The organism is Streptomyces sp. NPDC044571 (assembly GCF_040647115.1).
GTDB lineage: Bacteria > Actinomycetota > Actinomycetes > Streptomycetales > Streptomycetaceae > Streptomyces.
Genome location: NZ_JBEZBN010000020.1, coordinates 1 through 106,269, shown reverse-complemented (window position 1 = coordinate 106,269; position 106,269 = coordinate 1). Strand labels below are relative to the sequence as shown.

104 protein-coding genes, 2 pseudogenes and 1 riboswitch are annotated in these 106,269 nt (G+C 72.4%); of the genes and pseudogenes, 61 read left to right on the top strand and 45 right to left on the bottom strand.

Going from position 1 to position 106,269, the window contains the following annotated elements:
• Positions 1 to 52: 52 nt before the first annotated feature.
• The 4 genes from AB0B01_RS13660 to AB0B01_RS13645 all read right to left on the bottom strand — a co-directional run bounded on the left by AB0B01_RS13660 (position 53) and on the right by AB0B01_RS13645 (position 3,993).
• The gene (locus AB0B01_RS13660; RefSeq protein WP_361717102.1) at positions 53 to 1,042 is read right to left on the bottom strand and encodes a COX15/CtaA family protein; all 990 of its coding nucleotides are present in this window, start codon (positions 1,040 to 1,042) and stop codon (positions 53 to 55) included.
• A 4-nt stretch (positions 1,043 to 1,046) separates the two neighbouring features.
• Positions 1,047 to 1,787, bottom strand: a complete 741-nt coding sequence (locus AB0B01_RS13655) for a hypothetical protein (RefSeq protein ID WP_361717099.1) — start codon at positions 1,785 to 1,787, stop codon at positions 1,047 to 1,049.
• A gap of 506 nt (positions 1,788 to 2,293) precedes the next feature.
• Complete coding sequence (locus tag AB0B01_RS13650; RefSeq protein ID WP_361717096.1) at positions 2,294 to 3,070, bottom strand: ABC transporter permease; 777 nt, start codon at positions 3,068 to 3,070, stop codon at positions 2,294 to 2,296.
• Positions 3,067 to 3,993, bottom strand: a complete 927-nt coding sequence (locus AB0B01_RS13645; protein ID WP_361717093.1) for an ABC transporter ATP-binding protein — start codon at positions 3,991 to 3,993, stop codon at positions 3,067 to 3,069. The genes AB0B01_RS13650 and AB0B01_RS13645 overlap by 4 nt, the downstream gene beginning before the upstream one ends.
• A gap of 231 nt (positions 3,994 to 4,224) precedes the next feature.
• Between AB0B01_RS13645 and AB0B01_RS13640 the strand changes: the two genes are divergently transcribed.
• The 10 genes from AB0B01_RS13640 to AB0B01_RS13595 all read left to right on the top strand — a co-directional run bounded on the left by AB0B01_RS13640 (position 4,225) and on the right by AB0B01_RS13595 (position 11,848).
• Positions 4,225 to 4,965, top strand: coding sequence for an ArsR family transcriptional regulator (locus AB0B01_RS13640; RefSeq protein ID WP_361717129.1), 741 nt, complete (start codon positions 4,225 to 4,227; stop codon positions 4,963 to 4,965).
• Positions 4,962 to 6,377 (top strand): Fe-S cluster assembly protein SufB, encoded by a 1,416-nt coding sequence (gene sufB / locus AB0B01_RS13635; protein ID WP_361717090.1) that lies wholly within the window; start codon positions 4,962 to 4,964, stop codon positions 6,375 to 6,377. Before AB0B01_RS13640 ends, sufB begins: the two co-directional genes overlap by 4 nt.
• 68 nt (positions 6,378 to 6,445) lie before the next feature.
• Positions 6,446 to 7,624, top strand: a complete 1,179-nt coding sequence (sufD, locus tag AB0B01_RS13630; protein WP_361717087.1) for a Fe-S cluster assembly protein SufD — start codon at positions 6,446 to 6,448, stop codon at positions 7,622 to 7,624.
• Entirely contained in the window at positions 7,624 to 7,941 is a 318-nt protein-coding gene (locus tag AB0B01_RS13625; RefSeq protein WP_361717084.1) for a bifunctional 3-phenylpropionate/cinnamic acid dioxygenase ferredoxin subunit, read from the top strand. Before sufD ends, AB0B01_RS13625 begins: the two co-directional genes overlap by 1 nt.
• A 7-nt stretch (positions 7,942 to 7,948) precedes the next feature.
• Positions 7,949 to 8,713 carry a Fe-S cluster assembly ATPase SufC gene (gene sufC / locus AB0B01_RS13620; RefSeq protein WP_351291360.1) on the top strand — a complete coding sequence of 255 codons (765 nt, stop codon included), beginning with the start codon at positions 7,949 to 7,951 and terminating at the stop codon, positions 8,711 to 8,713.
• Positions 8,710 to 9,966, top strand: a complete 1,257-nt coding sequence (locus tag AB0B01_RS13615; RefSeq protein WP_361717081.1) for a cysteine desulfurase — start codon at positions 8,710 to 8,712, stop codon at positions 9,964 to 9,966. The genes sufC and AB0B01_RS13615 overlap by 4 nt, the downstream gene beginning before the upstream one ends.
• Positions 9,967 to 9,988: 22 nt before the next feature.
• A complete protein-coding gene (sufU, locus tag AB0B01_RS13610; protein ID WP_356849267.1) occupies positions 9,989 to 10,450 on the top strand; it encodes a Fe-S cluster assembly sulfur transfer protein SufU in 462 nt (153 codons plus the stop codon).
• On the top strand, positions 10,447 to 10,791 hold the full coding sequence (locus AB0B01_RS13605; protein WP_030388904.1) for a metal-sulfur cluster assembly factor: 345 nt from the start codon (positions 10,447 to 10,449) through the stop codon (positions 10,789 to 10,791). Before sufU ends, AB0B01_RS13605 begins: the two co-directional genes overlap by 4 nt.
• A gap of 209 nt (positions 10,792 to 11,000) precedes the next feature.
• Positions 11,001 to 11,321: a multidrug efflux SMR transporter gene (locus AB0B01_RS13600; protein ID WP_361717076.1), complete on the top strand. Its 321-nt coding sequence runs from the start codon at positions 11,001 to 11,003 to the stop codon at positions 11,319 to 11,321.
• Positions 11,321 to 11,848, top strand: a complete 528-nt coding sequence (locus AB0B01_RS13595; protein WP_361717073.1) for a TetR family transcriptional regulator — start codon at positions 11,321 to 11,323, stop codon at positions 11,846 to 11,848. The genes AB0B01_RS13600 and AB0B01_RS13595 overlap by 1 nt, the downstream gene beginning before the upstream one ends.
• A 76-nt stretch (positions 11,849 to 11,924) precedes the next feature.
• Here AB0B01_RS13595 and AB0B01_RS13590 read toward each other — a convergent pair whose 3' ends face one another.
• On the bottom strand, positions 11,925 to 12,800 hold the full coding sequence (locus AB0B01_RS13590) for a winged helix-turn-helix transcriptional regulator (protein WP_361717070.1): 876 nt from the start codon (positions 12,798 to 12,800) through the stop codon (positions 11,925 to 11,927).
• 84 nt (positions 12,801 to 12,884) lie between these two features.
• On the opposite strand from AB0B01_RS13590, the gene AB0B01_RS13585 reads away from it, so the two are divergent.
• Entirely contained in the window at positions 12,885 to 14,114 is a 1,230-nt protein-coding gene (locus AB0B01_RS13585) for an MFS transporter (protein ID WP_361717126.1), read from the top strand.
• A gap of 9 nt (positions 14,115 to 14,123) precedes the next feature.
• Positions 14,124 to 15,104: a 2,3,4,5-tetrahydropyridine-2,6-dicarboxylate N-succinyltransferase gene (gene dapD, locus AB0B01_RS13580; protein ID WP_361717067.1), complete on the top strand. Its 981-nt coding sequence runs from the start codon at positions 14,124 to 14,126 to the stop codon at positions 15,102 to 15,104.
• A gap of 49 nt (positions 15,105 to 15,153) precedes the next feature.
• Here the strand turns inward: dapD and AB0B01_RS13575 are convergent, their stop codons facing one another.
• From AB0B01_RS13575 to AB0B01_RS13565, 3 genes are all read right to left on the bottom strand, one after another.
• Positions 15,154 to 15,408, bottom strand: coding sequence for a hypothetical protein (locus AB0B01_RS13575; protein ID WP_361717064.1), 255 nt, complete (start codon positions 15,406 to 15,408; stop codon positions 15,154 to 15,156).
• 116 nt (positions 15,409 to 15,524) lie between these two features.
• The gene (locus AB0B01_RS13570) at positions 15,525 to 15,956 is read right to left on the bottom strand and encodes a GNAT family N-acetyltransferase (protein WP_361717061.1); all 432 of its coding nucleotides are present in this window, start codon (positions 15,954 to 15,956) and stop codon (positions 15,525 to 15,527) included.
• Between the two features lie 68 nt (positions 15,957 to 16,024).
• Positions 16,025 to 17,866, bottom strand: coding sequence for an endonuclease/exonuclease/phosphatase family protein (locus tag AB0B01_RS13565; RefSeq protein ID WP_361717058.1), 1,842 nt, complete (start codon positions 17,864 to 17,866; stop codon positions 16,025 to 16,027).
• A 300-nt stretch (positions 17,867 to 18,166) separates the two neighbouring features.
• Here AB0B01_RS13565 and AB0B01_RS13560 point away from each other — a divergent pair, with 300 nt between their 5' ends.
• Complete coding sequence (locus AB0B01_RS13560) at positions 18,167 to 19,651, top strand: hypothetical protein (protein ID WP_361717055.1); 1,485 nt, start codon at positions 18,167 to 18,169, stop codon at positions 19,649 to 19,651.
• A gap of 305 nt (positions 19,652 to 19,956) precedes the next feature.
• Positions 19,957 to 21,399, top strand: a complete 1,443-nt coding sequence (locus AB0B01_RS13555) for an alkaline phosphatase PhoX (RefSeq protein ID WP_361717052.1) — start codon at positions 19,957 to 19,959, stop codon at positions 21,397 to 21,399.
• A 27-nt stretch (positions 21,400 to 21,426) separates the two neighbouring features.
• Here AB0B01_RS13555 and AB0B01_RS13550 read toward each other — a convergent pair whose 3' ends face one another.
• The 4 genes from AB0B01_RS13550 to AB0B01_RS13535 form a co-directional block, all read right to left on the bottom strand.
• Positions 21,427 to 21,612: a hypothetical protein gene (locus AB0B01_RS13550; RefSeq protein ID WP_356849283.1), complete on the bottom strand. Its 186-nt coding sequence runs from the start codon at positions 21,610 to 21,612 to the stop codon at positions 21,427 to 21,429.
• 112 nt (positions 21,613 to 21,724) lie between these two features.
• The gene (locus AB0B01_RS13545; protein WP_361717049.1) at positions 21,725 to 22,984 is read right to left on the bottom strand and encodes a TerD family protein; all 1,260 of its coding nucleotides are present in this window, start codon (positions 22,982 to 22,984) and stop codon (positions 21,725 to 21,727) included.
• Positions 22,985 to 23,078: 94 nt separating this feature from the next.
• The gene (locus tag AB0B01_RS13540) at positions 23,079 to 23,300 is read right to left on the bottom strand and encodes a hypothetical protein (protein ID WP_361717046.1); all 222 of its coding nucleotides are present in this window, start codon (positions 23,298 to 23,300) and stop codon (positions 23,079 to 23,081) included.
• Between the two features lie 47 nt (positions 23,301 to 23,347).
• Positions 23,348 to 24,871, bottom strand: a complete 1,524-nt coding sequence (locus tag AB0B01_RS13535) for an aldehyde dehydrogenase (NADP(+)) (RefSeq protein WP_361717043.1) — start codon at positions 24,869 to 24,871, stop codon at positions 23,348 to 23,350.
• A 194-nt stretch (positions 24,872 to 25,065) separates the two neighbouring features.
• On the opposite strand from AB0B01_RS13535, the gene AB0B01_RS13530 reads away from it, so the two are divergent.
• From AB0B01_RS13530 to AB0B01_RS13505, 6 genes are all read left to right on the top strand, one after another.
• The gene (locus AB0B01_RS13530; RefSeq protein ID WP_361717123.1) at positions 25,066 to 25,851 is read left to right on the top strand and encodes an IclR family transcriptional regulator; all 786 of its coding nucleotides are present in this window, start codon (positions 25,066 to 25,068) and stop codon (positions 25,849 to 25,851) included.
• Positions 25,852 to 25,941: 90 nt separating this feature from the next.
• The gene (locus AB0B01_RS13525) at positions 25,942 to 26,937 is read left to right on the top strand and encodes a hypothetical protein (protein WP_361717040.1); all 996 of its coding nucleotides are present in this window, start codon (positions 25,942 to 25,944) and stop codon (positions 26,935 to 26,937) included.
• Positions 26,938 to 27,038: 101 nt separating this feature from the next.
• On the top strand, positions 27,039 to 28,352 hold the full coding sequence (locus AB0B01_RS13520; protein WP_361717037.1) for a histidine kinase: 1,314 nt from the start codon (positions 27,039 to 27,041) through the stop codon (positions 28,350 to 28,352).
• Entirely contained in the window at positions 28,349 to 29,023 is a 675-nt protein-coding gene (locus AB0B01_RS13515; protein WP_361717034.1) for a response regulator transcription factor, read from the top strand. The genes AB0B01_RS13520 and AB0B01_RS13515 overlap by 4 nt, the downstream gene beginning before the upstream one ends.
• A gap of 62 nt (positions 29,024 to 29,085) precedes the next feature.
• Entirely contained in the window at positions 29,086 to 30,534 is a 1,449-nt protein-coding gene (locus AB0B01_RS13510; protein ID WP_361717031.1) for a penicillin-binding protein 2, read from the top strand.
• Between the two features lie 63 nt (positions 30,535 to 30,597).
• On the top strand, positions 30,598 to 31,110 hold the full coding sequence (locus AB0B01_RS13505) for a GNAT family N-acetyltransferase (protein WP_361717028.1): 513 nt from the start codon (positions 30,598 to 30,600) through the stop codon (positions 31,108 to 31,110).
• Here AB0B01_RS13505 and AB0B01_RS13500 read toward each other — a convergent pair.
• Positions 31,088 to 31,502 (bottom strand): annotated as a pseudogene (locus AB0B01_RS13500) (VOC family protein). The gene AB0B01_RS13505 and the pseudogene AB0B01_RS13500 overlap by 23 nt on opposite strands.
• Before the next feature lie 10 nt (positions 31,503 to 31,512).
• Positions 31,513 to 31,932, bottom strand: a complete 420-nt coding sequence (locus tag AB0B01_RS13495; protein ID WP_361717025.1) for a helix-turn-helix transcriptional regulator — start codon at positions 31,930 to 31,932, stop codon at positions 31,513 to 31,515.
• A gap of 114 nt (positions 31,933 to 32,046) precedes the next feature.
• On the opposite strand from AB0B01_RS13495, the gene AB0B01_RS13490 reads away from it, so the two are divergent.
• The gene (locus AB0B01_RS13490) at positions 32,047 to 32,754 is read left to right on the top strand and encodes a DsbA family oxidoreductase (protein ID WP_361717022.1); all 708 of its coding nucleotides are present in this window, start codon (positions 32,047 to 32,049) and stop codon (positions 32,752 to 32,754) included.
• A gap of 95 nt (positions 32,755 to 32,849) precedes the next feature.
• On the opposite strand, the gene AB0B01_RS13485 is transcribed toward AB0B01_RS13490, so the two are convergent.
• Positions 32,850 to 33,932, bottom strand: a complete 1,083-nt coding sequence (locus tag AB0B01_RS13485; RefSeq protein ID WP_361717019.1) for an aminotransferase class V-fold PLP-dependent enzyme — start codon at positions 33,930 to 33,932, stop codon at positions 32,850 to 32,852.
• A gap of 64 nt (positions 33,933 to 33,996) precedes the next feature.
• Here AB0B01_RS13485 and AB0B01_RS13480 point away from each other — a divergent pair, with 64 nt between their 5' ends.
• Together AB0B01_RS13480 and AB0B01_RS13475 are read left to right on the top strand one after the other, a co-directional pair.
• The gene (locus AB0B01_RS13480) at positions 33,997 to 35,085 is read left to right on the top strand and encodes an amidohydrolase family protein (protein WP_361717016.1); all 1,089 of its coding nucleotides are present in this window, start codon (positions 33,997 to 33,999) and stop codon (positions 35,083 to 35,085) included.
• A gap of 366 nt (positions 35,086 to 35,451) precedes the next feature.
• Entirely contained in the window at positions 35,452 to 36,387 is a 936-nt protein-coding gene (locus AB0B01_RS13475; RefSeq protein ID WP_361717013.1) for an SCO1860 family LAETG-anchored protein, read from the top strand.
• A 42-nt stretch (positions 36,388 to 36,429) separates the two neighbouring features.
• On the opposite strand, the gene AB0B01_RS13470 is transcribed toward AB0B01_RS13475, so the two are convergent.
• A complete protein-coding gene (locus AB0B01_RS13470) occupies positions 36,430 to 37,677 on the bottom strand; it encodes a CapA family protein (RefSeq protein ID WP_361717010.1) in 1,248 nt (415 codons plus the stop codon).
• Between the two features lie 276 nt (positions 37,678 to 37,953).
• Positions 37,954 to 39,375 (bottom strand): Rv2231c family pyridoxal phosphate-dependent protein CobC, encoded by a 1,422-nt coding sequence (cobC, locus tag AB0B01_RS13465; protein ID WP_361717120.1) that lies wholly within the window; start codon positions 39,373 to 39,375, stop codon positions 37,954 to 37,956.
• A gap of 95 nt (positions 39,376 to 39,470) precedes the next feature.
• On the opposite strand from cobC, the gene AB0B01_RS13460 reads away from it, so the two are divergent.
• A complete protein-coding gene (locus tag AB0B01_RS13460) occupies positions 39,471 to 40,220 on the top strand; it encodes a ZIP family metal transporter (RefSeq protein WP_361717007.1) in 750 nt (249 codons plus the stop codon).
• 17 nt (positions 40,221 to 40,237) lie between these two features.
• On the opposite strand, the gene AB0B01_RS13455 is transcribed toward AB0B01_RS13460, so the two are convergent.
• From AB0B01_RS13455 to AB0B01_RS13425, 7 genes are all read right to left on the bottom strand, one after another.
• A complete protein-coding gene (locus AB0B01_RS13455) occupies positions 40,238 to 41,656 on the bottom strand; it encodes a cobyrinate a,c-diamide synthase (protein ID WP_361717004.1) in 1,419 nt (472 codons plus the stop codon).
• Positions 41,653 to 42,252 carry a cob(I)yrinic acid a,c-diamide adenosyltransferase gene (cobO, locus tag AB0B01_RS13450; protein WP_361717001.1) on the bottom strand — a complete coding sequence of 200 codons (600 nt, stop codon included), beginning with the start codon at positions 42,250 to 42,252 and terminating at the stop codon, positions 41,653 to 41,655. The genes AB0B01_RS13455 and cobO overlap by 4 nt, the downstream gene beginning before the upstream one ends.
• Positions 42,252 to 44,372: a putative cobaltochelatase gene (locus AB0B01_RS13445; RefSeq protein WP_361716998.1), complete on the bottom strand. Its 2,121-nt coding sequence runs from the start codon at positions 44,370 to 44,372 to the stop codon at positions 42,252 to 42,254. The genes cobO and AB0B01_RS13445 overlap by 1 nt, the downstream gene beginning before the upstream one ends.
• A 286-nt stretch (positions 44,373 to 44,658) precedes the next feature.
• Entirely contained in the window at positions 44,659 to 46,179 is a 1,521-nt protein-coding gene (locus AB0B01_RS13440; protein WP_361716995.1) for a cobyric acid synthase, read from the bottom strand.
• Entirely contained in the window at positions 46,176 to 47,135 is a 960-nt protein-coding gene (locus tag AB0B01_RS13435) for a cobalamin biosynthesis protein (protein WP_361716992.1), read from the bottom strand. The genes AB0B01_RS13440 and AB0B01_RS13435 overlap by 4 nt, the downstream gene beginning before the upstream one ends.
• A gap of 58 nt (positions 47,136 to 47,193) precedes the next feature.
• Positions 47,194 to 47,283, bottom strand: a riboswitch (cobalamin riboswitch).
• A 143-nt stretch (positions 47,284 to 47,426) separates the two neighbouring features.
• Complete coding sequence (locus tag AB0B01_RS13430; protein WP_266630466.1) at positions 47,427 to 47,648, bottom strand: hypothetical protein; 222 nt, start codon at positions 47,646 to 47,648, stop codon at positions 47,427 to 47,429.
• Positions 47,649 to 47,676: 28 nt separating this feature from the next.
• On the bottom strand, positions 47,677 to 48,945 hold the full coding sequence (locus tag AB0B01_RS13425; protein WP_361716989.1) for an inorganic phosphate transporter: 1,269 nt from the start codon (positions 48,943 to 48,945) through the stop codon (positions 47,677 to 47,679).
• Between the two features lie 355 nt (positions 48,946 to 49,300).
• On the opposite strand from AB0B01_RS13425, the gene AB0B01_RS13420 reads away from it, so the two are divergent.
• Positions 49,301 to 50,428 carry an alpha/beta fold hydrolase gene (locus AB0B01_RS13420; RefSeq protein WP_361716986.1) on the top strand — a complete coding sequence of 376 codons (1,128 nt, stop codon included), beginning with the start codon at positions 49,301 to 49,303 and terminating at the stop codon, positions 50,426 to 50,428.
• A 207-nt stretch (positions 50,429 to 50,635) separates the two neighbouring features.
• Positions 50,636 to 51,967 carry a hypothetical protein gene (locus tag AB0B01_RS13415; protein ID WP_361717118.1) on the top strand — a complete coding sequence of 444 codons (1,332 nt, stop codon included), beginning with the start codon at positions 50,636 to 50,638 and terminating at the stop codon, positions 51,965 to 51,967.
• Positions 51,968 to 51,983: 16 nt separating this feature from the next.
• Here the strand turns inward: AB0B01_RS13415 and AB0B01_RS13410 are convergent, their stop codons facing one another.
• Complete coding sequence (locus AB0B01_RS13410; RefSeq protein WP_361716983.1) at positions 51,984 to 52,379, bottom strand: VOC family protein; 396 nt, start codon at positions 52,377 to 52,379, stop codon at positions 51,984 to 51,986.
• Between the two features lie 81 nt (positions 52,380 to 52,460).
• Positions 52,461 to 53,351 (bottom strand): neutral zinc metallopeptidase, encoded by an 891-nt coding sequence (locus AB0B01_RS13405; RefSeq protein WP_361716980.1) that lies wholly within the window; start codon positions 53,349 to 53,351, stop codon positions 52,461 to 52,463.
• A 274-nt stretch (positions 53,352 to 53,625) separates the two neighbouring features.
• Here AB0B01_RS13405 and AB0B01_RS13400 point away from each other — a divergent pair, with 274 nt between their 5' ends.
• The 8 genes and pseudogenes from AB0B01_RS13400 to amaP all read left to right on the top strand — a co-directional run bounded on the left by AB0B01_RS13400 (position 53,626) and on the right by amaP (position 59,099).
• On the top strand, positions 53,626 to 55,224 hold the full coding sequence (locus tag AB0B01_RS13400) for an ABC-F family ATP-binding cassette domain-containing protein (protein ID WP_361716977.1): 1,599 nt from the start codon (positions 53,626 to 53,628) through the stop codon (positions 55,222 to 55,224).
• A gap of 362 nt (positions 55,225 to 55,586) precedes the next feature.
• Complete coding sequence (locus AB0B01_RS13395) at positions 55,587 to 55,808, top strand: helix-turn-helix domain-containing protein (RefSeq protein WP_054222696.1); 222 nt, start codon at positions 55,587 to 55,589, stop codon at positions 55,806 to 55,808.
• Between the two features lie 162 nt (positions 55,809 to 55,970).
• Positions 55,971 to 56,750, top strand: coding sequence for an enoyl-CoA hydratase/isomerase family protein (locus AB0B01_RS13390; RefSeq protein ID WP_361716973.1), 780 nt, complete (start codon positions 55,971 to 55,973; stop codon positions 56,748 to 56,750).
• 144 nt (positions 56,751 to 56,894) lie between these two features.
• Entirely contained in the window at positions 56,895 to 57,326 is a 432-nt protein-coding gene (locus tag AB0B01_RS13385; protein ID WP_361716970.1) for an Asp23/Gls24 family envelope stress response protein, read from the top strand.
• An 11-nt stretch (positions 57,327 to 57,337) separates the two neighbouring features.
• Positions 57,338 to 57,520 (top strand): hypothetical protein, encoded by a 183-nt coding sequence (locus tag AB0B01_RS13380; protein WP_361716967.1) that lies wholly within the window; start codon positions 57,338 to 57,340, stop codon positions 57,518 to 57,520.
• Between the two features lie 7 nt (positions 57,521 to 57,527).
• A complete protein-coding gene (locus tag AB0B01_RS13375) occupies positions 57,528 to 57,920 on the top strand; it encodes a hypothetical protein (RefSeq protein WP_361716964.1) in 393 nt (130 codons plus the stop codon).
• Between the two features lie 65 nt (positions 57,921 to 57,985).
• Positions 57,986 to 58,537: pseudogene (locus tag AB0B01_RS13370) on the top strand (DUF6286 domain-containing protein); the annotation flags it as partial.
• 4 nt (positions 58,538 to 58,541) lie between these two features.
• On the top strand, positions 58,542 to 59,099 hold the full coding sequence (amaP, locus tag AB0B01_RS13365; RefSeq protein ID WP_361716961.1) for an alkaline shock response membrane anchor protein AmaP: 558 nt from the start codon (positions 58,542 to 58,544) through the stop codon (positions 59,097 to 59,099).
• 114 nt (positions 59,100 to 59,213) lie between these two features.
• Here amaP and AB0B01_RS13360 read toward each other — a convergent pair whose 3' ends face one another.
• The 5 genes from AB0B01_RS13360 to AB0B01_RS13340 form a co-directional block, all read right to left on the bottom strand.
• The gene (locus tag AB0B01_RS13360) at positions 59,214 to 59,969 is read right to left on the bottom strand and encodes an SDR family oxidoreductase (protein WP_361716958.1); all 756 of its coding nucleotides are present in this window, start codon (positions 59,967 to 59,969) and stop codon (positions 59,214 to 59,216) included.
• 9 nt (positions 59,970 to 59,978) lie between these two features.
• The gene (locus AB0B01_RS13355; RefSeq protein WP_361716955.1) at positions 59,979 to 60,773 is read right to left on the bottom strand and encodes an SURF1 family protein; all 795 of its coding nucleotides are present in this window, start codon (positions 60,771 to 60,773) and stop codon (positions 59,979 to 59,981) included.
• A gap of 130 nt (positions 60,774 to 60,903) precedes the next feature.
• Entirely contained in the window at positions 60,904 to 61,137 is a 234-nt protein-coding gene (locus tag AB0B01_RS13350) for a hypothetical protein (RefSeq protein ID WP_150210515.1), read from the bottom strand.
• 63 nt (positions 61,138 to 61,200) lie between these two features.
• Positions 61,201 to 62,172: a DEDDh family exonuclease gene (locus AB0B01_RS13345; RefSeq protein WP_361716947.1), complete on the bottom strand. Its 972-nt coding sequence runs from the start codon at positions 62,170 to 62,172 to the stop codon at positions 61,201 to 61,203.
• 66 nt (positions 62,173 to 62,238) lie between these two features.
• A complete protein-coding gene (locus tag AB0B01_RS13340) occupies positions 62,239 to 62,901 on the bottom strand; it encodes a TetR family transcriptional regulator (RefSeq protein WP_361716944.1) in 663 nt (220 codons plus the stop codon).
• A 115-nt stretch (positions 62,902 to 63,016) separates the two neighbouring features.
• On the opposite strand from AB0B01_RS13340, the gene AB0B01_RS13335 reads away from it, so the two are divergent.
• Genes AB0B01_RS13335 through AB0B01_RS13320 form a run of 4 tightly spaced genes read left to right on the top strand, consistent with a single transcriptional unit; the run spans position 63,017 to position 67,246 of the window.
• Positions 63,017 to 63,814: an acetoacetate decarboxylase family protein gene (locus AB0B01_RS13335; protein WP_361716941.1), complete on the top strand. Its 798-nt coding sequence runs from the start codon at positions 63,017 to 63,019 to the stop codon at positions 63,812 to 63,814.
• Position 63,815: 1 nt separating this feature from the next.
• Positions 63,816 to 64,700, top strand: a complete 885-nt coding sequence (locus AB0B01_RS13330) for an SDR family NAD(P)-dependent oxidoreductase (protein ID WP_361716938.1) — start codon at positions 63,816 to 63,818, stop codon at positions 64,698 to 64,700.
• A 12-nt stretch (positions 64,701 to 64,712) separates the two neighbouring features.
• Positions 64,713 to 66,029 carry an amidohydrolase family protein gene (locus AB0B01_RS13325; RefSeq protein WP_361716935.1) on the top strand — a complete coding sequence of 439 codons (1,317 nt, stop codon included), beginning with the start codon at positions 64,713 to 64,715 and terminating at the stop codon, positions 66,027 to 66,029.
• Positions 66,026 to 67,246: an amidohydrolase family protein gene (locus AB0B01_RS13320; protein ID WP_361716932.1), complete on the top strand. Its 1,221-nt coding sequence runs from the start codon at positions 66,026 to 66,028 to the stop codon at positions 67,244 to 67,246. The genes AB0B01_RS13325 and AB0B01_RS13320 overlap by 4 nt, the downstream gene beginning before the upstream one ends.
• Positions 67,247 to 67,268: 22 nt before the next feature.
• Here AB0B01_RS13320 and AB0B01_RS13315 read toward each other — a convergent pair whose 3' ends face one another.
• Positions 67,269 to 70,352, bottom strand: coding sequence for an NACHT domain-containing protein (locus tag AB0B01_RS13315; protein ID WP_361716929.1), 3,084 nt, complete (start codon positions 70,350 to 70,352; stop codon positions 67,269 to 67,271).
• Between the two features lie 92 nt (positions 70,353 to 70,444).
• On the opposite strand from AB0B01_RS13315, the gene AB0B01_RS13310 reads away from it, so the two are divergent.
• From AB0B01_RS13310 to AB0B01_RS13300, 3 genes are read left to right on the top strand one after another with little or no spacing between them, the layout of a single operon-like run.
• Entirely contained in the window at positions 70,445 to 71,323 is an 879-nt protein-coding gene (locus AB0B01_RS13310) for a sterol desaturase family protein (RefSeq protein WP_361716926.1), read from the top strand.
• The gene (locus tag AB0B01_RS13305; RefSeq protein WP_361716923.1) at positions 71,320 to 72,024 is read left to right on the top strand and encodes a lysoplasmalogenase; all 705 of its coding nucleotides are present in this window, start codon (positions 71,320 to 71,322) and stop codon (positions 72,022 to 72,024) included. Before AB0B01_RS13310 ends, AB0B01_RS13305 begins: the two co-directional genes overlap by 4 nt.
• Before the next feature lie 36 nt (positions 72,025 to 72,060).
• Complete coding sequence (locus AB0B01_RS13300) at positions 72,061 to 73,104, top strand: zinc-dependent alcohol dehydrogenase family protein (protein WP_361716920.1); 1,044 nt, start codon at positions 72,061 to 72,063, stop codon at positions 73,102 to 73,104.
• 61 nt (positions 73,105 to 73,165) lie between these two features.
• On the opposite strand, the gene AB0B01_RS13295 is transcribed toward AB0B01_RS13300, so the two are convergent.
• Positions 73,166 to 74,707, bottom strand: coding sequence for a S8 family serine peptidase (locus AB0B01_RS13295; RefSeq protein WP_361716917.1), 1,542 nt, complete (start codon positions 74,705 to 74,707; stop codon positions 73,166 to 73,168).
• Between the two features lie 259 nt (positions 74,708 to 74,966).
• On the opposite strand from AB0B01_RS13295, the gene AB0B01_RS13290 reads away from it, so the two are divergent.
• The 3 genes from AB0B01_RS13290 (at position 74,967) to moaA (ending at position 78,158) form a co-directional block, all read left to right on the top strand.
• Positions 74,967 to 75,332 carry a DUF485 domain-containing protein gene (locus tag AB0B01_RS13290; RefSeq protein ID WP_361716915.1) on the top strand — a complete coding sequence of 122 codons (366 nt, stop codon included), beginning with the start codon at positions 74,967 to 74,969 and terminating at the stop codon, positions 75,330 to 75,332.
• Positions 75,329 to 76,990: a cation acetate symporter gene (locus AB0B01_RS13285; protein ID WP_361716912.1), complete on the top strand. Its 1,662-nt coding sequence runs from the start codon at positions 75,329 to 75,331 to the stop codon at positions 76,988 to 76,990. The genes AB0B01_RS13290 and AB0B01_RS13285 overlap by 4 nt, the downstream gene beginning before the upstream one ends.
• Positions 76,991 to 77,168: 178 nt before the next feature.
• Positions 77,169 to 78,158 carry a GTP 3',8-cyclase MoaA gene (gene moaA / locus AB0B01_RS13280; RefSeq protein WP_361716909.1) on the top strand — a complete coding sequence of 330 codons (990 nt, stop codon included), beginning with the start codon at positions 77,169 to 77,171 and terminating at the stop codon, positions 78,156 to 78,158.
• A gap of 19 nt (positions 78,159 to 78,177) precedes the next feature.
• Here moaA and AB0B01_RS13275 read toward each other — a convergent pair whose 3' ends face one another.
• On the bottom strand, positions 78,178 to 78,432 hold the full coding sequence (locus AB0B01_RS13275) for a hypothetical protein (protein WP_361717115.1): 255 nt from the start codon (positions 78,430 to 78,432) through the stop codon (positions 78,178 to 78,180).
• 177 nt (positions 78,433 to 78,609) lie between these two features.
• Complete coding sequence (locus tag AB0B01_RS13270; RefSeq protein WP_361716906.1) at positions 78,610 to 78,942, bottom strand: DUF3099 domain-containing protein; 333 nt, start codon at positions 78,940 to 78,942, stop codon at positions 78,610 to 78,612.
• A 179-nt stretch (positions 78,943 to 79,121) separates the two neighbouring features.
• Here AB0B01_RS13270 and AB0B01_RS13265 point away from each other — a divergent pair, with 179 nt between their 5' ends.
• Positions 79,122 to 79,403, top strand: coding sequence for a GlsB/YeaQ/YmgE family stress response membrane protein (locus tag AB0B01_RS13265; protein WP_361716903.1), 282 nt, complete (start codon positions 79,122 to 79,124; stop codon positions 79,401 to 79,403).
• Positions 79,404 to 79,519: 116 nt separating this feature from the next.
• On the opposite strand, the gene tyrS is transcribed toward AB0B01_RS13265, so the two are convergent.
• From tyrS to AB0B01_RS13250, 3 genes are read right to left on the bottom strand one after another with little or no spacing between them, the layout of a single operon-like run.
• Complete coding sequence (gene tyrS / locus AB0B01_RS13260; RefSeq protein ID WP_361716900.1) at positions 79,520 to 80,785, bottom strand: tyrosine--tRNA ligase; 1,266 nt, start codon at positions 80,783 to 80,785, stop codon at positions 79,520 to 79,522.
• A 51-nt stretch (positions 80,786 to 80,836) separates the two neighbouring features.
• The gene (locus AB0B01_RS13255; RefSeq protein WP_361716898.1) at positions 80,837 to 82,225 is read right to left on the bottom strand and encodes a metallopeptidase TldD-related protein; all 1,389 of its coding nucleotides are present in this window, start codon (positions 82,223 to 82,225) and stop codon (positions 80,837 to 80,839) included.
• The gene (locus tag AB0B01_RS13250; RefSeq protein WP_356849355.1) at positions 82,222 to 83,745 is read right to left on the bottom strand and encodes a TldD/PmbA family protein; all 1,524 of its coding nucleotides are present in this window, start codon (positions 83,743 to 83,745) and stop codon (positions 82,222 to 82,224) included. The genes AB0B01_RS13255 and AB0B01_RS13250 overlap by 4 nt, the downstream gene beginning before the upstream one ends.
• A 185-nt stretch (positions 83,746 to 83,930) precedes the next feature.
• Between AB0B01_RS13250 and fabG the strand changes: the two genes are divergently transcribed.
• The 3 genes from fabG (at position 83,931) to AB0B01_RS13235 (ending at position 86,066) form a co-directional block, all read left to right on the top strand.
• Positions 83,931 to 84,650 carry a 3-oxoacyl-[acyl-carrier-protein] reductase gene (gene fabG, locus AB0B01_RS13245; RefSeq protein ID WP_361716895.1) on the top strand — a complete coding sequence of 240 codons (720 nt, stop codon included), beginning with the start codon at positions 83,931 to 83,933 and terminating at the stop codon, positions 84,648 to 84,650.
• Positions 84,651 to 84,655: 5 nt separating this feature from the next.
• Positions 84,656 to 85,426 carry an enoyl-ACP reductase FabI gene (gene fabI, locus AB0B01_RS13240; protein WP_361716892.1) on the top strand — a complete coding sequence of 257 codons (771 nt, stop codon included), beginning with the start codon at positions 84,656 to 84,658 and terminating at the stop codon, positions 85,424 to 85,426.
• Positions 85,427 to 85,772: 346 nt separating this feature from the next.
• Positions 85,773 to 86,066 carry a hypothetical protein gene (locus tag AB0B01_RS13235; RefSeq protein ID WP_361717112.1) on the top strand — a complete coding sequence of 98 codons (294 nt, stop codon included), beginning with the start codon at positions 85,773 to 85,775 and terminating at the stop codon, positions 86,064 to 86,066.
• Positions 86,067 to 86,140: 74 nt separating this feature from the next.
• On the opposite strand, the gene AB0B01_RS13230 is transcribed toward AB0B01_RS13235, so the two are convergent.
• Positions 86,141 to 86,812, bottom strand: a complete 672-nt coding sequence (locus AB0B01_RS13230) for a FadR/GntR family transcriptional regulator (RefSeq protein ID WP_361717110.1) — start codon at positions 86,810 to 86,812, stop codon at positions 86,141 to 86,143.
• Positions 86,813 to 86,890: 78 nt separating this feature from the next.
• Between AB0B01_RS13230 and AB0B01_RS13225 the strand changes: the two genes are divergently transcribed.
• From AB0B01_RS13225 to AB0B01_RS13210, 4 genes are all read left to right on the top strand, one after another.
• Positions 86,891 to 88,261, top strand: a complete 1,371-nt coding sequence (locus AB0B01_RS13225; RefSeq protein WP_361716889.1) for an MFS transporter — start codon at positions 86,891 to 86,893, stop codon at positions 88,259 to 88,261.
• Between the two features lie 5 nt (positions 88,262 to 88,266).
• Positions 88,267 to 88,386, top strand: coding sequence for an SGM_5486 family transporter-associated protein (locus tag AB0B01_RS13220; protein ID WP_361716886.1), 120 nt, complete (start codon positions 88,267 to 88,269; stop codon positions 88,384 to 88,386).
• A gap of 162 nt (positions 88,387 to 88,548) precedes the next feature.
• Positions 88,549 to 88,764, top strand: a complete 216-nt coding sequence (locus AB0B01_RS13215) for a hypothetical protein (RefSeq protein ID WP_361716883.1) — start codon at positions 88,549 to 88,551, stop codon at positions 88,762 to 88,764.
• 68 nt (positions 88,765 to 88,832) lie between these two features.
• Positions 88,833 to 89,354 (top strand): histidine phosphatase family protein, encoded by a 522-nt coding sequence (locus AB0B01_RS13210; protein ID WP_361716880.1) that lies wholly within the window; start codon positions 88,833 to 88,835, stop codon positions 89,352 to 89,354.
• Between the two features lie 73 nt (positions 89,355 to 89,427).
• Here AB0B01_RS13210 and serB read toward each other — a convergent pair whose 3' ends face one another.
• Complete coding sequence (serB, locus tag AB0B01_RS13205) at positions 89,428 to 90,630, bottom strand: phosphoserine phosphatase SerB (protein ID WP_361716877.1); 1,203 nt, start codon at positions 90,628 to 90,630, stop codon at positions 89,428 to 89,430.
• 1,974 nt (positions 90,631 to 92,604) lie between these two features.
• On the opposite strand from serB, the gene AB0B01_RS13200 reads away from it, so the two are divergent.
• Complete coding sequence (locus AB0B01_RS13200; RefSeq protein WP_361717108.1) at positions 92,605 to 95,112, top strand: FHA domain-containing protein; 2,508 nt, start codon at positions 92,605 to 92,607, stop codon at positions 95,110 to 95,112.
• A 110-nt stretch (positions 95,113 to 95,222) separates the two neighbouring features.
• Here the strand turns inward: AB0B01_RS13200 and AB0B01_RS13195 are convergent, their stop codons facing one another.
• Positions 95,223 to 95,945 carry a transglycosylase SLT domain-containing protein gene (locus AB0B01_RS13195; RefSeq protein WP_361716874.1) on the bottom strand — a complete coding sequence of 241 codons (723 nt, stop codon included), beginning with the start codon at positions 95,943 to 95,945 and terminating at the stop codon, positions 95,223 to 95,225.
• Positions 95,946 to 96,417: 472 nt separating this feature from the next.
• Here AB0B01_RS13195 and AB0B01_RS13190 point away from each other — a divergent pair, with 472 nt between their 5' ends.
• The 3 genes from AB0B01_RS13190 to AB0B01_RS13180 all read left to right on the top strand — a co-directional run bounded on the left by AB0B01_RS13190 (position 96,418) and on the right by AB0B01_RS13180 (position 98,601).
• A complete protein-coding gene (locus tag AB0B01_RS13190) occupies positions 96,418 to 97,563 on the top strand; it encodes a GAF domain-containing sensor histidine kinase (protein ID WP_361716871.1) in 1,146 nt (381 codons plus the stop codon).
• Positions 97,556 to 98,203: a response regulator transcription factor gene (locus AB0B01_RS13185; protein ID WP_361716868.1), complete on the top strand. Its 648-nt coding sequence runs from the start codon at positions 97,556 to 97,558 to the stop codon at positions 98,201 to 98,203. The genes AB0B01_RS13190 and AB0B01_RS13185 overlap by 8 nt, the downstream gene beginning before the upstream one ends.
• Positions 98,204 to 98,355: 152 nt before the next feature.
• Positions 98,356 to 98,601: a chaplin gene (locus AB0B01_RS13180; protein ID WP_361716865.1), complete on the top strand. Its 246-nt coding sequence runs from the start codon at positions 98,356 to 98,358 to the stop codon at positions 98,599 to 98,601.
• A 261-nt stretch (positions 98,602 to 98,862) separates the two neighbouring features.
• Here the strand turns inward: AB0B01_RS13180 and AB0B01_RS13175 are convergent, their stop codons facing one another.
• Complete coding sequence (locus AB0B01_RS13175) at positions 98,863 to 99,645, bottom strand: hypothetical protein (RefSeq protein ID WP_361716862.1); 783 nt, start codon at positions 99,643 to 99,645, stop codon at positions 98,863 to 98,865.
• Positions 99,646 to 99,801: 156 nt separating this feature from the next.
• Between AB0B01_RS13175 and AB0B01_RS13170 the strand changes: the two genes are divergently transcribed.
• The 4 genes from AB0B01_RS13170 to AB0B01_RS13155 all read left to right on the top strand — a co-directional run bounded on the left by AB0B01_RS13170 (position 99,802) and on the right by AB0B01_RS13155 (position 103,066).
• Positions 99,802 to 100,596 carry an ABC transporter ATP-binding protein gene (locus tag AB0B01_RS13170; protein WP_361716859.1) on the top strand — a complete coding sequence of 265 codons (795 nt, stop codon included), beginning with the start codon at positions 99,802 to 99,804 and terminating at the stop codon, positions 100,594 to 100,596.
• Between the two features lie 62 nt (positions 100,597 to 100,658).
• Positions 100,659 to 101,087: an NfeD family protein gene (locus AB0B01_RS13165; RefSeq protein WP_361716857.1), complete on the top strand. Its 429-nt coding sequence runs from the start codon at positions 100,659 to 100,661 to the stop codon at positions 101,085 to 101,087.
• 86 nt (positions 101,088 to 101,173) lie between these two features.
• Positions 101,174 to 102,151 (top strand): SPFH domain-containing protein, encoded by a 978-nt coding sequence (locus AB0B01_RS13160; RefSeq protein WP_361716854.1) that lies wholly within the window; start codon positions 101,174 to 101,176, stop codon positions 102,149 to 102,151.
• Between the two features lie 144 nt (positions 102,152 to 102,295).
• Positions 102,296 to 103,066 (top strand): sulfite exporter TauE/SafE family protein, encoded by a 771-nt coding sequence (locus tag AB0B01_RS13155; protein WP_361717105.1) that lies wholly within the window; start codon positions 102,296 to 102,298, stop codon positions 103,064 to 103,066.
• 36 nt (positions 103,067 to 103,102) lie between these two features.
• On the opposite strand, the gene AB0B01_RS13150 is transcribed toward AB0B01_RS13155, so the two are convergent.
• From AB0B01_RS13150 to AB0B01_RS13140, 3 genes are all read right to left on the bottom strand, one after another.
• Positions 103,103 to 103,606, bottom strand: a complete 504-nt coding sequence (locus AB0B01_RS13150; RefSeq protein WP_361716851.1) for an HNH endonuclease — start codon at positions 103,604 to 103,606, stop codon at positions 103,103 to 103,105.
• Between the two features lie 149 nt (positions 103,607 to 103,755).
• The gene (locus AB0B01_RS13145; RefSeq protein WP_361716848.1) at positions 103,756 to 104,289 is read right to left on the bottom strand and encodes a YbhB/YbcL family Raf kinase inhibitor-like protein; all 534 of its coding nucleotides are present in this window, start codon (positions 104,287 to 104,289) and stop codon (positions 103,756 to 103,758) included.
• A 49-nt stretch (positions 104,290 to 104,338) separates the two neighbouring features.
• Entirely contained in the window at positions 104,339 to 105,121 is a 783-nt protein-coding gene (locus tag AB0B01_RS13140) for a sporulation protein (protein WP_356853691.1), read from the bottom strand.
• Positions 105,122 to 105,218: 97 nt separating this feature from the next.
• Between AB0B01_RS13140 and AB0B01_RS13135 the strand changes: the two genes are divergently transcribed.
• Entirely contained in the window at positions 105,219 to 105,860 is a 642-nt protein-coding gene (locus tag AB0B01_RS13135) for a DNA-3-methyladenine glycosylase (protein WP_361716844.1), read from the top strand.
• Positions 105,861 to 106,269 lie beyond the last annotated feature (409 nt).

The following is a 106,269-nucleotide window of genomic DNA, read 5'->3' as shown; positions in this document are numbered from 1 at the left end:
GGAGCAGCGCCGCGTGGACCCCGAAGTCGGGGGAGGGGAAGTACTCCGTGACTCAGACGGCCGAGAGCTGGGGGTCGCCCTGTGCCGGGATGTCCGCCTGCGGGGCCGGCCGCTCGCGCAGGCTCAGGGCCAGCCGGACCACGGCGATCCACACCAGGCAGGAGCCCAGCATGTGGGCGGCGACGAGGAGCTCGGGCACGTGGGTGAAGTACTGCACGTAGCCGATGCCGCCCTGGGCCAGCAGCACGACCAGCAGGTCGCGGGCGCGCGCCCGGGTGTCGGTGGGGGCGTCGACCACGCGCAGCACCAGCCACATGGCCACGGCGAGCGCGCACACCACCCAGGCGGAGACCGCGTGGACGTGGGCGGTGGCCGACCAGTCGAACGGCATCCGCTTGATCTCGCTCCGGTCGCCGGCGTGCGGACCGGAGCCGGTGACCACCGTGCCCGCCGCGATCAGGACCAGCGTGGTGGTGAGCAGGGCCCACGAGAGCTTGCGCACCGGGCCGGGCACGCGCGGCCGGGCCGTGCCGTCGCCCTCGCCCGTGCGCTGCCAGGTGATCGTCGTCACGGTGACCAGCGAGGTGGCGAGCAGGAAGTGCCCGGCCACGCTGTAGGGGTTGAGCCCCGTCAGGACGGTGATGCCGCCGAGGACCGCATTGCCCATCACGATGACGAACTGGAGCCATCCGAGCCTCGTCAGCGACCGGCGCCAGGGCTTGGCCGAGCGCGCCGTGACGATGGCCCAGCCGACGGCCGCGCACAGGACGTACGTCAGCATGCGGTTGCCGAACTCGATGGCGCCGTGGAAGCCCTGTTCCTGGGTCACGATCAGGCTGTCGTCGGTGCACTTGGGCCAGGTGTCGCAGCCGAGACCGGATCCGGTCAGCCGTACCGCACCGCCGGTCACGACGATGACCACGCTCATGACGAGCGCGGCGAGCGCGGCCCGCCGGACGGTCCGGGGTGACGGAGTCCAGCGGCTGGCGACGTAAGCAAGAGGGGTCAACACGGCCCTTATCGTACGCCGCGCCTTGTGCAAACTTTCACGAGGGGGTGCCGCCGCCGCCCGCCGCCGCGCCGGGGCCCACGAGGAGCCGGAACAGGGCTCCCGCGGGGTCGCCTTCCTCGTGCCACCAGAGGCGGACCCGCCAAGAGCCGCCCTCGCCGGGGCACTCCGCCGACTCCCTGAATCCGCGCACCAATTCGCCGCCTATTTCCTCCGCTGTCCTGTTCCTTACCTTTGTGCTGCCGCGCCAGGGACTGCCCTGGACGGCCCACAGTCCTTCCGGGCCGCGCACCTCGAAGCGCCACACCGCGCGCCAGGGCGTCACCTCCAGCATCGTGCCCACCTGCTCGGCATCCAGGTGCAGTCGGCCCGCGATCTCCTGCTCGGGCACCGAGCGGATCCGGGCGCCCACCACGGCCAGGGGCAGCAGCGGTTCGGGCAGCAGTCCCCGGTCGCGCAGCCGCACCAGCGAGTCGAAGGAGAGCAGGCGAAGCCGCAGTTCCAACTGGCGGCCGATGTGGTCGATGGCCGCCTCCGCCTCCTGGGCGGCCTCCGGGCCGGGATCCGCCAGGAGCAGCCGGCGGAAGCCGCTCTCCGCGTCCACCGCCCAGGCCACCGCCTCCTCCGCGAGCCCCAGCTCCGCGAGGCGGTCCCCGAGGAAGACCTCGGCCTGTGCGAGGCCGCGCCGGTTGACCGGGTCGTGCTGGTCCAGGTCCGCCCAGACCGCGACGGCGGCACGGGTCAGGTCCCGGGCGCGCTCGCCGGCCGCGCGCTCCATGGCGCTGGGCCCGCTCTCCGCCGCCGCGCCCAGCGGGTGACGGGGCAGCCGGTCCTCGTCGCTCAGTGGCCAGGACAGCCAGACCCCGTGGTTGATCAGGCCCCGGGCATACCACCGGGCGTACTCCGGGGTGTGCCCGGCGGCCTGCCGTCCGTGGTGCAGGCCCTCCTCCGTAGAACGGCCTCCCGCTGCGCCATACCCGCCCCCCGGCTTCGTGGTCTGCGTCGCTGTCGCTGATGTGCGGAATGGCCCCAAGCGCCCCGGCCCGGTCCCCGGCGGCGAACCGCCGGGCCGCCAGGTCGCCCAGGCGCAGCCCGAGCCGCGCCGCGCACTCCGGGTCGGTCAGGGCCGGCTCGCGCAGTGCCCCGATCAACTCCGCCAGCAGTCGGTCGGCCTCCGGCTCCGCCTGCGCCGGGCCCGACCGGATCCGCGCCCATTGCTCGTCCAGCCGGTGGTCGCCTCCTGTCAGGCCAACGCGCGGGGGAGGCGATTCGCTCCCGCCGGGTCTACTCCCAGCGGAAGAACTTCGCGGCGGCGCCCAGCCCCAGCACCGTCCACACGAGCAGCACGGCCGCATCCGCCCAGGGCAGCCCGGCCCCGTCCTGCAGCACCTCGCGCAGCCCGTGGGACAGCGCCGAGACCGGCAGCAGCCCGAGGACGTCCTGCACCGCGCCCGGGAACCTGTCCATCGGGACGATCACCCCGCCGCCGACCAGCAGCAGCAGGAACACCAGGTTCGCGGCGGCCAGCGTCACCTCGGCCTTGAGCGTGCCCGCCATCAGCAGCCCGAGCCCCGAGAAGGCGGCGGTCCCCAGCAGGATCAGCGCGGCCACCGCCGCCGGGTTCCCGTGCGGGGACCAGCCCAGCGCGAAGGCGATCACCGTGAGCAGCGCGATCTGGAGCACCTCGGTGACCAGCACGGACAGGGTCTTGGCGGCCATCAGCGCCCAGCGCGGCAGCGGCGAGGCGCCGAGCCGCTTGAGCACCCCGTAGCGGCGGTCGAAGCCCGTGGCGATGGCCTGGCCCGTGAAGGCGGTCGACAGCACGGCCAGGGCGAGGATCCCGGGCGCGAGGAAGTCCACGGACCGCTGGGCGCTCCCGACGGGCACGGTGATGACGTCCACCGAGGAGAACAGCACCAGCAGCAGCGCCGGGATGATCACCGTCAGCAGCAGCTGCTCCCCGTTGCGCAGCAGCATCCGGGTCTCCAGCGCCGTCTGGGCGAGGATCATGCGGGACACGGGCGCGGCCCCCGGGCGGGGCGTGAACGTACCGGCGCTCATGCGCGCAGCTCCTTACCGGTGAGCTCCAGGAAGACGTCTTCGAGCGTGTGCCGCTCCACCGACAGGCTGCTCGGCATCACGCCGTGCTGCGCACACCACGACGCGACGGTGGCCAGCATCTGCGGGTCGACCTCGCCGACGACCCGGTAGGCGCCCGGGGTGAGCTCGGCGGCCTGGGTGCCGTCGGGCAGTGCCTTCAGCAGCGACGCGAGGTCGAGGGAGGGGCGGCCGGTGAAGCGCAGGGTGTTCTCGGCGCCGCCGCGGCACAGCTGCTCGGGGCTGCCGTGGGCGATGACCCGGCCCGCGTCGACGATCGCGACCTCGTCCGCCAGCTGCTCGGCCTCGTCCATGTGGTGGGTGGTGAGGATGACGGTGACCCCGTCGGCGCGCAGTTGCCGTACGAGGTCCCAGGTCGCGCGGCGGGCCTGCGGGTCCAGGCCCGCGGTCGGCTCGTCGAGGAAGACCAGCTCGGGGCGGCCCACCACGGCCATGGCCAGGGCCAGGCGCTGCTGCTGGCCGCCGGAGAGCCGGCGGTAGGGGGTGCGGCCGCAGCCGCCCAGCCCGAGCCGCTCGGCGAGGGCGCCCACGTCGAGCGGGTCGGCGTACAGCGCGGCCATGTGGCGCAGCATCTCGACGGCGCGGGCGCCGGAGTAGACCCCGCCGGACTGCAGCATCACGCCGATCCGGGGGCGCAGCGCTTCGGCCTGGGCGACCGGGTCGAGGCCGAGGACGCGGACGGTGCCGGCGTCGGGGCGGCGGTAGCCCTCGCAGGTCTCCACGGTGGTCGTCTTGCCCGCGCCGTTGGGGCCGAGGACCGCGGTGACGGAGGCTCTGCGGACGGTGAGGTCCAGGTCGTCCACCGCGGTCTTGGGGCCGTACCGCTTCACCAGTCCGCGGATCTCCACGGCGGGGTCGTTGCTCATGTGGGTGAGTCTACGGAGCCGGAAAGGGGTCCTCGGGCGCCGGGGGAGACCGCCTGTTCCGCTGCGGGCCAAGAGGGGTTCCGTGCAGGTGGGGGCCGTGATCACTTCACTCTGCGTGGGCAGTTTAGGTAACCCTTAGTGATGGAGGACACCAGGAGTGGCCTCCGTCACGGCTTGTCGGGCCTCAAGTAATTACGCAACAATGGCGTTGTGAAATACGGCGAACGGCTGATGGAGACCCCTCACGGGGAACTCGCTACCGGGGAGCGGTCAACCCGCAACCGGGTCGCGCGCTCCATCCTGGACCACGGTCCGTCCACCGTCGCCGATCTCGCCGCGCGTCTCGGCCTCACCCAGGCCGCCGTCCGCCGCCACCTCGACACGCTCGTCGCCGACGACGTGGTCGCACCCCGTGAGCAGCGCGTGTACGGCGCGCGCACGCGTGGCCGACCTGCCAAGGTGTTCGCGCTGACCGACTGCGGCCGTGACGCCTTCGACCAGTCCTACGACTCGCTCGCGGCGGACGCCCTGCGCTGGATCGCGCAGTCCGCCGGCGGTGGCGAGCAGGGAGAGGCGGCCGTGGCCGCCTTCGCCCGGGCCCGTATGGACGCGCAGGCCGAGACCTACCGGGAAGCAGTCGAGGCGGCCGCCCCCGCGGACCGCACCGAGGCCCTGGCCAAGGCGTTGACCGCGGACGGGTACGCTGCTACGGCGAAGAGCGCTCCCGGTCCGCACAGCGGTGAACAGCTCTGCCAGCACCACTGCCCGGTCGCCCACGTCGCCGAGCAGTTCCCGCAGCTCTGCGAGGCGGAGACCGAGGTCTTCTCCCGCCTGCTGGGGACGCACGTGCAGCGCCTCGCCACGATCGCCCACGGCGACGGGGTGTGCACCACGTTCATTCCGCGAGGCGCGGGCGCCACACAGACCGACACATCAGCATCTGCAAGCACGGCCGGGAGGAACCCCGCATGACCACGGAGACTGCTCACCCTGAGCTCGATGGCCTGGGCACCTACGAATACGGCTGGGCCGACTCCGACGCGGCCGGTGCCGCTGCCAAGCGGGGTCTGTCCGAGGACGTCGTCCGGGACATCTCGGCGAAGAAGAACGAGCCCGAGTGGATGCTGAAGCTCCGCCTCAAGGGCCTGAAGCTCTTCGACAAGAAGCCCATGCCCACCTGGGGCTCCGACCTGTCGGGCATCGACTTCGACAACATCAAGTACTTCGTGCGGTCCACCGAGAAGCAGGCGGAGTCCTGGGAGGACCTGCCCGAGGACATCAAGAACACGTACGACAAGCTCGGCATCCCGGAGGCGGAGAAGCAGCGCCTCGTCGCGGGCGTCGCGGCCCAGTACGAGTCCGAGGTCGTCTACCACCAGATCCGCGAGGACCTGGAGCAGCAGGGCGTCATCTTCCTCGACACGGACACCGCGCTCAAGGAGCACCCGGAGCTCTTCCAGGAGTACTTCGGCACGGTCATCCCGGTCGGCGACAACAAGTTCGCCTCGCTGAACACCGCGGTGTGGTCCGGCGGCTCCTTCATCTACGTCCCCAAGGGTGTCCAGGTGGACATCCCGCTCCAGGCCTACTTCCGCATCAACACGGAGAACATGGGCCAGTTCGAGCGGACGCTGATCATCGTCGACGAGGACGCCTACGTCCACTACGTCGAGGGCTGCACCGCCCCGATCTACTCCTCGGACTCGCTGCACAGCGCCGTGGTCGAGATCATCGTGAAGAAGGGCGGCCGCTGCCGCTACACGACCATCCAGAACTGGTCGAACAACGTCTACAACCTGGTCACCAAGCGCGCCGTGGCGTACGAGGGCGCGACCATGGAGTGGATCGACGGCAACATCGGCTCCAAGGTCACGATGAAGTACCCGGCCGTCTACCTGATGGGCGAGCACGCCAAGGGCGAGACGCTGTCCATCGCCTTCGCGGGCGAGGGCCAGCACCAGGACGCCGGCTCCAAGATGGTCCACATGGCGCCGAACACCTCCTCCAACATCGTCTCCAAGTCGGTGGCGCGAGGCGGCGGCCGCACCTCGTACCGCGGCCTGGTCGAGATCGGCGAGGGCGCCAGCGGCTCCAAGTCGAACGTGCTCTGCGACGCGCTCCTGGTCGACACGATCTCCCGCTCGGACACGTACCCGTACGTGGACGTCCGCGAGGACGACGTCTCCATGGGCCACGAGGCGACCGTCTCCAAGGTCTCCGAGGACCAGCTCTTCTACCTGATGAGCCGCGGCATGACCGAGTTCGAGGCCATGGCGATGATCGTGCGCGGCTTCGTCGAGCCGATCGCGAAGGAGCTGCCGATGGAGTACGCCCTGGAGCTGAACCGGCTGATCGAGCTGCAGATGGAGGGCTCGGTCGGCTAGTCCCGACTGGCCGTCCGGCCCGCAGCACATCCTTTGACGTAGACACGAGAGCGAGCAAGACGACAGCCATGGCTGAGGCTCAGAACATTCCGGCGGGTTCGACCACCGCCGGCGCGATCGCGGTGGCCGCCGAGTCCACCGTCGCCACCCGGATGAGCGCACCGCCGTCCTTCGACGTGGCGGACTTCCCCGTCCCGCACGGCCGCGAGGAGGAGTGGCGCTTCACGCCGCTCGCCCGCCTCAAGGGCCTGCACGACGGCACCGCGACCGCCAACGGCAGCATGAAGGCCCAGATCGACGCGCCCGAGGGCGTCACGGTCGAGTCGGTGGAGCGCGACGACGCCCGCATCGGCAAGGCCGGCACCCCGGTGGACCGGGTCGCCGCCCAGGCGTTCTCCTCCTTCGCCAAGGCCACGGTCGTCACCGTGCCCAAGGAGGCCGTCCTGACCGAGCCCGTGCGCGTCTCGCTGCACGGCGAGGGCGGAACGACCTTCGGCCACACCGTCTTCGACGTGCAGGCCTTCGCCGAGGCCGTCATCGTCATCGACCACACCGGCGACGGCGTCCGCGCGGCCAACGTGGAGTTCCTGATCGGCGACGGCGCCAAGGTGACCGTCGTCTCCATCCAGGACTGGGACGACACCGCCGTCCACTGCTCCCAGCACAACGCGCTGGTCGGCCGTGACGCGAGCTTCAAGTCCGTCGTCGTCACCTTCGGTGGTGACCTCGTCCGCCTGCACCCGCGGGTCAGCTACGCCGGCACCGGCGGCGAGGCCGAGCTCCTCGGCCTCTACTTCACCGACGCCGGCCAGCACCAGGAGCACCGCCTCCTGGTCACCCACGACGCCCCGCACTGCAAGTCCCACGTGGTCTACAAGGGTGCGCTCCAGGGCCAGGACGCCCACGCCGTCTGGATCGGCGACGTGCTCATCGAGAAGAGCGCCGAGGGCACCGACACCTACGAGATGAACCGCAACCTCGTCCTCACGGACGGCGCGCGGGTCGACTCGGTGCCGAACCTGGAGATCGAGACCGGCGAGATCGTCGGCGCCGGCCACGCCTCGGCGACCGGCCGCTTCGACGACGAGCAGCTCTTCTACCTGCAGGCCCGCGGCATCCCGGCCGACGAGGCCCGCCGTCTGGTCGTGCGCGGCTTCTTCGCCGAGCTCGTCCAGCAGATCGGTGTCCCGGACATCGAGGAGCGCCTGCTCGCCAAGATCGAGACCGAGCTTGAGGCGTCCGTCTGATGACCTACGTGAAGGCCTGCTCGCTGAGTGAGCTGGAGGAGAACACCCCCAAGCGGGTGGAGCTCGACGGGACGCCGGTGTCCATCGTCTCCACCGAGGGGGAGGTGTTCGCGATCAACGACATCTGCTCGCACGCGAACGTCTCGCTCTCGGAGGGCGAGGTCGAGGACTGCATGATCGAGTGCTGGCTGCACGGGTCCTCCTTCGACCTGCGCACCGGCAAGCCCTCGGGTCTGCCCGCGACGCGCCCCGTTCCCGTATACCCCGTAAAGATCGAAGGGGACGACGTGCTCGTCTCCCTCACCCAGGAGACCTGAGGCACCCATGGCAACGCTTGAAATCCACGACCTGCACGTCTCCGTCGAGGCCGAGAACGGCGCCCGCGAGATCCTCAAGGGCGTCGACCTCACCGTCAAGCAGGGTGAGACGCACGCCATCATGGGCCCCAACGGCTCCGGCAAGTCCACCCTGGCGTACTCGCTCGCCGGGCACCCGAAGTACACCATCACCGGTGGCACCGTGACCCTCGACGGCGAAGACGTCCTGGAGATGTCCGTCGACGAGCGCGCCCGCGCCGGCGTCTTCCTCGCCATGCAGTACCCGGTCGAGGTCCCCGGCGTCTCGGTCTCCAACTTCCTGCGCACCTCGGCCACCGCCATCCGCGGCGAGGCGCCGAAGCTGCGTACCTGGGTGAAGGAGGTCAAGTCCGCGATGGAGCAGCTCCATATGGACCCGGCCTTCGCCGAGCGCAACGTCAACGAGGGCTTCTCCGGCGGTGAGAAGAAGCGCCACGAGATCCTCCAGCTGGAGCTCCTCAAGCCGAAGATCGCGATCCTCGACGAGACCGACTCCGGCCTCGACGTCGACGCGCTGCGCATCGTCTCCGAGGGCGTCAACCGCGTCCGCGAGACGGGTGAGGTCGGCACCCTGCTGATCACCCACTACACGCGCATCCTGCGGTACATCAAGCCGGACTTCGTGCACGTGTTCGCGAACGGCCGGATCGCCGAGTCCGGTGGCGCCGAGCTGGCGGACCAGCTTGAGGCCGAGGGCTACGACAAGTACGTGAAGGGTGGCGCTACCGCGTGACGCAGCTGCCTGGCCTCCTCGACATCGAGGCGATCCGCAAGGACTTCCCCCTGCTGGATCGTGTGGTCCACGACGGGAAGAAGATCGTTTACCTGGACAACGCGGCGACCTCGCAGAAGCCGCGCCAGGTGCTCGACGCGCTGAACGAGTACTACGAGCGGCACAACGCCAACGTCCATCGCGGCGTGCACGTGCTCGCCGAGGAGGCCACGGCGCTGTACGAGGGCGCCCGCGACAAGGTCGCCGCCTTCATCAACGCACCGAGCCGCGACGAGGTGATCTTCACCAAGAACGCCTCGGAGTCGCTCAACCTGGTCGCAAACATGCTCGGCTGGGCGGACGAGCCCTACCGGGTCGACCGCGAGACCGAGATCGCCATCACGGAGATGGAGCACCACTCCAACATCGTGCCGTGGCAGCTGCTCTCGCAGCGCACCGGCGCGAAGCTGAAGTGGTTCGGCCTCACCGACGACGGCCGGCTCGACCTGTCCAACATCGAAGAGGTCATCACGGAGAAGACGAAGATCGTCTCCTTCACGTTGGTCTCCAACATCATGGGCACGATCAACCCGGTCGACGCGATCGTCCGCCGCGCGCAGGAGGTCGGCGCGCTGGTGCTGATCGACGCCTCGCAGGCCGCTCCGCACATGCCGCTGGACGTCCAGGCGCTCGGCGCCGACTTCGTGGCCTTCACCGGCCACAAGATGTGCGGCCCGACCGGCATCGGCGTCCTGTGGGGCCGCCAGGAGCTCCTGGAGGACCTGCCCCCGTTCCTCGGCGGCGGCGAGATGATCGAGACCGTGTCCATGCACGCCTCGACGTACGCCCCGGCGCCCCACAAGTTCGAGGCGGGTACGCCCCCGATCGCCCAGGCCGTCGGCCTCGGCGCGGCCGTGGACTACCTCACCGCGATCGGCATGGAGAACATCGCCGCCCACGAGCACGCGATCACGGAGTACGCGGTCAAGCGCCTCTCCGAGGTGCCCGACCTGCGGATCATCGGCCCCACCACGGCCGAGGACCGGGGCGCTGCGATCTCCTTCGTACTCGGGGACATCCACCCGCACGACGTCGGCCAGGTCCTGGACGAGCAGGGCATCGCGGTCCGCGTGGGACACCACTGCGCGCGCCCGGTCTGCCTGCGGTACGGAATTCCGGCGACCACGCGAGCGTCTTTCTATCTGTACTCCTCTCCGGCGGACGTGGACGCGCTGATCGACGGGCTGGAGCACGTACGGAACTTCTTCGGCTGACGGACGAGGGCGACGAGGACCAGTGAAGCTGGATTCGATGTACCAGGAACTGATCCTGGACCACTACAAGCACCCGCACGGGCGCGGCCTGCGCGACGGTGACGCCGAGGTGCACCACGTCAACCCGACGTGCGGCGACGAGATCACGCTGCGCGTGAAGTACGACGGCGAGACGCTCACCGACGTCTCCTACGAGGGTCAGGGCTGCTCCATCAGCCAGGCCAGCGCCTCCGTGCTGAACGAGCTGCTCGTCGGCAAGAAGGTGTCCGAGGCGCAGCGGATCCAGGACGTGTTCCTGGAGCTGATGCAGTCCAAGGGCAAGATCGAGCCGGACGAGGAGATGGAGGAGGTGCTGGAGGACGCGGTCGCGTTCGCCGGTGTCTCCAAATACCCGGCGCGCGTGAAGTGCGCCCTCCTGAGCTGGATGGCCTGGAAGGACGCGACCGCCCAGGTCCTGGGCGACGCGGAGAGGAAGACGGCATGACCGAGAACGCGACGCCCGAGGCGTCGATCAAGCCGGCCACCGAGGAGGAGGTCCGCGAGGCCCTCTACGACGTGGTCGACCCCGAGCTGGGCATCGACGTCGTCAATCTGGGCCTGATCTACGGCATCCACATCGACGACGCGAACATCGCCACTCTCGACATGACGCTGACCTCGGCGGCCTGCCCGCTGACGGACGTCATCGAGGACCAGGCGAAGTCGGCGACCGACGGGATCGTCAACGAGCTGCGGATCAACTGGGTCTGGATGCCGCCGTGGGGCCCGGACAAGATCACGGATGACGGCCGTGAGCAGCTGCGCGCGCTCGGCTTCAACGTCTGATCAGTCCTCGACCGGTCCTTCGACCGCTCGCTGCGTGAGGGCCCCCGGCACTTGGTGCCGGGGGCCCTTTGCCGTTCTTCCGGGGTCCCTGCGTGTTCTTCCGGCGGACGGGCACCGTGCACCCTGCGGTGAACGTGACGGTGGGTCAGGGCGGCGCGTAACCGAGTTCACTCTGCACTGAAACGCGGGCGATGTGTACTGTCGTACACATGCCTTTCGTACTGCTCGCCGCGGCCATCGCCGCCGAGGTGGCCGGCACCACCGCCATGAAGTTCAGCCAGGGCTTCACGAAGCTGTGGCCGTCGTTGGGCACCCTCCTGGGGTACGCCATCGCCTTCACGCTGCTCGCGCAGACGCTGAAGTCGATGTCGGTGGGCACCGCGTACGCGATCTGGGCCGGGGTCGGCACGGCCGCGATCGCCGCCATCGGGATGGTGTTCATGGGCGAGGCGGCCACCGCCGCCAAGATCGCCGGGATCGCGCTGATCATCGCCGGAGTGGTGCTGCTGAACCTGGGCGGGGCGCACTGATGGGCCGCCGGTACGACCCCGACCGGCGGCAGCGGATCATCGACGCGGCGATCCGGGTCGTGGGCGCGAAGGGCATCGCGGGGCTGAGCCATCGCAGCGTGGCAACTGAGGCGGACGTGCCGCTGGGCTCGACCACGTACCACTTCGAGACGCTGGACGACCTGCTGGTGGCGGCGCTGCGGCAGGCGAACGCCGGCTTCGCACCGGTCCCGGACGCGGTGTCCGGACCGGAGCTGGCGGCGGAGCTGGCCCGCCTGCTGGGGGAGTTCCTGACGGCGGACCGGGGCCGGGCGGAGCTGGAGTACGAGCTCTACCTGGCAGCGCTGCGCAGGCCGGCGCTGCGGCCGGTGGCCGCGGAGTGGGCGGAGTCGGTCACGGCGGCCCTCGCGGACCGGGTGGATCCGGCGACGGCGCGGGCGGTGGTGGCGGTGCTGGACGGGATCAGCCTGCAGGTGCTTCTGACGGGCACGCCGTATGACGAGCCGTATGCGCGGGAGGTGCTCGGCCGGGTGCTGGCCCGGCCGTAGCGGGGGCCCGCGGGGCGGGGGCGGGGCCGGCCCGGGGGTTGGCCCGCCCGTCCCCGGGCCGGCCCCGGCCGCGGCGTCAGGCGGCAGACCGGACCGATGCCAGGGCCGCCGCGACGCTCGCTGCGATGTCCTGGATCGGGTAGAACACCTCGCGCACCGTGCGCTCCCGGTCGAGCACCAACGTCAGGCGCTTCAGCCGGCTGACCCCCGCCGCGCGGAAGGTCGGCAGCCGCAGCGCTGCCGTCAGGGTGAGTTCCGCATCCGAGAGGAGCGGGAAGCGGAGCTTCTCCGTCTCCGCGAACTCCCGCTGCTCGTCCGGGCGCTGCGTCGAGACGCCGTGCACCGTCGCCCCCGCTGCCGTGAACTCCGCGAGCTGGTCCCGGTAGGTGCACGATTCGAAGGTGCAGCCCTTGGCGCCGGGGATCCCCGCCCAGCCGGGCGGGTAGGACTCGGCCCGGGCGTACGCGCCGGGGAAGCAGTACAGGACGGTGAACGGGGTGTCCGCCACCGGGTCGCGGAGTTCGCCGAAGCGGTCCGGCAGGAGCAGCTCCGGCAGGCGGGTGCCGCGCAGCGCATGGACCCGTACCGCCTCCTTCGAGGACTCCTGTGTCGTCGCCGTCATCTCTCCCTCTCCCAGGACCCAGGCATCTCCCCAGTCCTGGAGGGCCACCAGGACGGGCAGCAGTCCCCGCCCGCGCGGGGTCAGCCGGTATGCGTGCCGCACCGGACGTTCCTGGTACGGCTCGCGCGTCAGCACCCCGGCCTCGACCAGCAGCTTCAGCCGCTCGGCCAGCACCTTCCGGGAGACGCCCAGCTCGCGCTGGAACTCCTCGAAGCGGTGCAGCCCGCGCGCGGCGTCACGCACGATCAGCAGCGTCCACCAGTCACCCACGACGTCGAGGGCCTGGGCGATGGAGCAGTCCGCGTCGCCGAGGTGTGTGCGCTGGGCCATGGCACTCCTTTGTCCGTTGACCCAAGGCTGTCATGCTGACATAGTCCGTTCCCAAAAGGAACTGACTCGGGGGTGGTGAAGGTGCTGCAGGGATTCAAAGACGTACCCCGGGTGGTGTGGCTGCTGGCGGCCGGGGTGTTCGTCAACGCCGTGGTCAGCTTCACCTTCGTTTTCGTCTTCCTCTACCTGACCGGGCCGCGCGGCCTCGGCGCCGCCCAGGCCGGCATGGTCACCGGGATCGGCGGCGCCGGTCTCGTCGCGGGCAACTTCACCGGCGGCTGGTACGGGGACCGCTTCGGCCACCGCCGCGTGCTGCTCGCCGCCTCCACCCTCGGCGGCCTCACCCTCATGACCTTCCCGTTGCTGTCCACCCCGCTGCTGTACGCCGCCCTGCCGCTGGCCCAGTACGCCTCCGGCGTGATCCGGGCCGCCAACTCCGCACTGGTCGCCGTCGCCGTCCCCGAAGGGGTCCGCCGCCAGGCCTTCGCCGTCGTGCGCTGCGTCTCGAACGGCGGCTTCACCCTCGGCCCGCCGCTGGGGGCGCTGGTCGCGACCGGTCTCTCGTACGACTGGCTCTTCGTCGCGGACGGCCTCGGCACCCTCTTCTTCGCCCTGTGGACCGCGCGCGTCGTCCCCGCCCGCGGTGCCTCCCGGACCCCCGCCGCGGCCCCGGACGGGGGTCGGGGCCGCGGTGTGTGGCAGGAACTGCGGGCCCGGCCCGCCGTACTGGTCCTGCTCGCCGCGATCCTGCTGACCGACCTCGTCTACCGCCAGCAGTACGGCACCTTCCCCGTCTTCCTCGCCGACCACGGCCTGGACACCCGGGCCTTCGGCCTGGTGATCGCCCTCAACGGCGGCGTCATCCTGCTGCTGGAGCTCCCGGCCGCCGTCGCGCTGCGCCACCGGCCGCCGCTGCCGGTCATCGCGACCGGGCTGGTGCTGGTCGGGGCCGGCTACGCCGCGCTGCTGGCCGGGGCCGGCATCGCGAGCGCCACCGCGATGATCCTGCTGCTGAGCCTCGGCGAGATCCTGTACAAGACCACCGCCACCGCCTACGTCGCCGACCAGGCCCCCGAGCACGCGATCGGGCGGTTCCAGAGCCTGTACGCGGGGATCTCCGTCAGCGGCGTCGTCCTCGGCCCGCCGCTCGGCGGAGCCCTGTACGCCGCCGCGCCCGGGCTGCTGTGGCCGCTGTGCGCGGGGCTGGCGGCAGGAGCGGGCGGGGTGGTGTTCTGGGCCTCCCGGTGCGGTGGGCGCCACGCGGCGCGACCGGCACATGAGACCGGTTCGCACCCTCGGGCCGTCGCCGGTTAGGTTTCGGATATGACTGCTACGCGTACCACCGGCGCCGTCGCCGCCGGACTTGCCACCATCGCCGCCGACGGCACCGTCCTCGACACCTGGTTCCCCGCCCCCGAGCTGGTCGCCGAGCCCGGCCCGGCCGGCACCGAGCGCCTGACCGCCGAACAGGCCGCGGAGCTGCTCGGCGAGGCCGCGCCCAAGGCCCTCGGGCCGGACGCGCGCCGCGGTGTCGAGGTCGTAGCCGTCCGCACCGTGATCTCCTCCCTGGACGACAAGCCGCTCGACGCGCACGACGCGTACCTGCGCCTGCACCTGCTCAGCCACCGCCTGGTCAGGCCGCACGGCCAGAACCTGGACGGCGTCTTCGGCCTGCTCGCCAACGTGGCCTGGACCTCGCTGGGCCCGGTCGCGGTGGACCAGATCGAGACCGTCCGCCTGAACGCGCGCGCCGAGGGCCTGCACCTCCAGGTCACCTCGATCGACAAGTTCCCGCGGATGACCGACTACGTCCTGCCCAAGGGCGTGCGCGTCGCCGACGCCGACCGGGTCCGCCTCGGTGCGCACCTCGCCGAGGGCACCACCGTCATGCACGAGGGCTTCGTCAACTTCAACGCGGGCACCCTGGGCACCTCGATGGTCGAGGGCCGCATCTCGGCCGGCGTCGTGATCGGCAACGGATCCGACATCGGCGGCGGCGCGTCCACGATGGGCACCCTCTCGGGCGGCGGCAAGCAGATCATCTCGATCGGCGAGCGCTGCCTGATCGGCGCCGAGGCGGGCGTCGGCATCGCGCTGGGCGACGAGTGCATCGTCGAGGCCGGCCTGTACGTGACCGCGGGCACCCGCGTCACGCTGCCGGACGGCCAGATCGTGAAGGCCCTGGAGCTCTCCGGCGCCAGCAACATCCTCTTCCGCCGCAACTCGGTCACCGGAGCCGTCGAGGCCCGCCCGAACAACGCGGTCTGGGGCGGCCTGAACGAGATCCTCCACAGCCACAACTGAGTTGTGCCCCGCGGGCCCTCCCTCCCCGAGCGGGGGAGGGCCCGCGGAGTCAGTGCAGGGGCAGAGTACGGACCAGGCCGGCGAAGGCCTGTTCCTCGGCCTCCGTCAGCTCGACCGACTCCATCGGGTGCGCGGCGGCTCCGCGCTGCGCCGGGATGAACGTGAGGCCCTCGCGGGCGCCCGGCTCCGCGCGCTGGAAGCGCCTGTGTCGGAGCATGTGGCGCAGGCCGGCCACCCCGACGAGCGCGGCCACCAGCAGGACCGCCAGGCCGATTTCCCGGGCGGGGATGATGGAGGGGGACATGCGGGCCTCCGGAAGTACGGCGGGCACGGTCGAGCGTGGGGACACTCAACACCACAACCGGGGCCGAACGGGCCGTTATGTGGCGAGCGTCACGCCAGGGGCGAAAGCGCCCTGCGTCAGTCCGCCAGGCGCAGCTTGAAGCCCTCGTGGCTGCGCGCCCAGCCCAGCCGCTCGTAGAAGCGGTGGGCGTCCTCCCGCCGCTTGTTGCTGGTCAGCTGCATCAGACCGCAGCCGCGCTCGCGCGCCCGCTCCGTCGCCCGCCGCATCAGCTCCGCCCCCAGCCCGGCGCCCCGCCGGTCGGCGCGCACCCGTACCGCCTCCACCAGCGCCCGCTCCCGGCCGCCCTGGCCGAGGCCCGGGACGTAGGTGAGCTGGAGGCAGCCGAGCACGTCCGCCCCGTCGGCCAGGAGCAGCAGCTCGTTGCGGGCGTCCGCCTCGATCGCGTCGAAGGCCCGCTCGTGGGCCTCGGTCACGGGTGACGGGCCGCCGTCCGCCAGCAGGGCGAGTACGGCTGGCAGGTCCTCACGGGTCGCGGTACGGAAGATCACGGCCCTGAGTGTGGCAGGGGCCCCGGCCGGGACGGCGGCCGGGGCCCCTGCGGTCCAGCGGCCGCCGGCTACGGGCGGAAGCGCAGCACCTGCGGGTCGTGGTCGCTGTTCTGGGCCGAGAACTCCGCGTTGATGTGCACGCTGTCGTACGTGAACGACTTGATCGCCGGGCTGGTCAGGATCTGGTCCAGCACCTGCGCGTTGCCCTGGTACACGTACGAGTACCGCTCCGCCTTCGGCAGCGACTTGATCGCCGAGTAGAGCGCACCGCCGTCCTCCAGCGCCTGCGCCGTCGCCGAGAACTCGAAGTCGTTGATGTCGCCGAGGACGACGACGTTCGCGTTCTTCTCGGTGGCCAGCAGGTCCTTGACGAAGCCGTTCACGGCCTGGGCCTGCAGCAGCCGCTTGGCCTCCGAGGAGCGCACCGGCGGCTGGTGGTGCGAGGTCAGGCCCTCGTCGCCGCCCTTCGAGCTGAAGTGATTGGCGATCACGAAGACCGTACGGCCGCGGAATACGAACTCGCCGGCCAGCGGCTTGCGGCTGTCCTGCCAGGCCGGGTTCGCCGGGTCGATCCGGCCGGGGGAGTGGGTGAGGGCCGCGTGGCCCTTCTCGGTCGTCACGCCCGTCGCGGTCGCCGAGTCGCCCGCGGCGCGGTCGGTGAAGGAGACGCGGGCCGGGTTGAACAGGAACACCTGGCGGATGTTGCCGCCGGGCTCGCCGCCGTCCTTGTTGTTCTCCGGGTTGACGGTCCGCCACTGGTACGCCGGGCCGCCCGCGGCCGCGATCGCCGCCGTGAACTTCGTCAGCGTCTGCTCGGCGGACACCGTGCCGTCGTTCTTGGCGCCGTTGTCGTCCTGGATCTCCTCCAGGGCCACGATGTCGGGGGAGGCGAGGTTCTCGACGACCGCCTTCGCCAGGTTGTCGAACTTCTCCTGCGGGTCGGTGGGGTCGAGGTTCTCGACGTTGTACGTGGCCACCGCGAGCTCACCCGGAGCCTGCGCCTTGGTCTTCTCGGGGGCGAGGGTGCCGGCGGTGACGGTGCCCAGCGTGCGGGCCACCAGCGTGTAGCCGCCGAACTGGTTGAAGTCCAGCGGGCCCTCGGTGGGGCCGGTCAGCTTGTCGCCGACGTTGGCCACCGGGAAGGGCTGCTGCGCGAGCGGCGCGAGCTGCTGGATCTGCAGGCGGCCGGTGTTCTGGGAGTCGTACGAGCCGTACAGCGTGCCGCCCCGCTTGGCGGTGTGCTCCCAGCCCTTGACCGTGACCCAGAGCTCCGCGTACGGGTCGGTGGCGCCGACCACGCGCGAGGTGCCGATGCCGACGTTCATGCCCTCCAGGGACTCGTAGAAGTCCAGGGCGTAGCGCGAGGGGTCCAGGGCCAGGCCGTTGATGCTGCCGCCGGCGGCCGGGTCGCCCGCCGGGGCGTACTCGGCGGGCACGCTGTACTCGTTGATCGCGGTGGCCTCGGGCAGCGCGTTGCCCGAGGAGACCACGGTCACGGACGGCTTGGAGATCTGCGTGACCGACTGGTTGCCGGAGGCCGCCCCGCCGGGGATGTACTCGCCGACCAGGCCGGAGACCTTGACCGCGTCGCCGACGGCCACGGTGGGGGCCGAGCTGGTGAAGACGAACACGCCTTCACTGGTGGCGGCGTTGTCGTCGGCGTCGGGGTCCTGGATCCAGAAGCCGCGCGAGCCGTACGTGCGCACGCCCGTGACGATGCCTTCGACGCCGGTGACCTGCTTGCCGGTGAGCGGGGATATCCGGGTGGTGCCCTGGATGTCGTGAATGCGTATCGAATCGGCGGACACGGCGCCTTCGGCCGCGTCGGCGGTGCCCGCGAGCAGGCCGGTGGCCAGGGCGGTGGCGACGAGGGCCGCGACGGCGGCGGAACGGGGATGCGAGGAGCGCATGGGCGGGAACTCCGGTGTGTGGAGGCGGAAAGCGAGGGGGGTGGTGCCTGCATACGACGTGACCCACGGGTCCGGAAAACGGCCCCCGATAGATCTACGCGCGTCAATTTCTCGGGTGACCAGCGGAGTTGTCAAGGCCTCCAGGGGATACGGCGCCTGACTGTGGGATGAACCAAAGGCGATGGCCCGTCGGACGCGCCCGAATTGCGTCTACGCTGGTGCGCCGGACGGCCGTCCTGCCGTCCGCAGCCGAACCGTTGACCGGCCCCCGACTCCGACGTCCGCGAGGAGACCCGCCCCATGTCACCAGAGCCGCACTCCATGCTGCCGCCGGTACGGCTGCCCTCCGATGCGGAACTGGCCCGCGACGCCCTCTTCGCCCCGCTCTTCGCCCGGGCCGTACGGCTGGCCCGCTGGGCCGGACCCGGCACCCGCGTGGACATCGGCGGTGAACTCGTCGCCGCCCAACTGCCGGAGGCAGCAGCCGTGCTCGGCCTCGATCCCGCCGACGCGGACGGCCCGGCGCTCGCGAGCCAGGCCTGGCGGGTGGCCGTGGACACCGGCCTCGTCGACGTCACCGAGCCGGAGGAGGACGGCGGGGAGCAGAGCGGTACCGCCGCGCCCGGGGAGGACCTGGCCCTGGTGACCGGCGGCACGCCCGGCGAGGTGCTCGACCTGTGGCTGGCCGCGCTGGACACGGTGCTCGCCGATGCGGCGGTGCCCGATCTGGATGGCCTCGTCGACGCCTTGGACGCGGGCGGCGAGGTGGACTTCGACCAGCTCGACTGGAACCCGCAGCGCGAGGCCGACTTCCTCGACGGCGTCCTCGCCAACCTCTACCTGCTGACCGCCGCCGGACACGGGGCCTCGGACAGCCCGGTCCCGCTGCCCGTGCTCGCCGCCTCGATGGTCATCCCCGAGGACATGGGTGAGCCGACCGACGCCGTCCTGGAGCAGGTCTCGGACGCGATGATGCGCCTCGACGACCAGTTCCGGCAGCTGGAGCCGATCGGCCTGGTCGAGTTCCGGCCCGTCGACGAGGCGCTGATGCAGGAAGCGGACGACGAGGAGCCCGCCGCCGACCCGGTGGCCGGCGCGGCGGCCGGGGGCCTCGACGACGAGGACGTGTCCCGCTACGGGATGGTCCGGCTCACCCCCCTCGGCCTGTACGGGATCCGCGCCCGCATGCTGGAGGCCGGAGTCAGGGCCCCCGCCGTCGGCGAGCTGGCCGACAAGGGCGCGGACGCGCTGCTCGACGCGGTCTGCGCATACCCGGAGGGCGCGGCCCAGGCCGAGATGGAGCAGTGGCTCAAGGGCCGCGAGCCGTCCGCCGCCGCCGCCGAACTGCTCGCCGCGGCCCGGGGCTCCGACGAGGGCGGACCGCTGCGCCGGCTGCGCTGCCAGCAGGCCCTCGCACCGGCCGGGCCGGAGGCCGAGCCGGCCGTCCGCGCGGTGCTGGACGACCCGGAGCTGGGCGGCCTCGCCCGGGTGTGGCTGGCGGAGCGCGGGGTGACCGGTGTACCGACACCGGACGCGGCGATGGTGTTCTGGCTGACCATCGACACGATCGCGGCGCAGTTGGCCGCGGACGGGGAGACGGCGGAACTCCCGCTGCTGATCGAGTCCCTGACCGCCCACCATGCGGGGTTCTTCGACCAGGCGTGGCGGTCCGCGCACCCGGCGACCGCGTACGTACTGGAGGCGATGGGCCGGCTCCACCCGGACAGGAAGGCCGCCAAGGAGGCCCGCAAGGCCGCCTTCAAGGCCCGCTCGCGCCGGCACTGACGGAGCGGAGGAGGGACGGGGAAGGGAGCGGGCGGGCCGGCGCCAGGACCGGATCGGGGCCGGGATCCGGACCGGGTCCGGGGTCGGGGTCGGTCCGGGGCCGGGATTCGGTCCGGGATTCGGGTCCGGTGGGGGCAGGCGGGGTGGAACGAGCCGTTCCTGCACCGGACTTGGCCATTCCGTGAACGGGCAAGGGGCCGGCCGACCGTCGCGGGTAGTTCAGCCGCCGTTCACGTGCGGACGGGAGCGTGTGCGCCGACGCCCGCACGACAGGCGCACCCCACCTCCTCAACCCTGGAGAACCGATGGCGCTCAGCCGCAGAGACTTCACCGCCCGAACCGTCATCGCCGGAGCAGGAGTCGCGCTCACCGGGACGGTCGGCGCCCTTGCCACCGCCCCGGGGGCGCTGGCGGCCGACGACAGCACCGGGCGTGACGAGCAGGGGCGGCCCTGCGCGCCCGGCTACGGCCCGTTGGTCCCGGACCCCGCCGGGATCCTCGCCCTCCCCGCCGGTTTCAGCTACCGCGTCATCACCCGCAGCGGTGTCACCACCCTGGAGAGCGGGGAGTCCACCCCGTCCCATCACGACGGCACGGCAGCCTTCGAGGGCCACCGCGGGGTCACCCTCCTGGTCAACAACCACGAGCTCAAAGGCCCGCGCGCCGGCTGGGCTCACCCCGTCCCGCTCACCGAGGGCCTCGTCTACGACCCGGCCGCCGCCGGCGGCTGCACCGTCGTCGAGGTCCGCCGTGGCGGCGAGGTCGCCGAATGGGTGGGCATCGCCGGTACGTCGACCAACTGCGCGGGCGGGGCCACCCCCTGGGGCACCTGGCTGACCTGCGAGGAAACCGAGGACCTTGCCGGCAAGAACGGTATGACCAAGGACCACGGGTACGTCTTCGAGGTCGACCCACACGACCGGCGGGCCAACCGCGGCCCGCAGCCGGTCAAGGCCTTCGGACGGTACGCCCACGAGGCGGTCGTGATCGACCCGCACCAGGGCCACGCCTACCTGACCGAGGACGCCTCCGGCCCCAACGGGCTGCTCTACCGCTGGACCCCGCCGAGCGGATTCCGCCACGGCCGCGGCCGGCTCCGTACGCTCGCGGCCGACGCCGGTGTGCTGGCCGCCGCCAAGTGCTTCGACAGCGGGGGCCGGTTCGTCGACGACCTCTCCCGCGCGACGAAGATCGGTACCGTGTACGGGGTCGACTGGGTGGAGGTACCGGACCGCGACGCGAGGACGGTGTCGGTGCGCAAGCAGTTCGCGGACGGTGCGGTGACCCGCTCGCGCAAGCTGGAGGGCATGTGGTGGGCCGACGGGGGCGCGTACTTCGTCTCCTCCTACGCCCGGGAGGAGAGCCCGGGCGCGGCCCACGACGGCCAGGTCTGGTTCTACGACCCGAAGCGGCGCACCGTCCGGCTGATGGTGCTGCTCGGGGTGAACGCCGACACCTCCAAGGACGGCGGCCTCGACGGCCCCGACAACATCACCGTCTCCCCGTACGGCGGCCTGGTCATCGCGGAGGACGGCAGCGGCCTGCAGCACCTGTTCGGCGCCACCGAGTCGGGCCGCACCTACCCGCTGGCGCGCAACGAGCTGAACATCGGGACGGAGCAGGAGCCCGAGTACTCGGAGTTCACGGGGGTCTGTTTCTCACCGGACGGGCGCACCCTGTTCGCCAACATCCAGGAGCCTGGCATCATGCTGGCCATCACCGGCCCGTGGCGGCGCGTCGCGCGCTGACGGCAGGACGGCTGCGCCGCCGCCCCCTCACGGGGCGGCGGCGACCTCGGTCATCTCGGCGCGGCTGGCTGCGGCCCATTCCTCCAGCAGGAACTCGTACGCCTCGGAGGGCCACTCGTCATCCACCCGCGTCTCGACGAGGCGCCGTATCGCCTCGTTCGCCTCTGCGGCGGACGGGCGGGCGGGACCCGCGGGCCGGAGTGTCTTGTACATGGTTTCAAGGCTACGGGCGGGCACTGACAGTCACCTCCGCTTTAAGGGTGCAATCCATCACCTCGGTCACCCTCGGGTGAGCCGCCGTAGCTCCATGTGCCCGCCCACCTGCTCAGAGTGCCTGGGAGCCGGGCTTGACCATGCCGCGCACTGTGCGCGACTTCACAAACTCGCCCATGGCCGTCATCTCCCATTCGCCCGAGAACTGGCGAATCAGCTTCGCCATCATGACGCCCGTCTGCGGCTCGGCGCCTGTCAGGTCGAAGCGGACCAGCTCCTCGTCCGTCGCCGCGTCGATCAGGCGGCAGTAGGCCTTGGCGACCTCGGTGAACTTCTGGCCGGAGAAGGAGTTCACCGTGAAGATCAGCCCGGTGGCCTCGGCGGGCAGCCGGCCGAGGTCCACCATGATCACCTCGTCGTCACCGGCCCCCTCGCCGGTGAGGTTGTCGCCCGAGTGCTTGACGGCGCCGCCGAGGATCGACAGTTTGCCGAAGTAGCAGCTGTCGATGTGGTTGCGCTGCGGGCCGTACGCGATGACGGAGGCGTCGAGGTCGATGTCCCGGCCGCCGAACGCGGGCTCCCAGCCCAGGCCCATCTTCACCTGGGAGAGCAGGGGGCGGCCGTTCTTGACCAGGGAGACGGTCTGGTTCTTCCGGAGGTTCACCCGGCCCTTGTCCAAGTTGACCTTCCCGGAGCCGGCGGTGGCAGCCGGGGCGGCCGGCGGGGCCGCGGGGGCCGACGGGGTGGCGGGGGCGCTCGGCCAGGAGGAGGCGGACGGCGCCGGCGGGGCCGCCGGCGTGCTTCCCCGGGTGGGAGCCGACGGGGGCTGCGCAGCCGGGGCCGCGGGGGTCTGCGGGGCGGAGGCCGGCGCGGCGGGCTCCTCGTCCACGGAGACCCCGAAGTCGGTGGCGATCCCGGCGAGGCCGTTCGCATAGCCCTGGCCGACCGCGCGTACCTTCCAGACGCCGCCGCGCTGGTAGACCTCGACCACCACGAGAGCCGTCTCGGCGCCCAGCTGCGGAGGGGTGAAGGTGGCGATCACCGCGCCGGTGTCCGCGTGGCGGACGGTGGCCGTGGGCTCGATGCCCTGGAAGGTCTGGCCGGCGGCGTCGGGGCTGGCGGTGACCACGATGCGCTCGATGCCGGGCGGCAGCGCGCCGGTGTCCACGGTGATCGAGTCGGGCGCCGCCCCGCCGCCGGACCGGTAGTCGACGCCGGGCCCGGACGGCTGGTTGTAGAAGATGAAGTCGGCGTCGGAGCGCACCTTGCCGTCGCCCGCGAGGAGCAGACCCGACACGTCGAGCCGCACCGGGGCAGCCACGTCCACCGTCACCCGGACGGCATTGAGCGGCAGGTTGGAACCAGGGGTCATAGCGGTCATGCACGGAGAACGACCGGAGCCGCTTTGCCGTTCCCTTACCGTCGCGGGAGATTTCGAGCCGCTGCCGCTGCCGATGCCGCCCCCGTCAGCGCCGGTTGCGGGGGTGGTTCTTCGCCATCCGCTCGTTGCCGAACTTGTAGGCGCCGGTCCAGCGGGCCATCACCAGCTGGGCGTCACCCGCCTCCACCTCGGCGAGGAACTTCTCCGCGCGCCCGCCCCGCAGGGTGCCGGCGGCACGCCCCTGGCGGGTGATGACCACGCTGTGGTCGCTGCGCTGCTCGTAGGTGAATCCGTGGGGTCTCGGCATGCCCGGCAGCCTGCCCCGCCAGAGGCGGGCCGGGCAACGGAATTTGCTCAGCCGCCGGTGACCCGCCGCGGCAGACCCAGCGGGTTCGCCTCGCGCAGCTCCGGCGGGAGCAGCGGGTCCGGCACCGACTGGTAGGCCACGGGCCGCAGCCAGCGCTCGATCGCAGTACCCCCGACCGAGGTGGAGTGCGAGGTCGCCGCCGGGTACGGGCCGCCGTGGTGCTGCGCCGGGGCCACCGCCACCCCGGTCGGCCAACCGTTCACCACGATGCGTCCGGCCAGCGCCGTGACCTGCGAGACCAGCTCCGCCGCCGGGCCGGGGCCCCCGTCGGTCTCGGTCGAGGACAGCTGGAGCGTCGCGCTCAGGTTCCCCGGAAGCCCGCGCAGCACCGCGCCGGCCTCCTCCTGGTCGGCGTACCGGACGACCACCGTCACCGGGCCGAAGCACTCCTCGGCCAGGAGCCCGTACGCCCCGCCCTCCAGCAGGAGCGCGGCGGGCACGGTCAGGTAGCCGGCGCCGACGGTGTGCTCCCCGCCGGAGCCGGGCGCGACGGGCGCCGTGACGCCGGGCAGCGCGGCCCGCTCGCGTACGCCGGTGAGGAAGTTCTCCCGCATCCGGTGGTCGAGCAGCACCCCGGGCTCGGTCTCGCCGAGCGCCTTGGCCAGCGCGCCGGTGAGCCGGTCGCCGTCCGCGCCCGCGGGGACCAGGACCAGGCCCGGCTTGACGCAGAACTGGCCGACGCTGAGGGTGACGGAGCCGGCCAGCCCCGTGCCGATCTCCTCGGCGCGCTCGGCGGCGGCCGCGGGGGTGACCACGACCGGGTTGAGGGAGCCGAGCTCGCCGTGGAAGGGGATCGGCACGGGCCGGGCGGCGGCCGCGTCGAACAGCGCCCGCCCGCCCCGGATGGAGCCGGTGAACCCGGCGGCGGTGACGAAGGGGTGGCGGATCAGCTCCAGGCCGGCGTCGAAGCCGTGGACCACGGCGACCACGTCGGCCGGCAGCCCGACCGCCACCGCCGCCCGGCGCAGCAGCGAGGAGCACAGCTCGGAGGTGGCCGGGTGGTCGGGATGCGCCTTGACGACCACCGGGCAGCCGGCGGCGAGCGCGCTGGAGGTGTCCCCGCCGGGGACGGAGAAGGCCAGCGGGAAGTTGGAGGCGGCGTAGACCGCGACGACACCGAGCGGCACCTTGTAGCGGCGCAGTTCGGGCCGCGGCGGGCTGAGGGAGGGATCGGCCCGGTCGATCCGGATGTCGAGGTAGGAGCCCTCGTCCACGGCATCGGCGAAGGCCCGCAGCTGGCCGGTGGTGCGGGCGAGTTCGCCGGTGAGGCGGCCCGGGCCCAGGGCGGTCTCCGCGTCGGCCGCCTCGACCACGTGGGCCGCGGCCTCGTCGAGCAGGTCGGCGGCGGTACGCAGGAAGGCGGCGCGGGCGGTGCGGTCGGCGAGCGCACCACGGGCGGTGTGGGCCGCGCGTACGGCCGCGTCCACCTCCTGGGCTGTGGCCTCCACCGCAACCTGCTCCCGCTGCTTCCCGGTGCGGGGGTCCACACTCCAGACTGGTGTTGCTGCCATGGCGCACTGCCTCCTGGATCTCCGCTGACGCGCGCGATCTCGTTCAGTATTCTGAACGCCGTTCTGATGGATGAATGATCACATCCGTCCCGGACTCTATGTGCGGGTCTTCGGCGTGACAAGAGACAAGAGGGGCAAGAAGGCGAATGACCACAGGGGAGCCCGGCACGTCCGGTGAGTCCGGCGCGTCCGTCATGTCCGTCGCGGGACCGGAGGGCTCGGCGACAGCGCCCGCGGCCGTCAAGTCGGCCGTGCGCACCGTCATGTTGCTGGAGCACTTCGCGGCGCGGCCCGGACTGCACAGCCTCGCCGACATCCAACAGGACCTCGCGCTGCCCAAGTCCAGCCTCTACATGCTGCTGCGCACGCTGGTGAACCTGGGATGGGTGGAGACGGACGCGACCGGCACGCGGTACGGGATCGGCGTACGGGCCCTGCTCGTCGGCAGCTCGTACATCGACGGGGACGAGGTGGTCGCGGCGGCCCGGCCCGCACTGGACCGGCTCTCCGACGACACGACGGAGACCATCCACCTGGCCCGGATGGACGGCACGAGCGTGGTCTACCTCGCCACCCGGCAGTCCCAGCACTACCTGCGGCCCTTCACCCGTGTCGGACGGCGGCTGCCCGTGCACTCGACGGCGCTGGGCAAGGCGCTGCTGGCCACGCACTCGGACGCGGAGGTACGGGCCCTGCTGCCGCAGCGGTTGGAAGCGGTCACCGAGCACACCATCACCGACCGCGAGCGGCTCATCGAGGAGCTGGCGCTGGTGCGTGAGCAGGGCTACGCGGTGGACCGCGAGGAGAACACCCTCGGCCTGCGCTGCTTCGGGGTGGCGGTGCCCTACCGGACTCCGGCGCGGGACGCGGTGAGCTGCTCCGTGCCGGTGGCGCGGCTGACGGTCGACCATGAACAGGCCATCAAGGCGGCGCTGTTCGAGGCCCGGGACCGGCTGTCCGTGGCGACGCGGCGGATGTGAGCGGGGAGGCGCGGGTTCTCCCCCGGGCGGGGGAGGCGGTTCCCCTTTACGGGGGAGGTGGCGGGACGGCGGGGGCGGGACCGTTGAGCCATGAGCACACGAGCCGTTCACACGCCGCAAGCGGCGTACCAGCCGCAGGCACCGTCCTCCGAGCCGGGGGCGTGGCGCAAGACCCTGCGCGCGGTGGCGATCGCCGCCACCGTGCCCTACCTGACGCTGAAGATCTCCTGGCTGGCGGGGAGCCACCTCGGCATACCGGAGGGGAGCGTGCTGCGGGAACCGGGCACCGCCTTCTTCATATCGCTCAACGCCCTGACCGTGGTCATGGACTTCAGCGTGGTCCTGCTGGCCCTCCTGCTCACCCGGCCGTGGGGCCTGCGGGTGCCGTCCTGGCTGCTCGTCCTCCCGGTCTTCACGGCCACCGGTCTGCTGACCCCGATCGTCCTCGCCTTCCCCGGCCAACTCCTCGTGCGGGGCGTGGGGCTGGGGCCGGACGAGGCCCTGGGGGCGGGCGGCAGACCCTTCCTCGAACCCTGGGTGTTCGATGTCGTCTATCCCGGCTTCATCGTGCAGGCGGTGGCCCTGGCCGGCCTGTTCACGGGCTACGCGAGAGAGCGCTGGGGCGGGCCGTGGCAGGGCGTCCTGGGCAGGCGGCTTCCGTCATCCACGGGGGTGGTGGCGGGAGCCGCGGCGGTGACGGCCCTGGCGGTGGCCGGGGGGTACCTGTACTGGTCCTTCGGCGGTACGGCCGGGCAGAACGCGGCCCAGGTGGCCGCATACTCCTCGGACCGGGTCGTGGTCCACGTGGTCAACGCGATGTGCGCGCTCGCCGGCGCGGCGGGGGCGGTGCTGCTGGCCCGGGGCGGGGAGCGGCGGGCGGTCTGGCCGCTGGCCGGCGCGTGGATCGGATCGGCCGCGGCGCTGTGCTGGGGGATGTGGCTGATGGTCTCGCTGCTGGGCAGCGACTTCGGCCCGGAGGAACAGCCCACCACCGCCACCGCACTGATCTACGCTGGCCAGATGATCACCGGGCTGCTCGGCGGCGCGATCGTCGCACGGTTCCTCGCCGGCCGCCGCGCGGGCTGAGGAGGGGGCGGCCCAGGCGGGTGGGTGACCGCGGGCCCGGTCGGATCGGGCCCGGACGGAACGGCCTCAGGGTAAGGGGCGCGCGGCGTAAGGGGGGTGGGGTGAAGGCGGCGGGCCGGGGCGTGCGGCGCGGGCTGGGGTGGCTGGTGGGGGCGCAGGCCCGGCTGCGATGGGTGCACCTGATACTCGGCGGGGCCCTGTTGATGCCGTACTTCCTGCTCACCCAGGTGGTGGTCGGCATCCTCGCGGGTGGGGTCAACGCCCTCGCGTCCTTCCCGCTGAGCCTGGCCGCATACGCGTCGGCGCTGCCCCTGGTGGCCGCGACCGGGGTGTTCGGGCTGGTCCGGCCGATGTCGGTGACCGCCGTGCGGGCCATGTGCGGGGTGCCGGGGGAGCGGCTGGCCGAGGGGACCGCCCGGTCCTGGGCGGCCCGGGGGCGGGCCACCGCCTGGTGGACGCTGCACCTGGGGGTCGGCGGGCTGATCAGCGGGATGAGCCTCGCGGTGCCCCCCATGGCGGTGGTGCTGATCTGCCTGCCGTTCGTGGCCACGCTGCGCGAATCCCCGCTCGGGATCGGCTGGTTCACCACCGACGCCGACGTGTACCTGGCTCCGCTGCTCGGGGTCGGGCTGCTGGCCGGGCTCAGCCTGTGCAGCGCGGTGGCCGGGTCGCTGCTGGGCCGGCTGGCGCCCGTACTGCTCGGGCCGACGGCCGCGGACCGGCTCGCCGCAGCCGAGGAGCGGGCCGCCGACCTGGCGGTGCGCAACCGGCTGGCCCGGGAGCTGCACGACGCGGTCGGGCACGCCCTGAGCGCCGTCAGCCTCCAGGCGGCCGCCGCCCGGCGGGTGCTGGACCGGGATCCGGAGTTCGTACGGGAGGCGCTCGGCGCGATCGAGGACACCGCCCGGCGGACGGTGGGGGAGCTGGACACCGTACTGGGCCTGCTGCGGGACGGAGACGCCGCCCGGTCGGACGCCGCGCCCGCGCCGACCCTCGCCGCCGACCTCGACGGTCTGCTGGCCCGCACCCGGGCCTCCGGCACCCCCGTGACCGCCGAGCAGGACCCGGGGCCCGCCGGGGACTGGGGCCAGCTCCCGGCGATCGCCTCCCGCGAGGCGTACCGGATCGTGCAGGAGGGGCTGAGCAATGCGCTGCGCCACGGAGCGGGCCCGGTCGCGCTGCGGCTCGCCGTACAGGAGCGGACAGGGAAGGGAAGCAGGCACCGTGAACTGGAGATCGTCATGACCAATCCGCCGGGAACCGGCAGGGAGCGCGAGACCCGCACCACCGGGGGGCGCGGGCTGCACGGCGCCGCCGAGCGGGCCGGACTGCTCGGCGGCCACGTGGAGGCGGGCCCCCACCGGGGGCTGTGGCGCCTGCGGGCGGTCCTCCCGCTCGGCGGGGAGGTCCGATGAGTGCGGCGCGCCGCCCACCGGTGCGGATCGTGATCGCCGACGACGAACGGATGGTGCGCACCGCCCTGCGGGTCATCCTGGAGGCCGAGCCCGACCTGGAGGTCGTCGGAGAGGCGGCGTCCGGAGCCGAAGCGGTCCCGCTGATCCGCTCACTGGCCCCCGACGTGGTGCTCATGGACGTCCGGATGCCCGAGATCGACGGCATCCGCGCCACCGAGCAGATCATGGCCGCCATGGCCGACCCGCCCCGCATCGTGGTCGTCACCACCTTCGAGAACGACGCGTACGTCTACGAGGCGCTGCGCGCAGGAGCCGCCGGCTTCCTCCTGAAGCGGGCCGATCCGGACGAGCTGGTCGGCGCGGTCCGCCTCGTGGTGCGCGGCGACTCGCTGCTCTTCCCCGCGGCCGTCCGTTCCCTGGCCGCCGGTCACGCGGCCGGTGCGGCCGCCGCCCCCGCGCCCTGGGTGGCCCGGCTCACCGACCGGGAGGCCGACGTCCTGCGCCTGATGGCCACGGGACTGTCCAACCACGAGATGAGCGAGCAGCTGGGAGTGGGTCCCCAAACGGTCAAGACGCATGTCGCCGCGGTGCTCTCCAAGACGGGATCCCGGGACCGCACGCAGGCCGTCATCGCCGCCTACGAGGGAGGTTTCATCATGAGGAAAAGCTGAGAACCAGGCCACAACCGGGGCAGAGCGGAACGGCCCGGGCCGTTCGCTCGTCCTCCTGGGGGATGAACAAGACGATCAGGCGTGCGTCGGTCTTCTGTCTGCTCCTGGTGCTGGCCCTGTTGCTGCGGGTCACCTGGGTGCAGGCCTACCAAGGCCAGGCCCTCGCAGACAACGAGAACAACCGGCGGAACCTCATCGGGCAGTACGAGAACCCGCTGGGCAACATCATCGTGGGCGGGGAGGCGATCACCGGCTCGGTGCGGACCGGGGGCAAGGACTTCGGCTACAAGCGCACGTACGTCGACGGGCCGCTCTACGCGCCGATCACCGGCTTCAGCTCCCAGGCCTTCGGTACGAGCATGCTGGAGGGCGTCTACAAGAACGTCCTCAACGGCTCCGACAGCCGGCTGAAGACCGTGATGGACCTGCTCACCAACAAGCGGGCGGACCCGGGCAACGTCCTGACCACCATCGACAAGGGCGTGCAGAAAGCGGCGTACGACGCGCTCCAGGGCAAGCAGGGTTCGGCCGTGGCGATCGACCCCGCGACCGGTGAGATCCTCGCCATGGTGAACAACCCGTCGTTCGACCCGGGCCGCATCAGCGGCGCCAACGACGAGGAGGCCTGGAAGGAGCTGTCCGCCGACCAGGGCAAGGCGATGGAGAACGTGGCCCTGCGCAAGCCGCAGGCGCCCGGCTCCACCTTCAAGCTGGTCACCCTGGCGGCGGCCATCGAGAACGGGCTGGTCACCAACCTCGACGCGCCCACCGGCACCCCCGACCCGTACACGATCCCCGGGACGCGGACCCAGCTGCCCAGCGAGGCGGGGTCGGCGGCCTGCAACAACGTCTCCCCCCGCACGGCCCTGCGGCTGTCCTGCAACAACGTCTTCGCGGAACTGGCCTCGAAGCTGGGCCAGGACAAGATGCGTGCGATGGCCGAGAAGCTCGGCTTCAACGCCAACGTCCTGACCCCGGTCACCACCCGCGTGCCGAGCAAGTACCCGACCGCGAAGATGTCGGTCGACCAGGTCGCCCTGACGGGTATCGGCCAGTTCGACGTGCAGGCCACGCCGCTCCAGATGGCGATGGTGACGGCCGCGATCGAGAACGGCGGCAAGCTGGTCGCCCCGCACACGGTCTCCGAGGTCACCGACGCCGGAGGCGATGTGCTCGAAAGCTTCAAGGACCCGAAGTCCGAGCAGGTGATGAGTGCGAGGACGGCCTCGATGCTGCAGGACGCCATGCGGACCGTGGCCACCGAGGGCGGCGGCAAGCCCGCCCAGGTGGCGGGGGCCGAGGTGGGCGGCAAGACGGGAACCGCCCAGCGGGGCGTGAAGAACAGCCTGCCGCCGCTGGCCTGGTTCACCTCGTACGGCAAGCTGGACGGCAAGCAGATCGCGGTCGCCGTGATGATCGAGAACTCGGACACCGACCGCTCCGAGATCGGCGGCGGCAAACTGGCCGCTCCCATCGCCCAGAAGATGATGGCGGCGTGGCTGAAGAAGTAGCAGCGCACGGTGCCGGGACCGCGCGCCGGGAACCGACACGGTTCCCGGCGCGTTCCCTTTTCCATGATCAGGAACGCGTACCCCGCAGACCTCGATGCCATCGCGGCCCTCCACAGCCGGGCGCGTGCGACCTACTACCGCGGCCGCATCCCGGAGGAGGCCTACGCCGGAGCGGCCGAACTGGCGCGGAGCCGGGAGGCCTGGTCCCGGGCCGTGGCCCGCAGTGACGCCGAGGGCAGGGTGTTCTGCGCCGAGCAGGACGGAGAGCTCACGGGTGTCGCGGCCTTCCGCACCTCGGCCGGCGAGACCACCCTCACCCAGCTGCACGTCGACCCGGGCCACTGGCGCCGCGGCACCGGAGCCGCCCTGCACGCCGCCTGCCTCGACGCCTGGCGGCGGGCGGGCATAGGCAGGGCCCGGCTGGAGGTGTTCGAGCACAACCTGCGGGCCCAGGCCTTCTACGCCCACCACGGCTGGCGGTCCGACCCGGCGACCCCGCGGACGGGCTCCCACCGCACGCTCTGGCTCAGCATCGGACCGCCGGGACCGGGCCTCACCGCCCCCGGGGCTGGGTGAAGCGGAGCATGTTGCCGGAGGGATCGCGGAAGGCGCAGTCGCGGACGCCGTACGGCTGGTCGACCGGCTCCTGCATCACCTCGCCGCCCGCGGCGCGGATGCGCTCGAAGGTGGCGTCGCAGTCCTCGGTCTCGAAGATGACTCGCGCAGCAGGCCCTTCGCCAGCAGTTCCGCCATGGCCCGCTGGTCGGCGGGCGAGCGTTCGGGTCCGCCAGGGGCGGTTCGAGGACGATGCTCACACCGGGCTGCGACGGCGCGCCGACGGTCACCCAGCGCATCCCCTCGAACCCGACGTCGTTGCGCACCTCCAGGCCGAGGACGTCCCGGTAGAAGGCCAGGGCCTTGTCGTGGTCGTCGACGGCGATGAAGCACTGCGAAAGCCTGATGTCCATGCGCTTCACGCTACGGGCGGGGGCCGGCCTTCGCTTCTCCGTTCCTGACCGGGCGCGTGTGGATCTTCGCGACGCAGGCGGGGACGGCGGCGCCCTCGTCGTGAGGGCGGGCCCGGTAGGCGCTCGGGGTCTCGCCGACCAGCTCGGTGAAGCGCGAGCTGAACGACCCCAGCGAGGTACACCCGACCGCGAAGCAGACCTCCGTCACCGTCAGGTCGCCGCGCCGCAGCAGCGCCTTGGCGCGCTCGATCCGGCGCGTCATCAGGTAGCTGTACGGGGTCTCCCCGAAGGCGGCGCGGAAGCTGCGGGAGAAATGGCCCGCCGACATGAGGGCGGTGCGCGCCAGCGCCGGGACGTCGAGGGGCTCGGCGTAGTCGCGGTCCATCCGGTCACGGGCCCGGCGCAGCCGGACGAGGTCCTCCAACGTCACCCGACCAGCATCCCACAGGGCCTCGGAGCACCGTCCGGGGAATGAGACGGCCCGCCGCGCGGTTGGTTGAAGGCGGAACCGTCCAATCCGTCGACCCGGAGAGAAAGAAGGATCATGCGCGTCGAGATCTGGAGCGACATCGCCTGCCCCTGGTGCTACATCGGCAAGGCCCGCTTCACCCGTGGCCTGGCCGAGTTCGCGCACCGTGACGAGGTGGAGGTCGTCTACCGGTCCTTCGAGCTCGATCCGAACAGCCCCAAGGGCACCACCGCGCCCGTCCTGGAGATGCTGGCCAAGAAGTACGGCCGCACCCTCGACGAGGCACGCGGCATGGAGGAGCACGTCGCCGCGAGCGCCCGCTCCGAAGGCCTGGACTACCGCACCGACGGCCGCGACCACGGCAACACCTTCGACATCCACCGCCTGCTGCACCTGGCCGCCGCCCGCGGCCGCCAGGAGGAGCTGCTCGACCTCGCCTTCCGGGCGAACTTCGCCGAGGAGCGCTCCGTCTTCGACCCGCAGGTGCTGCTCGCCCTCGCGGTCGAGGCCGGACTCGACGAGGCCGAGGCCCGCGCCGTCCTCGCCGACGACTCCGCCTACGCCGCCGAGGTACGGGCCGATGAGCGCGAGGCGGACGAACTCGGCGCCAACGCCGTGCCGTTCTTCGTCCTCGACCGCCGCTACGGCATCTCCGGCGGGCAGCCCGCCGAGGTGTTCACCCAGGCGCTGGAGCAGGCCTGGGCAGGCCGGGCCGTCGCCGAACCCGCCCCGGCGGCCGACGCCTGCGAGCCCGACGGAGCCTGCGCCGTCCCGCAGGCCTGAACCGGACCGGCCTGAACCCGGCGCAGGCCGGGCCGGTGCAGGCCTGCGGGGTCGGGTTCAGGCCGGTCCCCTCACGGCATGCGCGGGGTCCGGCCTCAGTGGAGGGCGGCTGCCCAGGCGGCCTCCGCCGAGGCCAGCGCCTCGGACGGGTCCGCCGACAGCGCCTCGGCCAGAGCTGTCAGGCAGGCCCGTACCACCGGGAGCGCGGCGTCCGCGCCGTAGTGGTTGACCCGGATCATCTCCCGGCCCAGCGCGCCACCGCCCGCCGCGAGCGGAGCCGCCGGATCGGCGGCCAGCGCCCTCGCCACCACCAGCGACGCATCCGCGACCCGCAGGGTGGTGGCGACCGGCGCGGCCTGCGCGTCCAGCGGCACGTACGGGGCGACGCCGAGCGCCACGGCGCCCGCGCGGGTCGCCGCCGAGGCGGCGGCGTGGCGGGCCGTCACCCCGGTCAGCCCCTCGACCGCGATCCGGTCCAGGCAGGCTTCCAGCGCCAGCATCTCCAGCTGCGCGGGGGCGTGCAGCAGCGCCTTGCGGCCCCCGTCGATCCAGCGTTCCTTCCAGTCCAGGAGCGAGAGGTAGGAACGGCGCGGCGCCGCCGGGTTCTGCGCGAACCGGGCCCACGCCCGCTCCGAGACCGACACCGCGGACACGCCCGCAGGGCCGCCCATCGCCTTCTGCGCCCCGATCACGCACAGGTCCACGCCCCACGCGTCCGGCAGCAGCGGCTCCGCACCGACCGACGCCACCGCGTCCAGCATGAACAGCGCACCGTGGGCCCGTACGACCTCGCCGATCTCCGCGACCGGGTTGGTGTTGCCGGTCGCGGCCTCCGCGTGCACCAGCGAGACGAAGTCGATCTCCGGCCGCTCGGCCAGCGCCCGCGCCACCGCCGGGGCGCTCACCGCCGTGTCGAAGGGCACCGCCAGGTCGACGACGGCCGCCCCGCTGTCGCGCAGCCAGTTGCCGAACGTGGTCCCGTACGGGCCCGTGACGATGTTCAGCGCCGTCGAGCCCGGCCGCGCCGCCGAGCGGATGCACCCCTCCAGCGGCAGCAGCGCCTCGCCCTGGGTGATCACCACGTCCTGGCGCGTGCCGAGGAGCTCCGCGACCCGCCGCTCGATCGACGCGAAGTGCTCCACGGTGAGCGGCGGGAGGTCCAGGAAGGGGTGGTTCACGGCGGTGCTCTCTTCGTCCGGGGCTACCGCAAGAGCCTACCGAGCACGCACGTACAGTGCGGACATGACCGATGACGTGCTGCATGTGAAGGGGCGTGTGCTCGTCGGGCCCGACGACGTACGCGACGAACTCTGGGTGGTCGGCGGCCGGATCACCTACGAGCGCCCGCGCGGAGCCCGTGAGACCACCACCGTGTCCGGCTGGGCCCTGCCCGGGCTGGTCGACGCGCACTGCCACGTGGGGCTGGACGCCCACGGTCCGGTCGACGCGGAGACCGCCGAACGCCAGGCCCTCACCGACCGCGACGCCGGCACCCTCCTCATCCGCGATGCCGGGTCCCCGTCCGACACCCGGTGGATCGACGACCGCGAGGACCTCCCGAAGATCATCCGGGCCGGCCGGCACATCGCACGGACCCGCCGCTACATCCGCAACTACGCCCACGAGATCGAGCCCGCCGACCTCGTCGCGTACGTCGGCCGCGAGGCGCGGCGCGGCGACGGCTGGGTGAAGCTGGTGGGGGACTGGATAGACCGCGAGGTCGGGGACCTGACGGCCTGCTGGCCGCGCGCCGAGGTCGAGGCGGCCATCGCCGAGGCCCACCGGCTGGGCGCCCGCGTCACCGCGCACTGCTTCGCCGAGGACTCGCTGCGCGACCTGGTCGAGGCGGGCATCGACTGCATCGAGCACGCCACCGGGCTCACCGAGGACACCATTCCGCTGTTCGCGGAGCGCGGGGTGGCGATCGTCCCGACGCTGGTGAACATCGCGACCTTCCCGAAGCTGGCGGCGGGCGGCGAGGCGAAGTTCCCGCAGTGGTCCTCCCACATGAGGCGGCTGCACGAGCGGCGCTACGACACGGTCCGGGCCGCTTACGACGCCGGCATCGCGGTGTACGTCGGCACCGACGCCGGAGGTTCCCTGCCGCACGGCCTGGTCGCCGCCGAGGTCGCGGAGCTGGTGAAGGCCGGGATCCCCGCACTCGACGCCCTTTCGGCGACGGCCTGGGCGGCCCGCGAGTGGCTCGGCAGGCCGGGTCTGACCGAGGGGGCGCCGGCCGACCTGGTGGTCTACGGCACCGACCCGCGGGCCGACGTACGGGCTCTGGCGCAGCCGCTGCGGGTGGTGGTGAACGGCGCCGTGCGGGCCTGAGCTCGGACGGCGGGACGGCGGGACGGCGGGACGGCGGGACCGCGTGGGCCGGATGAACCGCATGGACCGCGTGGAGTGGGGTTGACGAGGCGTGACGTACGGGCCCGGCGGTCGTTGTGAACGGCCGCGCGAGGCTCCGGCGTTCGGCGCACGTCCCGCAGGATGTGGCGGAAAAGAACTCCCGTTCCTCGTGAGGCGCGGTTAATCGAATGCGCGCGTGAAAACCACCCGTTGGGGTGAACTCACTTGGGGTTGCCGCCCGTTCACTCTTCGTGCGTAAGGATTCCGAGGGTCGAGGCCGTCGGCGCGCGCAATGTCCCCCATTGGCGCCGCGACGGCTCCCAACTCCCCGGGGGTTCCACCACCGTGAACCGCAACACCTTCCGCATGCCCGCGGCCGCTCTGCTCGCCACGGGAGCGGTCGCCCTGCTCACCGCCCCGCCCGCCTTCGCCACGGGCGGCGCCGGCGCCACCGGGCCCGCCGCCGGCGCCGGCGCCGGTACGGCCAGTGCCGTCGTCCTTCGCGCCGGACTGGACGTGGGCCTGCTCAACAAGACCGTCCACCTGCCGCTGAAGACCACCCTCAACGAGGTCAGCGCGCCGGCGACGGCCGACAAGACCGCCCTCAGCGTCACCCTGGACGGGGTCGAGGGCGGACAGCCGGTACAGGTCCTGCGCGCCGACGTGGCCACCTCCAAGGCCACCGCGGACGGGAGGCGCGCCGAGGCGGCGGCCGACCTGGCCCACGCCCGGGTGCACGTGCCCGGGCTGCCGCTGCTCTCCCTCATCGAGGCCGAGAAGGTCACCTCCAAGGCGGTGTGCGAGGCGGGCAAGAAGCCCGTGGCCACCGCGAACGCCCTCGGGACGGTCACCGTACTCGGCAAGAAGGTCACACTCTCGACGGGCGGCCCGACCAAGGTCGAGATCCCGGAGGTGGGCCTCGTCAGCCTGGAACTCTCCGGTACTGAGACCACCTCCACCACGGCCGCCGCGGCCGCGCTCCGCCTGAAGGTGACGGTCAACCCGCTGGACCTGAACGTGGCGCAGGTCGACGGCGAGGTCGTGCTCGCGGAGGCCCGCTGCACCTCCCCGGCCGGGTCGGTCCAGCCGCCCGCGTCGACGCAGCCCGACGTCAAGCCGCAGACCGGCACGTCCGGCACCGGCGCCGCGATCACCACCGATGCGGGCCTGGCCGAGACCGGAGGCGGTTCGCTGACCCCGTACGTGGCCGGCGGCGCGCTCGTCCTGCTCGGCATCGGAGCGGGGGCCCTGGTCGTGACCCGGCGCGGACGCGCCTCCTAGGCGGCCCGGTCGGCCGGATCCTGCCGGGGCGCGTCCGGTCCGCTAGCGGGTCGCGCGCTCCAAGCCCTGCCGGTCGGCGCCCCGCGCCAGCACGGCCGCGCTGACCTGCTTGTCCACGGCGGCGTACGCGGCCTGCTTCGCGGCGCCCGGTGCGGTGTCGGAGGCGGCGCACGAGGTGCATACGACGCGGAACGGCGGGCCCATGTCCGAGAACTGCGTCAGGTACTCGGCCTTGACCACCTCCCAGCGGCCCGCGTGCGCGGCCGCCGGGGCGAAGGTGAACCGGGGGATCGAGGACATGTTCCCGCGGGCCTTGTCCGCCTCGTAGAAACTGGCGACCTGGTCGCCCATGCCGAAGACCACCCACGTGCCGTTGATCTTCTCGTACGGCTGCGGCACGTGGTTGTGCGTGCCGAGGATCAGGTCGATGTCGGGCAGCCCGTCGGTGCCGCGCGAAGCGGTCAGCGCCTGCGCCAGGTCGAGTTGCTGCCGGTCGGGAGCCGTCTGCCACTCGGTGCCCCAGTGGACGCTGAGGACCACGACGTTCGCACCCGCCGCGCGGGCCGCCCGGGCGTCGGCGATGATCCGGTTCTGGTCGATCAGGTTGACGGCCCAGGGTTTGCCGGCCGGGAGCGGGATGCCGTTCGTCCCGTACGTGTAATCCAGCTGGGCGACCCTCGCGCCGCCCGCCGAGAGCAGGGCCGGGGCCTTGGCCTCGTCGGCGCTGCGTGCTGAGCCGACGTGCTTGATGCCGACGCGGTCGAGGTGGTCGAGGGTGCGGACGAGGCCGTCGTACCCGTCGTCCAGGGTGTGGTTCGAGCCGGTCGAGCAGCTGTCGTACCCGGCGTCCTTCAGGGCGTCGGCCAGCTGGTGCGGGGCCTTGAAGGCGGGATATCCGGTGTAGGGGCCGCCGGGCCGGCCGTACGGTATCTCGTGGTGGCATATCGCCAGGTCCGCTGCTGCCACCAGGGGCTTCACCCCCGCGAGTATCTTCCGGAAGTCGTGGCCGGCGCCGCTGCCCTGGGCGTCGTCCGCGGCGCGCTGGACGATCGACGGGTACGGGATGATGTCGCCGGTCGCGACCAGGGTGAACGGCTTGGCGTCGGCGGGGCCGGTCTTGCCCTGACCGGTCTTGCCCTGACCGGTCTTGCCCTGACCGGGCTCGGCCTGGAGCCGCTGCTCCGTCCCCGCGCGCGGGCCCTGGTCGAGCAGGCTCGGCAGGGCGAGGATCCCCCCGGCCACGACCGCCACCGCGGCCACGGCCGCCCCCGTTTTGGCTGTTGTCTTCATTTCCGGCCCCCCGAACCTACCCGGCTGCTGTGCCGATCATCGCCTACGCCGCCGGGGTCCGCCACGGGAGGGACCGCGTCCACATCCGCCTCGCCGCAGGTCAGCCGCCCGCAGCGGGCGGCGCCTGCCCGTCCCGGCGCCCCCGTCGGCTCCCCCTCCCGACTCCGCTCCCACGCCCTGCCCGCGCCCCGGGCAGCCGGGGCTCCGGTGCCGGATCCCCTGGGGTCCGGCACCGGGTGGGCCGGCGCCCCTCCGGGTCCGGTCCTCGCCCGTGGGTCAGTGGCCGGCCAGCGCCAGGGCGTGGTCCAGGGCCTGGAGGAGGCGGCCCGTCGTCGCCCGGTCCCGGACCGCCAGGCGGAGCCAGGAGTGGTCCAGGCCCGGGAAGGTGTCCCCGCGGCGGACGGCGAAGCCCAGGGCACGCAGCCGGGTGCGGATCTCCGCCGCCCCGGCCACCTGTATGAGCACGAACGGCCCCTCCGCCACACCCGTCATGCCGATCTCCTCGAACTCCGCGAGCCCCGCGAGCAGATGCGCCCGGTCCACCGCGATCTGCCGGGCCGCGGCCTCCGCCTCCGCGAGTGCCGCCGGGGACATGCAGGCCTCGGCCGCCACCAGCGCCGGCGTCGACACCGGCCACAGCGGCTGGGCCGCCGCCAGCTTCGCGATCACCTCCGGCTCCGCCAGCACGTAGCCGATCCGCAGCCCGGCCAGCCCCCACGTCTTGGTCAGGCTCCGCAGCACCACCAGTCCCGGCACGTCGGTCCGCCCGGCCAGGGCCTCCCGCTCACCGGGGACCGCGTCCATGAACGCCTCGTCCACCACCAGGATCCGGCCGGGCCGGGCGAGCGCGGCCAGGGTCGCCGCCGGGTGCAGGACGGACGTCGGGTTCGTCGGATTGCCGACCACCACCAGGTCCGCCTCCTGCGGCACCGCGGCCGGGTCCAAGCGGAATCCGTCCGCCGCCCGCAGCACCACCCGTTCCACCCGGTGCCCCGCGTCCCGCAGGGCCGCCTCGGGCTCCGTGAACTGCGGGTGCACCACCACCGGCCGCTGCGCGCCCAGCGCCCGGGCGATCAGCACGAAGGCCTCCGCCGCCCCGGCCGTCAAGAGCACCCGGTCGGCCGGAAGCCCGTGCCGCTCCGCCACCGCCGCACGCGCCGCCCGCCCGTCGGGGTATGCGGCGAGCACGTCGAGCGAAGCCGCGATCCGCTGCTTGAGCCAGTCCGGCGGGGTCTGCGCCCGTACGTTCACCGCGAGGTCCACCAGCGTCCCGCCGTCGCCGCGCACCTCCGCGTCCCCGTGGTGGCGCAGGTCGTGCCCCTGCGCCGTGGCCACGGCGCAGGTCGCGGCCACCGACCGGCGCTTGGGCACGAGGAGTTCCCCGCCGCCCGCCAGCGCCGCGGCCTCCGCCACCGAGGCGGTGCCGGCCGCGCCGCGCACGGTCTCGGAGGGGTGCGGCACCTCGACGGCCGCAAGGTCCTCCGCCGGGTAGCTGAGCAAGGGCACACCGAAACGTTTCGCCGCGCCCGCGATCCCCGCCTCGCCCGCCTTCGACTCCACCGTGGCCAGCGCCTTCACCGCCCCCGCGGCCAGCCCGGCCCCGCGCAGCGTCTCCTCGATCAGGGCGCAGACCTCCGCCACGGAGACGCCCGCGCGTCCGCCGACCCCGACCACCACCTGCGCCGCGTTCTCGCCCATCGGGATCACGCCCTCTCCGTCGTCGTCAATCGTTCGTGGCCCGCCGTCCGCGCGCAGACGTGCGCGAGCGGCGAGGAGTCGGTATTCAGGGGCACATGGCCGTGATCGTGGCGTTGGGCGCGTTCCTGATGACCCTGGCGGGCGGGTGGACGGCGCAGCGCGTCACCGACCGCCGCCACCTCGTGCTGGGCCTGGCCGGCGGGCTGATGCTCGGCGTCGTGGGCCTCGACCTGCTGCCGGAGGCGATGAGAGCGGCCGGGCAGCAGGTCTTCGGAGTACCGCTTGCCCTGCTGCTGTTCGTCGCCGGATTCCTGACCGCGCACGTCGTGGAACGGCTGCTGGCCGTACGCCAGGCCGCGCACGGCGCGGAGAACGGCATCGCGACCGGCGCCGGGGGCGGCGGCCGCGTCCCCGAGGTCGGGCTGACGGCCGCCGCCGCCATGGTCGGCCACAGCGTCGCCGACGGGGTCGCCCTGGGCGCGGCCTTCCAGGTCGGCGGTGGGATGGGCGTGGCCGTCGCCCTGGCGGTGATCACCCACGACTTCGCCGACGGGTTCAACACGTACACGCTCACCCGCCTGTACGGGAACGCCCGCCGCCGGGCCGTGATGATGCTCTTCGCCGACGCGGCGGCCCCGGTCGTGGGCGCGGCGTCCACCTTGCTGTTCACCCTTCCGGAGGAACCGCTCGGGGCGTACCTCGGCTTCTTCGGCGGGGTCCTGCTCTACCTGGCCGCCGCCGAGATCCTGCCCGAGGCGCACCACAAGCACCCCGCCCTGTCCACGCTGATGTGCACGGTGGGCGGGGTGGCCGGGATCTGGCTCGTGGTGGGCCTCGCGGACTGAGGGCTCGCGGACTGAGCTCACCGGTGCGCTGCCGCGGATTCCACGAAGCGGCGGGCGACCGAGGGCTCCGCCGCCCAGTGCGTGTGCAGGTAGCTGGCGTGCACCCCCTGCCGGACGAAGCCCTCCACGCGCCGTTCGGGGTGCGTGAACCCCCACGCGGGCGTCGCCCCGGCGCCCGGTTCGATCACCGTCCGGTGGAACTCGTGCCCGCGCAGCCGGGTCCCGGCCGCGGCAAGGGCGCTGTCCGACACCGCGACGGCCTCGCGGTAGCCCAGCGTCAACCGCTCCGACATCCGCGCGTCGGCGTCGAGGACCCCGCACATGGGCTTCCCGTCGAGCGAGCGGGCGAGGTAGAGCAGCCCCGCGCACTCGGCGGCCACGGGCCCGCCCGCCGCGGCGAAGTCGGCCACGGCCTTGCGCAGCGGCTCGTTGGCGGACAGTTCGGGCGCGTACACCTCCGGGAACCCGCCGCCGATCACCAGGCCGGCGGTGCGGGGCGGGAGCGTTTCGTCGCGCAGGGGGTCGAAGGTGACGACCTCCGCCCCGGCGGCGGTGAGCAGCTCCGCGTGCTCGGCGTAGGAGAAGGTGAACGCAGGCCCGCCCGCGACGGCGATGACGGGCCGTCCGTGCGGCGTGCCGCCGGCGTCCGGGGCGGAGCCCCGGTTGCGGGAAGCGTCGGGGTGGGGGAGGAGAGCCTGCTTCGGCGACCACGGCTCGCAGTGCAGCGGGGGCGCCGACCGGGCCAGGGCCAGCAGCCCGTCCAGGTCGCAGCCGGCCCGGACCTGCTCGGCGAGGGCCGCCACCGCGGCCAGCGCGTCGGCCCGCCGCTCCGCCACCGGCACCAGCCCCAGGTGCCGCGACGGCGCAGCCACCTGCGGAGCGCGCCGCAGCACACCGAGCACCGGGGTGCCCGCCTCCTCCAGCGCCTCCCGGAGCATCACCTCGTGCCGGTCGGAGCCGACCTTGTTCAGGATCACGCCCCCCAGCCGCACCTGCGGATCGAAGGACGCGAAGCCGTGCACCAGCGCCGCCACCGACCGAGACTGCGACGAGGCGTCGACCACCAGCACCACCGGCGCCCGCAGCAGCTTCGCCACCTGCGCCGTCGACGCCAGCTCACCCCGCCCCGCGGCCCCGTCGTAGAGCCCCATCACACCCTCGACCAGCGCGAGGTCGCAGCCGGCCGCCCCGTGCGCGAACAGCGGGGCGACCAGCTCCGGCCCGCACATGAAGGCGTCCAGATTGCGGCCCGGGCGCCCCGTGGCCAGCGCATGGTAGCCGGGGTCGATGTAGTCGGGCCCGGCCTTGTGCGGGGACACGGTGAGGCCGCGTTCCGAGAAGGCCGCCATCAGGCCCGTCGCGACCGTGGTCTTGCCGCTGCCCGAAGAGGGCGCGGCGATGACCAGGCGCGGGACGGCGAGGTGTTGCGGGTTCACCACTCGATGCCCTTCTGGCCCTTCTGGCCGGCGTCCATCGGGTGCTTGACCTTGGTCATCTCGGTGACCAGGTCCGCGAACTCCACCAGCTTCTCCGGGGCGTTGCGCCCCGTGATCACCACGTGCTGGCTGCCGGGACGGTTCCGGAGCACCTCGATGACCTCGTCGACGTCGATCCAGCCCCAGTGCATCGGGTACGCGAACTCGTCCAGCACGTACAGCCGGTGCGTCTCCGCGGCCAGGTCGCGCTTGACCTGCTCCCAGCCCTCCTTCGCCGCCTGCTCGTTGTCGAGCTGCGCGTCGCGCTGGACCCAGGACCAGCCCTCGCCCATCTTGTGCCAGACGACCGTGCCGCCCTCGCCGGAGGCGCCGAGCACCTTCAGCGCGTTCTCCTCGCCGACCTTCCACTTCGCCGACTTGACGAACTGGAACACCCCGATCGGCCAACCCTGGTTCCAGGCGCGCAGCGCCAGGCCGAACGCGGCCGTCGACTTGCCCTTGCCCGGGCCGGTGTGGACGAAGACGAGCGGGCGGTTGCGGCGCTGACGCGTCGTGAGACCGTCGTCCGGAACGACGGTCGGCTGTCCCTGCGGCATTACGCGGCCCTCCTGGGGGTCTCTGATGCGGTACGTACGTTCTTCACGAGCCCGGCCAGCGAGTCGGCCCGCAGCCCGTCGAGGGTGACGGCGGGCCCGCCGAGGTCGGCGGCGAGTGCCGCGGCCAGCCCCAGCCGGACCGGCCCCGACTCGCAGTCCACGACCACCGAGGCGATGCCCTCGGCCGCCAGCAGCCGGGCGCTGCGCTCCGAGAGCGCGCGCGGCGTGTCACCGGCCCGGCCGCCGAGGGCGCCGGCCGAGGTGGCCCGCCCGTCGGTGACGACCACGAGCAGCGGCCGGCGGCTCGGATCCCGCAACCGTTCGATCCGCAGCACCTCGTGGGCTTTGAGCAGCCCCGCGGCGAGCGGAGTGCGGCCACCGGTCGGAAGCAGCTCCAGCCGGGCCGCCGCGGCGTCCACGGAGGAGGTGGGCGGCAGGGCCAGCTCGGCGGAGGCTCCGCGGAAGGTGACCAGGCCGACCTTGTCCCGCCGCTGGTAGGCGTCCAGCAGCAGGGAGAGCACCGCGCCCTTGACCGCGCTCATCCGCTGTCGGGCCGCCATCGAGCCGGAGGCGTCGACGACGAACAGGACGAGGTTGCCCTCGCGGCCCTCCCGGGTGGCCTGGCGCAGGTCGTCCTTGCGGACGACGAGCCCGCGACCGCTGCGCCCGCGCGCCTTCTGGTGCGGGGCGGCGGCCTGGACGGTCGCGGCCAGGTGCAGCTTCGTCAGCTGGCCGCGGGGGCGGTGGGCGCCGGTGGTACGGCCGTGCGCGGTGCGGGCGCGCGAACGCCGTCCGGCCGCGCCCTCGCCGAGGCCCGGCACGCTGAGCATCTTGGTCCGGAACGGCTCGGCGGCCCGTACAGGGGCCTGCGCGGGCGCATCCGCGCCGGCATCCGCGCCCCCGGGGTTCTCGGCCCCGGCGGATTCCGGGACGTCCGCGGGGGAGGCGGCGTCGGCCTCGGGCTCCGCGGGGGGCGGTGCGGCCGACTCGTCGGGGCCGCCGCCCTGCGGGGGGACCCCGCCGCCGTCGGGGCCGCCACCGTTGTCGTCCGGACCGTCCGGACCGTCCGGCTCCGGCTCCGGCTCCGGGTCGGGCTCCGGTTCCTCGTCGGGGAACTGGTCCAGGATCTCGTCGAGCCTGTCCTCGTCCAGCCCCGGCGCGTCGAAGGGATTGCGCCGCCGCCGGTGGGGGAGCGCCAGCAGGGCCGCCTGCCGGACGTCCTCCTTGCGTACCTCGCCGCGCCCGGCCCAGGCGGCCAGCGCCGTCGCCGTCCGCGCCATCACGATGTCGGCGCGCATGCCGTCGACCTCGAAGCCGGCGCAGGTCGCCGCGATCTGCAGGAGCGCGGTGTCGCCGAGGCGGACCTGGGGCAGCAGGGCGCGGGCGGCCACCACCCGGGCCCGGACGTCCTGCTCGTCACCGGCCCAGCGGGCCGCGAAGGCGGCCGGGTCGTCCTCGTACGCGAGCCGGCGCCGCACCACCTCGACGCGCTGGGCGGGCTCGCGGGAGGCCGCGACCTCGACGGTGAGCCCGAACCGGTCGAGCAGCTGCGGGCGGAGCTCGCCCTCCTCGGGGTTCATCGTGCCGACGAGCAGGAAACGGGCGGCGTGGCGTACGGAGACTCCCTCGCGCTCCACGTAGGAGGCGCCCATCGCGGCGGCGTCGAGGAGCAGGTCGATGAGGTGGTCGTGGAGGAGGTTGACCTCGTCGACGTAGAGGATGCCGCGGTGTGCGTCGGCCAGCAGACCGGGCTCGAAGGCCTTCACACCCTCGGACAGGGCGCGTTCGATGTCGAGCGCGCCGACGAGCCGGTCCTCGGAGGCGCCGACGGGCAGCTCCACCATCCGGGCGGGGCGCGCGGTCCCGGCGCCCGCCTCGTGCGGGCCGTCCGGGCAGGCCGGATCCGGCGCGGCGGGCGCGCAGCTGAAACGGCATCCGGGTACGACGTCCACCTGCGGCAGCAGCGCGGACAGCGCGCGCACGGCGGTGGACTTGGCGGTCCCCTTCTCGCCGCGTACGAGCACGCCGCCGACCGCCGGGCTCACGGCGTTGAGGAGCAACGCCAGCCGAAGGTCGTCCTGGCCGACCACGGCGGAGAAGGGGAAGAGCGTGCCGCTCATGAACCGATCACTCCTTCGAGTGGCTTGTGTCGACGCACCCGCCGACCCGCTCCGTCCGTGCAAGGGTTGCCGTGTGCTCCCCGCTCATGCGGGGGTGATCCCGGGTAGGGCGTGCTCACGCGTTGCTCACTCCTGTGCTCCCTGCCCACGCGGGGGCGATCTCGCCTGCTCGGCCGTTCCATCGGGCTGCTGCTTTGCTCCCCGTGCTCACGGGGACCGTGTCCGGGCAGAGCCCGGCTTCGGAGAAGGGCGGGGTGGGGGCAGCCGCCCCGCAGGGCTGCGCCCCTCACGGCGCGCCCGGCGGGAGGAACGGCAGGCCGGACGGGGCTCCGGTCTCGATCAGCTTCAGCAGTGCGTCCGTGTCCGCGTGTTCCTCGATCAGGTCGCCGAGCAGGTCCAGCTGTTCCTCACGCAGCGCGGCGAACGAGGTGTCCGGCGCCGGCACGAACCGGCGCCCCGCAGCCGCCGCCACCTCCCGCAGGAACGCCCTGCGGAAGCCGTCCGACTCCAGTGAGCCGTGCCAGTGCGTGCCCCACACCGACCCCACCCGGCACCCGTCCAGGAACGGCTCCCCGCCCAGGACCTCGGCCACGCCGTGGTGGATCTCGTACCCGGCGACCTCCTCGCCCAGCGCCGAACCCACCGGCCGCGCCAGGGTCTTCTCCCGTGCGAAGCGGACGCGTACCGGGAGCAGGCCGAGGCCGTCCACCGACCCCGCCCGCGACTCGACCTCGTCCTCGATGTGCTCGCCCAGCACCTGGAAGCCGCCGCAGATCCCCAGCACCGGCCGTCCCTGCGCGGCCCGCCGTGCCAGGGCGTCGGCCAGCCCGCGCTCGCGCAGCCACTCCAGGGCCTTCACCGTGCCGCGCGTACCGGGGACGACGACCAGGTCGGCGTCCACCAGTTCCTCGGCCCGGTCCACGAACCGCACCACCACGCCCGGCTCCGCGGCCAGCGCGTCGACGTCCGTGAAGTTCGACATCAGCGGCACCGCGCACACCGCGACCCGCAGCACGTCCTCGCCGACCGGCGCGGCCACCACCGACTCCCGGACCGCCCCGCGCAGCGAGACGCGCAGTCCGTCCTCCTCGTCGATGCCCAGCCCGTGCCGGTACGGCAGCACGCCGTAGGTCGCGCGGCCCGTGAGCCCCCGCAGCATCTCCATGCCGGGCTCCAGCAGCGAGACGTCGCCGCGGAACTTGTTCACCAGGTAGCCGGCGATCAGCGACTGGTCCTCGGGCGACAGGAGCGCCGTCGTACCGAAGAACGACGCGAAGACCCCGCCCCGGTCGATGTCGCCGACCACGACCACCGGGAAGCGCGCGGCCCGCGCGATGCCCATGTTCACGATGTCGGTCCGGCGCAGGTTGATCTCGGCCGGACTGCCCGCCCCCTCGCAGATCACGGCGTCATACGTGCCCCGCAGCTGCTCCAGGCAGTCCGTGACGACGCCGAGCAACTGCTCCTGGCGCCCGCCGTGGTAGCCGCGGGCGCTCATCTCGCCCACCGGCTTGCCCAGCAGCACCACCTGGCTGCTGCGGTCGCTGCCGGGCTTGAGCAGCACCGGGTTCATCAGCGCGGTCGGCTCCACGCGGGCCGCCTGCGCCTGCATCGCCTGGGCGCGTCCGATCTCGGCGCCCTCGCGCGTCACGAACGAGTTCAGCGACATGTTCTGCGCCTTGAACGGGGCGACCTTCACGCCCTGGCGTACCAGCCAGCGGCAGATGCCCGCCGTGACCACGCTCTTGCCCGCGTCCGAGGTCGTACCGGCGACGAGGAGTCCCCCGCCCGCCTTCGTGCCGCTCATGCCCGGCCCCTCCCAGTCCGACGTGACACCGCACACCGCAGTGCCACACATGCCCCCAGCGCGATCCAGGTCACCTGCCGGGACAGCCGTACGGCCCGCTCGATGTCCGCGACCGCCACCGGCCGTCCCGTCCCGCCGTTGAGTACGGCCCGGTGCTCGACCCGTCCCCCGTACGCGAGCGTGCCGCCGAGGCGTACGCCGAGCGCCCCGGCGAACGAGGCCTCCACGGGCCCGGCGTTCGGGCTCGGGTGCTTGGCGGCGTCGGCGCGCCAGGCCCGTACGGCTCCCCGCCGGTCGGGTCCGGCCACCACGGCGGCGAGTGCGGTGAGCCGGGCGCCCGGCCAGCCCGCGAGGTCGTCGAGCCGGGCCGAGGCCCAGCCGTAGCGCAGGTAGCGGGGGGACTTGTGGCCCACCATCGCGTCCAGGGTGTTCACGGCACGGAACGCCAGCAGCCCGGGGACGCCCGCGACGGCCCCCCACACCAGGGCGCCGAGCACCGCGTCGGAGGTGTTCTCGGCGACGGATTCCACGACGGCACGGGCCATCTGCTGCTCGTCCAGGGCCTGCGGATCCCGCCCGCACAGGTGCGGCAGCCGCTCGCGGGCCACCTCGGCGTCCCCGGCGGTGAGCGCACCGCCGATGGCCCGGGCCTCCCGGCCCAGCGAGGTACCGCCCACGACGGCCCAGGTCGCCGCGGCGGTCAGGGCGATACGGGCGGCCGCGGGCCCGGAGCGCACGGCGCGGGCGCCCAGTGCCCCGACGGCGGCCGCGCCCCCGGCGCACACGAGGGTGTGGAGCAGGCCCCGGGCCCGGTCGTCGCGCCACAGGGCGCGTTCGACGGCGGCGGCGGCTCGTCCGAAGGCGGCCACGGGGTGCCCGCGGCGCGGATCACCGAGGATCCGGTCGCCGATCAGGCCCGCCGTGACGCCGTACGCGAAGACGCGATCGGCACGCATGGTGGCAGGTAGGTCCTCACTCAGGGTCCGCGCCCTGGTTCGACGTGTCCGGCGGCGAGAGTTCCTGGCTCCCGGGAGGCCGCACGCACCGCGTGCGCTCCCCGGTGACAGTGGCGGGACCGCGCCGGATTCGCACCGGACTTCCTCTCCATGCCGCCGTATTGGCCCGCGCAGTCCACCACGCACCGCGAACGCCCGTCAACTCGCCGTTGACCTGCGGTGACATATGGCACGAGGCTCCCCCCGGGTGAACCGGGGGGAGCCTCGTGCCGGTGCGGGTGAAAGTCGCGCCTAGGAGACGATCAGGTAGATCCCGTACGCCACGGCCGCCGCGACGAGCGCGAAGCAGGCGTACGCACCGCTGCGGGCCAGGGTGGCGGTGCCGCCCTGCTCGGTGGCGGTCTCGTGCTTGGACAGGCCCACCAGGCCCAGGGTGAACAGGGCCACGAGGGCGACGGTGGCCGAGAGGCTGACCCCGAAGACGGAGCCGAGTGCTGCCCAGTCGATCTTCATACCGCTGATTCCTCTGTCGTTCTCGGGGTCAGACCGCGGCGGCCGGAGCCGCGGGGGTCGTCTGGGCGGCCGCCGGGATGGTGGCCTTGAGGTCCTCGTCGGTCACAGCGGCAGCCGTGGCGGCGGCCGTGGTCGGCGGGACGGTGACCGCGGCCATGGCCGTGGTGACGACACCCGGCTCCTCGGCGGCGGCCGTCTGCACGTCGTTGACGTTGTGGTGGTCGACGACCTGGCGGCGCGAGATCAGCCAGATGGCGGCGCAGGCGCCGATCAGGAAGACGGCGACGGCGGCGACGCCGATGTCACCGGTGCGCATGACGAACTCGGCACCGGAGGCGACCACGGCCGCGGCGGGCAGGGTCAGGCCCCAGGCGATGAACATGCGGGTGGCGGTGGACCAGCGGACCACACCGCCCTTGCGGCCCAGGCCCGCACCCATGACGGCGCCGGAGCACGCGTGGGTGGTGGAGAGGGAGAAGCCGAGGTTCGAGGAGGCCAGGATGACGCTCGCGGCCGAGGTCTGGGCGGCGAAGCCCTGCTGCGGCTGGAGGTCGGTCAGGCCGCTGCCCATGGTGCGGATGATGCGCCAGCCGCCCAGGTAGGTGCCCAGGGCGATGGCCATGCCGGCCGAGACGATGACCCAGACCGGCGGGTTCGCGCCGGACTCCAGGGCGCCGCCGGCCACCAGGGCCAGCGTGATGATGCCCATCGTCTTCTGTGCGTCGTTGGTGCCGTGCGCGAGGGAGACGAGGCCGGCCGAGGCGATCTGCCCGGCGCGGTAGCCCTTGGTGGCGGTCTTGCCGCCGACCTTGTTGCCGAGCTTGTACGTGACCTTGGCGGCCAGCATCGCGGCCACGCCGGCCACGATCGGCGCGGCGACGGCGGGGATGAGCACCTTGGTGACCACGACGCTGCCGTTGACCGCGCCGAGTCCGGCGGAGGCGACCGCGGCACCGATCAGGCCGCCCATCAGGGCGTGGGAGGAGCTGGAGGGGAGTCCGACCAGCCAGGTGACGAGGTTCCAGAGGATCGCGCCGACCAGGGCGGCGAAGATCACTTCAGGCTGGATGCCCTCCTCGTTGACCAGGCCCTTGGAGATCGTCTTGGCGACCTCCACGGACATGAACGCGCCGACGAGGTTGAGCACGGCGGACATGGCCACCGCCGTCTTGGGCTTGAGGGCGCCGGTCGAGATGGTGGTGGCCATCGCGTTGGCTGTGTCGTGGAAACCGTTCGTGAAGTCGAACACGAGAGCGGTGATGATCACGATCCCGAGGAGAAGCGTTATGTGCTCCATTTACCCAGGCTTCTGTTTGGCGTCAGTGGCTCGGCGACCGTAGGCAATCTGAGTGAACGGAAGATGAACTGACACGGTCGGAGTGGTGTACCGGCCCGGCCGTGGACGGCCGGGTTTGTCCCGTTTACGTCGTGGATATCTCGATTAATGCACGTCAAAGCAGGGTGAACGGACCCCTCCGGAGGGCGTCACCGGCCTGCGAAACCCTCCCCGGAGGGTCCCGGAAGAGATCTAGATCACTCCGGCGGAAGGGCGGCCGCGGGTGTCGCCGGACCGCATCCGTAGCCTCTCCGGGCCGCTTCCGGAACCGTTCGCTCCAGTGGCCCGCCCGCGCTCGCGCACCGACACTGGAGCGGTGCGTACCGCCACAGCGACGGCCGGGGCCGTCACCACCGCGTTCCTGGGTGCCGCCGCCGTGATCGCCGCCGGCCGGTACGCCGCCGACGCCGCCCTGCGGCCCAGGCCCGGCCACCCGCTGCCCGGCGGACCGCGGCTCAGCGTCCACTCCACCGCCGCCGGCCGCGTCACCCTGACCCGCTCCCTGGCCTCCCTGCGCCCCGGTACGTACGGGCTGGACGCCCCTGGGGTGCACGCCGTCGTCGGGCCCGTCCTCGACGGGGTCCCGCACGAGCCCGACACCGTCGTGCGCCGGCTCCTCGCCGTCACCCACGGCGCCCTCGACCCCGGCACCCGGGTCTCCCTCACCCCGCAGGTCCACGTCGGCAACCCGCGCACCGCCCTCGGGCTCGACCACGCCGACGTGGACGTCCCCGGCGAGCTCGGCGCCCTGCCCGCCTGGTTCCTCCCCGGCGCCCGCGACACCTGGGTGATCACCGTGCACGGGCTCGGCACCACCCGCGAGCACCCGATGGCGGTCATGCCCTTCCTGCACCGCCACCGGCTGCCCGTGCTCGACCTCGCCTACCGCGGGGACCTCGGCGCCCCCGCCCCGCCGGACGGCCTCGGCCACCTCGGGGAATCGGAGTGGCGCGACCTGGACGCCGCCATCCGCTACGCCCTGCGCTACGGCGCCCGGCGCGTCGTCCTGCACGGCTGGTCCACCGGCGCGGCCATGGCCCTGCACGCCGCCGAGCGCTCGGCGCTGGCCGACCGGATCTCCGGCCTGGTGCTGGATTCGCCCGTCCTCGACTGGCACACCACCCTGCGCGCCCTCGCCGCCGCGCGCCGCACCCCGGCGGCGCTGCTGCCGTTCGCGGTGCGGGCCGCCGAGGGGCGCGCCGGGCTGCGCGCCGACCGCACCGGCCCCGGGGCGGACCCCCGCGCGCTGCGCGTCCCCGTGCTGGTCTTCCACGGCCCGGACGACACGCTCGCGCCCTGGGGGCCCTCCCGCCGGCTGGCCGCCGCACGCCCCGACCTCGTCACCCTGAAGACCGTCCGCGGGGCCCCGCACGCCGCGATGTGGAACGCGGATCCGGTGCAGTACGAGGAAGCTCTGCGGCGCTTCCTCACCCCTCTTATGTGAAGGCCGTGTGCCGGGCGGGGCGGGGAGGGTGCCTTGCCCCGTTCTGTCCCACCGGGGGCCAGTGGAAGCGACCGGTTCCGTTTGGGCTTTCGGCCGGTGACGGGCGAGACTGCTTCCGTGACGTCCCGAAAGCCTGATGAGCAGTTGGCTCGCGACTCCAAACTCCGACTCGTCTCCCCGCGGTCCGTCGCCACGGCCCGCAAGGCGGTGACCGACCGACGCACCCGGCCCGCCTCCCGGCCCCCGGCGGGCACCCCCGCCACGGCCGAACTGGCCAACCGGGCACGGGCCTCGCTCGCCGACGCCGTGCGGCTCGCACGCTGGGCCGAGCTCCGTCTCGGCGGCGACGGGGGCCGGCCCGCCCCGGCGGCAGCGCTGCCCGCCGCCGACGTCGAACGCGCCGCCGCGGAGCTGCGCCTGACGCACGGCCAGATCCAGGTCGGCTGGGACCGCGCCCGGCTCGCCGGCCTCGTCGAGGTGCACGGCGGCCACGCCCGGCCCGGCTGGCGGCTGCGCGCCTGGGACCGCGACGACAGCGCCGTACTGCGCGGCTGGGTCGCCCTGTTCGACGCCTGGTCGCTGGTCCACCCGGCCCCCGCCGACATCGCGCCCGCGGCCGTCGCCGAGGTGGTCGAGGCGATGCCGCAACTGCTGTCCCTGCTCCAGCTGTCCGCCGGGCCCGTGACCGTCCCCGACTTGCTCGACCTGCTCGGCCAGCGCGTGACCGAACTGCGCGACGAGCGGTGCGAGGTGCCCTACGACGCCCCCGCGCGCGACACCTCGCAGGCCGAGCCGTTCGGGGGGCCCGCGGCCCCCTTCCCGCTCGCCCGGCTGCTGCGCTGGGCGCTCGGCGGGCTCGCCGCCGTGGACGCCGTCACCCTCGGTCCCGCGCAGGCCGCCCTCACCCCGCTGGGGAGTTGGGCGGTCTGGGTCAAGCTGGAGCAGATCTGCGTGGCGGCCCAGAGCCCCGCCGGGAACATCGAGCAGTCCGCCGCCGCCATGCTCCACGGCTGCGCCCGGCTCACCCCGGGCCCGGCCCGCGCCGAGTACCGGGCCTGGCTCGCCGCCCGGCCCGTCGGACACGCCGTCAGCGAGCTGCTGCAGGCGGCCCGCGGTGAGGACGCGCTGCTGCGCGGCCTCGCCTTCGAGGCGCTGCGCGTGGTCGGCGCCCCCGCCGAGCCGGACGTACGGGCCGCCGTACGCGAGCCCGCACTGCGGCCCTACGCCCTGCTCTGGCTCGCCGAGCACGACGGGGTGGACCCCGACGAGGCCCAGGAGGTGCTCACCCCGGAGGAGTCCACCTGGCTCTGGGTGGACACCGCCGCCGCCATCGCGGACCACGGCGAGGCGGACCTGCTGGCGCGCCACCTCGACTCGGCCGTCCGCACCACCGTTCCCCGCCTGCTGGACGAGGTCCGGGCGGTCGGCCACCCGCGCACCGTGCAGGTCCTGGTCGCGCTGGCCGCCGCCCACCCCGATCCGGCCCTGGCCAAGGCGGTCCGCCGGGCGGCCTTCCAGGTGCACACCGGCGGTGCGTAGCTCCCGCCGGGGCGGGTCAGACCTGCGGCGCGTAGGTGCCGAAGCTCCAGATGTTGCCCTCGGCGTCGCGGGCCATGTAGTCCCGCGACCCGTAGTCCTGGTCGGTCGGCTCCATGAGGATCTCCACCCCGTGCTCGGCGGCCCGGCGGTGGTGCGCGTCCACGTCGTCGACCACCACGTAGACCCCGGCCGGCCCGGCGCTCTCCATGGCCTTGTCGAACATGCCGCCGCGGCCCTTGCTGCCGAGCATGACGGCGCCGTTCCCGTACGAGAGCTCGGCGTGCATCACGGCGCCGCCCTCTCCCTCGTAGACGGCGACCTGGGTGAATCCGAACGCCTCCGTCAGCTGCTGGATCGCGGACTTGGCGTCGCGGTAGAGCAGTGTCGGAAAGATGGACGGAACGCCTGCCATGACGGTCACTCCCTCTCGTGCTCGCGAATGTGATCCAGGCCACAGCATGGCAGGCGCCGCCGAGGACCCGAGGGAGGGTCGTCAGCGGAAGGTGTTGCACTGGGCCATGTCGCCCGTGCGGTACCCCTGGTAGAACCACTGCTGGCGCTGCGCGGCCGATCCGTGCGTCCAGGACTCCGGGTTCACCCGGCCCTGGAACTTCTCCTGGATCCGGTCGTCGCCCACCGCGGCGGCCGCGTCCAGGCCGTCCCGGATGTCCTGGTCGGTGAGCGTGGTGATCAGCGGCCTGCCCGTGGACTCGTCCGGGGTCCGCGTCGCGTTGTGCGCCCACACCCCGGCATGGCAGTCGGCCTGGAGCTCGACCTTGACCGCGTTGCTGTTCGCCCCCTGCTGCCCGTCCTGGGCCCTGCGCAGGGTGCCGGTCAGGTTCTGGACGTGGTGCCCGTACTCGTGCGCGACGACGTACGCCTGGGCGAAGGGGCCGCCGTTCGCGCCGAACTGCGTCCGCAGCTGCTCGAAGAACCCCAGGTCCAGGTAGACCTTCCGGTCGGAGGGGCAGTAGAAGGGGCCGACCGCCGAGGTGGCCGCGCCGCAGGCGGTGTTCACCCGGCCGGTGAAGAAGACCGTGGAGGCCGGCGTGTACGTCCCGCCGCGGCGGGCGAACTCCTGGCGCCAGAAGTCCTGCGTGCTGTTGACGACCGCCACCAGCCGGCAGTCCTCCCGCGCGTTCGCGTCCCGCCCCTTCCGGCAGGACTGCTGCACCTCGCTGAGGCCCGAGGAGGTGGCCTGCGGTTCCGGGTTCCCGGAGGACAGCCCCAGCTGGTCCGGGCTCACGCCGAAGATGATGCCGAGGATCAGCGCGATCAGCCCCGCGATGCCGCCGCCGATCGTCGCCCGCCCGCCGGGGATGCGGCTGCCGCGCTGGTCGCTGACCTCGGACGTGTCCAGATTGGCGTCGTCGTCGAACTGCATCCCGCACCGCCCTCGCTTGCGCATGCTCTGCACGTGGCCCGCTCACGGCCGCCTCTGCGGCGAGTATCGCCCCCTCTGGGCCGATATGCGCCCCGGCCCGCGGGCCGGACCGTGCGGGCGGACGCGGGCGCGTCCACCCCCGGTCCGCGTGCCCGGAAAGTAGTTGCGCACCCCCGGTAGAATGAATCGCATGGCAAATCTCCTCGCGGATTAGCGGCGTCGAAGCTCGCGCCCTGCCCCCCTTCCGCCGTCCCCACCGCCCTGGAGTATTTCCGTGATCACCGCCACCGGCATCGAGCTGCGCGCCGGCGCCCGCGTCCTCATCGAGTCCGCCTCCTTCCGCGTCGCCAAGGGCGACCGCATCGGCCTGGTCGGCCGCAACGGAGCGGGCAAGACCACCCTCACCAAGTGCCTCGCGGGCGAGGGACAGCCCGCCGCCGGCACCATCACCCGTTCGGGCGAGGTCGGCTACCTGCCGCAGGACCCCCGTACCGGCGACCTCGACGTGCTCGCCCGCGACCGGATCCTCTCCGCCCGCGGCCTGGACGTCCTGCTGCGCAAGATGCGGATGAACGAGGAGCGCATCGCCACCGGCTCCGGCGCCACGCGCGACAAGGCCCTGCGCCAGTACGAGCGCCAGGAGACCGAGTTCCTGACCAAGGGCGGCTACGCCGCCGAGTCGGAGGCCGCCACCATCTCGGCGGCCCTCGGCCTGCCCGACCGGGTGCTCGGCCAGCCGCTGCACACGCTCTCCGGCGGTCAGCGCCGCCGTGTCGAGCTCGCCCGGATCCTCTTCTCGGACGCCGACACCCTGCTCCTCGACGAGCCCACCAACCACCTCGACGCCGACTCGATCGTGTGGCTGCGGGACTACCTGAAGAACTACCGCGGCGGCTTCATCGTGATCTCCCACGACGTCGACCTGGTGGAGACCGTCGTGAACAAGGTCTTCTACCTGGACGCCAACCGGTCCCAGATCGACGTCTACAACATGGGCTGGAAGCTCTACCAGCAGCAGCGCGAAGCCGACGAGAAGCGCCGCAAGCGCGAGCGCCAGAACGCCGAGAAGAAGGCCGCGGCCCTGAACGCCCAGGCCGACAAGATGCGTGCCAAGGCGACCAAGACCGTCGCCGCGCAGAACATGGCCAAGCGCGCCGACCGCCTGCTGTCGGGCCTGGAGGCCGTCCGCGTCTCCGACAAGGTCGCCAAGCTGCGCTTCCCCGACCCGGCGCCCTGCGGCAAGACCCCGCTGACCGCCGAGGGCCTCTCGAAGTCGTACGGCTCCCTGGAGATCTTCACCGACGTCGACCTGGCCATCGACAAGGGCTCCCGCGTGGTCATCCTCGGCCTCAACGGCGCCGGCAAGACCACCCTGCTGCGCCTGCTGTCCGGCACCGAGAAGCCCGACACCGGCACTGTGATCCCCGGCCACGGCCTCAAGCTCGGCTACTACGCCCAGGAGCACGAGACCCTCGACCCCGAGCGCAGCGTCCTGGAGAACATGCGCTCCTCCGCCCCGGACCTCGACCTGGTCAGCGTGCGCAAGACGCTCGGCTCGTTCCTGTTCTCCGGCGACGACGTCGACAAGCCGGCCGGGGTCCTCTCCGGTGGCGAGAAGACCCGCCTGGCCCTGGCCACGCTGGTCGTCTCCTCCGCGAACGTGCTGCTCCTGGACGAGCCCACCAACAACCTCGACCCGGCCAGCCGCGAGGAGATCCTGGGCGCGCTGCGCACCTACAAGGGCGCCGTCATCCTCGTCACGCACGACGAGGGCGCGGTCGAGGCGCTGGAGCCGGAGCGGATCATCCTGCTCCCGGACGGCGTCGAGGACCTGTGGGGCCCGGACTACCGGGACCTCGTCGCTCTCGCCTGAGGTCCCCGCGCGCGCCGATCGGGTTGATCCAGTTCCTTATGGATCATTCGGCTCAGGCGTGATCCATCATCTGAGTGAGACGGTCTCGTACCGCTGCGCGCTGTACGACGGCCCCGGCCGCGCCTGCCCGGGCGCGCCACCGGGGCCGTCGCTTTCCCCCGCCGCCCGCCCTGACCTGGTGGTTTCCCGTGGGCGTGAGGAAGTGTGACGGACGTCATGCAGCGGAAGAAAAGATTCCGTTCTGCTCGGGTGTCCACTCCTCGGGAAATGCCGTCGTACCGACCTTGCTGAATGGGTGGCCAGGAAGCCGGGGAGGGGTGATCATGAGAAGTCCAGAGCGCACTTCCCATGAGGAGGCACGGGTGGCCGAGACTCTGAAGAAGGGCAGCCGGGTAACCGGCGCCGCGCGCGACAAGCTCGCGGCAGACCTGAAGAAGAAGTACGACTCCGGTGCGAGTATCCGGGCGCTGGCCGAGGAAACGGGCCGGTCCTACGGATTCGTCCACCGGATGCTCAGCGAGTCCGGAGTCGTGCTGCGTGGTCGCGGTGGTGCGACGCGCGGCAAGAAGGCGGCTACGGCCTGACCCGCCTCCCGGCCGCGAGGCCAGGGTGCGGGGAGCGCGACTTTAGCCTGCCCACACCGCGGTTCCTTCGGTGACCCCCGGTCGGCCATCCGGCCGACCGGGTGGTTACTGTGCAGTCACTTGGGCCGAGATCGCGGCCCGACTGCACACCGGAGGCACCAGATGGCTCTGCTCGACAAGGACGGCGTACGGCTCACCGTCGACGACACGGTCGCGACGGTGACACTGACCAATCCGGCCAAGCGAAACGCTCAGTCCCCCGCGCTCTGGCGGGCGTTGACGGAGGCCGGAAGGTCGCTGCCGGGCACCGTCCGGGTCGTGGTGCTGCGTGGTGAGGGCAAGTCCTTCTCCGCCGGGCTCGACCGGCAGGCGTTCACCCCCGAGGGCTTCGAGGGTGAGCCGTCCTTCCTCGATCTGGCGCGCGGTCCGGAGGAACTGCTCGACTCCACCATCGCCGAGTACCAGGAGGCGTTCACCTGGTGGCGGCGGCCCGACATCGTGTCCATCGCCGCCGTGCAGGGCCATGCGATCGGTGCCGGCTTCCAGCTCGCGCTGGCGTGCGACCTCCGCGTGGTGGCGGACGACGTGCAGTTCGCCATGCGCGAGACCAGCCTCGGCCTCGTGCCCGACTTGGCGGGCACGCAGCCGCTGACCTCCCTCGTCGGCTACGCCCGCGCGCTGGAGATCTGTGCCACCGGCCGCTTCGTGCACGCCGAGGAGGCCGAGCGGGTCGGACTGGCCAACCTGGTGGTCCCGGCCGGTGAACTCGACGCCGCCGTCCAGGACCTCACCACCGCCCTGCTCGCCCCGGCGCGCGATGCGGTGATCGAGACGAAGGCCCTGCTCCGGGACGCGCTGTCCCGCCCCTACGGCGACCAGCGCGCCGCCGAGCGTGCCGCCCAGGCCCGCCGCCTGCGCGATCTCGCGGGCCTGTCCGACTGACCCTTCCCCTGCCGACCGCCGACCGGGCGTCGCCCTCCCCCTCACCACCACGGGACGGCGGCGCCTTCGGTGTCGTCCCGGGCGCGGCCGGGCCCCCGCGCTTACCGTGGTCGGAGTGAGTCCATCCGCGCGAAGGGACACGCGATGACCGAATCCGCATCCGGGGGCGCCGCACGCGACGCGGGCGACCGCGGCCGCACCACCATCGCCGACGGCGTCGTCGAGAAGATCGCCGGACTCGCCGCCCGCGAGGTGGTCGGCGTCCACGCCATGGGCAGCGGCAGCGGACTGTCCCGTACCTTCGGCGCCGTCCGCGACCGCGTCCCCGGCGGGGCCAAGTCGTACGTCAGTCGGGGCGTGAAGGCAGAGGTTGGCGAGGTGCAGACGGCCCTCGACCTGGAGATCGTCGTCGACTACGGCGTCGCGATCCGCGACGTGGCCCGGGCCGTCCGGCTCAACGTCATCGCGGCGGTCGAGCGGATGACCGGCCTGGAGGTCGTCGAGGTCAACATCGCGGTCAGCGACGTCAAGCTTCCCGACGAGCCCGACGAGGAGCCGGAGACCCGGCTCCAGTAGAGGAGGGCTCCATGAGGATGGCGGTCACCGGCATGTTCGCCGGCATGGCCCTGGCCTTCGCCGGGTACTTCGGCGGTTTCGGGGCCTTCCTGCTGGTGGCGGCGCTCGGCGCCATCGGCTTCGTCGTCGGCCGGTTCCTGGACGGGGACCTGGAACCCGGCGACTTCTTCCGCCCCCGCGACCGTGGCAGGTGAGGCCGCGATGAGCAGCACGCCGCGGGCGACTCCGCCCCGGGTGCCACCCGCCGACCGCGGAGCCACCCGTATCGCCGACCGGGTCGTCGCCAAGATCGCGGCCCAGGCGGCGCGCGAGGCGCTGGCCGGGCGGCCTTCCGGCGGACCGGCCGCCGAGGCGGGACCGGGCGCGCCGCATGCCACGGTGACGGTGCACCACGACATCGCCCGGGTGCGGGTGAGCCTGGAGCTCGCCTACCCCTCGGACCTGGGCGCCCAGTGTGCGGCCGTGCGCCGCAACGTAGTCCTCCGCATCGAGGAGTGCGCCGGCATGGCGGTGCCCGAGGTGGACATCGACATCGAGCACCTGCACTCGGCGCAGACGGGTTCCGCCGCCGCACGGGACCGGAAGCTGCGGTGAGCGCGGGGATGCGGCCTGCCGGTGCCCGGCCCGCTCGCGCCCGCCCTGCCCGTGGCCGGCCCCGTCGGTTCCGGTCCGCCCGGCGCGTTCCGGCTGCGCTGACCGCACTCCTGGTGCTGGGCATCGCGGGGCTGTTCCTGTACGACCTCGCGGCCGTACGCGCCCACCGCCCGGGGATGCGCTGGCGGCGCGAGCTCGTCGGCCGGCTGGCGCGGCACACCCCGGCGGACACCGAGGTGCTGGTGGGCGCCGGGGTGCTGGTGGCGGCCGGGCTGGTGCTGATGGTGCTGGCCCTGACCCCGGGGCTGCGCGGGATCCTGCCGATGCGGGTGTCCGGTCCGGACGTGCGGGCCGGGCTCGGGCGCAAGGCGGCCGCGCAGGTGCTGCGGGACCGGGCGATGGAGGTGTCCGGCGTGCGGTCGGCGCGGGTGAAGGTCGGCCGCACCCGCATCACGGTGCGGGCCGCCTCGCACTTCCGCGAGCTGGACGACGTACGGGCCGACCTGGACGAGGTCCTCGCCGTGGGCATCGCGGAACTGGGGCTCGCCGGGGCCGGCGAAGGTGCGCCGGCGACGCGGGTACGAGTGGGCCGGGCCGCCGTCGGGGGAAAGGGGTGAGCGCGTGCTGGGGACGGTGAACCGGATCCTGCTCGGGGTGGTCGGCGCGGTGCTGGCGGCCGCGGGGGTCCTGGTGCTGACGGCGTCGAGGCCGCTGGGCGGGCGGCACCGGCCGCTGCTGGCGGAGGCGACCCGGCGGCGTCACTGGCATGCCGAGGGCTGGTGGTGGTGGGTGGAGCTCGCCGGGCTCGGCCTGTGCGTCCTGCTCGCGCTGTGGTGGCTGCTGGCGCAGCTGCGGCGGTCGCGGCTGGCGGCGCTGGTGGTGGACACCGGCGACGGGGCGTTCGCGGTGCTGCGGGGGCGGGCGCTGGAGGAGGCGGTGGCCGCGGAGGTGGGGGCGGTGGAGGGGGTGGCCCGGTGCAGGGTCGCGCTGCGGGGGAGGAGGGGGGCGCCGGCGCTGCGGGTGGCGGTGGAACTGGAGCCGCACGCGGTGCCGGCCGATGCGCTGGCCGCGCTCGAAGGCCCGGTCCTGACCCACGCCCGCACCTCGGCCGCGCTCCCGGCCCTCCCGACGGAGGCCCGCCTGGAGGTCAGGGCCCACCGCCCCCGCCGGGTCACGTGACGCCGGGGTCGGGGACCCACGGCGCCGCCCCGCGCCGCCCGGTGGCCCGGGCGGTGGCGGGACCCCGCCCGGGGCAGCGCCCGGGATCCCGCCCGGGCAGGGCCGCGGGCGGAGTCAGAAGCCGTGGCGGGTGCCGCCGTCGACGGGGAGCATGATGCCGGTCAGGTACGAGGCCGCCGGCGAGAGCAGGAAGGCCGCCGCCCGCCCGAACTCCTCCGGCGTGCCGTAGCGCCTCAGCGGGATCCCGGCCTCGTTGGCCGCCCGCGTCCCCTCCGGGTCTCCGGACAGCGCGTCGAGCTCGCGGACCCGGTCCGTGTCGATGCGGGCGGGCAGCAGCCCGACCACCCGGACCCCGCGCGGCCCCAGTTCCACCGACAGGGACTTCGCGAAGCCCGCCAGGCCCGGCCGCAGGCCGTTCGAGATGGTCAGACCGGGGATCGGCTCGTGGACCGAGCCCGACAGGACGAAGCCGATGACCCCGCCCTCGCCCAGTTCGGCCGCCGCGGCCCGGGCCAGTCGTACCGCGCCCAGGAAGACCGACTCGAACGCCGCCGTCCACTGTGCGTCGGTGTTGTCCGCCGCCCAGCCCGGCGCCGGTCCGCCCACGCTGATGAGGATGCCGTCGATGCGGCCGAAGCGTTCCTTCGCCGTGGCGATGAGCCGGGACGCCGCTTCAGGGTCGGAGTTGTCCGCGGCCACGCCCACCGCGTTCGGGCCCAGTTCGGCCGCCGCGTCCTGCGCGCGCTTCGCGTCCCGGCCCGATACGATCACCTTCGCGCCGTCAGCCGCCAGTTCACGCGCCGAGGCGAAGCCGAGGCCCCGGGTGGCTCCGGTGACGACGTACACGCGGTCCTTCAGTCCAAGATCCATGCGGACACGCTACGCCGTCGTCGCCGGCTCCCGCTCGGGGGATCCGCCGGCGGCGGCCGCCGCCTCGCGGTCGCGCTTCTCGCGCCGTACGAGGACCAGCCACCCGAGCGGAACGGCCGACGCGAACAGCCACCACTGCACGGCGTACGCCATGTGCGGGCCGATCGAGTCGTGGTCGGGCTCGGCGACCGGCTCGGGCTTCCCGTCCGCGGGTACCGGGGCGGTGAGTTCCAGGTAGCCGCCGAGCACGGGCTTGCCCAGGTACTCCGCCTGCTGCCCGCTGTTGATCAGCATCACTTGGCGCTCCGGCAGGCCCTTGCGGTCCTTGATGCCGCTGGCGCCGCTCGTTTCGTCGGCCTTCAGCCGCCCGGTGACCGTCACCTCGCCCGGGGGCGCGGCCGGCACCGGCGGGTAGGCGCGGGGGTCGTCGCCGCCCGCCACCCAGCCGCGGTTGACCAGCACGACCCGGCCGTCGCCCAGCACCAGCGGGGTGAGGACCTGGAAGCCGACCTTGTCGTCGTTGGAGGTGCGCATCCGGACGACGACCTCGTGCGCGGTGTCGTACGTACCGGTGGCGGTGACGGCGCGCCAGTAGTCGGACCTCGGCACCACGTGGCCGGGGGAGCTGACCTCGGCCATCGGGACCGGCTTCGCGGTCAGGTTCGAGGCGATCAGCTCGTTCTGCGCGACCCGGTGCTCATGGCGGTGGTACTGCCAGAACCCCAGCCTGACCATCACGGGGATGAGGACGAGGGCGAGGAGGGTGAGGCACACCCACTGCCGGGTCAGCACAAAGCGGTACACGCCCACGACGGTACCTCCAGCCGCGCGGACCCCGGCGGCCGGGTGGCCGTCCGGGGTCGGGAGACGGGGGCGCCGGACGGGGGAGACCGGCGGGGAGGGAGGGAGGGACGGGATGGGGGCGGGGGCCGGGTCAGACGCGGTCGACGATGCCCACCTTCCCTTCCGCGCGGGCGCAGTGCGCCCCGCAGAACCACTGGCCCTCGACCTCGACTCCCTGCCCGATGATCTGCACCCGGCAGTGCTCGCAGATGGGCGCCATGCGGTGGATGGCGCACGAGAAGCAGTCGAAGACGTGCACCGCGCCCTGCGCGTGCACCTCGAAGGACATTCCGTAATCGTTTCCGCAGACCTCACAACGTGCCATGCGCCACAGGGTGGGACCGCGGAGCGGGCCGGAGAAGCGGGCGCCGGGCGAGTCGCCCGACGCTCACCCGTCTGCCGCAGCCACGTCCCGCAACAGTTGGGTGAAGGCCGCCTCGTCCACCACCGGGGTACCGAAGGACTTCGCCTTGACCGTCTTGGAGGTCGCCGAGTCGGGGTCGTTCGTCACGAGCAGGCTCGTGAGCCGCGACACACTCGATGCGATGTGCAGGCCCGCCTCGACCGCCCGGTCCTCCAGCAGCTCCCGGTCCACCGAGGTGTCCCCCGAAAAGGCGATCCGCATGCCCTGTTTGAGGGGTTTGCCGTCCTCGAACCGGCCCGGATTCGGGTACGGGCACGGGGGGCGCTTGCGGGAGGGCCGCCAACTGCCGCCCCGGTACGAGGCCTGGTAGCCGACCCGCGGGGTGACGGGGGAGTCCGACCACTCCGTCAGCGGCCGGCATTCCAGCAGCGGCAGCCGTACGCCGTCCCGCGCGGCCGCGTGCAGCGAAGGGCGGAAGGCCTCCGCGAGGACGCGCGCGTCGTCGAGCGCGTGGTGGGCGCGCTGCTGGACCACGCCGAAGTGGGCGGCGAGGGACTCCAGCTTGTGGTTGGGCAGCGGGAGGTCCAGCTCCTTCGACAGGGCGATCGTGCACAGCCGCTGGCGGACCGGCACGGTCTCGGCGGCCCGCGCGTACTCACGGGCGATCATCTGCCAGTCGAAGATGGCGTTGTGCGCAACCAGCACCCGGTCCGCGAGGCGGCCCGAGAACTCCTCGGCGATGTCCTTGAAGAGCGGCGCGTCCTGGAGCATGTCGCTGGTCAGACCGTGGATCCACACCGGTCCCGGATCCCGCTGCGGGTTGACCAGGGTGTACCAGTGGTCCTCCACATTGCCCTGCGCGTCGAGCCGGTAGACGGCGGCGGAGATGATCCGGTCGTCGCGAGCGAGTCCGGTCGTCTCCACGTCGACGACCGCGTACCCCTCCGGGTACGCGGTCGGCCACGACGTCTCTGCGGTTGTACGGTCGGCGAGCATGGTCACAGAGGATATCGGCCCCGACTGACACCGCTGCCCGGGGCGGTGGCCCCGCCTCACGGTGTATCAGCGCCCCGCCGCATCAGTGCCTGCCGCATCGGCGTCCGGGGCGTCCGGGGACAGCAGGGAGCGTACGAGGGCCCGCGTCGACAGCAGGAACAGCCGTTCCGGATCCGCCGGGCGGGCCAGGGCCCGGGCGAGCGGCGGATCGTGGGGGGCGGTGGCCGGGTCCCAGAGGTCGCTCTCGGCGGGGGACTGGGCGGGGGAGCGCTCGCGGTTGCGCTCGACGAGGACGAAGCCGACGATCTGGAACTGGATCGCGCGCACCGCGTCGGCGGCCCGGGTGCCGCGCAGTCCCGCCGCGTGCACCTCGTGCACCAGCGCCTGCTGGGCCGGCAGGAACATCCGCTCGGTGAGTCCGCGCTCGTGGACCATCGCGATCAGGTGCGGGCGCGCGCGCAGCTCGCGGCGCAGTATCCGCGCCACGGAGAGGATGCGCTCGCCCGGGGTGCGGCCGGCCGGGCGGACCGCGCCCATCTGCTCGACGGTCCGTTCCACGAGTGCGTCCAGGAGTGATTCGCGGTTGCCGACGTGCCAGTAGATGGAGGTCACCGCCGTGCCGAGCTCGGCGGCGAGCTTGCGCATGGTGAGGGCGGCCGGGCCGTGCTGCTTGACCAGGGAGGCAGCCGCCTCCAGGACCTCGTCACGGGTCAGCGCGGTTCTGGCCATGATCCGGGGCCCGCCCATCTGCCGAGTCGTCAGTTTCCGTCCGTGCGAGGGTCTTTACCCTTCATCGCCCGCGGTGTAACTGTGTTACAGAACCGACCGAAGGGTGGTGCGAGAGATGGCACGCGTACGGTACGGAGCGCGCACCGAGGCCGAGATCGCGGCGTCGCGCGAAAAGAGTTCCCGGCTCCCCGACATCTGGTCCACCGGTGTGGTGGCGGTGTGGGAGAGCGACCCGGACCCGGTGGCGGCGGTCCTGCCGCCGCCGCTGAAGCCCGCCGAGCGGCCCCTCGTACGGGCCAACATCAGCAAGGTCGACCTCCCCGGCTATCCCCTCGGCGCCGGCTCGGTCGCCGTCGCCGCACAGCACGGCGGGGTCGCGGGCTGGTACCCGCTGGTCATGCCGATGACCCACGAGCGCGCGCTGGTCGGCGGCCGCGAGGTGTTCGGCGAGCCGAAGAAACTGGGCGAGGTCACCGTCGAGCGCGAGGGGCTCGTCGTACGCGCCGCCCTCGCCCGGCACGGGATCGCGTTCGTTGAGGTGCGCGGTGCGGTGGACCGCGAGCTGCCGCTGCCCGAGCCCACCACCAGGACCGACTTCTACTTCAAGTTCCTGCCCGGAGTGGACGGTTCGGGTTTCGACGCCGACCCCGTCCTCGTGCACTGCACGCGCAACGAGAAGGTGCGCAAGCTGGAGCACATCACCGGGGACGTGGTGCTCCGCGAGTCGATGTTCGACCCCGTGGCCGACCTCCCCGTACGCCGGATCGTGGAGATCACCATCGGCGAGAAGACCACCGACCAGCAGGGCCGGGTCGTCGAGCGGGTCAGCGCCCAGGCCCTGCTGCCGTACATCCACCAGCGCTACGACGACCCGATGCAGATCCTCGACGGCCCGCCGGAAGGGAGTGCGTGAGATGCGGCTCGCACCGGGACAGGTGGCCGTCGTCACCGGCGCCGCCGGCGGGATCGGCCTCGCCATGGCCCGCCGCTTCGCCGCCGAGGGCCTCAAGGTCGTCCTCGCCGACGTGGAGGAGGGCGCCCTGCACAAGGCCGCCGACGACCTGGCCGCGGAGGGCGCCGAGGTCCTCGCCCGGCTCGTGGACGTCGCCGACCGCGATTCCGTGACCGCGCTCGCCGACGCCGCGTACGAGGCCTTCGGAGCCGTCCACGTGCTCTGCAACAACGCGGGCGTCGGCTCCGGCGCCGAGGGCCGGATGTGGGAACACGAACCCAACGACTGGAAATGGGCCTTCTCCGTCAACGTGTGGGGCGTCTTCCACGGCATCCAGGCCTTCGTCCCCCGCATGATCGCCGGCGGCGGCCCCGGGCACGTCGTCAACACCTCCTCCGGCGACGGCGGCATCGCCCCCCTGCCCACCGCCTCCGTGTACGCCGTCACCAAGGCGGCCGTCGTCACCATGACCGAATCCCTGTACGCCCACCTCAGGGCGGAGCGCGCGCCCGTCGGCGCCTCCGTCCTCTTCCCCGGACCGCACATGCTGCGCACGGGGCTGTGGGAGTCCCACCGCAACCGGCCCGAGCGGTACGCGAAGCAGCGGCCGCGCAGGACCCCGTACCGCACCCTGGACCAGTACGAGGCCGCCATGCGCAAGGCCGGCCACGAGGTGCGGTTCACCCCGGTCGAGGAGGTCGCCGAGCACGTCGTCGACGGCATCCGCGCCGACCGCTTCTGGATGCTCCCGGCGAGCGAGCACAGCGATCGGCAGATCCGCGCCCGGTCGCAGTCGATGCTCGACCGGACCAACCCCGCCTACCTGGAAAGCTTCATCCTCGACTGAGGGGGCTCAGCCGTGTCCGACGACGCGCACGAAGACCCGTACGCAGACCGGTACGAAGACCCGTACCTGATCATCTCCTCCGACTGCCACGCCGGTCTGCCGACCGAGCAGTACCGCCCGTACCTGGAGCGGAAGTTCCATCCGCAGTTCGACGAGTTCCTCGGCCAGCGCGAGGCCCGGCGGGAGGAGGCCACCCGCCTGGGCGTCCGCAACGAGGCGTTCGCCGAGAAGTGGTTCCACGACCACGAGGAAGGCCTCAAGGGCGGCTGGGACGTGGCCCAGCGGCTCAAGGAGCTCGACGGCGACGGCGTCGCCGCCGAGGTCGTCTTTCCCGACGCGGACGCCGTCGACAGCCAGACCGCCGCGCCCTTCGGGGTGGGCCTCGGGCTCTCCGGCGACCAGGACCCCGAACTCGGCATGGCGGGCGCCCAGGCCCACAACCGCTGGCTGGCCGAGTTCGTCACACAGCACCCCGAGCGCCACTGCGGGGTCGCGCTGCTGCCCGTCACCGGAGAGCCGGCGAAGGTCGTCGCCGAGATCCACCGGGCGAAGGAGTCCGGCCTGGGCGCGCTGATGATCCCGTCCATGTGGGTGGACAAGGCGCCCTACCACGACCGGCGCTACGACCCGGTCTGGGCGGCCGCCGCCGAGACGGCGATGCCGATCGTGACCCACTCGGGCGCCGCACCGCGGCACGAGTACGGCGACCACCTCGGCATCTACGTCTCCGAGGTCACCTGGTGGCCGGCCCGCCCCCTGTGGTTCCTGCTGTGGTCCGGGGTCTTCGAGCGGCACCCCGGGCTGAGGTTCGGCGTGGCCGAGTCGGGCTGCTGGTGGCTGCCGAACCAGCTGTGGTTCATGGACCGGCTCTACCTGGGCGCGCACGGCGGCAAGAAGCTCTCGCCGTTCGCGGAGCTGAAGCGGCCGCCGAGCGAGTACCTGGACCGCCAGGTCTTCATCTGCGCGACCAACACCAAGCGGCGCGAGCTGGCGCAGCGCTACGAGATCGGCGTCGACAACATCCTGTGGGGCTCGGACTTCCCGCACCCGGAGGGAACCTGGCCGAACACCCGCACCTGGCTGCGCACCACCTTCCACGACATCCCGGTCGCGGAGACCCGCCGGATGCTGGGCCTGGCGGCGGCTGAGGTCTTCGGCTTCGACACGGCCGAGCTCGCCCCGATCGCCCGCCGGATCGGGCCGACGCCGGCGGAACTCGGCCAGTCCCCGGACCAGGCGGCGGTGGAGGCCTCCTGGGCGCGCTCGCGGGAGGTGGGCCGGCACTGGCTGACGGAGAACGACTTCCCGGTCCTGGGGGTCTCGTCATGACGGGGGACCGCTACACCGTGATCTCGGCGGACTGCCACGCGGGTGCCGACCTGCTCGACTACAAGCCCTACCTGGAGAAGCGCCATCACGAGGATTTCGACGCCTGGGCCGCCACGTACGTGAACCCGTACGAGGACCTCCTCGCGGACACGGCGGACCGCAACTGGAACTCGCAGCGCCGGCTGACGGAGCTGGAGGCGGACGGCATCGTCGCCGAGGTCGTCTTCCCCAACACCATCCCGCCGTTCTTCCCCAAGGCCGCCCTGATGGCCCAGCCGCCGACGGCCGCGGAGTACGCGATGCGGTGGGCCGGCCTCCAGGCCCACAACCGCTGGCTGGCCGACTTCTGCGCGGACGCCCCGGGCCGGCGGGCCGGCGTGGCGCAGATCCTGCTGAACGACGTCGACGAGGCGGTACGGGAGATCCGCCGCACGAGGGAGGCGGGCCTGACCGGCGGGATCCTGCTGCCGGGCGTGCCGCCCGGCTCGCCGGTCCCCGAGCTCCACTCGGCCGCGTACGACCCCGTCTGGGCGGTGTGCGAGGAACTGGAGGTGCCGGTCAACCACCACGGCGGCTCGGCCTCGCCGCCGCTCGGCGACGAACCGGCGGCCCGGGCCGTCTTCATGGTGGAGACCACCTGGTTCTCGCACCGCGCGCTGTGGCACCTGATCTTCGGCGGTGTCTTCCACCGCCACCCGGGGCTCAAGCTGGTGCTGACGGAGCAGGGCTCCGGCTGGATCCCGGGCGTGCTGGAGATGCTGGACTACTACCACGGCCGCCTGGTCGCGGCCTCCGCCACGGCCGAGTCCAAGTTCGGGGCCGGCCTCGCCGACTCCATGGGCCGGGGCCCCAGCGAGGTCTGGCGGGACAACTGCTTCGTGGGGGCGAGCTTCATGCGCCCGCACGAGGTGCCGCTGCGGGAGCGGATCGGCCTCGACAAGATCATGTGGGGCAGCGACTACCCCCACGACGAGGGCACCACCCCCTTCTCCCGCGAAGGCCTGCGCATCGCGTACGCGGGCCTGCCGAGGGAGGAGGTGGCGGCGATGGTCGGCGGCAACGCGGCCCGCGTCTACGGCTTCGACCTGGCCCGGCTGGACGCGCTGGCGGCGAAGCACGGCCCGCTGGTCTCGGAGATCGCCGAACCGTTGACCCGGATCCCCCCGGAGGCCACCAGCCCGGCTTTCGCCCGCGGGGGGTCGGTCCGGGTCTGGTGACGAACGGCTCCCGCCGAGCGGCTCAGTTCTTGTACACGAGCCGCCCCGGCGGGAACAGTTCGGTTCCGAGCAGGGCGTTGGGGCCGAACACGTCGATGAAGAGGTCTTCCCTGGCAGCCAGCGGAGACAGGTCGACGGGCCCGGTGGAGAAGCTCACCGCGAGCCGGGTCAGGCGCGGCAGCGCGAGCAGGGGCTCCAGCCCCGAGGCGAGACTGCACTTGTACAGGAGGAGCTCGGTCAGCTGCTCGTGCCGGACCAGCTGCGAAGGGTCGACCGCCATGGTGTGCAGCTGCAGGATGTTCAGGGCCGGCGCCGACTGCTGCGCCGCCAGCTGAGCGGTCTGCCGTTCACCGGAGAGAGTCAGCACCCTGAGGTCCGGCCATCGTTCGAGCCCGTGCAGGTCCAGGAGGGAGGCATTCTCCCACAGCCCGAAGGAGCGCAGGGAGTCGGGCACCGCCAGCTCCCCGACGTTGCGGACGTCCATTGCGAAGTCGAGGGTGAGATGGGTGAGGTGGTCCAGCGAGGCCAGGGGGCTCAGGGAGAGTCCCGGCCGCACCCGGGTGAGCGTCACGGTCTGCAGGGGCAGCCCGGACAACGGGCCGAGGTCCTCGACCCGGGGGCATTCGTAGAGACCCAGATAGCTGAGCCGCTCGAACCGGGCCAGCGGGGAGAGGTCGGTGAGCAGCTCGTCCTGCTGGAGGGCGAGTCCTTCGAGCCGCCCGTGCATGAGCGTCACCGCGTCGGGAATCCCGAGCCCTCCCCTCAGGGTCAGGTTCCGCACTGCCGGGAGCCGGTCCAGCAAGGACAGTTCCTCGGCAGACTCCACGGTCAGGTAGGTGTGGGACAGGTCGACTTCGGTCAGGACCGTGTCCGCGTATGCGATCCGGTCGAAGTGCTGCCAGCCGCCCGCCAACTGGGCCCTGACCATGGGCCGGGTGTCGGCCCGGAACCGGGTGAGCACAGCCAAGGCCTGCGGTCCGCCCACGAGGGCAGCGGTGCGTACCACTGCTGCGGCCTCCGCCTCGGACAAGTCGTCCGAGCCGGGCAGCAGATCGAGGACCAGCTCGCCGGCCTTGGCCAGTTCCTCGGCCTGGGAGAGCCGGGTGGGCGGCAGCAGCTCCGCAGTGCGACTCTGGATCTCGGCGCGGACGGCCGGGTCCAGTTCCGCGGCGTGTTCCAGGCAGGCCGCCGCCAGCAGGACCAGGCGGCTGCGGGCGGTCTTGACCTTGTCCGCGCGCTTCAGCAGGCCCCGCAGGATCCGGGTCCGCTCGTCGGGGCGGGCGTGGCCCACCGCCATGCGGACCACGTCGTCCCACGTGTCGTCCTGCGCGTTCTTCACCAGGACGCCGAAGTCCCGGGATTCCACCGCCGCCTTGGCGCCCAGGTAGTCCTGGAAGGTGCGGTGGACGAAGTCCACCGAGCCCTTCACCGGCTCGCGCAGCAGCCCGCTGCGGATCAGCAGGTGCGAGAACACCTGCTCCGCGTCGCCCTGCTCACGCACCTGCGGCATCGAATCGAGCCACTCGCCCACCATCTCGACGGCTTCGTCCCGGCCCGCCTCCACCTGCCCGTTGCGGATCAGCCAGTACGCGAACCGCTGGAGCAGGGCGATCTGCTCCTCGCGGGTGAGGTAGACCCCCTCGACCCCGCTGATCTCCCGCTCGGTGTCCCGCCGGACCAGCAGCATGTCCAACGCCGCGTCGTACAGCTCCTTGCGGGCCCGCGGCAGCTGCATCCTCCGGTCCCGGTTCAGCGCGCAGAGCAGGGCGCACATCAGCGGGTTGGTCGCCAGCCGGCCCAGGTCCCGCCGCGCGCCCACCGCCTCCAGCAGCGAGGTCTCGTACGCGTCGAGCTCCTGCCCGCAGGGGTCGGCCTCCGCCCGGGCCGCCGCGTGCCAGTGGCCGATGAAGGACCGGATGTCCTCCCGCTCCATCGGCAGCAGCGAGTGCGGCGTGAAGCCCAGGCCCGCGAGCCAGTCCTCCGAGACCGCCGACGGGCGCGTGGTCACCACGTACCGCGCCTTCGGGAAGGCGGTGACGAGCGAGCGCAGCCAGGTCTCGGTACGGGCGCGCAGCCGCTGCGGGACCTCGTCCACGCCGTCCACCAGGATCAACGCCCGGCCCGAGGCCATCAGTTCCTCGGTCCAGCCGGGCGGGGCCGCCAGCGGGACGCCCGAGGCGCGGAGGAACTCCTCCGGCAGGGGCAGGCTCTGCGCCGAGGTGAACGCCCGCAGCCGCAGGACGAACGGCACGCGGGTGCCCCACGGACCCCCGGCCTGCCGGGCCGCGTTCACCGCCAGCCACTGCACCAGCGTGCTCTTGCCCGAGCCCGCCGGGCCGCGCAGCAGCACCCGGTCCGTCGCGCCGAGGGCCGTTTCCGCCTTGACGGTGGTCTGGTGCACGCCCGGTTCGCCCGGCACCGGCTGCTGCTCGCCGCTCACGCCGAGGCTGATGTAGGCGAGGTCCAGCGGCCATTCCTGCCGCGCCCTGCCGGTGGTCAGCCCGAACAGCTGGAGGCGGCCGTGCGTCTCGGCGACGTAGCGCGCGTACCGCTCCTCGAAGGCGTACGCCGCCCCGTCCCCGGCACGGCCGAGCCGGTCCACCGCCCGCGCCAGTTCCCCGGTGCGCCGTACCAGTTCGACATCGGCCCGGGCCCCGAAGCCCGGCAGGGTGGTCAGGTACTCCACCACGTGCGTGCAGCACAGCCGGACCAGGTCCCGGTAGAGGGCCCGGGCCGGGTCGCTCAGGGCCGCGCCGGCCGGCTCCGGCAGCAGCGCCATCAGGGCGGCCGGGTCCAGGTCCGCCGCCAACAGGGCGTCCGCCTTCAAGGTGCCCAGGCCCGCGAAGGCGTCGCCCACCGCGTCCACCGCCGCCAGGCGCTCGTGCTCCGGGAGGCCGGCCGTCGCCTTGCCGAGGCGCGCCGCCAGCGTTTCGGACAGTCGGCGGATCTCCGGTGCGCCGAGGTCCGCCGGGCGGCGCCAGCGGGGTGCCACCGCGGCCGGGTCCGCCGCCAGGCCCGCACCCGGGGCGCGGGCCAGCAGGGACCTGGCGAGCGTGCTCGCCGCCGTACTCGCCACCCGTAAGAGAACCGTCTCGAAGCCTGTCATTCCCACCCTCCCCGAACCGCCGGTAACTCCGACGGATACCGATCGGTAACACCCCCTAGCGGCACCCCGGAAGCCGCCTCTATGGTGCGGGCATGCCGAACCTGCCCGATGTCGTGCTGTGGTCCATACCTGCCTTCGTGCTGCTCACCGTCGTCGAGTTGGTGAGCTACCGCGTCCATCCCGACGAGGACGCCGCCGGGTACGAGACCAAAGACGCCGTCACCAGTATCGGCATGGGACTGGGCAGCCTGGTCTTCGACTTCCTCTGGAAGATCCCGATCGTGGCGATCTACACCGCGGTCTACGAGCTGACCCCGCTGCGGGTGCCCGTGCTGTGGTGGACCATCCCGCTCATGCTGCTCGCGCAGGACTTCTGCTACTACTGGCAGCACCGCGAGCACCACGTCATCCGCATCCTGTGGGCCTGCCACGTCGTCCACCACAGCAGCCGGAAGTTCAACCTCACCACCGCCCTGCGCCAGCCGTGGACGAGCGCCACCTCCTGGCCGTTCTACTTGCCGATGATCGCCCTCGGCGTGCACCCGGCCGCCATCGCCTTCTGCTACTCGGTCAACCTCGTGTACCAGTTCTGGATCCACACCGAGCGCATCGACAAGCTGCCCCGCCCCGTCGAGTACGTCTTCAACACCCCCTCCCACCACCGCGTCCACCACGCCTCCCAAGGCGGCTACCTGGACCGCAACTTCGGCGGGATCCTGATCATCTGGGACCGGATCTTCGGCTCCTGGGCGGGGGAGGACGAGAAGCCCGTCTTCGGACTGACCAAGAACATCAACACCTACAACCCGCTGCGGGTCGCGACCCACGAATACGCCGCCATCGCCCGCGACCTCCGCGCCGCCCGCAGCTGGCGCGAGCGCGCCGGGCGGGTGTTCCGCGGCCCCGGCTGGCAGCCCGCCGCCCCGGCCGGGCAGCCCGCGGCGAAGAAGGCCCCGGAGCACGCCGCGTGAGTGCCGCCGAATCCCGTACGCCCTCCTGGGCGCGCCCCGCGCCCGCCGCCCGCGGGACCGCCGGTCGGATCCTGCTCGGCGCCTTCGCCGCCGCGACCGCCGCCGACCTCTGCGCCCTGCTCGTGGACTGGCACCTCGGGCACGTCCTCGCGAAGCCGCTGCTGATGCCGCTGCTCATCGCCCACGTGCTCACGCTCCGGGCCCCCCGCCTCCTCGTCGCCGCCCTGCTGTGCGGCTGGGGCGGGGACCTGGCGCTGCTCTTCGACGCCGACGCCGCCTTCCTGATCGGCATGGGCTCCTTCGCCGCCGGGCACGTCTGCTACCTCGTGCTCTTCGGCAGGCGCAGGACGCATCCCGCGCTCGGGGGCGCGTACGCCGTCGCCCTGCTGGGGACCGTCGGGCTGCTCTGGGGCGACCTGCCGGCCGGCCTGCGCATCCCCGTCGCCTGCTACAGCCTGCTGCTCACCGCCATGGCCTACCGCTCCAGCGCCCTCGGCCTGCGCGCGGGGCTGGGCGGGGCCCTGTTCCTGCTCTCCGACACCCTCATCGCCACCGGCGTCGCGGAATGGCCCCAGCTGCCCCGGCCCGACTTCTGGATCATGGCGACCTATGCGGCAGCCCAGTACCTCCTGGCCACGGGAGCAGTGGCCGCAGCACAGGGGTACGGGCAGGCGTACGGTAGGACAGTCCTACAGGACTGAACCATCACCACCGACGATCACGAGGGATGCACCACCATGCGCGCCACCGTCATCCACGCTCCGCACGACATCCGCGTGGAGGAGGTGCCCGACGCTGCGATCCAGCGCCCCGAGGACGCCGTCGTCCGCGTCCTGCGTGCCTGCATCTGCGGCAGCGACCTGTGGGCCTACCGCGGTGAGGCCGAGCGGCAGCCCGGCCAGCGCATCGGCCACGAGTTCCTCGGCGTGGTCGAGGAGACCGGCTCCGCGGTGTCCGGCCTGCGCGCCGGCGACCTGGTCGTCGCGCCCTTCATGTGGTCCGACGGCACCTGCGACTACTGCTCCGAGGGCCTCTACACCTCCTGCGTGCACGGCGGCTTCTGGGGCTCGGTGGGCCACGACGGCGGCCAGGGCGAGGCGGTCCGCGTCCCGCACGCCGAGGGCACCCTCGTGAAGCTCCCGGCCGAGGCCGTCTCGGACGACCACCTGCTGACCGGCCTGCTCGCCCTCTCCGACGTGATGGGCACCGGCCACCACGCGGCCCTCGGCGCCGGGGTGCGCAAGGGCTCCACCGTGGCCGTCGTCGGTGACGGCGCGGTCGGCCTGTGCGGCGTCCTCGCTGCCAAGCGGCTCGGCGCCGAGCGGATCATCGCCCTGGGGCGGCACGCCGCCCGTACGGACATCGCCAAGCTCTTCGGGGCGACCGACGTCGTCGCCGAGCGCGGGGAGGCCGCCGAGGCAGCCGTCCGCGAGCTCACCGCCGGCCAGGGCGCCCACGCGGTCATCGAGGCCGTCGGCACCGAGCAGTCCATGCGCACCGCCGTGAACATCACCCGCGACGGCGGGGCCATCGGCTACGTCGGCGTCCCGCACGGCAGCGGCACCGGGCTCGACCTCGGCGTGATGTTCGACCGCAACATCACCCTGCGCGGCGGGGTGGCCCCGGTACGCGCCTACATCCCGGAGCTGCTGGAGGACGTGCTGAGCGGGGCGATCGACCCGGCGCCCGTCTTCGACCGCGCCGTGTCCCTGGGCGAGACCCCGGACGGCTACCGCGCGATGGACGACCGCAGCGCGCTGAAGGTGCTCATCAAGCCGTAGCGGCCGGACAGCCGAAAGGGCCGGGCGGGGAGACCCCGTCCGGCCCTTTCGCGTACCGGTGTTACTTCACGGCCTTCAGCGCGTCGACCACGCCGTAACCGTAGTAGCCCGTCTGGCCCCACTTGCTCTCGCAGGTGGTGGCGTCGATCAGGGCGCCCGTGGCGTCGTAGACCTTCTCCGGGCAGGCGGCCTTGGTGGCCTGCGCCTTCAGCATGGCCTGGAGCTGCGACGGCGTGGCCGTCGGGTGAGCGCTCTTGAGCAGGGCCGCGACGCCCGCGACGTGCGGACCCGCCATCGAGGTGCCCTGCTTGTAGCCGTAGCCGCCGCCCGGCAGGGTGGACAGCACGCGGCCGTTGGCGTCCGGGGTGGCCGGGACCTGCCACTTGTCGCCGCCGGGCGCCGCCACGTCCACGACGCCGAGACCGTAGCTGGAGTAGTACGACTTGAAGCCCTTGTCGCCGGTCGCGCTCACCGAGACCACACCGGGCAGCTGCGTCGGCAGGTCGAGGCAGACGTGCGGGTCGATGGTCCGCGGGACCGGGGTCGCGTCGTCCGGGCTGGTGTCGTCGGTGATCGAGTTCGAGGACAGATCCCAGTTCTCGTTGCCGGCCGAGGCCACGTTGAGCACGCCCTTGCGCTCGGCGAACTTGCTCGCCCGGCCGAGGGCCTCCACCAGCGCCTTCTGGTCGTCGTCCGTCTTGCAGTTGAAGTACCAGGGGTCGACGTAGTAGCTGTTGTTGGTCACCTCGATCCCCTTCTCGGCGGCGAACATGAAGCCGCAGACGACCGCCTCGGTGTAGAAGAGGCTGGTCCCGGGCTCGCTCACCTTGATCGCCGCGACCTTGGCTCCGGGCGCCACACCGCTGATGCCGATGCCGTTGCGGGCGGCGGCTATGGTGCCGGCCACGTGGGTGCCGTGGTCGCTGCCGTCGGCGTACGGACGCCACGCGCCCTCGGTGGTGTCCGCGACACCGCCGACGCAGTTGGCCGACTGCGCCTTGGAGAAGTTGGCGGCAAGGTCGGGGTGCGTGTCGTCGACACCCGTGTCGATGACGCCCACCGTGACGTCCGGGCTGCCATCGTTGATCTTGTGTGCCTCGTCGGCCTTGATAGCCCGCAGGTCCCACTGGTTGGGTTCGAGCGGCTCCTGACCCGCCTCGGCCGTCGCGGCCGCCTTGGCGGCGTCCGCGCTGCTCAGCTTCTGCGTAGTGCCCTCCTCGGTGGTCTGCACCGTCTTCAGGGGGGCCGTACGGGTGGCGCCGACCGACACGAACAGGCCGCGCTGCGCACGCAGCTGCTTGGCGAAGTCCGGGTTCTGGGAGTGGGCGACGACGACCCCGATCTGCTCATAGGACGTCACCACCGTTCCGCCGGCCCGCTCGATGGCCTTCGTGGCCGCCTTCATCGTGGCGTACGTGTTCAGGTTCGCCACGTACGACAGCTTGGGGCCTGAGGTGTCGGGCTTCGCAGCGGCTGCCGCGCCCGCCGTGTTGCCGAGCGGGGCGGCGGAGGCCGCGACCGAGGGCAGGAAGGCGAGCGAGGCGGTGAGCGCCAGGCCGACCGGTACGGCAATACGCCGGCGGCCAGGTCCCAGATGAGCCATGGGTTCTCCACATCATCCGCGAAAAAGCCGTCCGCGCGGGGTCGCGCAGGACGACGGGTTCATGACACGCGAACCTAGTGCCGCCGTTCGTGTTTGCGCCATCAGTTCGAGAAATCAGTTCTCAAAGAATCCGCGGGCGTTGAACCGTCCTGGCGCGCCGGCCGTGCCGTTGACAGGGGGTATCAGCGCCACCGTCCCCCACACGGAGGTTGTTTTGTCCGTCGTCCCCACCGCATCCGCGTCACAAGGAGAGCCCCCCGTGACCACCGAAGCAGCGCCGCCACCGGGCGGCACGGGCGCGCCCGCGGCGAGCCCCACGGCCGAAGAGTTCACCGTCGTCCAGCAGAGCGCCGAGTTCGCCGAACTGCGCCGTGCCCACCGCTCCTTCGCGTTCCCGCTCACCGTGGCCTTCATCGCCTGGTACCTGCTGTACGTCCTGCTGTCCAACTACGCCGGCGGCTTCATGGGGACCAAGCTGTTCGGCAACATCAACGTCGCGTTCGTGCTCGGCCTCGCCCAGTTCGGCACGACCTTCCTGATCGCCTGGCTGTACGCGCGGCACGCCGCCGAGAAGCTCGACCCCAGGGCGGCGGCCATCAAGGCGCGGATGGAGGCCGGCGAATGAGCACCCCGCTGCACGGCGCCCTGCACGGCGTTCACGCCCTGCCCGTCACGACGGCCGCCGCGGGCGGCGCCGGCGAGCACCGGGGGCTGATCATCACCCTCTTCGGGGTGTTCGTCGTCGCCACCCTCGTCATCACCGTCTGGGCCGGCCGCCAGACCAAGGACGCCGCCGACTTCTACGCGGGCGGCCGCCAGTTCACCGGCTTCCAGAACGGCCTGGCCATCTCCGGCGACTACATGTCCGCCGCATCCTTCCTCGGCATCGCCGGAGCCATCGCGCTCTTCGGCTACGACGGCTTCCTGTACTCCATCGGCTTCCTGGTGGCCTGGCTGGTGGCCCTGCTGCTCGTCGCCGAGCCGTTGCGCAACTCCGGCCGCTACACCATGGGCGACGTCCTCGCCTTCCGGATGCGCCAGCGGCCGGTGCGCACCGCCGCCGGGGTCTCGACCATCGTCGTCTCGATCTTCTATCTGCTCGCCCAGATGGCCGGCGCCGGCGTCCTCGTCTCGCTGCTGCTGGGCATCACCAGCGACGGCGGCAAGGTCGCCGTCGTCGCCCTGGTCGGCGTGCTGATGATCGTCTACGTGACCATCGGCGGCATGAAGGGCACCACCTGGGTCCAGATGGTCAAGGCCGTCCTGCTCATCGCGGGCGCCCTGCTGATCACCTTCCTGGTCCTGTTGAAGTTCCACTTCAACGTCTCCGATCTGCTCGGCAAGGCCGCCGAGAACAGCGGTCAGGGCGCCAAGTTCCTGGAGCCCGGCCTCAAGTACGGCAAGGACCCGACGACGAAGCTGGACTTCGTCTCGCTCGGCATCGCCCTGGTTCTGGGCACCGCCGGCCTGCCGCACATCCTGATCCGCTTCTACACCGTGCCCACGGCGAAGGCCGCCCGGAAGTCCGTCAACTGGGCCATCGGGATCATCGGCGCCTTCTACCTGATGACCATCGCCCTGGGCTTCGGCGCAGCCGCCCTGCTCAAGCGGACCGACATCATCGCGTCCAACAAGGCCGGCAACACCGCGGCTCCGCTGGTCGCCCAGGAGCTCGGCGGCGGCGCGGGCTCCACCGGCGGCGCGGTCCTGCTCGCCGTGATCTCGGCGGTGGCCTTCGCCACGATCCTCGCCGTGGTCGCCGGGCTCACCCTCGCCTCCTCCTCGTCCTTCGCGCACGACCTGTACGTGAACGTGATCCGCAAGGGCAACGCCACCGAACAGGAGGAGGTACGCGCGGCCCGCTGGTCCACCGTCGTGATCGGCGCCGTCGCCATCGGCCTCGGCGCCCTGGCCCGCGACCTCAACGTGGCGGGCCTCGTCGCGCTCGCCTTCGCGGTCGCCGCCTCCGCCAACCTGCCGACGATCCTCTACAGCCTCTTCTGGAAGCGCTTCACCACCCGGGGCGCGCTGTGGTCGATCTACGGAGGCCTCGTCTCGTCGGTCGTCCTGGTGCTCTTCTCCCCGGTGGTCTCGGGCAAGCCCACCTCGATGTTCAAGGACGCCGACTTCTACTGGTTCCCGCTGGAGAACCCCGGGATCATCTCCATCCCGCTCGGTTTCCTCCTCGGCTGGCTCGGAACGCTCCTGTCCAAGGAGAAGGCCGACCCCGCGAAGTACGCGGAACTCGAAGTCAGGTCCCTGACGGGAACAGGCGCCCACTGACATGCTCCGAGCACCCGGCGTGGCCGTGTCGTAGGTCCCTACGACACGGCCACGTTGCGTCTCGTTCATTCAGGCACCACAACAAGACACATGCGTCGCGTAGGCTCGAATGCAGCGCACGCATGTCTCATCCGAGCTGCGCGACCTCTACAGATCCGGACAGGGGAGGGGGCCCACAGTGCTTCTCGACACCTACGGCCGCGTGGCCACTGACCTGCGTGTCTCACTCACCGACCGGTGCAATCTGCGCTGTACGTACTGCATGCCCGAAGAGGGTCTGCAGTGGCTCGGCAAGTCGGACCTGCTGACCGACGAGGAGATCGTCCGGCTGATCCGCATCGCGGTCACCCGGCTCGGGATCACCGAGGTCCGCTTCACCGGCGGGGAACCGCTGCTGCGCCCCGGCCTGGTCGGGATCGTCGAGCAGTGCGCGGCCCTGGAGCCCCGCCCGAAGATGTCGCTGACCACCAACGGGATCGGCCTCAAGCGCACCGCCCAGGCCCTGAGGGCCGCCGGCCTCGACCGGGTAAACGTTTCCCTGGACACTCTGCGCCCCGAGGTCTTCAAGACCCTCACCCGGCGCGACCGCCACCACGACGTCCTGGACGGCATGGCCGCCGCCCGCGAGGCCGGCTTGACCCCCGTCAAGGTCAACGCGGTCCTGATGCCGGGCCTCAACGACGACGAGGCCCCGGACCTGCTCGCCTGGGCCGTGGAGAACGAGTACGAGCTCCGCTTCATCGAGCAGATGCCGCTCGACGCCCAGCACGGCTGGAAGCGTGACGGCATGATCACCGCCGGTGACATCCTGACTTCCCTGCGTACCCGCTTCACCCTCACGGAAGAGGGCGCGGAGGAGCGCGGCTCCGCCCCGGCCGAGCGCTGGATCGTCGACGGCGGCCCGGCCACGGTCGGTGTCATCGCCTCGGTCACCCGCCCGTTCTGCGGCGCCTGCGACCGTACGCGGCTCACTGCCGACGGGCAGATCCGCACCTGCCTGTTCGCCACCGAGGAATCGGACCTGCGCGGCGCGCTGCGCTCGGGCGCCCCCGACGAGGAGATCGCCCGCCTGTGGAAGGTGGCGATGTGGGGCAAGAAGGCCGGGTCCGGTCTCGACGACCCGTCCTTCCTGCAGCCCGACCGCCCCATGTCGGCGATCGGCGGCTAGCGGCAGTGTCCGAGCGCGTCTAGCCGCGCTCCGATCCCTCCGGCTGTACCCACTCGCCGAGCTTCACCACGTCCTTGAGGAAACCGCGGACATCCAGGAACCGGGACAGGTGTTCGCGGTGCTCCTCGCAAGCCAGCCAGGTCTTGCGGCGCTCCGGCGTGTGCAGCTTCGGGTTGTTCCATGCCAGCACCCAGACGGCTGCGTCGCGGCAGCCCTTGGCGGAGCAGGTGGGCACGTCGGAGGCGTCGGAGGCGCCGGAGGAGTCGGGGAACAGGGGGAAGTCAGGGGAGTTCACGCCTCAACCCTACAAACCCGGCCCGGGAAACCGAACGGAAAGGCGACGCCGAGCAGCCACGGGGGGAGCTGCCCGGCGTCGGTCCGTCGCTCCGACGGGGGATGCGGAGCGCGTAGGCAGTATGTCACGCAGGACCCGGTGCGGTGCACCGGAACTTCATGATTGATCTGAGGTTTTCTTGAGGTTTCCGGAGTCCAGTGCCGGACGCACCGGAGACGGCATGAAGTTCGAGGGCAGCGAGGGGGTCGACTCGCGCCCCGCATTGGCGATGACCACGGCGACATAGGGCAGCAGACCGCCCGCGATCAGGGTCACGATCGCCACGTGGCGCTCCACGTTCCACAGGATCACCGTCGCCAGGACCGACAGGGTCCTGATGACCATCGACATCACGTACCGGCGCTGGCGGCCCCGTACGTCCTCGTCGAGGCCCAGCCGCGCCCCGGTGATCCGGAAGACCTGGGTCTTGTTCCGCCTCTTCCGCTCCATGCTCCACCGCCCGCCATCCACCTGCCGGACAATCCCGCCCGGACCCTCCCACCGTACGCCGCCGCCCCGGCCGGCAGCAGAGGGGGTGTCCCCCGAACGGACCCGCCCGACATGCGCCGTGTCGGGGGCGGGCCGAGGCTGGGCCCACATGCGCACAACGCGCCACGAGGAGGCTCGACATGCATTGGTTGTGGGCGATTATCGTCGGTGCGGTGCTGGGGCTGATAGCCCGGGCCATCCTGCCGGGCAAGCAGCATCAGCCGATCTGGCTGACCGTGATCTTCGGCATGATCGGCGGCATCCTCGGCAACGCCGTGGCCACCTGGATCGGTGTCCACGACACCAAGGGCATCGACTGGGTCCGGCACTTGCTGCAGCTTGCCGGAGCCGTCGTGATCGTGGCCCTCGGCGACATGGTCTACATGGCGGTCCGCGGCGACCGCAGACGCCAGACGACCTGACGCGCCCGGGCCGGCAGCACGGCACAGGGGCCGGCCGGACCGGCACCGCCCGGCGGTAGCCGGGGGAGCGTCCGAACCGGCCCCTGCGCCGTGTCGTCGTGACCGAGGTGTGCGGCTCAGCCGGTGACCTCGACCGCCGCGAGGTTCTTCTTGCCGCGGCGCAGCACGAGCCACCGCCCGTGCAGCAGGTCCTCCTTGGCCGGGACCGCGTCCTCGGCGGTGACCTTCACATTGTTCACGTAGGCACCGCCCTCCTTCACGGTCCGGCGCCCGGCCGACTTGCTCGCGACCAGACCGGTCTCCGCGAACAGGTCCACCACCAGGGCGAGCTCGGCGACCTGGGCGTGCGGCAGCTCGGACAGGGCCGCGGCCAGCGTGGCCTCGTCCAGGTCCGCCAGCTCGCCCTGGCCGAACAGCGCCTTCGACGCGGCGATCACGGCGGCGCACTGCTCGGCGCCGTGCACCAGCGTCGTCAGCTCCTCCGCCAGGGCCCGCTGCGCGGCGCGCGCCTGCGGCCGCTCGGCCGTCTGCTCCTCCAGCTCCTCCAGCTCCTCGCGGGACTTGAAGGACAGGATCCGCATGTAGGTCGAGATATCCCGGTCGTCCACGTTCAGCCAGAACTGGTAGAACGCGTACGGCGTGGTCATCTCCGGGTCGAGCCAGACGGCCCCGCCCTCGGTCTTGCCGAACTTGGTGCCGTCCGCCTTGACCATCAGCGGGGTCGCCAGCGCGTGCACCTGCGCGTGCGGCTCCAGGCGGTGGATCAGGTCGAGGCCGGCCGTCAGGTTGCCCCACTGGTCCGAGCCGCCCTGCTGCAGCGTGCAGCCGTGGCGCCGGTACAGCTCCAGGAAGTCCATGCCCTGGAGCAGCTGGTAGCTGAACTCGGTGTAGCTGATGCCCTGGTCGGACTCCAGCCGCTTGGCCACCGAGTCCTTCGTCAGCATCTTGTTGACGCGGAAGTGCTTGCCGATGTCCCGCAGGAACTCGATGGCGGACATGCCCGCCGTCCAGTCCAGGTTGTTGACCATGACCGCGGCGTTCTCGCCCTCGAAGGACAGGAACGGCTCGATCTGGGTACGCAGCCGCTGCACCCACTCCGCGATGGTCGCCGGATCGTTCAGGGTGCGCTCGGCGGTCGGCCGCGGGTCACCGATCTGTCCGGTGGCCCCGCCGACCAGCGCGAGCGGCTTGTTCCCGGCGAGCTGGAGCCGGCGCATGGTCAGCACCTGCACCAGGTGACCCACGTGCAGCGAGGCCGCCGTCGGGTCGTAGCCGCAATAGAACGTGACAGGACCGTCCGCGAACGCCTTGCGCAGCGCTTCTTCGTCGGTGGACTGGGCGAACAGCCCGCGCCACTTCAGTTCGTCGACGATGTCCGTCACGGTCTCTCGACTCCTTCGAATGTCCGGATTGCAGTCCTCAGTCTATGGGGGTCACACGCCCTTGCTGACCGAGCTCATGTTGAAGTCCGGGATGCGCAGGGCGGGCATCGCGGCCCGGGTGAACCAGTCGCTCCACTCCCGCGGCAGGGTCTTCTCGGTCCGCCCGGCCTCCGAAGCCCGCGACAGCAGGTCCACCGGCGACTCGTTGAACCGGAAGTTGTTCACCTCGCCCACGACCTCCCCGTTCTCCACCAGGTAGACGCCGTCCCGGGTCAGGCCGGTCAGCAGCAGCGTCGCCGGGTCCACCTCGCGGATGTACCAGAGGCAGGTCAGCAGCAGGCCCCGCTCGGTGCCGGCCACCATCTCCTCCAGCGACTTCTCGCCGCCCCCGTCCAGGATCAGGTTCCCGAAGCCGGGGGAGAGCGGCAGCCCGGTCAGGCCCGCCGTGTGCCGGGTCGTGAGCAGACGGGCCAGCTCCCCGTCCCGGACCCAGTCGGTGGCCGGCACCGGCAGGCCGTTGTCGAACACCGACGCGTCGTCGCCCGAGCTGTGGGCGATCACGAACGGCGCGGACTCCAGGCCCGGCGCGTTCGGGTCGCTGCGCAGGGTCAGCGGCAGCTCGGAGAGCTTCTCGCCGACCCGGGTGCCGCCGCCGGGCTTGGAGAAGACCGTACGGCCCTCCACCGCGTCCCGGGCCGTCGACGACCACATCTGGTAGATCAGCAGGTCGGCCACCGCCGTCGGGGGCAGCAGCGTCTCGTACCGTCCGGCCGGCAGGTCGAACCGGCGCTGCGCCCAGCCCAGTCGGACGGCGAGCTCCGCGTCCAGCGCGGTCGGGTCCACGTCCTTGAAGTCCCGCGTGGAGCGGCCGGCCCAGGCCGAGCGCTGCCGGTCCGGTGACTTCGCGTTGAGCTCCAGCGTGCCGTTCGGCTGGTCGTGGCGCAGCCGCAGGCCCGTCGAGGTGCCGACGTACGTGGAGACCAGCTCGTGGTTGGCGAAGCCGTACAGCTCCCGCCCCCCGGCCCGGGCCCGCGCGAAGGCCTCGCCGAGGGCCGGGGCGAAGTCCGCGAACACCGCCGAGGAGGTCTCGGCCGGGGCGTCCGTGAAGTCGGGGGAGGCGGGGGTCCCGGTGACCAGGGGCTGGGCGTCCTCCGCCGGGCTCGCGTTGCGCGCGGCCGCCTCCGCGGCGCGGACCAGCGGCTCCAGGTCGTCCGCGGTGACGGCGGAGCGCGACACGACCCCCGAGGCCGTGCCTTCCTTGCCGTCGACCGTGGCGATGACCGTCAGGGTCCGGCCGCGGGTGACCCCGTTCGTGGTGAGCGCGTTGCCCGCCCAGCGCAGGTTGGCCGTCGACTCCTCGTCGGCGATGACCACGCAGCCGTCGGCGGTGGACAGCGCGAGGGCCTTCTCGACGATCTCGTGGGGCTTCGTACGGCTCATCGGCCGGCCTCCTGCGTGGTGTTCAGGATGTTCACGTCACGGAACAGCGCGGACGGGCAGCCGTGCGAGACCGCCGCGACCTGTCCCGGCTGGGCCTTGCCGCAGTTGAAGGCGCCGCCGAGGACGTACGTCTGCGGGCCGCCGACCTTCTCCATCGAGCCCCAGAACTCGGTGGTCGTGGCCTGGTAGGCCACATCGCGCAGCTGCCCCGCCAGCCTGCCGTTCTCGATCCGGAAGAAGCGCTGACCGGTGAACTGGAAGTTGTACCGCTGCATGTCGATGGACCAGGAGCGGTCGCCGACCACGTAGATCCCGCGCTCCACCCCGCCGATCAGGTCCTCGGTGGACAGGCCGCCCGGATCGGGCCGGAGCGAGACGTTCGCCATCCGCTGGACGGGCACGTGCCCGGGGGAGTCGGCGAAGGCGCATCCGTTGGAGCGGCCCAGGTCGGTGAGCCTGGCGATCCGCCGGTCCAGCTGGTAGCCGACCAGCGTGCCGTCCTTGACCAGGTCCCAGCTCTGCGCCTCGACGCCCTCGTCGTCGAAGCCGACGGTGGCCAGGCCGTGCTCGGCGGTGCGGTCACCCGTCACGTTCATGATCGAGGAGCCGTACTTCAGCTTGCCGAGCTGGTCGAAGGTGGCGAACGAGGTGCCCGCGTACGCCGCCTCGTAGCCCAGCGCCCGGTCGAGCTCGGTGGCGTGGCCAATGGACTCGTGGATGGTGAGCCACAGGTTGGACGGGTCCACGACCAGGTCGTAGCGCCCGGCCTCCACGCTCGGCGCCCGCATCTTCTCGGCGAGCAGGCCGGGGATCTGCTCCAGCTCGGCGTCCCAGTCCCAGCCGGTGCCGGTCAGGTACTCCCAGCCGCGGCCGGTGGGCGGGGCGATGGTCCGCATGGAGTCGAACTCGCCGGTGGTGCCGTTCACGGCGACCGCAGTGAGCTGCGGGTGGATGCGCACCCGCTGCTGGGTGGTCGTGGTGCCCGCGGTGTCGGCGTAGAACTTGTTCTCGTGCACGGCGAGCAGCGAGGCGTCCACGTGCGCGACGCCCTCGGCGGCCAGCAACCGGGAGCTCCAGTCGGCGAGCAGGGCCGCCTTCTCGGCGTCCGGCACGTCGAAGGGGTTCACGTCGTAGGCGGAGATCCACGTCTTGTCCGCGTGCACCGGCTCGTCGGCGAGCTCGACGCGCTCGTCGGACCCGGCGGCCTTGATGACCTGGGCCGACAGCTTCGCCATGGCCACCGCCTGTGAGGCCACCCGGGCGGCGCCGTCCATGGTCAGGTCCACGCCGGAGGCGAATCCCCAGCTGCCGCCGTGCACGACCCGGACCGCGTACCCGAGGTCGGTGGTGTCGGAGCCGCCGGCGGGCTTGGCGTCGCGCAGGCGCCAGGAAGCGCTGCGGATACGCTCCAGCCTGAAGTCGGCATGGTCGGCGCCCAGCGCGCGGGCCCGGGCGAGCGCCGCGTCGGCGAGCGCCCGCAAGGGCAGCGCGGTGAAAGCCGCGTCGATGGAATGGGGCACGGAAGTCCTCCCGGGGTCGGGGCCGGTCGCCTCGATCATGACGCGCTCGGGGCGCTTGTGCCTACATCTTTCTGTAGGGACTCGACAGAGCCCGTTGCAAGGCCCTGTCGGAGATCGATTCTCCGCACGGGGGGCGGTGCCTATAGGTTTTTGGTAATCAGACCGCTAGTCGAAAGGGTGATCCGTTGAGCCGCTCGGTTCTCGTCACCGGAGGAAACCGGGGCATCGGCCTCGCCATCGCCCGAGCCTTCGCCCAGGCCGGGGACAAGGTCGCGATCACGTACCGGTCGGGTGAGCCGCCGCAGGAGCTCACCTCGCTCGGCGTTCTGGCGGTCCGCTGCGACATCACCGACTCCGAGCAGGTGGAGCAGGCCTACAAGGAGATCGAGGACACCCACGGCGCGGTCGAGGTCCTGGTGGCCAACGCCGGCATCACCAAGGACACGCTGCTGATGCGCATGTCCGAGGACGACTTCGCCTCGGTCGTGGACACCAACCTCACCGGCACCTTCCGGGTGGTCAAGCGCGCGAACCGCGGCATGCTCCGCGCCAAGAAGGGCCGCGTCGTCCTGATCTCCTCGGTCGTCGGGCTGATGGGCTCGGCGGGCCAGGCCAACTACGCCGCCTCCAAGGCCGCGCTGGTCGGTTTCGCCCGCTCGCTCGCCCGCGAGCTCGGCTCCCGCAACATCACCTTCAACGTCGTCGCCCCGGGCTTCGTGGACACCGACATGACGAAGGTGCTCACCGACGAGCAGCGCGCCGGCATCGTGGGCCAGGTGCCCCTGGGCCGTTACGCGCAGCCCGAGGAGATCGCGGCAGCCGTCAGCTTCCTGGCGTCGGACGACGCCGCGTACATCACCGGAGCCGTCATTCCCGTTGACGGCGGATTGGGCATGGGTCACTGATCACCATGAGCGGAATTCTCGACGGCAAGCGCATCCTCGTCACGGGGGTGCTGATGGAGTCGTCCATCGCCTTCCACACCGCCAAGCTGGCCCAGGAGCAGGGCGCCGAGGTCATCCTCACCGCGTGGCCGCGGCCGACGCTGACCGAGCGCATCGCCAAGAAGCTGCCCAAGCCGGTCAAGGTGATCGAGCTGGACGTCACCAACCAGGAGCACCTGGACCGCTTGGAGGGCCTCGTCCGCGACGAGCTCGGCGGCCTCGACGGCGTGGTCCACTCGATCGGCTTCGCCCCGCAGGACGCTCTCGGCGGCAACTTCCTGAACACCCCGTTCGAGTCGGTCGCCACCGCCATGCACGTCTCGGCGTTCTCGCTGAAGTCGCTGACCATGGCGTGCAAGCCGCTGTTCCCGGCGGAGGGCGCGGCCGTCGTCGGCCTCACCTTCGACGCGCAGTTCGCCTGGCCCCAGTACGACTGGATGGGCCCGGCCAAGGCCGCGCTGGAGGCCACCAGCCGCTACCTCGCCCGCGACCTGGGCAAGGAGAACATCCGCTGCAACCTGGTCTCGGCCGGTCCGCTCGGCTCCATGGCCGCGAAGTCCATCCCGGGCTTCGGCGAGCTGGCCGAGGTGTGGAACTCCCGCTCGATGCTGGAGTGGGACATGAGCGACCCGGAGCCGACCGGCCGCGGTGTCGTCGCCCTGCTCTCGGACTGGTTCCCGAAGACCACCGGCGAGATCGTCCACGTGGACGGCGGTCTGCACGCCATGGGCGCCTGAGCTCGGCAGCTCCGTACGGCGGTGGCCGCGTCTCCCTTCCCGGGAGGCGCGGCCACCGCCGTTTTCGCTCCGGCACGGGGAGCCGCCCCGCGGACTCGATCAGATTTTCGGCGCCTGACCGGATCTTCCCGAGTCGAAAACAGGGACAGATGCCTGCAAACTAGCCGAGTCGGGATCTTCCCGGCTCCTGCGGGGAGGAGGTACGGGAGTGCGTACGAGACCGAGCCGAGCCGTATCGCTCCTGGTCGCCTCCGTGGTCCTGACCGGGCTGCTGGTCCCGGGAGCGGTCGCGCAGCCCGAGGGGAGCGACTCGGCGCCCGGCCCCGAAGCGGCGGCCCCGGCGGTGGTGGACCTGGACGAGATCCCCGTGGAACCACCCGTACGGCCCGCAGCGCCCCCCGACCGGGAGCTGTTCGGCGCGGACTGCGACACCGAGATCGAGGGCTCGCAGGTCACGGCGTACTGCCACAACAGCTATCCGGAGACCGACCTGGTCCGCCTGCACGTGGAATGCGACCGCTGGTGGGACCTCGACGGCGACGGCGCCGCCCTCGCCGTGGGACCGGCCGGCCGGATCGAGCTCACCAGCCGCTGCTGGAAGGAGGTCCGCTCGGCCTGGGTCAGCCACCAGCGTCCGTGACTGCGGTCACGCCGCCTGCCGTACGCCATCTGGGGTCAGGTCGCCTGCGGTCACTCGCGCTCGGGCGGACGAGGTCAGGTCCTGCCCAGGCAGGCGAAGGGGTAGCCCGCCGCCTCCGACGCGGCCGCGTCCCCGTCCCCCCGCCGGATGGCCTCGATCAGCCGGGCGTGGTCCAGATGGGCGGCCGGATCCAGCTCCGTGCCCACGTCCGAGCGCAGCCAGTCCGCCACCAGGTCCCCGAGGTCCGCGTACAGCTCGATGAGCACCTCGTTGTGCGAGGCCGCCACCACCGCCATGTGCAGCGCCACGTCCGCCGCCACGAACAGCTCCGCGTCCCCGCTCGCCCAGGCCTCCTCGCGCCGTGCCAGCAGCGCGTCCAGCTGCCCCAGGTCCCGCGCGGTGCGGCGCTCGGCCGCCAGCCGGGCCCCCGAGGACTCCAGCGTCGACCGCAGCTCCGCGATGTGCCGCGGGTCGGCCCCCGCGAAGCGGCGGTGCATCACCCCGGCCAGCTCGCTGGTGGCGATCACGTACGTGCCCGAACCCTGCCGGATGTCCAGGAGGCCGTTGTGCGCGAGGGCCCGGACGGCCTCCCGCACGGTGTTGCGGGCCACCCCCAGCAGCTCCACCAGCTCCGGCTCGGTCGGGATGCGGCCGCCGACCGGCCATTCACCGGAGGTGATCTGGTTCCTGAGCTGGGCGATCACCTGGTCGACGAGAGCGGAGCGCCGGGGCGAGGTCAGCGGCATGGCGGGACGGGTCCTCTCCGAGGGATGGGCCACCAGCAGGGTGGACAACCAATCATCCCATGATTCTATGATGGCGGTATGCCCGCCGAAGAGACCCAGACCCCGACCCTGAACCGGCCTCCGGCCGCGCACACGGCACTCCCGGGTCCGGCCCCCGCCGCCGTCCGGCAGCCCGGCTGGCTCGGCCCGGTCCTCGTCGTCGGCATCGTGCTGGCCGCACTCAATCTGCGGCCCGCCATCACCAGCCTCGGCGCCCTCTTCGAGGAGGTGCGCACGGGCCTCGGCATGAGCGGCACCGTCGCCGGGCTCATCACCTCCGTCCCCGCGCTCTGCTTCGCCGTCTTCGGCGTGACCGCGCCCCGGCTCTCCCGCCGCTTCGGGCCCCCCGCCGTGGTCTGCGCGGGCATGGCCGCCATCGCCGCCGGCCTGCTCATCCGGCCCTTCACCCGGGGCGCCGCCGGGTTCCTCGCCGCCAGCGCCCTGTCCCTGGCGGGCATAGCCCTGACCAACGTGCTGCTGCCGGTGATCGTCAAGCGCTGGTTCCCCGACCGCGTGGGCACCACGACCGGCCTCTACTCCATGGCCCTGGCCGTCGGAACCTCGCTCGCCGCTGCCGCGACCGTACCGATGACCACGGTCCTCGGCGGCAGTTGGCGTACGGGCCTGCTCGTGTGGGCCGTGCTCGCCGTGGCCGCCGTACTGCCCTGGCTGCCCGTCGCCGCCGCCGTCCGCCGGGAGCAGCGGGCCCCCGCATCCGCGTCTGCGCCCGCCTCTGCTTCGGCCTCCGGTGCTTCCGGTGCGGCTTCCGGCGTCGCTTCCGTCCCCGCGCAGAGCCGGGGCGGCCGGGCCGACGCGGGCCCGCGGGTCGTCCGCAGCCGCACCGCCTGGGCCCTGGCCTGCTACTTCGGCCTCCAGGCCACCGGCGCGTACGTCACCATGGGCTGGCTGCCGCAGATCTTCCGCGACGCCGGGGTCTCCGCCGGAACAGCGGGCGTCCTCCTCGCCGTCACCATGGTCATGGGCGTGCCGCTCGCCTTCGTCATCCCCAACCTGGCCGGCCGGATGAAGAACCAGGGCGCCATCGCGGCCACCCTCGGCGTCTTCGGCCTCGTCGGCTACACGGGCCTGCACTTCGCGCCCGCCGCCGGAGCCTGGGCCTGGGCCCTCCTGCTCGGCGTCTCGAACTGCGCCTTCCCGCTCGTCATCACCATGATCGGGCTACGCGCCAAGTCCCCGGCCGGTGTCGTCAAGCTGTCCGCCTTCGCCCAGAGCGTCGGCTACCTCATCTCCATCCCCGGACCGCTCGTCATCGGCGCCCTCTACCAGCACAGCGGCGGCTGGGACCTCCCCCTCACCCTGATGGCAGGCCTGCTCCTGCCGCAGATCGCCCTCGGCATCCTGGCCGGACGGGACCGCACCATCGAGGACGAATGGGGCATGGGAGACTGAACGGCATGTCGCCTGTACTCGAACCGAACCCCCAGAACAGCCACAAGAAGCTCGGCCTCGTGCTCGGCGCGATGCTCCTCGTGACCGTGATCATCTCCGTCATCGCGAGCATCGCCTCCCCGTGACCGGGCGCGCCCCCGTGGCGGGGGGGGTAGGGGTATCCCCACCCGCCCCTAGGGGGCCAGGCTCAGGGTGAACTGGGGTGCGCCCCGGATGGGAGCCGCGGCTTCGGATCCGTAGATTCGAAGCGAGCGAGCCAGTCCACCCGCACACCCACGGAGGCGGCCATGTCGGCCCCCACGCACACCCCCGCTCCCCGAGGCACCGGAGCCCGCCTGCCGGCCGGCGCCGACGCACGGCTGCACTGGTGGGCGCTGGCCCTGCCCGTGCTCGCCTTCGTCCTCCTCCTGCTCCTCGCCGGCTCCGGCGAGGCGAGCGCCGCCACCGGCGAGGGCTCCCCGCTGGTCCACACCGCCGCACAGCTGCTGCGCGCCGTCAGCTGATCTCGCGGAGGGCCGCAAGCCCCCAACACCCTGCGCCCCGTGGCCGGTTTCATGCGAAGCTGGGAGCCATGAGCGCCGACACACCCCGCAGGATCGTCCTCCTCCGGCACGCCAAGGCCGACTGGCCCGAGGTGTCCGACCACGACCGCCCGCTGGCGGAGCGAGGCCGCCAGGACGCACCGGCCGTCGGTCTGAAGCTGGCCGAAACCGGCATCACCTTCGACCTGGCCCTCTGCTCCACCGCCGCCCGCACCCGCGAGACCTGGAAGCTCGCCGTCCATGAGCTGCCGCACCGGCCGAAGACCTCGTACGAGGAGCGGCTGTACGAAGCCTCGCCGGGCGAGCTCATCGCCCTGCTCAACGAGACGTCCGACGAGGTCGAGAACCTCCTCGTCATCGGCCACAACCCGGGCATGCACGCCCTCGCCGACGCCCTCTCCGGACGCGCGGAGGGCGACACCCTGGCCCGTATGAGCCGTACGGGATTCCCCACCGCGGCGCTCGCCGTCATCTCCTTCACCGGCTCCTGGAAGTCCCTGGAGCACGGCGTCGGCACCCTGCTGGACTACTGGACCCCCCAGGAGCACTGAGGGGCGCGGTCCGCACCCGCCGTACCCGCACGAGGACGGGCCCCGGCGCGCACGGCGCCGGGGCCCCTTTCGATCAGGTGGTCAGACCGGCGGCCTCGACCTCTTCGCGGGTGACGCCGAGCAGGTAGAGCACCGCATCCAGGAACGGCACGTTCACGGCGGTGTGCGCGGCCTCCCGGACCACCGGCTTCGCGTTGAAGGCCACGCCCAGACCGGCCGCGTTCAGCATGTCCAGGTCGTTGGCGCCGTCGCCGATGGCCACCGTCTGGGACAGCGGGACCCCCGCCTCCTCGGCGAACCGGCGCAGCAGCCGGGCCTTGCCGGCCCGGTCCACGATCTCGCCCGTGACCCGGCCGGTCAGCTTGCCGTCGACGATCTCCAGGGTGTTGGCGGAGGCGAAGTCCAGCCCCAGCCGCTCCTGCAGATCGTCCGTCACCTGCGTGAACCCGCCGGAGACGACACCGACCTGGTAGCCGAGCTGCTTGAGGGTGCGGATGAGGGTCCGGGCACCCGGGGTGAGCCGCACCTCGGCACGCACCTTGTCCACGACGGAGGCGTCGAGCCCGGCCAGCAGCGCGACCCGGGCGTGCAGCGACTGCTCGAAGTCCAGCTCGCCGCGCATGGCCCGCTCGGTCACCTCGGCGACCTCGGCCTCGCAGCCCGCGTGGGCCGCGAAGAGCTCGATGACCTCGTCCTGGATCAGGGTCGAGTCCACGTCCATGACCACCAGCCGCTGCGCCCGGCGGTGCAGACCGGCCGAGACCACGGCCACGTCGACGCCGATGTGCGCGGAGGCGGTGGCCAGGGCGGTGCGCAGGGGCTCGGTCTCACAGCCGGAGACGGCGAACTCGACCGCGGTCACGGGGTACTTGGCGAGCCGGAAGATACGGTCGATGTTGCCCCCGGTCGCGGTGATCCGGGCGGCGATGGCGGCGGTGGACTCGGCGGTGAGCGGGTGCCCGAGCACCGTGACATGGGAACGGCCGCTGCCGCGGGGCCGGTTGTCGCCGGTGCCGGAGAGGATCTCGGCCTGCATCTTGAGCGACTCGGCCCAGCTGTGGACGGTGGCCCGCAGCTCGCCTTCGGTGCCGGCGACGGGCTTGGTGACGAGGGCGCACAGGACGATGCGGCCGCGGGTGACGACCTGCTCGATGTCGACCACGTCGACGGAGTAGGCGGCGAGGGTGTCGAACAGCCCGGCGGTGATCCCGGGACGGTCCTTGCCGAAGATCTTGACGAGGAGGGTGGGGACGTCGGAGGTCTGCGAAGCGCTCATGGTGCTCTCACCGTATCTTCCCGCTCCCGAGGACAGGACCCCCGTCCCACCTGCCGGAACCTTTTCCCCCACCCACCCCCCGGAGCACCCCCGCCCTTCCCGCGCCCGCCACCCTCCGTCCCCCGTCCATTCCCCGCCCGGCCCCCGCCGCGCGCCCGCCGGGGCCAGGGGGGCGAAGCCCGGGGTGGGGCGGCGAAGCCCCGGGCCGGGCGGGGGCCGAAGCTGCGGCTCGGCGGGGCGCGAAGACCCGGGCCGGGCGGGAGCCGGAGCGCGGGGCCTGCCGGGTCCCGAAGCCCTGGGCGTGCCGGGGGTGCCCCGGGCCGGGCGGGGGCCTCGAAGCTTTGGATTCGCCGGGTCCCGAAGCCCCGGGCCGGGCGGGCCCCGAAGCCCCGGGGCACGGCTGGGGCTGAAGCCCCGGCCTCCCGGGTCTCGAAGCTCCGGACCTGCCGGGGGTGCCCCGGGCCGGGCGAGGGGCCTTGAAGCCTCCGATTTGCCGGGCTCCGAGGATCCGGGCCTGCCGGGGGCACGGGGTGGCACGGCTCGGGCCCCGTGGTCCGGCGCAGGAGCCTGCCTGCCGGTTCGCGAACGCCCCGGCCGCTGCGGCCTGGCCGGGCCCCGAAGCCCGAGCCTGTCGGGGCTCGAAGCCCCGGACCCGCCGAGTGCCCGGAGCGCCGACCTGCCAGGCGCCGAAACCCCCGAACCCGCTGGGTGCTCCGAAGCCCCGGACCCGCCGGCGGGGGCCGAAACTCCAGGTCCGGTCGGCCGCCCGGCGACATGGCTCGGCTCGCGTGCCCGGCGCTGCCTGCCGGTTCTCGAATGTCCCGGCCCATGCGGCCCGGGCCTGGGGCCAGCCCGCGCCCGCCCCTGCGCGGCAGGGGCGGGCGTCGGGTCTTGAAGGCCCACCCCGCCCCGCGGCCCGCCGTCGGCCGGGGTCCGAAGCCCGGGTCGGGCGGTGGGTTCCTGCACCGGAGCCTCCGGGGTGCCTGATCGGGTGCGTCTCGTAGCTCCGGTCCCTGCGGACCGCCGCGTCTTGAAGCGTCCGCACCGCCAGGGGCCTGGCAGCCAGGTGCTCCGTCCCAGCGGCCCGGGCCTCGGTGAGGCCCACACCTCCCCGCCTGGGATAAGCGACCTCTGCCTGCCCGGCTGGAACGCGCCTGCCGGCCAGCCCGGCCCCTCGGTCCCGCCGCGGGGCCCGGTGCCTGGCGGGAGACCCGCCCCCCCCGTGCAGCCGCGCGGCCGCGGTGCCGAGGGGCTGCCCCCTCCCCGACCCCACCCTTGCGCCCGGGGGCGTCGCCCAGGGCTGGGCACCCGGCCCCGAAGGTGCGGCAGCGGCGACGCGACCCGAGGGCGAGCCCGCGGCCCGAGGCGGTCGGCTCGTGGCTCGGGCTGTCGCGGAGCCGCGACCGGGGCCCGCGTGGCACGGTTTCGCGTGCGGGGCCCTGCACCTCCTGGGCGCGCGGGCGCACGGCCGGCTGTAGCGAGCCCGCGGCCCGAGGGGGGCGGGCTGGGGCGGAGCCGCGACCGGGCCCTGCGCGGCGTGGCTTCGCGTGCGGAGCCCTGCATCGCCCGGGCGCGCCGGCCCCGGATCCTGTCCGGCTGTGGGCGGGCCCGCGGCCCGTGATGGTCGGCCCCCGGCTCGGGCCGTCGCGGAGCCGCCGCCGGGGCCCGTGGCATGCTTCGGGGCGGCGGCTCTGCACCGCGCGCGTCAGGAGGGTGCGGATGGCAGCGGCCGGCCGGGGCAGGGGGTCGGGGCGGCGAGAAGTCCCGTATCGCACTCTCCGGGTGGCTTTCGACACCGTCAACAGGCAGGCCCGGACGCCGCTGCCGGGCCCCGATTCCACATGTGGCCCCAGGCCTGAAATAGTTCCCCCGGATGTTCGCCATCCCTAGACTCCCTGACGTCGGACTCCCTGACGGCCAGGGGGATTCTCGGGGGACCTAAGTGGGGCTGGAGTGCCGGAACTCGTACTGGAATTGAATGGAAGGACCTGGACGCTCGATCCGTCCAGGTCGTACTCGCTGGGGCGTGATCCCCAGGGAGACGTGGTGATCGACGATGCCCGGGTGTCGTGGCGGCATGCCACCATCGCCTGGAACGGCAGGGGTTGGGGCCTCGAAGACCACGGCAGCACCAACGGCACGTACGTGCACGGCGCGAGGGTCCAGCAGACCGAGCTCGTGCCCGGTACGCCGGTCCACCTCGGCAACGCCACCGACGGCCCGCGGCTGAATCTGAGCGCCGCCGCGCCGCAGCAAGCCGTGCCGCAGCAGACTCCCGCCTACCAGGCACCGGTCGCCGCCCAGGCTCCCGCCTACCAGGCGCCCTACCAGGCCCAGGCCCAGCAGGCCCCGGCCCAGCCGCAGCCTCAGCAGCACCACGGCTATCAGCAGCCACAGCAGCCCCAGCCGCAGCAGCAGTTCCCGCACCAGCAGGGCGCCGCCGCCCCGCAGGGCGCGGCTGCTCCCGGCTACGGCGGCGACCGCAGCCCGACGACGTTCCACCAGATCGCCGTCGGCCGCGTCATGCGCATCGGCCGCGCCCTGGACAACGAGCTCGTCGTCTCGGACCTCCAGGTCTCCCGCCACCACGCGGAGTTCCGCTCCACCGGCGGCCGCTTCGAGATCCACGACCTCGGCAGCCACAACGGCACCTACGTCAACGGCCAGCCGCTGCCCAAGTCCGGCACCGCGCTGCTCGGCCCGAACGACATCGTCGGCGTCGGCCACTCGACGTTCCGGATCGTCGGCGACCGCCTTGAGGAGTTCGTCGACACCGGTGACGTCTCCTTCTCGGCCCGCCACCTCACGGTCACGGTCGACGGCGGCAAGCAGATCCTCAAGGACGTCACCTTCGGCGTCCCGGAGAAGTCGCTCATCGGCGTCATCGGCCCCTCCGGCTCCGGCAAGTCCACCCTGCTCAAGGCCCTGACCGGCTACCGCCCCGCCAACCAGGGCGACGTGCTCTACGACAACCGCAACCTGTACAAGCAGTTCGCGGAGCTCCGCCAGCGCATCGGCCTGGTCCCGCAGGACGACATCCTGCACAAGGAGCTGAAGGTCAGCACGGCCCTCAAGTACGCGGCCAAGCTCCGCTTCCCCGGTGACACCGCGGAGTCCGAGCGCGCCGCGCGCATCGACGAGGTGCTGCGCGAGCTCAAGCTCGACATCCACAAGGACAAGAAGATCACCTCGCTCTCGGGCGGTCAGCGCAAGCGCGTGTCGGTGGCCCTGGAGCTGCTCACCAAGCCCTCGCTGATCTTCCTGGACGAGCCGACCTCCGGCCTCGACCCGGGCATGGACCGCGACGTCATGCAGCTGCTGCGCGGCCTCGCCGACGACGGCCGCACGGTCCTGGTGGTCACCCACTCCGTCGCCGAGCTGGGTCTGTGCGACAAGCTGCTGGTCATGGCCCCGGGCGGCTCGGTCGCGTACTTCGGCCCGCCGGACGAGGCGCTGAACTTCTTCGGCTACAGCACCTGGGCGGACGTCTTCTCGGCGTTCGAGAACTACCGCGACTACGACTGGGCCGGCCGCTGGAAGGGCTCGCAGCACTACCAGCTGTACGCCGCGGACCTCGACGCGGTCGCCCCGCAGTCCGTCGCCATGCCGCCGCAGCAGATGATCCCGCCGAAGCCGCAGGCCTGGGGCTCGCAGCTGTGGACCCTGATCCGCCGCTACGTCTCCGTGATCGCCTCCGACAAGGGCTTCATGGCCCTGATGCTGATCCTGCCCGCCGTCCTCGGCATCGTCTCCACGGTCATCCCGGCGAAGTTCGGCCTCGCGCCGCCGACCCCGCCGAGCCGTTTCAACGGCGACGCCGGCACGATCATGCTGATCCTCTCGGTCGGCATGTGCTTCTCGGGCGCCGCCAACTCGGTCCGTGAACTGATCAAGGAACGGGTCATCTACGAGCGGGAACGCGCGACCGGCCTGTCCCGGACGGCATACCTCATGTCGAAGGTGATCGTCCTCGGTGTGATCACGGCCGTCCAGGGCGTGATCATCTGCGCCATCGGCTTCGGCCCGCGCAAGCTCCCCGCCGAGGGCCTGTTCATGTCCCCGGCCGCCGAGATGTGCATCTCGGTCATCGCGCTGGGCTTCACGTCGATGATGTTCGGCCTGGTCATCTCCTCGCTGGTGAAGACCGCCGAGAAGACCATGCCGCTGCTGGTCATGTTCGCGATCGTCCAGGTCGTCTTCACGGGCATCCTGTTCCAGATCTACGACAAGCCCGGCCTGGAGCAGTTCGCCTGGCTGATGCCCTCCCGCTGGGCCATCGCCGCCGCCGGCACCACCCTGAACCTCGGCAAGCTGATGGCGCCGTGGGACGTCGAGCACCCGGAGAACACCGACCCGCTGTGGGATGCCACGGCCGGCCAGTGGACGCTGGACGTCTTCGTCCTGCTCGCCCTCGGCATCGCCTGCGGCTTCGCGGTGCAGCGCCTGCTGCGCCGCCACGAGCCCGAGGTCATGCGCAACTAGCAGCGGCCGCGTACGAGCAGTCGCACGTGGACGCACCAACGCCTCAGGGCGGCGCCCGGAACCGGGTGCCGCCCTGAGGCGCGCATGGGGGGTTGCTCCCGCAGTCGCCCTTAGTAGGCGCTGTTGACGTTGTCCATCGAGCCGTAGCGGTCGGCCGCGTAGTTGCATGCGGCGACGATGTTGGCGACCGGGTCGTACTGGTCGAACTTGGTGCCCTTGACGTGGTAGGCCTTGAAGGTCGGGTAGATGACCTGGAGCAGACCCTTGCTGGGGATGCCGTTCTGGGCGTTGATGTCCCAGTTGTTGATCGCCATCGGGTTACCGCTGGACTCACGCATGATGTTGCGGTGAATGCCGGCGTAGGTACCCGGAATGCCCTCGCGCTTCATGATGGAGAGGGCTTCCTTGATCCAGCCGTCAAGGTTGTTGGCGAAGACCGGCTTGCGGGCGGCCGAGCGGCTGGCGGCGGCCTTCTGCTCGCGGGCCTTCTTCGCGGCGGCCTCGGCCTTGGCCTTGGCGGCAGCGGCGTCGGCCTTCGCCTTGGCGGCGGCCTGGGCCTTCACCGCAGCCTCGACCTTCGCGGCGTCGGTGGCCAGCTTGTCCGCGACGACCGTCTGCGCGGTGAGGTGCTGCTGCACGGTCTTCGCCTGCACCGCGTCGACGGCCTGCGTCCACGCCACGGGGGCGGCGGTGACGGCCGTGTCGGCGTCGGCCGTACCGGCCGGAACGACGGTGGCGGCCAGGGCGGCGGCGCCCAGGGTGGCGACGGCGGCGAAGGAGAGCTTGTGCGCCTTCGTCAGGCGACGATAACCGGGGGTGCTGGTCTCGGACATGCGTGAGCAACCTCTTCGAATAGCGGGAGCCGCAGGAAGGCGCTGCCTGGATCGGAATCCGCGGCGCTGTGCGACGGGAGCAATTCTTAGCGGGGGCAAAATCCTGTGGCAAAGGTGTGACGTACGATGCTGCTTAGTGGATCACGGACCCGCGCCGAGCCCGGAATTCAGGCCCCGGCGCTAGGTGTCGCAGCGCTGACCGCGTCCTTACGCCTGTACTACGCGCCTTCGTAAGTGACCTGGGTCCTATGCGCGGGCTCACATCGGCCGCGTAACAGTTTCACCACGCGTTGCGACAGCAATGCATTCCGTGACGGTTTCTCCACCCTGAGGACCAGGCCCCCCGGACCCCCCTCCTCTTCAAGACGGGAAAGGCCCCGCCCCACCCCCTACCTGAGGACTAGGCCGCACGGCCCCCGCCCTCAGGCGGCAGCCCGATCCCGCAGGTCAGAGCCGCGAGTACGGTGAGGCCATGACCGGTAGCCCCACACACGGCGGACCCCGCAGCGGCCTCGCCGCAGTGAGCACCGCGCTGCTCGCCATGAGCCGCCGCCTGGAGGTGCGCGACGTCCTGCGCACCATCGTCGTCTCGGCCCGGGAGCTGCTCGACGCCGAGTACGCGGCCCTGGGCGTCCCGGACGACCACGGCGGCTTCGCCCAGTTCGTCGTGGACGGCATCAGCGAGGAGCAGTGGCGCAGGATCGGTCCGCTGCCCCGCCAGCACGGCATCCTCGCCGCGATGCTCCACCAGGACGGCCCCGAGCGGCTCGCCGACGTGCGCAAGGACCCGCGCTTCGAGGGCTGGCCGGCCGCCCACCCTGAGATGTCCGACTTCCTCGGCCGGCCCATCCGGGACGGCGAAGAGACCCTCGGCGCCCTCTTCCTCGCGAACAAACGCAGCCCCGGCGGCTTCACCGAGGAGGACGAGGAGCTCCTCGCCCTCCTCGCCCAGCACGCGGCCATCGCCCTCACCAATGCCCGGCTCTACGAACGCAGCCGCGAACTCACCATCGCCGAGGAACGCTCCCGCCTCGCCCACGAGCTGCACGACGCCGTCAGCCAGAAGCTCTTCTCGCTCCGCCTGACCGCCCAGGCCGCCGCCGCCCTGGTGGACCGCGACCCGGCCCGCGCCAAGGGCGAGCTCCAGCAGGTCGCCACCCTCGCCGCGGAGGCGGCCGACGAACTGCGGGCCGCCGTGACCGAGCTGCGCCCCGCCGCCCTCGACGAGGACGGCCTGATCGCCACCCTCCGCGACCAGGTCCACGTACTCGACCGCGCCCACACCGCGCGCGTCACCTTCACCTGCGCGGGGCTACGGGCCCTTCCCGCGACCCAGGAGGAAGCACTGCTCCGCGTCGCCCAGGAAGCCCTCCACAACGCGCTGCGCCACTCCGGCGGCAGCCGCGTCGAGGTCGCCCTCGCCCGCCGCGGCAGCGGCGCCGTCCTCACCGTCACGGACAACGGAAGCGGCTTCTCCCCTTCCACGGTCCGCAGAGCCGGCCGCCACCTCGGCCTCGTCTCCATGCGGGACCGGGCGAGCGGAGTCGGCGGCCGGCTCACCGTGCACTCGGCGCCCGGAACGGGCACCACGATCGAGATGGAGGTCCCCGGTGGCTGACACGCCCCGCAGGGTCCGCGTGCTGCTCGTCGACGACCACCAGGTCGTCCGGCGCGGCCTGCGCACCTTCCTGGAGGTCCAGGACGACATCGAGGTGGTCGGCGAGGCCGCCGACGGCGAGGAGGGGGTGGCCCGGGCCGAAGAACTGCGCCCCGACGTGATCCTCATGGACATCAAGATGCCGGGCACCGACGGCATCGAGGCCCTGCGCAGGCTGCGCGCTCTGGAGAACCCGGCACGGGTCCTGATCGTCACCAGTTTCACCGAGCAGCGGACGGTGGTCCCGGCGCTGCGGGCCGGCGCGGCGGGATACGTCTACAAGGACATCGACCCCGACGCCCTGTCCGGGGCGATCCGCTCCGTCCACGCGGGCCACGTCCTGCTCCAGCCGGAGGTGGCGGAGGCGCTGCTCTCCCAGGACGCGCAGCCCGCCCCGAACCGCGCGGGCTCCCTGACCGACCGGGAGCAGGAGGTGCTCTCCCTCATCGCGGACGGCCGGTCCAACCGGGAGATCGCCCGCGCACTCGTCCTGTCCGAGAAGACCGTCAAGACCCACGTCTCCAACATCCTGATGAAACTCGACCTGGCGGACCGCACCCAGGCGGCGTTGTGGGCGGTCAGGCACGGGATCAGCGACTGAGGCCGACCGCAGCCGGTCCGAACGGCTCCGGTCCGAGATTCATACGGTCGGGTGTATGTAGCCCACATGGCGTATCCCGTTCGTCCGATGAGCGTTCTACCTGACGTGCCGCGGCGGCCGGCCGCGGCGGACGCAACTGGAGGACGAAGAACGTGAAGAACATCAAGAAGGCCACTGCCATCACCATGATCGCGGGCGGTCTCCTTGCCGCGGGTGCCGGTGTCTCCTCGGCGCACGGCGGTGCCGCGGCGGAGGGTGCGGCCCTGAACTCGCCCGGCGTGGTCTCCGGAAACCTGGTCCAGGCCCCCGTGGCCGTCCCGGTGAACGCGGTCGGCAACACCGTGACGGTGATCGGCCTGCTGAACGGCGTCTGGGGCAACACCGGCGTCAACGGCTGAGCCTTCCCCGACGCCCTCGCCGACGCCCTCCGCGCACGGCTCGGCCCTGCGGGCCGCCCCGGCTCGGCCGGCTCGTGACACCGCGGCCCCGCCTCCCCCCTCTCCCCGGGAAGCGGGGCCGCGGCACATCCCCGCCGCGGCACATCCCCGCCGGGCCCATCCCCGCCGCGGCACATCCCCGCCGGGCCCATCCCCGCCTGGCCGGCGCGAGGGCCGGGCCCGACGCCCCGGCCAGGGCCCCGCCGGGCGGAGCCGACGGCGTCAGCCCCGCTCGCGCTCCTCCACCGCCGCGTTGTACGCCGCCACCAGAGCCCGCCGGGCCACCCGCTCCACCGGCCGCAGCGCCTCCGCCCGCGCCGCCATCTCCGAGGCGGCCACCGCACCGCCGTGCCCCTTCTCGTTGGCCAGTGACACCATCAGATCCACCCGCTGCGCCAGCGACAGCACCCGCACCGCCCGCGCCGGATACCCCGGCGCCAGCAGCTCGCCGCCGGCCTGTGCCCGCGCCCGGTACGCCGACAGCGCCGCCTCCGCGACCGGCCCCGAGCCCGCCACGTCCAGCCGGGTCAGCAGCACCGTCGCCTCGCGCAGCGCCTCCGCCAGCTCCCGCTCCGCCTCACCCAGCGAGGGCACGTCCGCCGGCGGCGCCTCCCGTACGGGCAGGCAGTGCCACACCACCTCCACGTGCAGGTCACCAGCGGGCCCGGCCTCGTGCACCTCCGGCACCAGCCCCAGCGCCGCGCCCACCGCGACCACCGCCTCCTCGGCCTCCAGCGCCCGCGCATTGAACTCCGGCGGACCGCTCAGCCCCAGCGGATGCCCCGGCGCCGGCAGCGCCACCCGCAGCCCGGTCACCCCCAGCGCCCGCATCCGGCCGAGCGCCAGCGTGAGCCCGACCGGACCCGGTTCGCCGGGCAGCCCCTCCACCCGGTGCACGGCGTCCTCGCCCACGATCGACATCGCGGCCTCGTCGGGCGAGACCAGTCCGGCCAGCAGCGCGTTCCCCCAGGCGGCCAGCCGCCCTGAACGTGGTTCGAAAAGCATTCCCCCACTTTACGGATCGGCCCCGCAACGGCCGCGGATCGGGCCCCGCGGCCATCCTGGCGCCCGGACGCCTCCGCGAGTGGCGTAGGTTTTCCTCTGGGGCTGCGCCCACAGGTGCACTGACGATCCGAGACTGCAAGGGGAGACAACACGCTCATGAGCGATGTTCTGGAGCTGGTGGACGTATCCGTGGTCCGCGAGGGCCGGGCTCTGGTGGACCAGGTCTCCTGGTCGGTCAAGGAGGGGGAGCGCTGGGTGATCCTCGGCCCCAACGGCGCCGGGAAGACCACCCTGCTCAACGTCGCCTCCAGCTACCTCTTCCCCACCAAGGGCAAGGCCACCATCCTCGGCAGCACCCTCGGCAAGGTGGACGTCTTCGAGCTGCGCCCCCGCATCGGCGTCGCCGGCATCGCGATGGCCGACAAGCTCCCGAAGCGGCAGACCGTCCTGCAGACCGTCCTCACCGCCGCGTACGGCATGACGGCGACCTGGCAGGAGGAGTACGAGGAGATCGACGAGCAGCGCGCCCGCGCCTTCCTCGACCGCCTCGGCATGACGGACTACCTCGACCGGAAGTTCGGCACCCTCTCCGAGGGCGAGCGCAAGCGCACCCTGATCGCCCGCGCCCTGATGACCGACCCCGAGCTGCTCCTCCTCGACGAGCCCGCCGCCGGCCTCGACCTCGGCGGCCGCGAGGACCTCGTACGCCGCCTCGGCCGCCTCGCCCGCGACCCGCTCGCGCCGTCCATGGCGATGGTCACCCACCACGTCGAGGAGATCGCCCCCGGCTTCACCCACGTCCTGATGATCCGCCAGGGCAAGGTCGTCACCGCGGGCCCGATCGAGCTGGAACTGACCTCCCGCAACCTCTCGCTGTGCTTCGGCCTCCCGCTGGTCGTCGAGCGCAACGGCAACGACCGCTGGACGGCCCAGGGCCTGCCGCTCCGCTAGCACCCCGTACGCAGACCGTCGCACCCTGTCCCGACCGCGCCCGGCCGACCTACCATGACCATGTGAACATCGACGCATGGGTGTGGTGGCTCATCGGGGCGGTCGGGCTCGGCATCCCCCTCGTCCTGACGGCCATGCCGGAGTTCGGCATGTTCGCCGTCGGCGCGGTCGCGGCCGCCGTCACCGCGGCCTTCGGCGGCGGAGTGGTCGCGCAGGTACTGGTCTTCGTGATCGTGTCGGTCGCGCTCATCGCCGTCGTCCGGTCGATCGCCAACCACCACCGCGACCAACGCCCCGAACACCGCAGCGGCATCGACGCGTTGAGGGGCAGAACCGCACTCGTCCTCGAACGCGTCGACGGCAGCGGCGGCCGGATCAAACTCGCGGGCGAGATCTGGTCCGCACGCACCCTCGACGCGGACAGCAGCTTCGAACCGGGCCAGCGGGTCGACGTGGTGGAGATCGACGGAGCCACTGCCGTCGTCATGTGAGCCAAGGAGCGGACCTGCGGCCCCGGGGTCTGCGAGACTCCGCTGAACGGGGCAGCACAGACAGCCGGAAGGGCACGGGGAACCGCATGTCATCGATCATCATCGTCCTGATCATTCTGGTGGTTCTGGTCTTCATCGCACTGGTCAAGACGATCCAGGTGATCCCGCAGGCCAGCGCCGCCATCGTCGAACGCTTCGGCCGCTACACGCGGACCCTCAACGCGGGCCTCAACATCGTGGTCCCGTTCATCGACTCGATCCGCAACCGCATCGACCTGCGCGAGCAGGTCGTCCCGTTCCCCCCGCAGCCGGTCATCACCCAGGACAACCTGGTCGTCAACATCGACACCGTCATCTACTACCAGGTGACCGACGCCCGCGCCGCGACGTACGAGGTGGCCAGCTACATCCAGGCCATCGAGCAGCTCACCGTCACCACCCTGCGCAACATCATCGGCGGCATGGACCTGGAACGGACCCTGACCTCCCGCGAGGAGATCAACGCGGCCCTGCGCGGCGTCCTCGACGAGGCCACCGGCAAGTGGGGCATCCGCGTCAACCGCGTCGAGCTCAAGGCGATCGAGCCGCCGACCTCCATCCAGGACTCGATGGAGAAGCAGATGCGGGCCGACCGCGACAAGCGCGCCGCGATCCTCCAGGCCGAGGGTGTCCGGCAGTCGGAGATCCTGCGCGCCGAGGGTGAGAAGCAGTCCTCCATCCTGCGCGCCGAAGGTGAGGCCAAGGCCGCCGCGCTGAAGGCCGAGGGCGAGGCCCAGGCCATCCGTACGGTCTTCGAGTCCATCCACGCCGGCGACGCCGACCAGAAGCTCCTCGCCTACCAGTACCTCCAGATGCTCCCGAAGATCGCCGAAGGCGACGCCAACAAGCTCTGGATCGTGCCCAGCGAGATCGGGGACGCGCTCAAGGGCCTCTCCGGCGCCATGGGCAACTTCGGCCCCATGGGCGGGACTCCGGGCTTCAACCCGCAGAACCCCGGCAAGACGCCGGGCACCCCCGGGGACAGCAGCGGACCGGAGCGCCGCGAGCAGCCCCCCATCGACTGACCCCCGGGACCCCTGCTCGGACCCCCTCCACCGGGACGGCCGTCCCCTCGTGCATGATCAGTGAGGCCCCTCGACCTTCATGGCGGGGAGGCGACTCACTCTGCAAAGGGGATGGCCCGGTCCATGTCCACGTCTCTGTTCTCGATGTCCCTCTGGGAGTCACTCGCCGTCTTCGCCGCAGGCATCGGCGCAGGCACCATCAACACCATCGTCGGCTCCGGCACCCTCATCACCTTCCCGGTGCTCCTCGCCACCGGCCTCCCGCCGGTCACCGCGAACGTGTCCAACACCCTCGGCCTGGTACCCGGCTCCCTCAGCGGAGCCCTCGGCTACCGCAAGGAGCTCCAGGGACAGCGCGGCCGCATCATCCGGCTCGGCAGCGTCTCCCTCGTCGGCGGGCTCGCGGGCGCGGTCCTGCTCCTCACCCTGCCGTCGGACGCCTTCGACACGATCGTGCCCGTCCTCATCGGACTGGCCCTGGTCCTCGTCGTCCTCCAGCCGCGCCTCGCCGCCGCCCTGCGCCGCCGCCAGGAAGCCGCCGGAGGCGACAGCGGACACCCCGACGGCGGGCCCGCCCTGCTCGGCGGCATGCTGCTCTCCAGCGCGTACGGGGGCTACTTCGGCGCCGCGCAGGGCGTGCTGTACCTCGGCCTGATGGGCCTGCTCCTCCACGAGGACCTGCAACGCGTCAACGCCGTCAAGAACGTCGTCGCCGCCCTCGTCAACGGCATCGCCGCCGTCCTCTTCCTGTTCGTCGCCGAGTTCGACTGGACGGCCGTCCTGCTCATCGCCGTCGGCTCCACCATCGGCGGCCAGATCGGCGCCAAGGTCGGCCGACGCCTCCCGCCGACCGCACTCCGTGCGGTCATCGTCGTGGTCGGACTCCTGGCGATCGTCCAGCTCCTGGTCCGTTGAGCGACGTAGGGAAGCTACGTCGCTCAACGGAGGAGGCTAGGCCGTACGCTCCAGCCAGGCCGGCAGGGCCTCCCGGTCGCCGACCCCGAGGGCCAGCAGCATGGCATCGGCCGGGGACGGCACGAAAGGCTTGCGCAGCAAGGGCATTCCGGCCTCCTCCGGAGTCCGCGCGGCCTTGCGGTGGTTGTCCTCGGCGCAGGAGGCCACCGTGTTCAACCAGGTGTCCCCGCCGCCCTGCGCCCGGGGCAGCACGTGGTCCACGGTCGTCGCGCGCTTCCCGCAGTACGCGCACCGGTGCTGGTCCCTGACCAGCACCCCCCTCCGCGACCAGGGAGCGTGTCTTCGGAACGGCACCCGGACGTACCTGCACAACCTGATCACCCGGGGCATCGGAAGGTCCATGGTGGCGGCGCGCACGCGCAGTTCGGGATGCGACTGCTCGACGACGGCCTTGTCCTGGAGCACCAGGACCACCGCCCGGTTCAGCGTCACCGTCGACAGCGGCTCGAAGCTCGCATTCAGCACCAGCGTGTCCCGCATCTCGCCCACCTCCCGTGTGCAGGCCCGCGACCACCCTGGCAGCAGGGCCCGCGACCACTCTGGCCGCGCGCGCCACGCGGGACAACGCAATAAAAATGCCCGGTCCTGGTCGTCTTTAGACCAGGACCGGGCAAACGGCAGGCGAACGATCAGCCGGCGGGAGCCTCGTACTCCCCGATCAACTGCGCCCGCCCCAACGTGTGGAAACGCAGGTTGAATCCGACGGCGGCCGCAGAGGCATCGGCGCCGACACCGAGCTTCTCCTTGTCCACCGCGTACACGGTGAACACGTACCGGTGGCGCTCACCCGCCGGCGGGGCCGCGCCGCCGAAGTCCTGCGTGCCGTAGTCGTTGCGCACGTGCACGGCCCCGGCGGGCAGCCCCTCGAACTTCCCGCTGCCCGCACCCGCCGGCAGCTCGGTGACGGAGGCCGGCAGGTCGAAGAGCACCCAGTGCCAGAACCCGCTGCCCGTCGGCGCATCCGGGTCGAAACAGGTCACCGCGAAGCTCTTCGTCCCCTCCGGAAACCCCTCCCACCGCAGGTGCGGCGACAGGTTCCCACCCTGTAGGACCTGGGCCTCACCCAAGTCGCCGCCGGGCTCCAGATCGGCGCTCTCCACCGAGAACGCCGGTACCTCCGGGTGGAAGTCGTGCGGAAGGGGTGCCCTGTTCTGCTCGGCCACTGCTGAACCTCCTGATCGCGAACCAGTAACAAACCAGTACCGGCCGAGCCTAGAACCAGTTGCGCTGCGAACCCACGGACGCGATCCACTGGTTCAGGTAAGCCGCCCAGTCGGTCCCCTGGTACGACTGGAGCCCCACCTGGAAGCAGCGGTACGTGTCGCTGCCCTCGGTGAACAGCCCCGACTTCTTGTCCATCTCCAGGACGACGTCCATCTCACGGCCGTCCGAGACGAAGGTCAGCTCGACCTGGTTCAGCCCGCGGTACTGCGACGGCGGAAGGAACTCGATCTCCTGGTAGAAGGGCAGCGTCTGCCGCGTCCCGCGGATGTGGCCCCGCTCCATGTCCGCACTGCGGAAGCTGAAGCCCAGCTGACGGAACGCGTCCAGGATCGCCTGCTGTGCCGGCACCGGGTGGACGTTGATCGGGTCGAGGTCGCCGGCGTCCACCGCACGCGCGATCTCCAGCTCCGTGCTGACGCCGATGTTCATCCCGTGCAGGTGGTGGCCCTCGAAGTGGGTGATCGGCGTCTCCCACGGGATCTCCAGCGCGAACGGCACCACGTGCAGGGCGCCGGCCTGCACCTGGAAGGCGCCGCCCAGACGCTGCTTCGTGAAGACGATGTCCTGCTTGTACTCCTGGTCGCCGCCCTCCACCTCCACGCGTGCCTGGAGACCGACGGACAGCCCCTCGATCTGCTGCTCCACCGAACCGCCCTGGATCCGGACCTCGCCCTGGACGATGCCGCCGGGCACGACGTTCGGCTCGGTGATGATCGTGTCCACCGAGGCGCCACCGGCACCCAGCGCCGCGAACAGCTTCTTGAACCCCATGCTCTGACTCCCCTAGAAAGGCTCTTGCGACTACCCGTATCAACGCGGAACCTTAGGCCCCGGTTGCAGGAGGACGCGTTCCACTACGCTCGACCGGATGAGCGCGCGACCCGACCGTACGCCCCTGGCCCGATCCTTCTTCGACCGGCCGGTCCTCACCGTGGCCCCGGACCTCCTCGGCCGCATCCTGGTCCGCCGTACAGAAGAGGGGCCCATCGAACTGCGCATCACCGAGGTGGAGGCCTACGAGGGGGAGGCCGACCCGGGCTCCCACGCCTACCGCGGCCGCACCGCGCGCAACGCATCCATGTTCGGCCCGCCCGGTCACGCGTACGTCTACTTCATCTACGGCATGTGGTTCAGCCTCAACCTGGTGTGCGGACCGCCGGACCACGCGAGTGGGGTCCTGCTGCGCGCCGGGGAGATCACCGTGGGCGCCGAGCTCGCTCGCAAACGTCGACTTAAAGCCAGAAGTGACCGAGAACTGGCCAAAGGCCCGGCCCGTCTGGCCACCGCCCTGGCGGTCGACCGCTCCTTGGACGGCGCCGACCTCTGCACGGGGCCCGAGTCGCCCCTGTCCCTCCTTGCGGGTACCGCCACCAGCCCGGACCTCGTGAGCAACGGCCCCCGCACGGGCGTCGGCGGCGCCGGCGCGGCCCACCCGTACCGCTACTGGATCACGAACGACCCCACGGTGAGCCAGTACAGGGCCCATGTGCCGCGCCGCCGTTTGACTTGACTCGGCATGGGCAGACGCCTAACGTAGCCCGAGCCGCTGGAACGGGGCGCTGCCGAGAGCAGCCCCTCGGAGCGGCCAACCCACTACTTACAACGCACCCCTGGCGGGGTCGTATTCGGCGTGCCCGAATTCGAGTCCAGCGGCCCGATTATGAGTCGCACGGGAGAAGCGCTAACGTGGTGGAGCGCCGAAAGGCCAAAGGCCCTCCAACGGCCACCGAATTCAAATCCAAGCCGGAAACGGCGCGGAAATGATGTGGTAGAGTTGGAAGCGTAAGAACGAAAGCCCGGAGGAAAGCCCCAGTAAGTGTTACTGAGGGTGAGTACGAAGGAAGCGTCCGTTCCTTGAGAACTCAACAGCGTGCCAAAAATCAACGCCAGAAGTTGATACCCCGTCCACTTCGGTGGAT

Excerpts from the sequence above, each read along its gene's own strand:
- AB0B01_RS13535 (WP_361717043.1), bottom strand. The coding sequence starts at position 24,871 with ATGGCAGCAACACCAGTCTGGAGTGTGGACCCCCGCACCGGGAAGCAG.
- AB0B01_RS13320 (WP_361716932.1), top strand. The coding sequence starts at position 66,026 with ATGACGGGGGACCGCTACACCGTGATCTCGGCGGACTGCCACGCGGGT.
- dapD (WP_361717067.1), top strand. The coding sequence starts at position 14,124 with ATGACTGCTACGCGTACCACCGGCGCCGTCGCCGCCGGACTTGCCACC.
- AB0B01_RS13135 (WP_361716844.1), top strand. The coding sequence starts at position 105,219 with ATGAGCGCGCGACCCGACCGTACGCCCCTGGCCCGATCCTTCTTCGAC.
- AB0B01_RS13330 (WP_361716938.1), top strand. The coding sequence starts at position 63,816 with ATGCGGCTCGCACCGGGACAGGTGGCCGTCGTCACCGGCGCCGCCGGC.
- AB0B01_RS13190 (WP_361716871.1), top strand. The coding sequence starts at position 96,418 with ATGACCGGTAGCCCCACACACGGCGGACCCCGCAGCGGCCTCGCCGCA.
- AB0B01_RS13340 (WP_361716944.1), bottom strand. The coding sequence starts at position 62,901 with ATGGCCAGAACCGCGCTGACCCGTGACGAGGTCCTGGAGGCGGCTGCC.
- AB0B01_RS13510 (WP_361717031.1), top strand. The coding sequence starts at position 29,086 with ATGAACAAGACGATCAGGCGTGCGTCGGTCTTCTGTCTGCTCCTGGTG.
- AB0B01_RS13550 (WP_356849283.1), bottom strand. The coding sequence starts at position 21,612 with ATGTACAAGACACTCCGGCCCGCGGGTCCCGCCCGCCCGTCCGCCGCA.
- AB0B01_RS13285 (WP_361716912.1), top strand. The coding sequence starts at position 75,329 with ATGAGCACCCCGCTGCACGGCGCCCTGCACGGCGTTCACGCCCTGCCC.
- cobC (WP_361717120.1), bottom strand. The coding sequence starts at position 39,375 with ATGGGCGAGAACGCGGCGCAGGTGGTGGTCGGGGTCGGCGGACGCGCG.
- AB0B01_RS13160 (WP_361716854.1), top strand. The coding sequence starts at position 101,174 with ATGTCATCGATCATCATCGTCCTGATCATTCTGGTGGTTCTGGTCTTC.
- AB0B01_RS13315 (WP_361716929.1), bottom strand. The coding sequence starts at position 70,352 with ATGACAGGCTTCGAGACGGTTCTCTTACGGGTGGCGAGTACGGCGGCG.
- AB0B01_RS13575 (WP_361717064.1), bottom strand. The coding sequence starts at position 15,408 with ATGTCCCCCTCCATCATCCCCGCCCGGGAAATCGGCCTGGCGGTCCTG.
- AB0B01_RS13480 (WP_361717016.1), top strand. The coding sequence starts at position 33,997 with ATGACCGATGACGTGCTGCATGTGAAGGGGCGTGTGCTCGTCGGGCCC.
- AB0B01_RS13545 (WP_361717049.1), bottom strand. The coding sequence starts at position 22,984 with ATGACCCCTGGTTCCAACCTGCCGCTCAATGCCGTCCGGGTGACGGTG.
- AB0B01_RS13440 (WP_361716995.1), bottom strand. The coding sequence starts at position 46,179 with ATGAGCGGCACGAAGGCGGGCGGGGGACTCCTCGTCGCCGGTACGACC.
- AB0B01_RS13650 (WP_361717096.1), bottom strand. The coding sequence starts at position 3,070 with ATGAGCGCCGGTACGTTCACGCCCCGCCCGGGGGCCGCGCCCGTGTCC.
- sufB (WP_361717090.1), top strand. The coding sequence starts at position 4,962 with ATGACCACGGAGACTGCTCACCCTGAGCTCGATGGCCTGGGCACCTAC.
- AB0B01_RS13505 (WP_361717028.1), top strand. The coding sequence starts at position 30,598 with ATGATCAGGAACGCGTACCCCGCAGACCTCGATGCCATCGCGGCCCTC.
- AB0B01_RS13210 (WP_361716880.1), top strand. The coding sequence starts at position 88,833 with ATGAGCGCCGACACACCCCGCAGGATCGTCCTCCTCCGGCACGCCAAG.
- AB0B01_RS13655 (WP_361717099.1), bottom strand. The coding sequence starts at position 1,787 with ATGGAGCGCGCGGCCGGCGAGCGCGCCCGGGACCTGACCCGTGCCGCC.
- sufC (WP_351291360.1), top strand. The coding sequence starts at position 7,949 with ATGGCAACGCTTGAAATCCACGACCTGCACGTCTCCGTCGAGGCCGAG.
- AB0B01_RS13380 (WP_361716967.1), top strand. The coding sequence starts at position 57,338 with ATGAGGATGGCGGTCACCGGCATGTTCGCCGGCATGGCCCTGGCCTTC.
- AB0B01_RS13555 (WP_361717052.1), top strand. The coding sequence starts at position 19,957 with ATGGCGCTCAGCCGCAGAGACTTCACCGCCCGAACCGTCATCGCCGGA.
- AB0B01_RS13410 (WP_361716983.1), bottom strand. The coding sequence starts at position 52,379 with ATGGCAGGCGTTCCGTCCATCTTTCCGACACTGCTCTACCGCGACGCC.
- AB0B01_RS13230 (WP_361717110.1), bottom strand. The coding sequence starts at position 86,812 with ATGCCGCTGACCTCGCCCCGGCGCTCCGCTCTCGTCGACCAGGTGATC.
- AB0B01_RS13350 (WP_150210515.1), bottom strand. The coding sequence starts at position 61,137 with ATGGCACGTTGTGAGGTCTGCGGAAACGATTACGGAATGTCCTTCGAG.
- AB0B01_RS13600 (WP_361717076.1), top strand. The coding sequence starts at position 11,001 with ATGCCTTTCGTACTGCTCGCCGCGGCCATCGCCGCCGAGGTGGCCGGC.
- fabI (WP_361716892.1), top strand. The coding sequence starts at position 84,656 with ATGAGCGGAATTCTCGACGGCAAGCGCATCCTCGTCACGGGGGTGCTG.
- AB0B01_RS13255 (WP_361716898.1), bottom strand. The coding sequence starts at position 82,225 with ATGAGCCGTACGAAGCCCCACGAGATCGTCGAGAAGGCCCTCGCGCTG.
- AB0B01_RS13225 (WP_361716889.1), top strand. The coding sequence starts at position 86,891 with ATGCCCGCCGAAGAGACCCAGACCCCGACCCTGAACCGGCCTCCGGCC.
- serB (WP_361716877.1), bottom strand. The coding sequence starts at position 90,630 with ATGAGCGCTTCGCAGACCTCCGACGTCCCCACCCTCCTCGTCAAGATC.
- AB0B01_RS13525 (WP_361717040.1), top strand. The coding sequence starts at position 25,942 with ATGAGCACACGAGCCGTTCACACGCCGCAAGCGGCGTACCAGCCGCAG.
- AB0B01_RS13460 (WP_361717007.1), top strand. The coding sequence starts at position 39,471 with ATGGCCGTGATCGTGGCGTTGGGCGCGTTCCTGATGACCCTGGCGGGC.
- AB0B01_RS13360 (WP_361716958.1), bottom strand. The coding sequence starts at position 59,969 with ATGGATCTTGGACTGAAGGACCGCGTGTACGTCGTCACCGGAGCCACC.
- AB0B01_RS13530 (WP_361717123.1), top strand. The coding sequence starts at position 25,066 with ATGTCCGTCGCGGGACCGGAGGGCTCGGCGACAGCGCCCGCGGCCGTC.
- cobO (WP_361717001.1), bottom strand. The coding sequence starts at position 42,252 with ATGCCGCAGGGACAGCCGACCGTCGTTCCGGACGACGGTCTCACGACG.
- AB0B01_RS13490 (WP_361717022.1), top strand. The coding sequence starts at position 32,047 with ATGCGCGTCGAGATCTGGAGCGACATCGCCTGCCCCTGGTGCTACATC.
- AB0B01_RS13435 (WP_361716992.1), bottom strand. The coding sequence starts at position 47,135 with ATGCGTGCCGATCGCGTCTTCGCGTACGGCGTCACGGCGGGCCTGATC.
- AB0B01_RS13385 (WP_361716970.1), top strand. The coding sequence starts at position 56,895 with ATGACCGAATCCGCATCCGGGGGCGCCGCACGCGACGCGGGCGACCGC.
- AB0B01_RS13645 (WP_361717093.1), bottom strand. The coding sequence starts at position 3,993 with ATGAGCAACGACCCCGCCGTGGAGATCCGCGGACTGGTGAAGCGGTAC.
- AB0B01_RS13220 (WP_361716886.1), top strand. The coding sequence starts at position 88,267 with ATGTCGCCTGTACTCGAACCGAACCCCCAGAACAGCCACAAGAAGCTC.
- AB0B01_RS13265 (WP_361716903.1), top strand. The coding sequence starts at position 79,122 with ATGCATTGGTTGTGGGCGATTATCGTCGGTGCGGTGCTGGGGCTGATA.
- AB0B01_RS13155 (WP_361717105.1), top strand. The coding sequence starts at position 102,296 with ATGTCCCTCTGGGAGTCACTCGCCGTCTTCGCCGCAGGCATCGGCGCA.
- AB0B01_RS13300 (WP_361716920.1), top strand. The coding sequence starts at position 72,061 with ATGCGCGCCACCGTCATCCACGCTCCGCACGACATCCGCGTGGAGGAG.
- AB0B01_RS13605 (WP_030388904.1), top strand. The coding sequence starts at position 10,447 with ATGACCGAGAACGCGACGCCCGAGGCGTCGATCAAGCCGGCCACCGAG.
- AB0B01_RS13405 (WP_361716980.1), bottom strand. The coding sequence starts at position 53,351 with ATGCAGTTCGACGACGACGCCAATCTGGACACGTCCGAGGTCAGCGAC.
- AB0B01_RS13175 (WP_361716862.1), bottom strand. The coding sequence starts at position 99,645 with ATGCTTTTCGAACCACGTTCAGGGCGGCTGGCCGCCTGGGGGAACGCG.
- AB0B01_RS13215 (WP_361716883.1), top strand. The coding sequence starts at position 88,549 with ATGTCGGCCCCCACGCACACCCCCGCTCCCCGAGGCACCGGAGCCCGC.
- AB0B01_RS13595 (WP_361717073.1), top strand. The coding sequence starts at position 11,321 with ATGGGCCGCCGGTACGACCCCGACCGGCGGCAGCGGATCATCGACGCG.
- AB0B01_RS13310 (WP_361716926.1), top strand. The coding sequence starts at position 70,445 with ATGCCGAACCTGCCCGATGTCGTGCTGTGGTCCATACCTGCCTTCGTG.
- AB0B01_RS13425 (WP_361716989.1), bottom strand. The coding sequence starts at position 48,945 with ATGGAGCACATAACGCTTCTCCTCGGGATCGTGATCATCACCGCTCTC.
- AB0B01_RS13445 (WP_361716998.1), bottom strand. The coding sequence starts at position 44,372 with ATGAGCGGCACGCTCTTCCCCTTCTCCGCCGTGGTCGGCCAGGACGAC.
- AB0B01_RS13335 (WP_361716941.1), top strand. The coding sequence starts at position 63,017 with ATGGCACGCGTACGGTACGGAGCGCGCACCGAGGCCGAGATCGCGGCG.
- AB0B01_RS13640 (WP_361717129.1), top strand. The coding sequence starts at position 4,225 with ATGGAGACCCCTCACGGGGAACTCGCTACCGGGGAGCGGTCAACCCGC.
- AB0B01_RS13565 (WP_361717058.1), bottom strand. The coding sequence starts at position 17,866 with ATGCGCTCCTCGCATCCCCGTTCCGCCGCCGTCGCGGCCCTCGTCGCC.
- AB0B01_RS13140 (WP_356853691.1), bottom strand. The coding sequence starts at position 105,121 with ATGGGGTTCAAGAAGCTGTTCGCGGCGCTGGGTGCCGGTGGCGCCTCG.
- AB0B01_RS13560 (WP_361717055.1), top strand. The coding sequence starts at position 18,167 with ATGTCACCAGAGCCGCACTCCATGCTGCCGCCGGTACGGCTGCCCTCC.
- AB0B01_RS13430 (WP_266630466.1), bottom strand. The coding sequence starts at position 47,648 with ATGAAGATCGACTGGGCAGCACTCGGCTCCGTCTTCGGGGTCAGCCTC.
- AB0B01_RS13590 (WP_361717070.1), bottom strand. The coding sequence starts at position 12,800 with ATGGCCCAGCGCACACACCTCGGCGACGCGGACTGCTCCATCGCCCAG.
- AB0B01_RS13295 (WP_361716917.1), bottom strand. The coding sequence starts at position 74,707 with ATGGCTCATCTGGGACCTGGCCGCCGGCGTATTGCCGTACCGGTCGGC.
- AB0B01_RS13470 (WP_361717010.1), bottom strand. The coding sequence starts at position 37,677 with ATGAAGACAACAGCCAAAACGGGGGCGGCCGTGGCCGCGGTGGCGGTC.
- AB0B01_RS13195 (WP_361716874.1), bottom strand. The coding sequence starts at position 95,945 with ATGTCCGAGACCAGCACCCCCGGTTATCGTCGCCTGACGAAGGCGCAC.
- sufD (WP_361717087.1), top strand. The coding sequence starts at position 6,446 with ATGGCTGAGGCTCAGAACATTCCGGCGGGTTCGACCACCGCCGGCGCG.
- AB0B01_RS13375 (WP_361716964.1), top strand. The coding sequence starts at position 57,528 with ATGAGCAGCACGCCGCGGGCGACTCCGCCCCGGGTGCCACCCGCCGAC.
- AB0B01_RS13515 (WP_361717034.1), top strand. The coding sequence starts at position 28,349 with ATGAGTGCGGCGCGCCGCCCACCGGTGCGGATCGTGATCGCCGACGAC.
- AB0B01_RS13540 (WP_361717046.1), bottom strand. The coding sequence starts at position 23,300 with ATGCCGAGACCCCACGGATTCACCTACGAGCAGCGCAGCGACCACAGC.
- AB0B01_RS13170 (WP_361716859.1), top strand. The coding sequence starts at position 99,802 with ATGAGCGATGTTCTGGAGCTGGTGGACGTATCCGTGGTCCGCGAGGGC.
- AB0B01_RS13150 (WP_361716851.1), bottom strand. The coding sequence starts at position 103,606 with ATGCGGGACACGCTGGTGCTGAATGCGAGCTTCGAGCCGCTGTCGACG.
- AB0B01_RS13270 (WP_361716906.1), bottom strand. The coding sequence starts at position 78,942 with ATGGAGCGGAAGAGGCGGAACAAGACCCAGGTCTTCCGGATCACCGGG.
- AB0B01_RS13625 (WP_361717084.1), top strand. The coding sequence starts at position 7,624 with ATGACCTACGTGAAGGCCTGCTCGCTGAGTGAGCTGGAGGAGAACACC.
- AB0B01_RS13345 (WP_361716947.1), bottom strand. The coding sequence starts at position 62,172 with ATGCTCGCCGACCGTACAACCGCAGAGACGTCGTGGCCGACCGCGTAC.
- AB0B01_RS13390 (WP_361716973.1), top strand. The coding sequence starts at position 55,971 with ATGGCTCTGCTCGACAAGGACGGCGTACGGCTCACCGTCGACGACACG.